Origin of the sequence: Bradyrhizobium sp. 132 (assembly GCF_023074185.1) — a bacterium.
GTDB lineage: Bacteria > Pseudomonadota > Alphaproteobacteria > Rhizobiales > Xanthobacteraceae > Bradyrhizobium.
Genome location: NZ_JADPKY010000178.1, coordinates 1 through 115,343 on the forward strand (window position 1 = coordinate 1; position 115,343 = coordinate 115,343).

Sequence of the window (115,343 nt, forward strand, 5' to 3'; positions counted from 1 at the left end):
GACCAGCTCCGCCGATCGCACGTTGCTCACCCCGCGCCAAACGGCGTAACATCCGCTGAGGCTCTAATCGCCACTGGATGAAACTTCGGAGGCAGGTCAGGGTCCTTTAACCTTCAAACAGTTTTGCTCCGACCGAAATTAATTCGTAACTCGGCAAGGCGAGGAAAATTCCAACCGGCGGCATTGAGGGGCATGTCCGCGACTTGTGGATTGGATCCGCGCTTTCGACTATTCTCGACTGCCCGGAATTGTTGTGCAGCGCAATGCCTGACCAATTCGAAATATTTGATTTTGCCTTACAGCGGCGGGGCCGAGGATGGGCTTGGCGCGTGTGCACCTGCGAAGAGGCGACCGTGATGTCCGGGCGGGAGACCAGCCGCGCCGCCGCCAATACAAAGCGACCAGCGCGCTTTTCCTGATATTGCTCTCGGCTCACTACCGGGCGACGAGATCGAAACTATCCAACGGTGGCCCGGCTCAACGAGCAAAACACTCGCCTAATCAGTCACAGCGCAGGATGGCCTCGTAACACGACGCGTCTTTGTAGAAAGAACCGAGATGGCGCTGAGGCTGATTGAGCAGGGCAAATTGGCCTGAGTTACAATCTAGATCAGGCGGGTGCCGCGGCCGCTGCACGCTCGTTTTCCGAACGTCTGAGTGCGGGATCGGCATCTTGCCGCCGTCAATGTCTATCGTGAAGCAACGACTAACATAGCGCGCAGTTCGCAAGCCGCGCACTCACCCACTACGCGTGACGAAACTTAAACGCGCCTTCACCGACAGGAGTGACGGGTATGATCAGGCTGTTCGCTGCGGCTTGGCGGACTCTAACTCATTGCGAAGTTGGAGTGGCAATCCATCCGCTTTTCCCAAGAACAACCAATCCAGTGTAAGGCCAGGAATCTTTTGCACTAGCAGAATGCCGATGCTTTTTGACAACGGAAAGCCACGTTCGAAATTGTTCCAACGGGGGATTTCAATCCCAATCCGCTTACAAAACGCCGTTTGCGTCCCGGCAACGGCTTTGCGCACGAGCTTAAGCCTTTCGGCTACGTTTTCATACTCAATGGATTACCGGACATTGATTGCTAACCTTGGGCGCTGCGTCGAGGGGAGTCCGAAAGTGTCAGGGTGGGTGCCGACCTGGTTCAAGAGATGAGCCACTGCAGCGCCAGTCTCAGGTACGAGAAAAAATAGCGATAAACGAATAGGCCGAGGGGCGGCCATGCGATGATGCCGATGCCGAGTAGGATTATGATGCCTGAACCGATCAGCATCTCTTTGATTTCGCGGTGCATCGCGTCAGTTTAGGCAATTCTCCGCTATTCCGTCCATTCCCTTAGAGGCAGCGCAAATCCACACCCTTTAAGGGTACGTCGCCTCGACGGTTGCGAATCGTCCAGCTGGCGCGCGCGCAGCACGGCGCCGCACTGCTGAGGAAGGTTGTTGCCGCGGTGAACGATGCAAAGCCGGCGGCTGTTGTGCCGGGGGAGGCCCCCGGCTAACCAACCCATTGCGCGAAGGTGCGTCCGCTGGTGCGGCTCACTCGGCCTCGCTGCTTGCGGAAACGTTGTAACCGACCGTAGACGGCCTGGCGACTGCGACCCAACCGCTCGCCGAGCTCGGTTGCAGTTATGCCCTGATCGAGTAGCGCAAGAAGTTGCGCTTCTTCTTCAGGCGACCACGGACGAATCTCTCGTCGATTGTTAGACATCGATTTCATGCCAGCAAAAGCGCTGCGAACTATCATCGTACTTCACGATCGTAAATGATGAGTTCAGGAGGATCCGTGAACGTCGCCGGACTTGCGCTTGCAAACCAGCTTGCTGGGCTAGGTCGAGCTGCCCACGCGCTTACGGCTGCGGTCAAAGACGCCAATATGAGGAGGGTGTTGGTGCACGTGTAATGCCAACCGAAGGTAGGGCAGTCCAAGGTGCTCGCGTAACGATCTGTAAGTATTAAGCATGCAAAATAGCGCCTTTCTGCGACGTGATCAGTCGGACCAAAGAGATTGCGGTGACCTCAGATAATGATGACGAATTGGCTGTTTTGACGCGAGAGATCGCTGACAAGGCGACCTATGTTCAGAACCAGACGATCCTGGTCGAGGTCCTTGAGCGAGACAGACACGACGTATCCGACCATGAGAGAGAACCAGCCAAAGAGCGGTCGCATTTGGCGACACGGATCGCGAAGCAGTTTAGGTTGCTTGAAATTGCCTCGGCCAGTGAAGGACACGAGACAGCCGCGTCAGCTCAAGGATAATCATGCCGGATCGCCGGAAGATCGATCGTTCGGACGTCGACTTAGTCGCATACATTTTTGGAGATGGCGGCAGCCAACGTTGCCGCGTGTTCAACATCTCGGAGGACGGGGCCGGGATCGAGTTACCGACGAAGCTGCACATGCGTCCCACATTCAAGATGATGTTGTAAAGAGACCGTATCATCAGAGATTGTCGTCTCGTTTGGTCCAGTGATACTCGCATCGGCGTTGTTTTCAAAACGGATTAAGTCGGCTCTGGTAGGTTGGGTACCAGCGGAGGGCCGAGCGGTGCAGGTCGGGTGCTTTTACCACCAGCGTCGAGCGGGAGGTACCAAGCGTCGTTGCTGCGGGTCAACGGCGCCACACGCAAGGGGGCTGTGAAGAGGGCGCCCGGTGATCCGCTTCGCAGGACCCTGTCGTTTTCGACAGGTTCGGGCCATTCCCAGATGCGGCCATGATCACCGCTAAAGGACGAGCGGCTATGCGACGTTACTACTTCCCGATTTTCCACAACGGAGAGACACAGGCGGACGATGTGGGAGAGCTATTTCGCTCTGCTGAATTAGCTCTCCGATACGGCGCCAGTGTTGCTCGGGACATCGCCAGCGATCCCGAATATGACTGTGATGCAGGCACGGTTGTAATCGTGATCGACGCCTCCGGTGCTGAGATCGCGCGGCATAGGGTTGCTAGTGTTGGCGCGGCAGAAGCCTGAATTGCCGACGTGCATTGTGGCCGCGGTGAGCCGCGTTGCCTGGGAAGGTGATCGAGACCGTCAGGCTGGATTCGTCAATCTTGTCGGGAAATCAGGAAGGCCATCGGAACATTGGAGAGATGGTGCTCGGAACTGGACATCAGCAGAAGACGATTGACGTGGTTATGTTGTACGCCGCACGAGGGAAACATGCTGGTAATCTGGGAAGTTATCGGCCATTCCATTTGCTTCCCAAGCGCAGATTGGGCGGTCGAGTGCAGTCTCGAAAACCGCGCGGCTAGGCGATCCTCGACGTTCGGCTTCGGCACACCGCCGTTGTTGACCTTGAGTAGATATTTGAAGATATCGGCCATCAAAGCCGGATAGGCTCGCGTTGCCCCTTCATCCATTGAATTCACGGCATCGACTACCATTGGCGGCATTTTGAACGTAGTGCTGTTAAAACTGGACGAAAGCTTGGAAAGGCGCGCTCCCTTGCCTGCAACAGCGCCTCGGATCTCTCGCCATCGATACGCGCTGTCTGTTAAAATGCTCGACCCAGTAAGCTGAGCAACATAAATCGCAATCTCAAAATTCGGAGTCATTTTCACTAGATTGAGCAGGCCTGTCGCTTGCTCCTGGCCCGCAGCATCGGCGGCTTGTAAGATCGCCAGCGGGTCACTCTCTTTTAAGCGCTGGATGTGGTCGATGACCTTTTCAAGGAGCGGCCTCTTCATGTCAGGCTTAAAGCGCAGCAGTTGCTGGCGCATAACCTCATCGGGAAATGACATGATCATCCGTTGCGTGTCTTCCTCCGCCAGCTTTCGGAGCCGCTCCTCCTCGCTACGATCGTGCAGCGGGTTCCGCGCATTTCGCATTTCGGCCATATCCATCATCTGACGCCGCAAGTGAGCATCGAAGATACAAGGATCTGGGAAGAGGTTGATACGACCGAGATCGATCAATGGAAACAGAGAGAGGAAGATTAAGATGTCCTTCAGAAATTCCTGGCGGTAGGCGCTTGGATTTTCAACCGGGCTGAACTTAGGCTTCACCGTCCCCGCGTGTTGGAATGGGTGCTGTATCAATACAGTTCCGAAGTACAATGCTCCGGTCAAAGCCATCGGAGTGACGGTGCTCGGATGAATGAGGCCCGTGAAGACCGACCGTGGTTCGCCGTCTGGCTTTGGTAGAAGGCTGATTAAATCCGTTTCTAAAGGCCAGAGCGCTTGATACAAAAAATAGACTTCTCGGATCTTGTCGTCGGTGATGCCGCGGCGTACCTCAGACCAGTCCTTAGCATTTTCCAAATCGAGAATCTTCGTGATGCCGATGTAGAGCCGGATGTTTCGTTCTCGGATGCTGAGTTCTGTCCAGCTGGGGCGCAAAAATGAGGGTTTCTTTTCGCAGCAGGCGCCGAAGGCCTTCCCAGAGCCGCAGCCGCAAGAATGCTTTGAGCTTGCCGGAGCTGATTTGTCCTTGAACAGAAAGTCACGTTGCTTTTCGGTCCGGCCGAATTGGTCTTGGTAATAGACGCGGCCATCGGTAAATTTTGCAAACATCTCTCCGCCGAAATGCCAAAGCCCGTCTTCGGGCGGCAGCAATGTTTGTGCGATCGCCTCCCACGGCTCTGCGGTTTGGCTTTCGGGGAACAGCCACTCTCTTCGACCAGCCGCGATGTAACGTTTCGCTCTGGCTTTGATAGCGCGATTCACTCTCAGCACTTCGAAGCGTTGGAGTTTGCGCGCGCGAATGAACGCGTCTGTGCGCACCATCGAATTCCTGAAGTTCTTAGCGAACGTCCGCTTTTCAAGCGGGTCAGTCGAAGCGTTCTCTGCGTATTCGAGATTGGTCAGTATCAAGCAATAGTTTCTCGAAAGGGGAAAAATGGTCTGGGAAGCCTTCAAGGCAATGCTAGGGTCGTCGGGATAGGTGCAGAGCGGTGCGCCTGGCGGACAGGCAAGGTTATATACCGTCACAGGGTGGTCGCTGATGATGAATTTCACATCGCTTTCTTCGGCTGATACAATCTCTCGAACGCCTTCGGTCCAGATTGTGCAATGAAGCGCGCGGATCGCCTGCATCTCAAGCATGAGTTCGTTCTGAGAAGGCTGCGGGTAGTGTCGTCGCAGCCAATCGAGCCCCTTAGGAGTGCGAATCTTCTGGATGTCTACGTATTCGAAGAGAGTTTGGAAGTGGCGATGCCACTCACTGACGTCAGCGCCCTGGAAAGCTCTAATTGCCTGAGAGCCGGCACGATCAATGTCGCCAAACATCTTGCGTTCGATCTCGTCGTTCACTGACGCTCCAAAGAACGTCGAGTAAAGATCTCGCTGCATGAACGCGAGCGAAGTCGGCCGGTGGTCGAACGCATTGAAGGTAATTATTCGGCCGCCTGCGAGCTCCTTTTGGTCTGGCGTCAAATCAAGATAAGCGAGAACGTTTCGCTTCTCCTCAAAAAAGCCCTCTTGGTACCATTGAGGGACGTAGTGATTGTTTCGTGTTTTTGACATAGTGCTCGAATATGATGTGAAAAGCGCAAAGGCATTAAGTTTGCGCTGTCGGAGAATCCGAGGACGGTGCTTGCACTTCAATCCGTAATGCGGACGCGATGGAAGTGAAGAGCTAAGTTGTCTTGAAGCCCCGCACGCCCTGAATTCCTCACCTAACCCTCCTGCCTTCGTAGGTAACAACTGCCACCGTAACGAGAACACAAGGCGCGATGTCGGGGGATTGACATGTGTTTGCCCTTGCGCAGCCGCGATTCAGGCGCGCCCTTCCACGGCGCAATTCAGCGCTTTGCGGAGGCGAGCATGTCCTGTGTCCAAGCATATCGTTCGCATGAGGAGCGTAGCGCGGCCAGACGGAAGTGGATGAACGTCCCTCCCGGAATGACACCCGAGCTTGCCGGCGAGTTCATGCGGCGGCTCAACGCAGGGGAGACGCTTCGAAGGATCACGTCTGGTGACAAGCGATGCGGCCCTGCATTCGTCACCCCTCAGCGTTTCAAGAAGCATTTGCGAGCTGCACCCCGAGTGGGCTGACGAGGCGAGGCGGCTTGCCAGGGCCAATGAACAAGCCGCGGCGCAAGTCCGAGCAACCGTAACGTGGAGGCTCGCGATACAGCGGTCGGCCGACAATCGCCGAACAGCAGAGATGCAAGAACGGCCATATCCGGACGATGGACAATACATTTTATCAGCAGCATCTGGGTTACCTCGTCAGACGCTGCAAGGATTGTATGAAGACCCGTCGTCAACTGCTTATGCCCAGCGCAGAACAGGTGAGATCTTCCATCTCAGTGCTTCATGAGTGCGGAACGCTGAGTTCGGGTCTAACGTCGCAAATGCAGCAAGCGATGAGGAATTTCATGAGGGCGAATCCCAACCTGGGTACTCGGCTGCGTAACCTCTCCGATAAGAATGCATTCGCAAAGCGGAGCGCTACTCAGAGGGCCAGGCGTCGGTTTGCTGCGGCGTCATTGACCCGAAACGAGGGTGAAGATGCCTACGAAGCGGTACGGCAAGCTACCGCCCATCTTTCTAAGTACGAGCGCGGAGACGTCATGTCTCGGATGTTTGTTGCGATAGCGGAGGGGCGCCTCAGGTTGAGTGACGCGAGAGCGCGTGTAGACGAATTCTTGGCTGATCAGCGGCATCGACCTCGGGTATACGGCGATTACAGCCTGAACAGCCCGGTAGGTGACGAGGACGGCGTGACGTGGCTCGACACCAAGACGGATGCGGACCGCCTTTGGGCGTAGGCCCCGGGGCCGCAGGACACGCCTTCCGGCGCCCGCGGCCTTCGCGCGATCGGCGCCCCCGCTCACGCCGGCGGCTTCCCTTGGAATTGGATGTTGCATTTCTTCTGAATGCTCGCCTGCTCGATCGCGACCATTTGGCCTTTCATGTTGGCGAGCTCCGCGGCAGTCTGTTTGTCACCGCCGACAAAAAATGCGGCTGGCCAGAACACGACGATAGCAGCCGCCGTGACCAAGCCGTCTTTCGTCCGCTGGCTGTCTTGGGCGCCGGAAAGGGCGGCCGCTCGCTGCGAAATACCCTGAGCCTCAAGCCCCAGCTGCTGGCAGTTGTAGGATTGGTACACGACCGGCGAAACGTACGACGGCGCGATATCTGACGATGCTGACGCACAGCCAGCCAACGCGGCGCCAAGCGCCACGATTCCTAAATTACGCATTTGAAAAAGCCCCCCGGCCAAAAACAACAGGGCGCACTGAACCTCAACCACTGCGCGAGATCAATAGGTTGCGCGCGTAAAATGCGGCAACTGGGGAAAAATATGCAAAGCTTGTGAACGAGGCCCTCGGTCACGCCAACGAGCTGGTTCATGACGAGCGTGCGGAGGTAGCCGCCAGACGGTCTGCGGTGGTGCTGCAGGCGGCGGAGTAGGCGGCCTGAAACTTCCCACCGTGGGGAATTGGCCCGGCCAGCAATGGGGCGGGCTATTTGCCACAGGGGCGCCAGTACTATTACGGACTCCCATTTTCGGAACGCCGTGTTCTACTGGATGAACACTTGAATGAGATTTAAGCACCAAAGCTATTGGACTGGAGGAAACCGCAGTGGGGCTGGACCGCACTGCGGTTTTTCCCTGTTTGCGACGATCTCGGTACTGGCCCGTTTAGAAGGCTCGTGCTTCATAGGCCTCGTCGGTGGCGGCACTGACGCTCGGCTCCCGTGCCTCGGATTGGGTGCGGACCTCCAGGCACGGGGGGCCGACATTCTGCCGGGGGACACTTAGAGACGACCCCGGCTTCGGTGGGGCTGGAATGGTGGGCCGGGGCCGCTCCGCCGGCTCCGTTGGGCGCGAGCCAGCGACACTCTCGAGCCGATCTGGTGGCTTTCGTTCCTCGCCGGTCCACCTGGGAAATTTAAGGGTGGGTCGCCGGTTCACACTGGCGGGCCTGCTCGTCTGATTCCCAAGCTCACAGCAATCGACTGCGCTCTAGCCGTCTTGGCAAGATACACCGAAGTTGTCGCAAGTGAGAGCGAACGACTCTTTTGCCTTTGCATCCTCGAAGCAGAAGCGAGTGCCGACCTGCGCCTGATCGACCCACCAATCGACGTTACTGCCCTTAGCGATGCGGGAGGCTTCGCTCCGTAACAGGTGCAGTTGTCTTCCCGCAGCACGAACAATCAGGCAATTTTTTTCTTTGGACACAATACCCACTCCAAAGGCACAGGACGCCGAACTCACTGGTACAAAGTACGGCGGCCAGATTGATGGCTTTAGCCACCTCCGGCAGCCCCAGCTCTGGGGCAATGACGGGATTGCGAGCTGGGGCCGGACACGCCCTCGGAGGGGCGCTGGGCAAACGTGGCAACAGCAGCAAGGTGCCAAAGCGCGAAGGGCCGGTGTGGTGAGACAGCGGCCCTCTTTCCGGGTTTCAAATCTTCGAAATGAAATCGCTGTGCCTCCCCAGTTTGCCTACTTTTCCCGGCCTCCTATGTTCCAGCTATCGCATTTGTTAATTCGCCGCGTCGTTAATTGGCAGGTGTTCTGTATCCTTTGGTACTTCACGCTCGGAGAATCTTTGCTACCCTTTCCCTTGGACGTGGCATGGACGGGCTAACGAAAGCGCGCGGGCAGCTAGATCTCCCGGTGTGTCCGAATTGCCGCATCACGATGACATGGTTTCGCTCGGAGTTGGTCCGCGACAACACGGAAGAGACAATCGCTCACCTTTTCGTCTGCCCCAACTGCAAACGCGCACAGCGGAGCGAGGCAAAGTTCACCGCGGTTCCGGTCCCGCCTGACAAAATAGCGTCGCCGCGGTTTCGTGTCGTAAGGGGCGGAAGGTAAGGCGGCCTTCAGTGGGCGCTGCCTCCAAACCGCTCTATTTCGGAGCGCCGGTCTGACTACCCGAACCGGTGGTCTGCTCACTTTCCGGACGGCCGGGAGGGTGAGCAGAAGCGCCCGCGGGTACAGCTTCGTGTTTCCGGATGCGGACCGGGCGGGTGTCACGATCTGAACAATTGCCTTTTCGGCCCCGACGATACCTGGGGAAGTTGGGCTCGCTCCCGCATGATGTAAGTTTCCATGCAAATCCCTAATGATTCGGGGGGGCCGTGGGTACTTTGCTACTGTTACTCGCGGCGTGCGTTGTTGGTGTTCTTCTCCTACTGGCCTTTCGCCGATAGGGCCGACTGCGGACGCAAGAGTTGCCATGAATCCTCAGGCCATGCCGAATTAAGCTTCTTGGCGGGTTGTTTTTGACTGTGCGCGATTGAGCGCGTTCAACTCCATGATGGAGACGAACGTGATCACTTGGCTGCTAGTAATCGTAATCGCGCTCAGCGTTGCAATCCTGATTGCCCACGCTATTGACGCGATACGTTCCTGAAGCTCAGCGCAGCGACGCGAGCTATTGGTTGCCGTGCGTGTGGCCCACTCGCATCAGGCGGCCGGTTCACGCTGGCGGGCCTTCATGCGTTGGCGCCCATCTTGGGAGGGGCAAAGTCAGGCCGGACATCAGCGCCGCGACTACCGCAGCCCTGGCAGACGAAGCGCGGCTCAAGGTCCGATAGCCTCATACTGTCAGGCCATCGGTCGGCCTTGAGAGCAACGTGATGGCCGCAGTGGCAATAGACCAGGACGCCGCGTAGGCCCATCTCGCGCATCTCGCCGAACGTGATCTTTAGCGGCCGGCCGTCAGGGTGCGTAGGGCGGGCGCCTTGTTCAAGGCCCTGCCTCCACGTCCTCATGTGGCTGTTCTTCCCAGACCAACTCGCCGCATTCGCATTCGAAGATCCGGAGGAAGCCGGGTGGCTTTGAGTTCCAAATGCGCTCTATAACCCGTGTCGGTCGGTCGCACTTGGGACATCGGACGAAATTTTGTCTTGATGTCATAGGCACGTCTCGCCACTACGTGGGCAGACTCTGGACGCAGCTTTATGTTCCCAACGAAGACCCGCCGAGTAAGGCAAGGCCGCGCGGCTTAGAGACGACCCCGACTGGATTGCCTAGGGGGTCAAGGCCGGGGCCGCTCCGCCAGCTCGAAGGAGAGAGCTAGCGCGACGGCAAGCCCGGCAGGGATGCTAGGTTCCTACGGTTGTCAGGAGCCGCACATAGGTGCCGCTCTCATGTAACTCTAGCCAGCCCTTCTCGACAGCGCACTTGATGCCGGCGCCGAACTCTGCCCCGCTTGCCTTAAGCGTGTAGAGGAAGGGGTAGTTGATCTTCTCGATATGGATTCTGCCGTCCTGTACCGCCTCGATGCCCGAAGCCAGCTGAACGAGCTGACGCGCGGCGACTTCCGGATCGGCAAAAGGGCGTTCGGTGACGTGTTTCATTCCTAGAAAACCTTGAACCTATTCAACCCGCCGGGTACCGGCTCGCCGCTGCGAATAGCTTCGAGGCCTAGACGCTCCCAAACCGTGGGAAGATGCGGTGGGCGTGGCGGCATCACTTCCTCGCCTTGTGCTCAATCTCGACGGCGCCGCGGATGAGACCGGGAGCCTCCTTGAGATGTAGAGCTGCTCTCTCTGCTCGAAGAGCAGAAATTCTGCAGACAAGTCTTTCAACCGTGATCTCATCGGTCGGATGAGCATCTGAGATCAGATCTTTGCACATGGCAATGCGGTCATCGATGGCGCCGCAAAGCTCGCACGTACTCCTCTTACCTCGCACGGACGAGAAGATCGATCCACATGAATGCCTCCTCCTGAACGATAGGAAGGCACGGCTCATTTAACGACCGCCCGCTGGCCGGGATATGGAGGACGACCACGACGGCGCGGAGCCCCACGAGGACTCAGAACCGAGCCTCGGTTGGACCTCCACCACGAACCAGACCGCGCCAGCTTGGACGGCCAACTACCTTGGCGCCGTCGACCTGGAGGAGGGCGTTAAGCCGGTGAAGAAGAAGCGGCCGGCGTCGAGGACGGGGAATCGGGTGGTGGTCGGTGCCGAGGCGTTCTGACGTCAGCCGCTCCACGAGAAACGGGCCGACACAATGTGCCGACCCGTTCCCCAATAAAGCGCATTTCTACGTGCGGTAGTCGCCGACAGGTATCTCTAACCGATTCCCACCCGACTTGTATAATGCACCGTCAGCTAACCGCCAAGCCACCTGCCGGAGCCCGCGTCAGCAACGGCGCGGGCTTTTTCTACGGTAAGCTCCAGATCGTGGGTAGCATCATGGGTCAAATTGCAAGACGACAAAAACATTAGCAATATCAATCATATTAGGCGGACACCCCTTCCGCCAGTCAAGGCTAAAAAGTCTTTTATTTCTAGGGGTGGCCGTTTCACTAACCAAATGGCTCTCACCAATTGGCCACGCTTGTGGACAAGTATAGTGTAGTGAAACATGCTTGCAACTTTTGAGCGCGTCGAGTATCTCGGCGCGGGGGAATTTGCTTGCTCAAGCTGCCGGAAAGTTTGGCGGATGTTCTAACGTTTGACGTTGACACGCTTTCCGTGTCCGGGCGCGAGAGTAAGCACCGCGAATTCAAGGTCGACTTCGCCCAGAAAGACAAGTCTGACTACACGAAGGCGCTTGCGGCTTTTGCTAACGCCGACGGCGGTATCATCATATTTGGCGTTCGAGATCGGCCACGAGAAATCGTTGGCATCAAGGAGGTGATCGACGAAGCCCGGTGGGCTGATCGCCTACGGGAAGATTTTGCTCCCGAGATCGTTTTTTCCACGCGTACCTACGAAATAAAAGGAAAGATCCTTCTGGCAATCGGCACCAATGCCTCGCCCCATAGGCCGATCATCGCCAAGATCAACAGGTCCAAGAAATCAGCCGATAAGGACGGCAAGCCGATCATCACTGAGTCGATCCGCGAGGGCACAATTTATTATCGCTACGGAGGTCAAATCCGACCGATTGGGTACACCGAGCTTTCCACGATGCTAGCTGACCGTGAGCGAAACCGCATCAAGGCGATGATGGAGAACCTGAAGGTCGTCGAGAAGATCGGCATTCAAAACGTCGGCATTGTCGACATGAAGGAAGGCTCGTCGCACCTCTATTTGTCGAAGGAAACCGCTAGGGGACTGTCGTTCATTGACCGGGGCCGGTTCGTTGAGGAGGACGGCGCGCCGGCCTATGTCGTTCTGGGCAACGTCGACCTCAATCAGGTTATCCACCGCCCTTTAGAGGATGAGGACAAAAATCTTCCGATGGAAGTGGCCAAGCATCTGAAGCCAATTGTCCAAAAAATCTACGGGATCGAAATTCCCTTTTCGCCGGGCCAAGTATCTCAAATTCTGCGTCATCTGGGTGTGCTGGACGACAACACTCATTCGATCTGGGAGAAGAAATTGCGGCGCCGGTATATCACCCGCAAAGGCATCGAAGCGATCGAGGCTTTCGTCCTGGCGGCGCCTCTGGAAGCACTGCGGGCGTTTGGGTCAAAGGCGGTGATCGCTCAATACGAGGCGCTTCCCTAGCTATCTTGGATCGATGGCATTGCGTTCGAATTGACGATTGGTTAGCGGCGGTGGTGAGCGACGCGATTTCTCCAAGTGGCTCAACGCAGATTGCGGATGACGTTTCCGCCACTCGTCCGCTCTAGCGCGCTTTCCAGACATATCGGGCTCAACGTCGAGAGTCCGTAAAGGGCCAGACGCGGACATTTCGCTACGGCGCAGCAACGTGGGATATCAGTTAGCCACCACTGCGAAATTGCGTGATGTTCGGCGGGGGCGGATTTGGATATCTCTTGATCGTTGCCATGTACTCATCGACAGTTTTGAGCGCTGGACCCGATACCCAGCCAAACATTGCCGCTACAATGAGATCCTCGTGTGGGTCCATTTCAATGTTGTAAATCTTCGGGTAGCCGGCCATCGGAGCGCTGGCGGAGAACATACCGGGCTGCCGCTGCGGTCCAATGCCGGTCGGATGTACGTCAGTGAAGTAAATGCGCCACTGCTTCCAACGCGAGGCGACGAGGTCTCCGCCGATAAAGCTCAACATGCTTTCGCGACGCCCTAGGGCTGTGCTGCCGAACAAGACGTCGGTTTGATCGACGCCGTCAATCGCTCGGTCTGTTGGCATGGTGCCACCGACAATGTGGGCGAAGGTCGGCAGGAAATCCATGATCGAGAACATGGCGTATGTGGTTGTGCTCGGCTTGACCTTGCCGGGCCAACGGATGATTGCTGCCGTCCGTATCGCTCCTTCCGTCGCTTCGCCTAACTCTCCGCGAAACGGACCGGAATTTCCCATGTCCGGCGTCCCCTGGTTGCCATGTTCGCGTGCAGTTTGCCCTTGCGGGCCGTTATCAGAGGCGAAGACAACGATGGTATTGTCGTCGACGCCAAGTTCCTTCAGCGTGTCGAGGATCTGGCCGACGTGGTAGTCCCCTTCCATTATCTTGTCGCCGTAATTGCCGATCCGCGACTTGCCCTTGAACGGTTGCGAAGGCAGGTTCGGGAAGTGCCCCATCGAGAACGGCAAGTACAGGAGAAAGGGCTTCCCAGCGGCCTTCTGACGCCGCATGAAATCGATTGATTTATCCACCAACTCATCGTCGATGTTGGCGCGCACGTCCTCCGTAAATGGCTTCACCGTCTGCAACGGGCCGCCTGCCTTCGCCTCAACAATCTGCGGCCCCGTTCTCAGTAACGCTTCGTACGGCTCATTGCTGGAGTGCGTGAGGGCGATTGTCGCTGGATATGTTGCTGCATCCCAGCTGATATCGGGCGGAATACCGTAGAACTCATCAAAGCCGTGCGCGGTCGGCAAACTCTGAGGCGCACTTCCAAGGTGCCATTTGCCGAAAATCGCGGTGGCGTAGCCAACACTTTTGAACAACTCGCCCATGGTGAAGGCGTTGGCGGGAAGCGTATAAGGACTGCCCTCAATGGCGATCAGCGACAGACCGTTGCGGATGGAATATTGCCCGGTCATGAGCGCCGCACGGGAGGGGGTACAGGCTGGTTCCACTAGGAATTGCGTGAGACGCAATCCCTCCTGAGCCAGTGTATCAAGCCGCGGCGTCGGAGCCCCGCGCAACTCGCCACCGCCATATGACCCAAGATCGCCGTAGCCGACGTTATCGGCGAGAATGAAAACAACGTTCGGCCTATCGCTTTGTTGCGCAAAGGCAGTTGCCGAACCCATCAAAGCAACTAGCGTCACCGCTGAAGCGCAGCGCCTTAAGGCTGTGATTTTCATTGCGATAGCCTCCATAAGCCATACCGGCCGAAGCGTAGCCGCCGCATTCAACCTTCTCAAGTATATCTGAACGGACGCGCAGTGCTAATTTGTCCGCTCAGGGTCACAAGCCGACTTCCGAACCGACTTGAGCCTAGGTCGGCTTATCTCCTGACGGCAGACATAACGGCCCTGTCAGCGAACGGCGGCAACGGGCCAATAGGCGGCATTGAGCCCATCCCATCTGATTGCAAGGACGTACCTTTGAAAATGGCAATCGGAACCAGGAAACGTTGGGAAACTCGCGCGTTTAGCTGACCGGGGCAATGCACTGGAGGAGAGGCATGCGAACAGCAACTCTCGCGATGATTGTCGTTGCCGGAAGCGCGATTGCCTTCCAAGCAGCGGCGCAACAGCAAAAGGCCGCACCTAGTGAGCAAACTAAGGAGGAGATGCACGGTGATGTAGACAAAGGGCTCAAGACTAGCGAGCCCAATGAGCAGATGCAGCGTGAGGCAGACAAAGGGGTCAAGACGCGCAACTCCGGAGAATCCGGTTACGTGGCCGATCAAGACAAGCCGGGCGCTTCTGCGCATCCTCCGGGCCGACCGGGAAGTGAGCAGACGACGGGCTCGGGTAGCCAGACCGGCGCTCCAAAATAGAGCCATCAGCGCTCGCGTCGACGGCGAGTTGCGCCGCCGAGGTCGGCTTGACCGCGCGGCGCGCTCAGATTAACCGCCCACATTTCGCGGTTGGCCCCGGCTTAGCTAATCAAACTCGCCGCAGATCAAATGTCCGTTCGCGGTCATAAGCTGCCGATGATCGACCCAACCGGCAGCTTCCGCTTTATAACCGGAAGCCGACGTTTACGAGTACACGCCCTAGCTTAGCCCGGCGTGAACGATGCGACTTGCGTGTTCGACGCTGTGATGATCTGGGCCGGCCAGTCCTGCTTCAAGCTGGGAGCGAACTCGGCGTGTTGCAGAAGCCGCACAAGATCATCAAGTGCGTTCTTGTCGCGCAAGAAGGACAGCATAGGGGCCGACCCGCCGACATTGCGATTTTCGATCGTGCGGTCGAGAGCGGCGAGGTTATCGCGTGACGATTTCCACAGCCATATAAACCGCGATCGTTAGACAATTTGGTGAGCGGGCTAAAATCACAAGCGATGACAATGCGCCGGGAGGAGGGCGCGTCCGCCGCTCCACCGAAACATTCCCCGGACGCCTTGTGTACATCCGACAAGGCGTCCGGGGCCTGCCCATGAACCAGCAACGGAGAAGCGACTAACCTTTGCTGGGGCATTTCGATTAACGTTTGTCGGGGGAACGCTGATCTCGGAGATGTCGATCTCGCGATCCAGTACACGCCACGACGATCCACCCACATAGAGGAGGCTCAGCAGCGAGCGGAGCAGTCGGGCAAGTCGATGAGCAACTTCCTGCAGGTCATCACATACGGCACTTCGGAGATTAGACAGATACTGAAGAACAAAAGTCCTCACCTGTCGCTTCACGAGCACTCTGAGCCTGATCGACTTGGCGTAGCCTCCCGCGTGCTCTTCGCCGCACCTTGATCAAGCCAGCAATCGTTGCTACGGATCAGTGCTACGGTGCATCGTTAGGTGACCGTTATTTTCGTAATCGGATCAATGTCTTCGGCGTGTAGGTAGGCAGACCCACCCCTTCCGCCAGTACTATCCGGCCGAGGTCTGTCGGTTGGGCTTTCCCGGGCAGGTGATCGGTGAATCAGACGTTCAATCCGGCCGCGCTCGACAAGCTGAAGCTCCGTATTCAGGCGTTGCGCGCCAAGACGATCGCCAATGGTTGCACCGAGGACGAGGCGCTGTCTGCGGCCGCCAAGGTCGCCGAACTGTTGGATCGCCACGATCTGTCGCTCTCCGATGTCGAACTGCGTGCGTCGCCGTGCGAACGGAGGGTCTACGAGACCCATCGCAAGAAGCGAATTCCGCTGGACGACTGCATCGGCGCGATCGCGCATTTCTGCGATTGTCGGGTCTGGCGCGAGAAGAACGCGGCCGGCGAGAGCCGCTATGTGTTCTTCGGTCTCGGCGCGGATGTCGAGGTCGTGCACTATCTGGCCGAATTGATCGACGGCGCCGTGCGCGCTGAACTTGGCCGCTTCAAGACCTCGGTCGACTACAGCAGGTTCCGACACCAGGAGCGGCATCTGGCCAATGCCTCCTTCGCGCTCGGGATGGTGGCGTCAATCGCGGACCGGCTGCTGGCGATCAAGGCCAGTCGCGATCAGGTCAATGAAAGCACCGGCCGCGGGCTGGTCGTTCTCAAGACCTCGGTGGTCGATGCAGAATTCGATAAGCTCGACCTGAAGATCCGGACCCAGCGCAGCAGCAGCCGGATGGTGTCGATGACGGCCTATGAAGCCGGCGGCGCTGCCGGAGCCTCGCTCGCCATCAATCCCGGCCTTGGCGAGTCGCCGTCGAGGACCACTCCCAAAGGGAGCTGAACGCACCAGGGGAGGGGCGCGGCTTCGGCGGGGGCGAGAGCATGGCGATGTCATTCCGGCTCATCAGCTGCCGTCTGTCGTTTATGCTGCCTTGCTAATAAAGTGCAGCGACGAGCATCCGGAACGCGATCGAATTTGAGAAATTAGCCCGGCAGGAGTTTCACACTGGGCAACGCATGTTCTTCATTTTCTCCAACCGACTGGGGTGTCTCGGCTCGCTGCTGATCTCCGGCGTGATCACTGTCGCGCTGCTTGTCCTGTTCGGGATCGTCCGGTTCTGATCCCGAGGTGAGGTGCAGCTCTCGCCACAGGAACCTGGTCCTTGCTGGCCTGTTGTTCGCACTCTCGTCCAGCCACGGAGCACGCGCTTGGAAAGTACGATCATTGGAGAATTCGACTCGCGCCGCGGCGCTGAGCTTGCGGTTGAGCATGTCGTGCAGGAATGCGGCGTGCAGCGAAGCGACGTCTTCGTCCAGTCCGCCGGCGGCGCGAACACGGCAGGGACACATCCTGCCGGTGCTGACGTCAAGGCGGCGCCCGCGCCGGAGGGGCACCAACAATTGGGAGGTCTGATCGAAGTCTCCGTGGATTTTCACGGCGACGCCCCTGAGAAGATTGCAGACATCTTGAGGGACGCCGGCGCAAAGACTGTCCGAACCAAATAGCGGCAATGGGCGACTGTGGCACCGGGATCCGCACGCGCTGAACGGTCGCCTCGGGTCTGAAGGCGCCTCTGGTCTGAAGTCGTGGAACCCCTTGAGCGTTCAGAGCGTTTAGACGCGAATGCGAATTGCGAGGTCCACCTGCTTCAGAGTTCATCCACCCTGATCCCCGGCGACACCGTCTGGCGGCGGTGCAAGGCGCGTCGCGTGGCGATTCTGAACGATGCTGCCGCTTATTTCGCGGCCCTGCGGGACGCGCTGCTGGAGGCGCGAGATCTCGTCTACATCATCGGATGGGATATCCATAGTGAGACCAGGCTGGTCGGAGATTCCGGGCGAGCGGATGATGGCTTGCCTGAACAGCTCGGCCCATTCCTGCGCGCGCTGGTTCAACGCCGTCCCGCCTTGCGGATCAACGTTCTCGTCTGGGATTTCGTCTCGTTTTACGCTGCGGAAAGGGAGTGGAACTCCGCGGCGAAATTCACCACCGCAACAGATGGCCGCGTCCGATTTCATCTGGATTCCACGCTTCCGTTTGGCTCGGCCCAACACCAGAAGATCGTCTGCGTCGATGGTTCACTGGCGTTCGTCGGCGGGCTCGATCTGACGATCAGGCGCTGGGACACGAGTGACCATCGCGCCAAGCACGCATCGCGCTGTGATCCCCACGGCAAGCCATACCTGCCATTTCATGATGTTCAATGCATGGTCGACGGGGATGCGGCTGCGTGGCTGTTCGACCTCGCAGGGCAACGCTGGCGAGCGGCAGGTCAACAGCCTGATGATCGGCACGCGCCGAAGGGCATTCGGTGGCCGGCGAATGTGCCGGTGGAGGCCGAGCACTTGCCGGTGGGTATCGCCAGGACCGAGGTCATCGGTCCTGCAGGTCTAGGCATCAATGAGGTCGAACGCTCGTTGATCGCAGCGATCCGGTCGGCGACGAGCTTCGTCTATATCGAAAACCAGTTTACCAGCGCCATCAAGATCGCGCGTGAATTGGCGGAGCAGATGTTGCGCGTGCCTTCGCTTCGGATTCTGGTCGTCGCTCCCAAGCTGCATTCCTCGTGGCTGGAATCCCAGGCCATGCAGAATGGCCGTGGTGCCTTCATCGACTGTTTCAGCGAGGCTGGCGTCGCAGATCGCATCCGCTTCGTCTACCCCGTCTCAAGCAGCGGGGATACGGAAGCAGCCGTGATGGTGCACAGCAAGCTGATGGTCGTGGACGATCGGATCTTGAGAATCGGCTCGGCGAACCTGAACAATCGCTCGATGGGCGCCGACAGCGAATGTGACCTGATCTTCGAATCGGCCTCCGACCAGCACCGGGAGTTCATCGCTTCGGTCCGCCGGCGCCTGATCGCCCATTTTTGCGGTCTCGACGAACAGGCCGTAGCGCAAAACGAAGATCGTCTTTTCGCGCTCCTGGACGATGTCTCGAGAGCCGATGGGGCGAAGACGCTGCGGGATGTGGAATCCTCGGTCCTGACCAGTACTCTGGCCACGATGGTTCAGCCGGTGGCGGACCCTGAGCGGCCTCTTCATCTGGAGCGAGCGGCATCTCGCATGTGGAGCACGAAGACGATCATCGGGATCGTGTCGATTGCCGTGGCGCTTTTTGGACTGGCGACGGCCTGGTCGTACACGTCCTTGAGCGATTTTGCCGATGCGGGGCGTATTTCGACGTTCCTGTCTGCCTACGCGCAGTCCATCTGGGGGCCGCCATTCGCGATCGCGGTTTTCGTGGTGGGCGGCTTGGTCGTGTTTCCGGTTCTCGTGCTCATTGCGGCAACTGCTGCCGCACTCGGACCATGGCTAGGCTTCGTCACCGCCATGACGGGCGTCTTGCTCAGCGCCTTTGTCGTTTTTGCGATCGGACGGGCACTCGGCCGCGAACGCCTCCAGCGTTTGCTCGGACGACGTGCCGCGCGCATCCAGGAACGCGTTGTCGGCAAGGGCATCCTGGCCGTTGTTATCATCCGGATGATTCCCATCGCGCCGTTCTCGGTGGTGAACGTCGTGGCTGGTGCGAGCACGTTGCCTCTGCGTGACTTCCTGGTCGGAACCCTGCTCGGCATGACGCCCGGCATTCTCGCCATGGCGGTTCTGGGCGCTCAGATCGCAGATCTGGCCAGGAATGCGTCCTGGACCAACATATTGCTACTTGCACTGGCGTTCTTAAGCTGGGTCGCGATCTGCGCAGGCGCGCAATTCGTCGCGACGTGGCTCGCCGGGAGGCGCTGATGCGCTTCATGACGTGGAATGTGCATGGCACGTTCAATCTCAATCCGAAGTTCGATCTGGAGGGGATCTGTTCCATCGTTCGCAAATGGGCTCCCGATGTCGTCGCGCTTCAGGAGGTGGATTCGCGATCGCGATCAGACGATCCGTTTGCGAAGCTGGCGAGTGTTGTCGGCGATCACCGTGTTCACGCCAAGTCGATCGTCACGGCGGATGGCGAATACGGCCAGACGCTCCTGAGCCGGTTTCCATTCTCCGGCCCGCCGGAGATCGTCGACGTGTCCTATCGTGAGCGGGAGCCGCGCAGAGCGATTGCGACGGGGCTGCTGACGCCGGTTGGCGATGTACGCGTGGTGGCCACGCATCTCGGCTTGAGTATCCACGAGCGCCATGCGCAAGCTCAGGCGCTGGTGAGCCTTGTGAAACCTGAAAGGACCGTCGTCCTCGGGGATTTCAACGACTGGTTTTGGGTCAAATCGGTGCGGCGCGTGCTCGCGCAGGTCTGCCCAAACCGTACGCGGCTGCGAACTTTCCCGTCGCATTTACCTCTTCTGCGGCTTGACCGGATTTATGCAACGTCCGACAGCCGGATCGGGAAAGTTTGGACCGACGAAGAGGCAAGGGCCTATTCAGACCATTTGCCGGTGATTGCGGACATCGAGATCTTCCCCGACGGGAGATGATCTGGCCATCTTCAGGATTTCCGAAGATGGCAGAATGCCACTGTTTTGCCCGACGCGTCAAACGGTTCGGCGCCGAGGGTCAAAAACGAGACCAAAAACGAGGCATTGGAAAGCATTGCATTTCAAAGGGTTGGCTACTGTGCATGGGGTTGTTTTCGAGCTTTATCGGAGCGGCCTTCGGCGGGTGGGGTCGTTCGATAAGCCCTTGAAGAGTTGCTTTTCCGGAATGGCTGAGGCGCGCGCGGGTTCGATTTGCGGAACTTCTTTCCCGCTTGCGCGTTATCGCGGCATGACTGAAGACCTTTCCTACCGACGCAAACCCTTGACCCCTGAACAGCGCCAAGCGCGCGATGCCACACGCCGGATCGAGGCCGAAAAGGCCATGCGCGATCATGAAGAGGCGCAGAAGGCGTTTTATGCCAACAAGGAACGGCTGAGGGCCGAACGGCTGGCACGTGAACAGACGGGGGCGAAGGGCTGACCGAACGCGGCCGCCACGCCAAAGACGTCTCCGCCCCGAGCGCCGGCCTCAGTGCCGGTGGGGGACGCGCGTCACGCTCAACGCCTGCTTCAGCGCTTGAACGGCGCTTGCGAAAGGTTTTCGTGGCGATTGCGCCTCGATCGCTTCGGCTGCGACGCGACAATCGTCTGCGACCTTGAGCAACCCGCTTCGCGCGAGGTCCATGGTGGAGAGGGCTGCCTGCTCCAGGCAAACCCGTTCAAGCCGTCGAAACTCCCGCAACTCTTTGTTCATGCGTCAGCTCTCGATGTCCCGGGGCCATGCGGCGCTGAGTCTGCTTAATGAATGGTTAAAACATCTCTGCCTAGCCAGGTTGGCTGGTGTAGAGCTGGTGCGTGCCGGTGCATGCGCCCGGTCTGCGGCGCGGCCCGGGCGGGCTTGACGGCATTTGTCTTCCGCCGGAAGCTTCAATGATCGGAAACTGACATGAACCACGCAGACGTTCGCTTCCAGCCAAGTCCGATCATCAGCCAAAGCGAGAATGGAGCTGATCATGACCACGTTCGACAAGCGCGAGCAGGGCTTTGAGACCAAATTCGTCCACGACGAGGAGCTCATGTTCAAGGCCACGGCCCGGTCCAACAAGCTGCTCGGGCTCTGGGCCGCAAGCCAGCTTGGCCTCAGCGGCGATGCAGCGACCAGCTATGCGACGGCGTTGGTGACGGACCATCTGGAAAGCCAGACGATGGACGAGATCCTCGACAAGGTGTCAGGCGATCTTGCGGCCAGGGGCGTAGCCCGCGAGCAGGTCGCGGCGAGGCTTCAGGAATGCTTGCACCAGGCGTTGCAGCAGCTTGAAGCTGACAAGTGAAAGAAAGCCGGCCTTCGAGATTGCCGGCTTCGATGAAGGTGCTCAGCAGCGCGATCGAGGAGATGCCGATGACGGCCATGGCGAGCTTGATCTTGAGGACGCTCGCAGTGACGTGGCCGAGCCATTCCGGCTCGCTTCCGGGCACCGTGCCGTTTCGTGCTACCGTGCCGAGCGGGAGGCGGGAAGTGTCTCGGAGCGGCTTCGGCAAGTGGCCCGGCGCGATCGCGCTCGCTGCTGCGATCCTGGTTGGCTGTAGCGGCGCTGAGGCGTCGGCGACGCCGCTGACGCCGTTTCGCTACGAGGCGCAGGCGCAGCGTCATTGCCCGCATGACCAGGTCGTCTGGCTCGATTTCAGCAAAGGCGTCTACTACGGCAGGCGTCAGAAGCCGTACGGCCAGGGTTATGACGGCAGCTTCGTTTGCCTGAGCGAGGCCCGCGACAGCCTCTATCGCCGCTCGTTGTTTGGGTTGCGCTAAAACGGGAGCAGGGCAATCCAAAACAGATCGCGTGCTGCATCGCGGTGGTGTCGTGGTTAGAAAAAAGGAAAGTGGTGGTCGTGCTCAGCCGAAGGCCAATGCCACGAGGCTCGAGCAGAGCAGGACCAAACCGCCGGCGGTCAATGCCAGGAAGCTGTCGGATACGAGGTCATGGTTGCGCATGGGACACCTGTCGCTCTTGTCTTCGATGCTCGATCGGATCGATTAAGATTGTCCGAACGGGCCGTCTTGAAAGAGGTGATGCTTGCCGCCCGCGCGAGTGCCTCAGGCCCTCGTGCGGTAACCTTCAAACGCATGGGCCAGGAAGATCCCCGCGCTTACCAAACCCATCAGTGCCGAAACCGTCTCGATCATCGTCTAATTCCATTCCGCCCTGCACGCGAGAAAACGCGGGCGGCCTTGCACAGTCAAAAGAATTCCGGTGAGCGGCGCGACAATGGGGGTGGAGTGAGGATTTGGCGCAACAGAATGTCCGGCGGTGGCACAGAGCAGGGGTGCCCCCCAACCCGTAGTTCAGCGGCGAGAAGCAAACGCCCCGTTTACCATCCCGGCGTGAACGCTGCGGGCTCCCCATTTCCGCCGTGTTCGGGTTGCGTTATCGTTACCACTTCCGGCGCGGTGGTGGGCCGCCTCGGATTAAAGGACCGGACAGCGCTTCCCCGTAACCAAAACGGGTTGGGTACGCGTCCGGCGAAATGGTATTTGGGGCGAATGGGGATCCGACGGTCAGATTCGGTTTTGCGGGCCGCGCGAGCTGTTGCGACGGCCGCGGCCTGCCTCGCGCTTGCCAATTGCGCCTCCTCCAACAAATTCGCCAGCCGCGTCGATCCGAAATACGGCGTGTCCTCGAGCCCTCGGGTCGTGGCTTTGGGTGACCCGGTCCCGAAGGGCGGTGGCACTTACCGCGTCGGCAAGCCCTATGTGGTGGGCGGCCGGACCTATGTGCCCGAGGAGGACGTCAACTACCGCGCCGAGGGCATGGCGTCCTGGTACGGCGACGATTTCCACGGCCGCCTGACCGCCAATGGCGAGGTATTCGACATGGGCTCGCTGACCGCGGCACATCCGACCCTGCCGATGCCGTCCTATGCGCGGGTCACCAACGTCTCGAACGGCAAGTCGCTGATCGTCCGCGTCAATGACCGCGGGCCCTATCACGGCAACCGGCTCATCGACGTCTCGAACAAAGCCGCTGAACTCCTTGAATTCAAAGGCAATGGCGTCGCCAAGGTCCGTGTCGAATATGTCGGCCGGGCGCCGCTCGAAGGCTCCGATGACCGCCAGCTGATGGCCACCCTGCGGACCGGGATCCCGGCGCCGTCACCCTCGATGGTCCGGGTCGCCTCCGCGAGGCCCTTCGTACCGGAGCTGCCGTCGTCGAACCGCGGCGCTATTCGCGGCGAGGTTCCGACGCCGGAGGGACGACCCTACAATCTCGGCAACACCTCCGCCGACATGGCTTCACTCAGTGCGACCTCGGAAATGTCGGCTTCGAGCCGCAACCGGGGCCGGGCGCTCCAGAACGCGCGCGCCGTGTCCTACGACGGGGACGGCCGCTACGCCACCGAGAGCGCTCCTGACGGCGCCGCCGAGGCACGCAGCATCCTGAGCGGCCGCGGCCTCTACTAGGCCGCGCTTTCCTTCAAGAACCTCACCAGCGCCGCATTCACCTCGTCGGGCCGCTCCTGCTGGACCCAATGGCCGGCGCCCTCGATGATCAGCTTTCGCGTCAGATTGGGCAGCACGCGCTCGAGCTCGTTGACGCGCTTGGCCCCGATCAGGCCGGTGATGACGGCGTCTTTCGAACCGGCAATGAAGAGCGAGGGCTGGTGGATCTGCGCATTCTGCCACGGCGCCGTCAGCTCCCAATTGCGATCGAGGTTGCGATACCAGTTCAGCCCGCCGCGAAAGCCGGACTTGCGGAAGGCTTCGGTGAAAAAGGCGAGGTCCGCCACGCTGAGCCAGTCCGGCAGCGGCTCCTCGGCGGTCGTATGGCCGAGAAAGCCGATACCCTCCTGCACGAACATGGCCCCGGAGGGATCGGCAAGGCCGCGCCCGCCGAGCACGACGCGCATGGTGCGCGCGACGTCGTGCTCGAACTCGGCCTCGGCAACGCCGGGCGCCTGGAAATACTGCCAGTAGAAATTGGTGACGCCGCCCTGGCGCAGAAGGTCGAGCGGCTTGCCGCGGCCGCGGAACGGTGGCGGCACGCTCAGGCCTGCGACCGCCGTGAAGATGTCCGGCCGGAACAGCGCCGCTTGCCAGGCCACCGGTGCACCCCAGTCGTGGCCGACCACCATGGCCTTGCTCTCGCCGAGTGCCTGCACGAGACCGACGACGTCGCCGACCGTGTCGAAGATCGAATAGGCCGTCGCATCGGGCGGCGCTGAGCTCTGGCCATAGCCGCGCATGTCGGGAGCGACGACGTGAAACCCGGCCTCCGCCAGTGCCGCGATCTGGTGGCGCCAGGAGTAGGAGAGTTCCGGCCAGCCGTGGCACAGCACCACCAGTGGACCCTGACCGGCTTCGCGGATGAACAGGTCTATCCCGTTGGCCTTGATCACGCGGGTGGAGGACATCGCTTTTCCGCCTCGTTTCAGGGGTTTGGTCAGAAAATCTGAGGTGCCACGATAGGGGCGCGACAAGAATCGTGCAATCTCGGGAGACGCGACCGGCCTCGTGTTGTTCGCACCAATTCCAGCTGTTAAAAACGCCGCTCTCAGGGCTTGGCCATGGCATTTCGTCTTTTTTCGTTTGCTCGCACCCGGTTCAGCGCCGGAGCGCTGGCGCGCGGGCTGATCGCTGCGGCTGTGGTGGCGGGCATTGGCTGGGGCGGGGCGCTTTACGCCGCCAACCAGAGCGTCCAGGGCGCCAAGAAATCGGAAGACTCCGGCTTCGACGGCGACGCCCCGACCGCGATCCTGATCGAAGTCTCCAGCGGCAGCGTGCTGTTCGAGAAGAACGCCGACGAACTGCGCGCGCCCTCCAGCATGATGAAGCTGATGACGGCGGAAGTCGTCTTCAACGCCATCAAGAAGGGCGACGTCAAGCTGACCGACGAGTACCGGATCAGCGAGAACGCCTGGCGCAAGGGTGGAGCGCCCTCCGGCGGCTCGACCATGTTCGCCGCCATCAACAGCAAGGTCTCCGTCGACGACCTCCTGCACGGCGCGATCATCCAGAGCGGCAACGACGCCTGCATCGCGCTGGCCGAAGGCATCGCCGGCAATGAGCGGATCTTTGCCGCCGACTTCATGACCAAGCGCGCCCGAGAGCTTGGCCTGACGAAGTCGACCTTCGGCAATTCCAACGGCTTGCCCGACCCCGGCAACAAGATGACGGTGCGCGAGCTCGGCATCCTCGCCCGGCACATCATTCTCGACTTCCCCGAATTCTACCAACTGTTCGGCGAGAAGGAGTACACTTGGAACAAGATCCGCCAGCCCAACCGCAATCCGCTGCTCAATTCCATGGAAGGCGCTGACGGTCTGAAGACCGGCTACACCAAGGAAGGCGGCTACGGCATGGTCGGCTCGGCGGTGCAGAACGGCACGCGGCTGATCGTTGTCATCAACGGGCTGGAAGACGCTGAAGATCGCGCCACGGAGGCCAAGAAGATGCTGGAATGGGGTTTCCGCAATTTCGAGACCCGCACACTGATGGCGGCCGATCAGCCGGTCGGCTACGCCAAGGTATTCGGCGGCGAGAGCCGCTCGGTGAAACTGGTCGCCAAGTCGCCCGTGCAAGTGATGGTGCACAAGAACGGCGGCGACAAGCTGATCGCGCGTGTCGTCTATAGCGGTCCGGTGCGCGCGCCGATCGAGGCCGGCCAGAAGGTCGGCGTGATCAGGGTCTGGCGCAGCGGCAATATCGCGGTGGAGACGCCGGTCTATGCCGCTGAGGCGATCGGCACCGGCTCGACCATGCGGCGTGCAATCGACGGCGCCAGCGAGCTCGTGATCGGCATGTTCCGCGCGGGCGCCGAGAAGCTCTGATCATGAGTGAAAGCGCGGTAAAGTGGCCGTCCGGACGCGGACGCTTCGTCACCTTTGAAGGCGGCGAGGGGACGGGCAAGTCGACCCAGATCAAGAAGCTCGCCGATCGTCTCAAGGCGGCAAGGATGCGCATCCTCGTCACGCGCGAGCCGGGCGGCTCGCCGGGCGCCGAGATCATGCGCCATCTGGTGCTGTCCGGCATGGGCAAGCTGCTGGGACCCGAGGCCGAGACGCTGCTGTTCGCGGCCGCCCGCGACGACCATGTCCGCACCGTGATCCAGCCCGCGCTCAACCAGGGCACCTGGGTGCTGTGCGACCGCTTCGCCGACTCGACGCGGGCCTATCAAGGCAGCCTCGGCCGCGTGCCGACGGCGCTGATCAACGCGATGCAGCGGGTCACGATCGGCGACCTCAAGCCGGACCTGACCATCATCCTCGACCTGCCGGTCGAGATCGGCTTGCAGCGCGCGGCCGCACGCCGCGGCAGCGGCACGCCCGACAGGTTCGAGGCCGAGAAACTCGGTTTCCATCAAGGGCTGCGCGAGGCCTATCGCAAGATCGCGGCGGACGATCCCGCGCGCTGCGTGCTGATCGACGCCAATTCCGATCCCGATACGGTTGCCGGACGCGTCTGGACCGTGCTGCGGGATCGTCTGCTACCGACGCCGGCATCGGTGGTGTCCCTATGAGCCCGCGTCAGACCGAGCGCGAATCCGCCATTCCTCATCCGCGCGAGACGAGTCTTCTGTTCGGCCATCGCGAGGCCGAGACCGCGCTGCTTGCCGCCTATCGCAGCGGGCGCATCCCGCATGCCTGGCTGATCGGCGGGACACAAGGCATCGGCAAGGCGACGCTGGCGTATCGGATGGCGCGCTTCGTGCTCACTCACGGCCAGCCGTTGGCGCCTTCCGTGCAACGCGCCGAAGATCTCGCCATCAATCCTGATAACGCCGTGGCGCGGCAGGTTGCGGCGAGCTCGCATGGTGGCTTGCTGACATTGGAGCGCACCGCCAACGACCGCGGCGTGATGCGCACCGTGATCACCGTGGACGAGACTCGCGAGACGATCGGCTTCTTCGGCTCGACCGCGGCGGCCGAAGGGTGGCGCGTCTGCATCGTCGACACCGTCGACGAGCTCAATCCGAATGCCGCCAACGCGCTGCTGAAAATTCTCGAGGAACCGCCGCAGCAATCGCTATTCCTCCTGGTGAGCCACGCGCCGGCCCGCGTCCTCGCAACGATCCAGTCGCGCTGCCGCAAGCTGCGCCTGCGCGCGCTCGCAACCGACGATGTGATTGGTGCAGCCGCCGCCACCGCCGATCTCGACCCGAACGATCCGGCGTTGCGCGAGGCGGCGGAGGCCTCCGAGGGCAGCGTCGCGCGGGCGCTGACGCTGCTCGGCGGTGATGCCCTGAAGCTCCAGCAACGAACGGCCGCGCTGCTTGCGCGACTGCCGCAGGTCGATCCGCGCGAATTGCACACGCTCGGCGATTCGCTTGGCACCAGCGACCGCGTTGCGCTTGCCGCCTTCATCGACGGCATTGATCGCTGGATCGCGGAACGCCTGCACGCCGACGAAGCCAATGCCAACCAGAACCTGCCGCGCCTTGCGCGCCTAGCTGAGGTATGGGAAAAGATCGTCCGCGCCGCGCATGACACCGAAACCTACAATCTGGAGCGAAAGCCCTTGATTTTCTCGGTGTTCGGCTGGCTGGCGGACGCAACGCGCTAGGCGCAGGTTCGTTTCCAAATTTCGAGAAGCCGGTAAAGGAATTCGTCGTGGCAGCGCGAGCTAAGAAAACCGCTAAAGGCAAGAGCAGCAAGAAGAAGACTGCGAAGAAAGCCGCGAAGAAGGTTGTAAAGGCGCTCGCGCGCAAAGCTGCCAAGAAGGTCAAGAAAGCCGCTAAGACCAAAAAGACGGTCGCCAAGAAGGGCATGAAGAAGAGCGCTGCGAAGACGGCAAAGAAAGCCGGCAAGAGGGTTGCGAAGAAGCAGGCCGTTGCCAAGAAGGCGGTGAAGAAAGCAGCCCAAAAGCCAGCCAAGACTCCTTCAAGAACCAAGGCTCCTTCGAAAAACAAGGCTTCCGCGAAGCAGGTGATGAAGAGCGCGAGGGTGACTGCTTCTCCCGCGATCGCAGCACTGGCTCCCATCGCCACGCCGCCGAAAGTTGCCAAACCCAAGGCGGCGCGCGCACCGAAGCCCATCGCAGCGCCGCAGGCCACCACGCCCGTGGCCGCCCCCGCGCGCGACAACGTCTTCTACATCACGACCGCGATCGCCTATCCCAACGGCCATCCGCATATCGGGCACGCTTATGAGGCGATCGCCACCGACACGCTGGCGCGCTTCGCCCGGCTCGACGGCAAGGATGTGTTTTTCCTGACCGGCACCGACGAGCACGGCCAGAAGATGGTTCAGACAGCGGCCAGTGAAAAAATGTCCGCCTCGGAGCTCGCCACCCGCAATGCCGCCCGTTTCAAGGAGATGGACGAACGCCTGAACGTGTCGTTCGACCGCTTCATCCGCACCACCGAGGCGCAGCATCATCGCTCCAGCCAGGAGATCTGGCGGCGCATGGAAGCGAACGGCGACATTTATGCCGACACCTATGCCGGCTGGTACTCCGTGCGCGACGAAGCCTATTACGCCGAGGACGAGACGCGCCTGAACGATGACGGCGTGCGGCTCGGACCGCAGGGCACGCCGGTCGAATGGGTCGAGGAGAAGAGCTACTTCTTCCGCCTGTCGTCCTATCAGGACAAGCTGCTCAAACTCTACGCGGATCGTCCCGATTTCATCGGGCCGGATTCCCGCAAGAACGAGGTGGTGAGCTTCGTCAAAGGCGGCCTGCGCGATCTCTCGATCTCGCGCACCACGTTCGACTGGGGCGTCAAGGTGCCCGGTGACGAAGAGCACGTGATGTATGTCTGGGTCGACGCGCTCACCAACTACATCACCGGTGTCGGCTTCCCCGACGAAAGCGATAAGAACTGGCGCTACTGGCCGGCCGACGTGCACATCATCGGCAAGGACATCATCCGCTTCCACGCGGTGTACTGGCCCGCGTTCCTGATGTCGGCCGGCATTCCCGTGCAGAAGCGGGTCTATGCGCATGGCTTCCTGTTCAACAGGGGTGAGAAGATGTCGAAGTCGGTCGGTAACGTGGTCGACCCCTTCAACCTCGCCGACCGGTACGGCGTCGACCAGATGCGCTATTTCTTCCTGCGCGAGGTGCCGTTCGGACAGGACGGCAATTACAATCACGAGGCCATCGTCGCGCGCATCAATGCCGATCTCGCCAACGATCTCGGCAACCTCGCGCAGCGCTCGCTGTCGATGATCGCCAAGCAACTCGGCGGCGTGCTGCCGGAACCCGGCGAGTTCAGCGACAACGACAAGGCGATCCTGTCACAAGCGGACGGCATGCTCGCTGCGTCGCGCGAAGCGATGGCGGGTCAGCAAATACATCACTGGCTCAACGCCGTGTGGGCCGTGGTGGCTGAAGCCAACCGCTATTTCGCGGGCGAAGCCCCGTGGGCGCTGGCCAAGACCGATCCCGTCAGGCAAAGGACGGTACTCTACGTCACCGCCGAAGTCGTGCGCCAGATCGCGATCCTGGCCCAGCCGGTGATGCCGACTGCCTCGGGATTGCTGCTCGACAGCCTCGGTATTCCCGAAGGAGAGCGCAGCTTTGCCGCGCTCGACGGCGCCAGCCGCATCGCGCCAGGCTCGACGCTGCCCGCGCCGACGCCTGCCTTCCCGCGCTACATCGAGCCGGCAGCCTGAAGGCGTTCGCACCATGCTGGTCGACAGTCACTGCCATCTGGATTTTCCGGACTTTGCCGAAGATCTCGACGGGATCGTGTCGCGCGCGCGAGCGGCCGGCATCGGCCGCATGGTCACGATCTCGACGCGGGTGCGAAAGCTGAACCAGCTTCTCGCCATCGCCGAGCGCTATGACGACGTCTATTGCTCGGTCGGCACCCATCCGCACAACGCGGATGAGGAAGACGGCATCGCGCCGGACGAGCTCATCGCACTGACGCAGCATCCGAAGGTCGTTGCACTCGGCGAAGCCGGGCTCGACTATTTCTACGACGACGGTTCGCCGGAGGCGCAGGCGAGGGGCTTTCGTGCCCACATCGCCGCCGCCCGCGCCACCGGCTTGCCGCTGGTGGTCCACACCCGCGAGGCGGACGAGGATTGCGGCCGCATCCTGGAAGAGGAAGCCGCCAAGGGATCGTTTCGCGCCGTGTTGCATTGTTACACTGGTGGGCGCGAGCTGGCATTGAAGGCGGTGTCGCTCGGGTTCTATGTCGGTTTCACGGGCATCCTGACCTTCAAGAAGTCGGAGGCGTTACGCGCGCTTGCGGCCGAACTGCCGTCTGACCGTATTCTGGTTGAAACAGATTCGCCCTACCTTGCCCCCGGCAAGTTCCGGGGCAAGCGCAACGAACCGGCCTATGTGGTCGAGGTCGCAAAAGTGCTCGCCGAAACCCGCGGCGTGTCGTTTGACGAGATCTCGCGCCAGACAAGCGAAAACTTCTTTCGCCTGTTTTCAAAGGTGAAAGCTTAGGACTGGGAGTCGCATGACGCTGACGCTGACGATTCTGGGCTGCGGCTCCTCCGCCGGCGTGCCGCGCCCGGCGCTCGGCTGGGGCGCCTGCGATCCCAACAATCCCAAGAATCGCCGTCGCCGCTGCTCGCTGCTGGTCGAGCAGACATCGGGCGACGGCACCACGCGCATCGTGATCGACACCTCGCCGGACCTACGCGAGCAATTACTCTCGACCAATGTCGACCACATCGACGCGGTGTTCCTGACTCACGAGCACGCCGACCAGACCCACGGCATGGACGATCTGCGTTCGGTCGTGATGCATATGCGCCGGCGGATTCCGACCTATCTCAATCAGACGACTGCGAACGACATCATGTCGCGGTTCTCCTATTGCTTCGTCTCGCCGGCGGGCAGCGACTATCCGCCGATCCTGACGGCGCATTCGATCGAGGCCGGTGAAAGCCAGATCATCCTTGGGAAGGGCGGCGCGGTGACGATGACCGCCTTCCTGGTGCAGCACGGCCACATTCCCGCGCTCGGCTATCGCATCGGCGATGCCGCCTACACGCCGGACCTCAACGACATCCCACGCGAGAGCTGGGCCGCACTGGAAAATCTGGACCTCTGGATCGTCGACGGCCTGCGCTACACCAGCCATGTCAGCCATTTCAGCATCAACGACGCGTTGTCCTGGATCGACCGCTTCAAGCCGAAGCGCGCCGTCATTACCAACATGACCGCCGACGTCGACTACGAAGTGATCCGGCAGTCGCTGCCCGCGGGTGTGGTGCCGGCCTATGACGGGCTGCGGCTGGAGACTCGCTGAACCTGCGGTGGAAATTACGGCACAGACCGGCATGCTCCTTGCTTACGTGGACGCCATCATGTTGATCTAACGTCTGAAAGACAAGCGCTGGGCAGGGGCGATATTCATGCAGGACCGGCACAGGACGTGCGATCGCCGGGACCGTTTGAATCGCCTCGTGTGAGGATGAGGATCGCGTTGGCAGGCAACGATGTAACGAGCCGGGGACCGGTGCGACGCGCGCTGGATCTCCTTTATCTCGGTGCGGGCTACGCCGCCGGCACCTTCATGGTTGCGATCTTTGCAATCATGATGATCATGTCAGTCGGGCGCCAGTTTGCGGTCAACATTCCCGCCGGCGATGATTTCGCCTCCTGGTGCATGGCCGCGATGGCATTCCTCGGCCTCGCACACACCTTCAAGCGCGGAGAGATGATCCGCGTCGGCCTGCTGCTCGAGCGTCTGCACGGGCGCACCAAGCAGGTTGCGGAGGTGGTGGCGCTCGGCATTGCCACCGCCTTCGTTCTCTATTTCACCTGGCATGCCGTGCAGATGACCTACGATTCCTGGCGCTTCAACGACGTGGCGCAGGGCGTCGTCGCGCTTCCGCTCTGGATTCCGCAGCTCGGATTTGCCGGCGGTCTTGTGATCCTGTCGATCGCGCTCATTGATGAAATGGTCGGTGTCGCCGGCGGCAACCGGCCGAGCTACGAGAAGGGCTCGCCGGACGAGACCCCGGACGAATTCATCGAGCGCATCTCGCAGGGCGGCGGAGGTTGACGATGGCCAATCTCGGCATGATCGAGCTGTCGTTCGTCCTGCTCGGCGTCATGATCCTGCTGCTGGGAAGCGGCGTCTGGATCGCGGTCTCGCTCGGCCTCGTCGGCTTCGTGGCGATGGCGCTGACGACGAGTCTGCCGCTCGGCGCGGTGCTCGCCACCACGACCTGGAGCGCCAGTTCGTCGTGGACACTGGCCGCGCTGCCGCTGTTCATCTGGATGGGCGAGATCCTCTTCCGCACCAAATTGTCGGAAGAGATGTTCCGAGGCCTGTCGCCCTGGGTTCAGTGGCTGCCCGGGCGCCTGACTCATGTCAACGTGATCGGCTGCGGCATCTTCGCCGCGGTGTCGGGCTCGTCGGCGGCGACCTGTGCGACCATCGGCAAGATCGCGCTGCCTGAGCTCGACAAGCGTGGCTACGACAAGGGCCTCAGTCTCGGCTCGCTCGCGGGCTCCGGCACGCTGGGCCTGCTGATCCCGCCGTCAATCCCGATGGTGGTCTATGCGGTCACGGCGAATGTCTCCGTGCTTCAGGTCTTCCTGGGCGGTTTTCTGCCGGGCGTGCTCGTGATGGTGCTCTATTCCGGCTACATCATCATCTGGTCGCTGCTCAATCCGAAGAAGATTCCGCCGCGCGACCCGCCGATGTCGTTTCGCCAGAAGCTGCGCGAGTCGGCCAGGCTTGCACCCTGCCTATTGCTGATCCTGGCGGTCTTTCTCTCGCTCGTACTCGGCTTTGCGACAGCAACCGAATGTGCCGCCTGGGGCGTTTCCGGCGCGCTGCTGTTGGCGTGGTGGAGCCGCACGCTCACACGCAAGAACTTCCTCGAGAGCATCATGAGCGCGACGCGCCTGACCTGCATGATCATGCTGATCCTGGCAGGCGCTGCCTACACGACCGCAGCGATGGCCTATACGGGCATTCCGGCGGCACTCGCTACCTGGGTCCAGGGCCAACAGCTCACGCCGGGCATGCTCGCGCTGTATCTGAGCATCATGTACATCATCCTGGGATGCCTGATCGATGGCATCTCGATGATCGTTCTGACCGCCGTGATCGTGCTGCCGATGGTCAGGCAGGCCGGCCTCGACCTGGTCTGGTTCGGCGTTTACCTCATCATTCACGTCGAGATGGCTCAAATCACGCCGCCGGTCGGTTTTAACTTGTTCGTGCTCCAGAACATGAGCGGGCGCGATACCTTGACCGTCGCCCGGGCGGCATTCCCTTTCTTTGTCCTGCTGCTCGCCGCCGTGTTCATCATCACGGAATATCCGCAGATCGTGATGTTTTTGCCCAAGCTCGCCTTCCCAGACTGAGCGTACCGCTTTCAAATTGACTGTGAGGAGAAGCCCGATGATCTCTCGTTTATTCCGCGCATCCCTGATCGCCGGCGCCGTGCTGGCTGCGACACCCGCTTTGGCTCAGACCAAATGGAATCTGCCGGCAGCGTATCCCGCCGACAATCCACACTCGGAGAATCTGGTCGCGTTCGCCAAGGACGTCGATGCCGCGACATCCGGCAAGCTCCAGATCACGGTTCATCCCGGCGCCTCGCTGTTCAAGGCACCCGATATCAAGCGCGCGGTGATGACCGGGCAGGCGCAGATGGGTGAAGTATTGCTGTCGATCCACGAGAACGAGGATCCGGTATTCGGGATCGACGTGGTGCCGTTTCTGGCGACCAGCTTCCCGGCTGCGATGAAACTGTATCAGGCGTCGAAGCCGCTGATTGCCAAGAAGCTCGATGCGCAGGGTCTCAAGCTGCTGTTCGTCGTGCCGTGGGCGCCGCAGGGCGTCTATGTCAGCAAGCCGCTTGCGACGATCGAAGACATGAAGGGCCTGAAATGGCGGGCCTATAACGTTGGAACCGCGCGCATTGGCGAGCTGGTCGGCGCGCAGTCCGTCACCATCCAGGCCGCCGAGCTGCCGCAGGCACTTGCGACCGGTGTGGTGAATTCCTTCATGTCGTCCGGCGGCACGGGCTACGATGCGAAGGCATGGGAGTCGCTGAAGTACTTCTATGACGTGCAGGCCTGGATCCCGAAGGACTACACCTTCGTCAACAAGGCTGCGTTCGAGGCGCTCGACAAGCCGACCCAGGAGGCCATTCTCAAGGCCGCCGCGACCGCGGAAACGCGCGGCTGGAAGGCCTGGGAGGACAAGAGCACCTGGTACATCGACCAGCTCAAGGCGAAGGGCATGACGGTCGAGCCGCCGAGCCCGGCCCTCAAGGCCGGCTTCCAGAAGATCGGCGAGCAGCTCACCGCCGACTGGCTCAAAAAAGCAGGGCCCGACGGCCAGGCGCTGATTGACGCCTACAAGAAGATGTAGCGACGGAGAGGCCTTTCGCCCGTCGCCGTCCGGCGGCGGGCGTCTGAGCCCGAACAGACTTAGGTCGAGATCGCCTTCGCCGATCCGGCTTCGTTGCGCAGCAGGAATTTCTGGATCTTTCCCGTCGACGTTTTCGGGATCGGCCCGAACATCACGGCCTTCGGCGTCTTGAAGCCGCTCATATGCGAGCGGCAGAAGGCGATGATATCGGCTTCGCTTGCGCTTGCGCCGTCCTTCAGCTCGACGAAGGCGCAGGGCACTTCGCCCCATTTCGGATCGGGCTTTGCGACCACGGCGGCGAACAGCACGGCCGGGTGCTTGTAGAGGATGTCCTCGACCTCGACGGAGGAAATGTTCTCGCCGCCGGAAATGATGATGTCCTTGGAGCGATCCTTGATGATGACATAGCCATGCGCGTCGAGCACGCCGAGGTCGCCGGTGTGAAACCAGCCGCCTTCGAAGGCGTCCCTGGTCGCCTTCTCGTTCTTGAGGTAGCCCTTCATCACGATGTTGCCGCGGAACATGACCTCGCCGATGGTCTCGCCATCGCGCGGCACTTGCCTCATGGTCTGCGGATCGATGACGGTGACGCCTTCCTCGAGCGGGTAGGGCACGCCCTGCCGCCGCTTCAGGCTGGCGCGCTCGGAGGCGGGGAGTTCGTCCCAGCCGGGCTGCTCGGCGCAGACGGAGGCGGGGCCGTAAACCTCTGTCAGGCCGTAGACATGCGTCAGCTTGATGCCGATGTTTTCCGCGCCTTCGAGCACCGCGACGGGCGGCGCGGCGCCGGCGATCAGACCGACGACATGGCGCGCGGCATTTCCCTTTGGTGCGTCGGGCGCATTGATCAGCGTGTTATAGACGATCGGCGCCCCACACATGTGGGTGACGCCGTGCTGCTTGATCAGCTCGAAGATTTTGGTCGGCTCGACCTTGCGCAAGCAGACATTGACGCCGGCGGCGGCAGCAATGGTCCAGGGGAAACACCACCCGTTGCAGTGGAACATCGGCAGCGTCCAGAGATAAACCGGATGCTGGCCGAGATTGCCCGCGAGGATATTGCTGACGGCATTCAGATATGCGCCGCGATGATGGGTCACGACGCCCTTGGGATTGCCCGTGGTGCCCGACGTGTAGCTTAGCGCGATGGCGTCCCATTCGTCGCCCGGCGGGATCGCCGCGAAGTCAGGATCGCCTTGCGCGACGGCGGACTCATACTCGATCTCGCCGATGCGCCTGCCGCCCTTGAACGCGGCGTCGTCGACGTCGATCACGAACGGCTTCGGTCCGGTCATCTGCGCGAGCGCATCGGTGATCACGCCCGAAAACTCTGGATCGACCAGGATGATCCTGGCGCCGCCATGGTCGAGCTGAAACGCGATCGAGGGCGCATCGAGGCGGATGTTCAGCGCGTTGAGCACGGCACCCGTCATGGGCACCGCGAAATGCGCCTCGTTCATCGCCGGAATGTTCGGCAGCATTGCCGCCACGGTGTCGCCGGCGCCGATGCCCTTGTTCGCGAGCCAGGACGCAAAGCGCTTGCAGCGCTCATGCGTCTCGCGCCAGGTGAAGCTGCGCCCCTCGTAGACCGTGCTGACGTGGTCGGGATAGACCGCGGCGCTGCGCGCGAGGAAGCTCAACGGGCTCAGCGGCACGTAGTTGGCGGGCGTCTTGTCGAGGCCGATATTGTACTGGTTCTGCCGTTCGCTCATCGACACCTCCCTCACGCGTTGGCTTACAGGAATCCGATCGAGATCCACGGAAAGACAGCGACGACGATCAATCCCACCAGCAGCGCCAGCAGATAGCCCCAGATCGGCCGGATGCCTTCGGCCGGATCAACGCGTCCGATAGCGCAGGCGGCATAATAGCCGACGCCGAAGGGCGGGGCGAATAGCCCGATACCCATGGCGAGAATGATCACCATCGCATAGTGCACCTCGTGCACGCCGACCGCGCGCGCGATCGGAAACAGCAGCGGCCCGAACAGCACGATCGCCGGGATGCCCTCCAGCACGCTGCCGAGGATGGTGAAGGCCAGGATCGAGACGGCGATGAAGGTGCCGGCGCCGCCGGGCAATCCGGTCATGGCCGACGCCAGCGAGCGCGAGAAGCCGGACTGGGTCAGGCCCCAGGCCATGCCGGTCGCAGTGCCGATGATCAGCAGGATCGCGCCCGACAGCGCCGCGGTTTCGACCAGCATCGGAAACAGCCGCCGCCAGTCGAAGCGGCGGTAGACGAGCAGGCCGACCAGGGCGCCATAGACGATGCCGATGGTGGAGACTTCGGTGGCGGTGGCGATGCCCTCGACCACGGCGTAGCGGATCACGAAGGGCAGCGCGAGCGCGGGCAGGGCGATGATGAAGGTCTTGCCGATCTCGCCACCCGTGGCGCGGCGGACATGGCTCATGTCCTCGTGGCGGTAGCGCCACCACACCAGCATGCACAGCGTAATCGCGAGCACCACGCCGGGCAGGAGGCCGCCGGTGAACAGCGCGGCGATTGAGACGCCGGTGACCGAGCCGATCGTGATCAGCACGAGGCTAGGCGGAATGGTCTCGGTCTGCGCGCCGGTAGCCGCGAGCAACGCAACGAGATCGCCCGGCTTGGCGCCGCGCTGCTTCATCTCCGGAAACAGCACGGGCGCGACCGCCGCCATGTCGGCAGCCTTGGCGCCGGAGATGCCGGAGACCAGGTACATGGCGCCGACAAGGACGTAATGCAGACCGCCGCGGACATGGCCGAGCAGGCTCGCCAGGAACGCCACCATGGCCCGTGCCATGCCTGTCATTTCGATCAGGAGTCCCAAAAATACGAACAGCGGCACCGAGAGCAGGATGAGGTGGCTCATGCCCTCGTCCATCCGCCCGACCAGCACCATGACCGGCGTGCGCGTGGTCAGCGCCAGATAGCCGAAGATCGCGAGGCCGAAGCCGAACGCGATGGGAACGCCGGCAAAGACGCAGAAGCCGGCGACGCCGACGAAGAAGATGACGAGGTTGAGGTTGCCGAGCGGCCGTAGATAAGGCTGCGCCAGCCAGAACAGGCCGACAACGACAGCAACGGAGATCGCGGCCGTCAGCACCATGCGGTAATCGGCTGCGCGCAGCAGCCGCAACAGCGCGAACGCCGTCATCAGGCAGATGCCGGCCGGCAGCGCGGCGGCGCGCCACATATTGGAGATCTGCAGCGCCGGCGTGGTGATGAAGCTTTCCTCGTAGGCGTAGTCCCAGGACGGCCAGACGATCAGCGCCAGGAAGGCCAGCGCCGCGCAGGTCGCCACCAGATCCAGCCAGGCCCGCATCGCAGGCTTGGCGCTGGCGACAATCGCCGTCATGCGCATGTGCTCGGAGCGGCGGAATGCAACCGCCGCGCCCAGCATCGCGAGCCACAGGAACAGGATCGAGGCGAGCTCGTCGGACCAGATCAGCGGCCGGTGCAGGCCGTAGCGCGCAACCACGCCGGCAAACAGGATCGCGATCTCGGCGACGACCAGGATCGCCGCCGGGATTTCGACGAGGAGGCCGAGTGCGCGCTCCGCCGAGGCCAGCAGCGAAGGTCGGCGAGGGGACTGAAAATTCGCCTCGCCCGCCACGCCGCTCACCCCGACCTCGATATGAGCCATGATGGCCCCAACGCGTTACGACAGCTTGCCGACGGCCTTTTCCAGCAGGTCCCAGGCCTGGTCGCCATATTTGCCCTTCCACTCGGCATAGAAGCCGGCGGACCGCAGCTTGTCGCGGAACGGCGCGACCGCGGGCTGGTTGAAGGTCAGGCCCTTGGCCGCGAGCTCCTGCTGGAGATTGGCATTGAGCTTGGCGGTGTCCTCGCGTTCCTTGACCGCTGCGGCATTGATGTTCTTGGCGACGACGGTGCGCACATCCTCCGGCAGGCTGCTCCAGGCTTTGCGGTTGGCCAGGAACCAGAAGCCGTCCCACATGTGGTTGGTCAGCGAGCAGTATTTCTGCACCTCGTAGAGCTTGGCGGTCGAGATGATCGCCAGCGGGTTCTCCTGGCCCTCGACGATCCGGGTCTGGAGCGCGGAATAGACCTCGGCGAAATTGATCGAGGCGGGCGCCGCATCGAACGCCTTGAACATCGAGGTCCACAGCGGCGAGACCGGCACGCGGATCTTGAAGCCCTTGAGATCGTCAGGGCCGGTGATCGGCTTGCTTGACGACGTGGTCTGGCGGAAGCCGTTGTCCCAGATCTTGTCCATGACCTCGAGGCCGGACTTCTTGATTTCGCCGCGGACGAAGGCGCCGAGATCGCCGTCCATGGCCTTCCAGACCGTGTCGTAGTCCGGGAACGCAAAGCCGATGCCGTTGATGGACGCCGCAGGCACCAGGGTCGACAGGATCAGACCCGACAGCGTGAAGAACTCGACGCCGCCGGAGCGGATCTGGCTCAGCATGTCGGTGTCGGACCCGAGCTGGTTGTTCGGGAAGATCTGTAGGTCGAACTTGCCCTTTGTCTCGGCCTTGATCGCCGCCGCCATCTCCTTGGCGCGCACGTTCATCGGATGGGTGTCCGGCAGGTTGTTGGCGTATTTGAAGGTGAACTCGGCGCTCTGGGCGCGGGCCACATGGGGCGCACTGAGGCCGCCCAGGACCGCGGTCGCGGCGGAGGCCTTGAGAAGCGTGCGTCGGGAAAAGCTCATGGGTCTGCTTCCTCGGAAGGTTTGTTGTTGTTCTGAGATGCAAACCATACGGACGTCGGGTCAGAAGGTCATCTGCGATCTCGCGAAGACTCGCTTATTGCAGCCGGACATCGTCACGGCAATATCGGCTTTCGGATGCATAGACCGGAATCTAAACTGCGAAAACAACCCCATGCACAGTAGCTGTCGAGAGTTGGGACGACGTGCGACGGCCGGGCCGGAAAAGACGAGGAGCGAAGGTGCAGTGAGAGGAATTCTGGCTAAATAACTGATCTGATTGTATATAAATATATTCCATAATATACCTTATGCGAATTACGGATATGGGTGTGCAGATCAGCCCGGCCTAATCGACGGCTACCGAGAACCCTGCTCCCGGCTCAGACTTGTACGCTAGGCAGGCAAGTCACCGGACGCAGCCAGACAAGCCGCGCCAGACATTGGGAGGTTCGTTATGCAGGAGAACGTCGCCCGCGCAGACCGCTCGCGCGCCATTCCATTCGATGCCGCAAAGCTCGACCGTCTGATGGAGGCCGCCGGCCTCGACGTGCTGGTCGCGACCTCCAAGCACAATGTGCAGTACCTCTTGGGTGCCGAGCGCGCGATCTTCTTCGACTATATGGATGCGCTGGGCGTCAGCCGTTATCTGCCGGTCCTGGTCTATCCCAAGGGCGCGCCGGAGCACGCCGTCTATGTCGGGCACAGGCTGGAAACCCATCAGCGCGCCGTTGCGCCGCCATGGGTGGCACAGGTCCGGACCGAGTCCAACGGCTCGATCGATGCGATCACGCGGGCCGCAAGCCTGATCCGCGACGCCGGCGTGCCCTTGAAGCGGGTCGGAGTCGAGATGGCGTTTTTGCCGATGGATGCGGGCCGGGCGCTTAGTGACGCCCTGCCCGGCGCCGAGCTCAAGGACGCGCTGCTGGTGCTGGAGCGGCTGCGCTCGGTCAAGTCTGCCGAGGAACTCGCAAAGCTCAAGACCGCGTCCGAGCTCGTCATCGCGTCGATGCTGGAGGTGATCGCTGGGCACGGCCCTGGCACGACCAAGCAGCAATTGTCGGATGCATTGCGCATCGCCGAGGCCAATCGCGGGCTGACCTTCGAATATTGCCTGCTTGCCTGCGGCAACAGCCACAACCGGGCGCCGTCAGCGCAGCGTTGGGAGCAAAGCGAGGTGCTGTCGCTGGACTCCGGCGGCAATTATCACGGCTATATCGGCGATCTCGCGCGCATGGCGGTGCTTGGCGATCCCGATGCCGAGTTGAAAGACTGTCTGGCCGAGATCGAAGCGGTCCAGCGCGCCGCCTTCGCCGCGGTCCAGCCCGGTGCCATGGGCGGCGACATCTACGTCGCGGCCGAGCGGCAGCTTGCCCAGATCAGCCAGCGCGACTGCACGGAGTTTTTGGCCCACGGCATGGGCCTCGTCAGCCACGAGGCCCCTCGCCTGACCGCCAAGGGCCCGATCCCCTACGACGACCCCGACGCTCGCCTGCCGCTCGAAACAGGCATGGTGGTGTCGATCGAGACCACGATGAAGCATCCCAAGCGCGGGTTTATCAAGCTTGAGGATACGGTTGCAGTCACGGCGACGGGGTACGAGATCTTTGGCGAAGGCGGCCGCGGCTGGAATTTGGGGAGCAGTGCGCTTTAGCGCAGCGGCAGCAGGTCGAGCTGGGCTTGCGCCTTCTTGACGACCGCTGCGAACCAGCTCTGGCTCGGCGCCGCCTTGGCGAAGCACTTGGTGAAAGCCGTCATCGCATTGTCTTCGCGGGTGATGTCGCCGCGCGGATCCTCCTTGTCGATGGGCCTGGCCATCATCTGCTTCCAGACTTTCTCGCAGGCCGGGATCTCAGCCGTCTTCACCGCGTCGCTTGCAGCGATGAAGAAGACCTTCTCGCCCTCAATCGCGACCACGTCGATTTCATGCGGCGGTCCCTTCAGGTCGCCATTGCCACGCACGCCCAGCACGGCGACCGCCGCGCTCACTCCCGCGGGCTTCGTGATCGGCAGCTCGGCATATTTGGCGAAGGCCGAGTCCTGGATCGCCTGATAGTAGAAGCGGTCCGACTTGAAGGCCGCGTCGATGCCCTCGGGCATGCCGTCCTCGCCGTGCTCGCGCAGCCAGTGCTTGAGCAGCGCAATGGTGGTCACGACGGCCTGCATCGTGTCGCCTTCGGAGGCGAAGCCGAGCCCGTCGAGATGGCCGAAGCCGGAGTCGCCCTTGAAGAGCGTGTCCGCGTTCGTCTTGCCGTCGGCCGGCAGTCCCTTGATCGCGACGGGGCCCACCATGCCGCGCAGCACAGTTGTCAGCTCCCTGAGCCCCGCATCGTGTTGCTTGCTGGTCTCGTCGTTTTCCGGAGCCTTCGAGAACTTTGCGATGTAGCGATCGCGCAGGTCGAGATAGTGCTGCTCGGGCGTCGCCGCATAAGCGGGCGTGGCCAAGGCGAGCAAGCAGAGCAAGGCGAGCGATCTCATTGCAAGTTCCGGCTGGGTGCGATCTCCAGTCTTTGTGCCGGTGCCGGCCGGGAAGGTTCATCCTGCGAGATGCGCTGCGCCCTACTCCGCCGGCGTGAGCTGCCAGTCGAGGCGCATCGCAGCCGTCTCGCGCACGCGGATGCGGGCGCGGCGCTTGCGCCACCAGATCACGATTCCGGTGACCGAGAGCGCGGCCGGCGGTATTGGGGCGCGGTGTGGCCGGTGACGCGGGAGAACTTCGTCTCGTTGCTCTACAAGCTGCACTACACCATGCACATCCCGGGATTCTGGGGGCGTCCGGTGGGGCATTAGAATCTCTCCAGAGGTGCGCGCAGCGCGTGCGACGTATGTGCGCTTGGTCTTGCGCGCCTGGCCCTGGGTGAAAAGCCCAATCCGACCGGTCGAAAAACGCACCACCCTTGTGCGTAGTTCCGCACTGAACGGCTGATACGAACCGACCTAGTTGAGGTTCTCCGGACGAGCCGGGAACGCAAGCCAAGGGATGTGTCATGTCGAGATTGGAAGGCAAGGTCGCAGTGATCAGCGGCGGCAACAGCGGGATCGGGCTTGCCATCGCCCAGCGGTTCGTGAAGGAAGGCGCGCACGCGTTCATCTTCGGCCGTCGCCGGGAAGCGCTCGACAAGGCGGTGAAGCTCATCGGCGGCAACGTCACCGCGATCCAGGCCGACGCATCCAGCCTTGCGGATCTCGACCGCGTCGCGGACACCGTCCAAAGCACGAAGGGCAAGGTGGACGTGGTCGTGTCCAATGCCGGCATCACCGAGCAGGTGCCGCTGCGCGACATCACGGAGGAGCACTACGACCGCACGTTCAACCTGATGGCCAAGGGGCCTCTGTTCCTGGTGCAGAAGATGCTGCCGATGATGGGCGGCGGAGGATCGATCATCCTGGTGTCCTCGGCCATGCACTCCATGGGCCTAGCGAACCACTCGACCTATGCGGCCACCAAGGCGGCGGTGCGTTCGTATGTGCGGACCTGGGCGGCCGAGTTCAAAGACAGCGGCATCCGCGCGAACCTGCTGAGCCCCGGCCCCGTCGACACGCCCATCATGGACTCCCAAGCGTCGACGCCCGAGGAGGCCGCCGCCATTCGCAAGATGTACGCCAACTACGTTCCGATGCTGAGACTCGGGCGTCCCGAGGAGCTGGCGGCGGCGGCGGTCTTCCTCGCCTCGGACGAGAGCGCGTTCATGACAGGCTCCGACATGCTCGTCGACGGCGGCGTCAGCAACGTTTGAATTCAGCAAAGACAGGTACGGAGATCAATATTCAGAACCACATCAAATACCCGATGTGAGGGCCGCCCCCAACCGATGTCAGCGATGCCGCAGCCGGCGGTTGACCCGGCGCGCGAGATAATCGCCGGCGCTCTGGACGAGCTGCACCAGCGCGATCAGCACCACGACGACGGCCAGCATCATCTCCGGCATGAAGCGCTGATAGCCGTAGCGGATGCCGAGATCGCCGAGCCCGCCACCTCCGACGGCGCCGACCATGGCGGAATAGCCGAGCAGGCTGACCACCGCGAGCGTCAGCGCCAGCAGAAGACCTGGCAACGCTTCGGGGATCAGCACCTTGAGCACGATCTGGATCGGCGAGGCCCCGAACGAGGACGCCGTTTCAATGAGGCCGCCATCGACCTCGCGGATCGCGGCCTCGACCAGGCGCGCCATGAACGGCGCCGATGCGATCGTCAACGGCACGATCGCGGCCGTCGATCCGATCGAGGTGCCGGCAACGAGGCGCGTGAACGGGATGATGGCCACGACCAGGATGATGAAGGGCGTGGACCGCGTCGCATTGACGACGATGCCGAGCACGCGATTGACGACGGGCGCCGAGAACAGCTCCCCTTTCCGGCTGGTCGCGAGAAAGACGCCGAGCGGCAGGCCGATGACGGTGCCGATCAGCGCCGCGAGCCCGACCATGTACAGGCTCTCGCCGGTGGCCTGGATGATCAGGTTGATGAGTTCAGGCGACATAGCCGAGACGCTCCGCGGGGAATTGATATTGTGAGAGCCAGGCCAGCGTCCGCGTCGTCGCGTCGTCGCTGCAAGAAGTGCCGAGCGGAATACCCAACGTCAGCGAGCCCACATGCTGGCCGCCGATCTCGTCGATGCGGGCTGACAGCAGCGAGACGTCGAGGCCGAGCTCGCGCGCGAGACGCGCCACCAGCGTGTCGCCGGCTCCTGCCCCACGCACCTGGATGCGGATCACGGCCTGTCCACCCGCAGGCAGCTCCGAAACGATCCGGCTCGCCAGCGACACCGGCAAGCTGTCGCCGATCACTTCAGCCAGGAATGATTGCGTGATCGGATGTTCGGGATGGGTGAAGATATCCGCGACGTGGCCGCTCTCGACGACGTGGCCGGCGTCGAGCACCACGACGTCCCTGGCGAGCTGACGCACCACGGACATTTCATGGGTGATCAACACGATGGTCACCCCGAGCTCGCGATTGATGTTGGCGAGCAGATCGAGGATTGCCCGCGTGGTCTGCGGATCGAGCGCCGAGGTCGCCTCGTCCGACAGCAGCACGCTCGGCCGCGTTGCCAAGGCCCGCGCGATGCCGACGCGCTGCTTCTGGCCGCCGGAGAGTTCTGACGGGTAGCGGTCGTGCTTGTCGGCGATGCCCACCAGCGCAAGCAACTCGGCCACGCGTGCGATGATGTCGGCCTTGGCCCAGCCGGCGATCTCGAGCGGCAGCGCGATGTTGGCGGCTGCCGTGCGTGAGGACAGCAGGTTGAAGTGCTGGAAGATCATGCCGATCGAGCGCTGCGCCAGCCGCAAATCGCGGCCCGCAAGCACCGAGATGTCACGGCCGTCAACGACGACGCGGCCGGTGGTCGGCCTCTCCAGTCCGTTGATGAGCCGAACCAGGCTCGATTTGCCGGCGCCAGAGCGGCCGATGACGCCTGTGATCGAGCCGCGTGGGATCGCGAAATCGATGTTTTGCAGAGCATCGACGCCGGGCTTGCCGCGATAGGCCGGATAGGTCTTGGAGATGCCCTCGAAACGGACCATCGCGTCAGGCGCAGTCGCGGCAGGTGAGATCGCGTCACGTGAGATCGCGTCAAGCTTTTCGATCGGCCGTCCGATCGCGAGCGATGGGTGGGCGTTCATGGAGGCGCCTTCATGCACAATTGTTCCGCTTGCCTCTGGGGCATCCGGGAACCGGGTCGCATCAAGCGACGGAGAATGAAACCGCGATGAGGGCTCGCGTGGAGCGCGCTGCACCGCAGCACGCACCATCGCCCTTTCAGGTCGGTCTTGCAATGTCACATATTTGCGGGGAATTGGACGAAGTTTTCCAAATCCCGCCCCGCCGAAGAAAATTCATCTGCCGGGGGACTCCGGCCTGGCTCAATGGACCTGCAACCAGGGCAGGACGATCAGCAGGAGCCCCGCGAAATAGAGCACTCCGAAGATCAGCCCAAAACCCCAGAACTGGCCCTTCCCGATATAGCCGCTGCCGAAATACATCGGCGCCGGTCCCGTCGCGTAAGGCGAGTCAAGCGCGGTCCGAGATTGAGATGCCGCCGCAGCGCGCCGAGGTCCATGTCCTTGCGCGAGCGCCCTTCGACATCCTTGAGGTCGAACCCGGCGCTGAACGCGTCCGCGCTGCCTGTCAGCACCACGACAGAGGTTGCGGCGTCATCCTCAAAACTGCGCGCGGCCGCGGTGAGCTGGCGCAGCGCCTCCGGCGACAGCGCGTTGATGCCGTCGCCGCGGTCGAACCGCACCACCGCAATCCGCCCCTCCGGCCCGAGGCCCTTCTCGATCTTCACATAGTCAGACAACGCAATCTCCCCTGTTCTTGGTTTTCTTGGTGCTCACAAATGCCCGGTGCGGTGGTGCTCGGGCTCGCTGCCGCGGACCGGAAACCGGACCGTGGTCCCGATGGTGATCCAGTTGCCGCTTTCGCCGGTGATGTTGCGGCCGTAGATCACGTCGACGGAGAATATCTCGTTCGGCCGGTAGCGGACGCCGGTCTGGAAACGCGGCTGGACGACGCTTGCGATCTCGGAGGCGCCAGCTTGCCCGTAAGCCTCGATCGTCCATTGCAACGTGTCGGTGAATTTCCAATCGAAGCCGACGCCGTAGGTCAGGTAATGACGATCGACCGTGCGATCCCACAGCCAGCCGCCATTGACGTTGATGCGCATGGTCTCCGACAGGCGGAAGGTCGCGGGGATGACGACAAAGGCGGACATGGCATCGCCGCTCGCCGCGTCGAATGATCCGCCGCCATACGCTGACGAGCCCCACCGGCCTATTCCAGTCGGGACGAAGTTCGTCTTGGCTTTTGGAGCGACGGTCGTGCTCCAGTCGCCATCGCTCCGGGCCCGGATGGTCTGCAGGCTCAGCTCGATCGGCCTGAAGGGATCGACGACACAGGAGGGATTGGCGACCGCCGAAAAATCCGTGTTGGTCGCGACCGACGTCCAGCTTTCCACTTTGCAGGAGCCGACCTCGGAAATGTCGGCGGCATCGACCGCATAGGCGCATTCGCGGCGCGCGCACCCTGCGCCGCGAATGCGCCAAATGCTGCGATTGCGGCGGCTATTCCGGTTCTCGCAGCCCAGCCCATGGTGCGATGTTAGCAGAGTCTTCGTCTCGACAACGCCCGGATTCTGGGACTATCTTTGACCCATGAGCGAACATCATCATCACCACGATCACGACCATTCCGAGCTGTCGGAGACCGAGCTGCGCGTGCGCGCGCTCGAGACGATCTTGACCGAGAAGGGTTACGTCGAGCCGGCTGCGCTCGATGCCATCATCCAGGCCTATGAGACCAGGATCGGCCCGCATAACGGCGCGCGCGTCGTCGCCAAGGCCTGGACTGATCCCGCGTTCAAGCAGGCGCTGCTGGAAGACGGCTCCAAGGCGATCGGCACCCTCGGCCATGTCAGCCGCGTCGGCGACCATCTCGTCGTGGTCGAGAACACGCCGCAGCGTCACAACATGGTCGTGTGCACGCTGTGCTCCTGCTACCCCTGGGAAATGCTGGGGCTGCCGCCGGTCTGGTACAAGGCTGCGCCCTACCGCTCCCGCGCGGTGAAGGACCCGCGCGGCGTGCTCGCCGATTTCGGCGTGCAGGTCGCCAGGGACATGGAGATCCGGGTGTGGGATTCCACCGCCGAAACGCGCTTCCTGGTGCTGCCGATCCGCCCCGACGGCACGGACGGCTGGAGCGAGGAACAGCTCGCCGAACTCGTCACGCGTGATTCCATGATCGGCACCGGCTTTCCCAAAACGCCGGGAGCGCCGTCATGAACGGCGTGCACGACATGGGCGGCATGGACGGATTCGGCAAGGTCGAGCCGGAGCCGAACGAGCCGGTGTTCCATGCGGAATGGGAGTCGCGGGTGCTGGCGATGGTGCGCGCGATGGGCGCGGCCGGTGCCTTCAATATCGACACCTCGCGCTTCTATCGCGAGACGCTGCCGCCGCATGTGTACCTGTCGAGCTCCTATTACAAGAAATGGTTCCTCGGGCTTGAGGAGATGCTGATCGAGAAGGGCTATCTCACCCGGCAGGAGGTCGCCGCCGGCCACGCGATGCAACCCGCAAAGGCGCTCAAGCACGGCAGGCTGGAGCGCGACAATGTCGAGCGCACCATGGTGCGCGGCAAGTTCGCCCGCCCTGCTCCGGCGCCGGAGAGATTTGGGATCGGCGACCGCGTGCGCGCGAAAAACATTCATCCGGCAACGCACACGCGGCTGCCGCGCTACGTGCGCGGCCATGTCGGTGTCGTCCAGCTGAACCACGGCTGTCACGTGTTTCCGGATTCGGCGGCGATGGAGCTCGGCGAGAATCCGCAATGGCTCTATACGGTGGTGTTCGAGGGCCGCGATCTCTGGGGCGCGGACGGTGATCCGACCCTGAAGGTATCAATCGACGCGTTCGAGCCCTATCTGGACCCGGCGTGATGAGCAGCACGGCCGCGGCCGCAGCAACTGCGGCCATCCCGAGCATTCCCCGCGACGACGACGGCCCAGTGTTCCGCGCCCCCTGGGAGGCGCACGCCTTCGCCATGGCGTTGACGCTGCATGACCGCGGCGTGTTCACCTGGCCCGAATGGGCCGCAGCCCTGGCCTCCGAAATCAAGCGCGCCCAGGTCGCCGGCGATCCTGACACCGGCGAGACCTACTATCTGCACTGGCTCGCCACGCTGGAAGGACTGGTTGCGCGCAAGGGCGTCGCATCGTTGGAGACGCTGCACCGCTACCGCGATGCCTGGGACCACGCTGCGGATCGCACGCCTCACGGCAAGCCGATCGAGCTACGCCCGGAGGATTTTGCGAGGTAGGCGGTTTGGCGCGTAGACGCCGATCGCCCCAAAACCAACACTGTCATTCCCCGCGAAGGCGGGGAATCCAGTATTCCAGTGACGCGCGTGGGATACGGAGAAGCCGCGGCGTACTGGATCGCCCGCCTGCGCGGACGATGACATCGAACTTGTAGCGTCAACGCGCCGCCACATACTCCCGCCACCCCTTCGCCCGCAGGCCGCATGCAGGGCACTCGCCGCAGCCGTATCCCCAATCATGCTGCGCGCCGCGTTCGCCGAGATAGCAGGTGTGCGACTGCTCGCGGATGAGGTCAACCAGCCCCTCGCCGCCGAGATCGTGCGCGAGCTGCCACGTCGCCGCCTTGTCGATCCACATCAGCGGCGTATGCAGCTCGAACTTGCGGGCCATGCCCAGCGACAACGCGGCCTGCATGGCGCGGATGGTGTCGTCGCGGCAATCGGGATAGCCGGAATAGTCGGTCTCGCACATGCCGCCGACGATGTGGGTGATGCCGCGCCGGTAAGCCAACGCCGCGGCGAAAGTCAGAAACACCAGATTGCGGCCGGGCACGAAGGTGTTGGGCAGGCCGTCGGCGCCCATCGCGATCGCGACATCGCGCGTCAGTGCCGTCTCGGACACATCCGCCAGCGTCGGGATCGACAGCGTGTGGCTCTCGCCGAGTTTTGCGGCCCAATCCGCGCGCAAGCCCTTGATGCCGTCGAACAGCAGGTCGCGGCAGGCCAGCTCGATGGCGTGGCGCTGGCGGTAATCGAACCCCAGCGTTTCCACGCGCGCAAAGCGGTTCAGCGCCCAGGCGAGGCAGGTGGTGGAATCCTGGCCGCCGGAAAACAGCACCAGCGCGGTTTCTGATGAAAATGCGTCGCTCATGGTCCGCGCTTTAGCATTGCGCACCTCGGCCGCCAATCGGTGGAAATCGGCCTGTTCCGCCGCGCTACGCTGGGAACGGCGGCCCGCTTTTGGCATAAGGCTTGAGAGCCAGGAGACTGCCCCGCAATGACCCCTTCCCGCGACATTTCACGCCTGATCGAGATCATGGCGGCGCTGCGCACGCCGGTGACCGGCTGCCCCTGGGACCTCGAGCAGAATTTTGCGACCATCGCGCCCTACACGATCGAGGAAGCCTATGAGGTGGTCGAGGCCATCGGCCGCGGCGATCTCGACGATCTCTGCGAAGAGCTCGGCGACCTCCTGTTGCAGGTGGTGTTCCACGCCCGGATGGCCGAGGAGCAGAACGCATTTGCTTTTGGAGATGTCGTCGAGGCCATCACCCGCAAGATGATCCGGCGCCATCCTCATGTCTTCGTAGACAAGGACGGTAACCTCGCCTCCTCCCACGTCAAGGAAGTCTGGGACCGCATCAAGGACGAGGAGAAGGCCGAGCGCGCCGCACGCCGGCCACCGGAAGAGATTTCGCACAAATCGCTGTTGTCAGGCGTGAAGGCCGGCCAACCGGCGCTGACGCGCGCCATGGAGCTTCAGCGCAAGGCCTCTACTGTAGGCTTCGACTGGAACGACCCGCGCGCGGTGCTGGCAAAAATCCGCGAGGAAGCCGACGAAATCGAGGCCGCCCTCGACCGCAACGACAAGCATGAGATCGCGGAGGAAACCGGCGACCTGATGTTTGCGCTGGTCAACCTCGCCCGCCATGTCGATGCCGACCCGGAGGCCGCGCTGCGCGCGACCAACGCGAAGTTCGAGCGGCGCTTTGCCTATATCGAACGGGCGCTGGAAGCGCAGGGGCGAGCGCTGGAGCAGGCGTCGCTGGAAGAGATGGACGCGCTGTGGAATGCGGCGAAGCGGCAGGAATAGTCGGAGGGTTAGAGCCTTGTTTTGAGTCTCTCGCCTGGGTGCAGATCGATACAGTTACTTCTTGCCGGCAGGCTTATCGATGCGACGGAAAGAGAGTGGGCCCTTGAATGTGACGGATCCCTTGTCGAGCTTGTCGATCAATTCGTCCATACCTTTCAGATTAGGAATGTTACGGGCCAAATTGAACACCGAGTTGTCGATGTCGTACCAGACGCCAGACATTTCATTGATCTCGTCATTCCGCGAGCTGATGTTAAGCACGCCGAGAAACGGGAAGCGTATCGTGGTCATCTGGCCCGCCCCTGTTCCAACCGGGTGCTTCAACGTCAAATCATGGTCCTGGAAATAGATGAGCTTCTTCGGCTCGCCCACGAAAGCAATCATGACGTTTGTGATGTCTAGGGATTGATCTGCAAATATGTCGCTATTCGAAACGTCGAAGTGTAGGATCAGCTTTCGTCCGACATCTTCGATCCCGATTGTGCAGTAAGTCACCACTTCATCCTGGACGATCTCCGTTCGATCGATCTTCCAGGTTAGCGCTCTCACCTCCCAGATACCGACGAGCTTCTGACGGATCGGGCTGAGAATATCTTCCTTGAGTTGCAGATTGCTCAAATAACCTGCAAACGCGAAGAGGAAACTAAAGGACACGAACATCACCGGGATCCAAGGCGAGTGGCTCGTGTTTGTCAGATAAGGAAAGCTTGAAATCGGTTCGAATACGCCAATCGACCAGCCGATGATGAACGTCATGATCGTCGCGAAGATGATTCCGTAGAAGAGCATCCGGAAGAAAGGGACTACCATGAATCCCTTGGAGATTTCCTGAAAGAGTTTGACAGCTGAATCCATGACCAGCACTCGATCATTCGCGCAGTGCGCGTCTGACGCGGCGGGTCATGGCCTAACAGGAAGACTCGGCAGCGTCGAAACCGCTAAGGCGCCGATAAATAAGTTTGTCGATAAAAGTACTTCAGGTACAACCTGAGGGTGATCGTACTCCATCCTCAGAGCTGGTCAAGGCATATTCGAGCAAGGCTCAGGGGCTGAGTGCGTTGTTCGGCGTCTTAGGCCACGCGCGGCACGGCGTCGAACCGGTTCACCACGATGTCCCGCTTGGTCTCGTCCACCCGCACCGTCATGTCGAAGCAGCCGTCGTGCAGCTCCTTCACCAACACCTCGGCATTGCGGTGCAGCCAGCTGATGCCGGCGCCGTCGGCCGCGTCGATCGAAAGGTCGAGCGTGGTGCGTTTTGAGGCGAGCCGTTCCTCGATCGCGGCGAGCAGTGCGTCGACGCCCTCGCCTGACACGGCCGAGACCAGCATCGCCGGGTGGTCTTCCGGCCTGCGCGCAGCGACGTTCAAAAGCTCTTCGCGCTGCTCGGCGTCGTAACGGTCGATCTTGTTCCAGACTTCAATGATGCGGCCTGAGTCATCGGGATTGATGCCAAGCTGGCGCAGCACGGCGTCGACGTCGCTCTGCTGCGCCTCGGCGTCGTCGTGCGAGATGTCACGCACATGCAGGATGACGTCGGCCTCCAGCACCTCTTCCAGCGTGGCGCGGAAGGCAGCGACGAGCTGCGTCGGCAGATTGGAGATGAAGCCGACGGTATCGGACAGCATCGCCTTGCCGCCGTGCGGCAGGGTGAGCGCGCGCAGGGTCGGGTCGAGCGTGGCGAACAGCATGTCGGCCGCCTGCACATCGGCGCGGGTCAGGCGGTTGAACAGCGTCGACTTGCCGGCATTGGTGTAGCCGACCAGCGCGACCACGCGATACGGCACACGCTGGCGTCCTGCACGATGCAGACGCCGCGTCGCCTGCACCTTCTTCAGGTCGCCCTCGAGCTTGGAGATGCGCTCCTGGATCAGGCGGCGGTCGGCTTCGATCTGCGTCTCGCCGGGACCGCCCATGAATCCAAAGCCGCCGCGCTGGCGCTCGAGATGGGTCCAGGAGCGGACGAGACGCGAGCGCTGGTAGTTGAGATGCGCGAGCTCGACCTGGAGCGAGCCTTCCTTGGTCTTGGCGCGGCGGCCGAAGATCTCCAGAATGAGGCCCGTGCGGTCGAGCACCTTGGCCTGCAATTCCTTCTCGAGATTGCGCTGCTGGATCGGTGCCAGCGCGCAATCCATCACCACGAGCTCGACATCGAGGCTCTTGATCAGCCCGGCCATCTCCTCGACCTTGCCCTTACCGATGTAAGTCGCGGGCCTGATCTGGTTGATCGGCGTGATGATGGCGTCGGCAACGACGAGATCGATCGCGCGCGCGAGGCCGGCGGCTTCATCGAGCCGGGCCTGGGCGTCACGCAGGATATGCCTTTCCGATTGCGCGTCGGCACTACCCGCGCGCACCCGCAAGTAGGGGCCGATGACAAGCACCCGCCCCGTTTGCTTGGCCCCTGCCGACCGCGGACGGTCGGCATCCCCGTCGAAATTCCGGGGTTCCAATCAGATCACTCTCAAGCCGGCTCCTCGCCGCCTTCGAACAACTGGATCGGAGCGCCCGGCATGATGGTCGAGATCGCGTGCTTGTAGACGAGCTGCGAGTGACCGTCGCGCCGAAGCAGCAAACAGAAATTGTCGAACCAGGTCACGATGCCCTGGAGCTTCACTCCGTTGACCAGAAAGATCGTCAGTGGCGTTTTAGTTTTGCGAACGTGATTAAGGAAGGTGTCCTGCAGGTTTTGTGCGCGGTCTGCCGCCATTGTTTTTTTCTCGCTTTGAGTTTCTTTTTATTGCGCCGGTTGTTATTGCGCCGGTTGCGGCCCTCTTTCTGAAATTCGGAGCCTCTCCCGGTTGCCGTCCCTCATGAGATCCCCCTCGGAAGGAACAGCGGTGCGATTAGAGGACAGGTGGGCTTATTAGGCAAGCCGCTTCACGCGCCAGCCCACGCCGTATGGCCCCGAAAAACTACGGAAATGGATGATTTTCCTCGCCTATCTCCGCCACGTCGCGGCGTCAGCCGACACCGAGCGCCTTCAATTTCCGGTGCAACGCCGAGCGTTCCATGCCAACAAACTCGGCCGTGCGAGAAATATTTCCTGAAAAACGGCTGATCTGTGCAATCAAATAGTCGCGCTCGAACACTTCGCGCGCTTCGCGCAGCGGCAGGCCCATGATGTGCTCGCCATTGTTGCTGGTCGGCATCGCCGGAACCATGGAGCCGACGTCCTGCGGCAGCATGTCGGCGGTGATGATGACCTCCGGGCCGCCCGCGGCCAGAATCATGACTCTCTCAACGTTGTTGCGGAGCTGACGCACATTGCCGGGCCAGACATGCGACTGCAGCACCGCCATCGCGTCCTGCCCGATCTGGCGCTTGGGCAGGCCGCTGCCCGCCGAAATCTGCTCCATGAAATAGTCGATCAGTTCCGGAATGTCCTCACGCCGCTCCGACAGCGCGGGCACGCGGATCGGCACCACCGAGAGCCGATGATAGAGGTCCTCGCGGAAATGGCCGCCGGCGATCTCCTCTTCCAGATTGCGCGCGGTGGAGGAAATGATGCGCACGTCGACCTGCACCTTGCCGTTGCCGCCGACGCGCTGGAACGACTGCTCGACCAGCACGCGCAAGATCTTGTTCTGGGTCTCACGCGGCATGTCCGCGATCTCGTCGATGAACAGCGTGCCGCCATGGGCCTCTTCGAGCGCGCCGGACTTGCGCGCGTGCTCGCCGTTGGACTGCTCGATGCCGAACAGCTCGTGCTCCATCCGTTCGGGCGTGATCGCGGCGGCGTTGATGACGACGAAGGGGCCTTCGGCACGGCCCGAGGCCGTGTGCAGTGTGCGTGCGGTCAGTTCCTTGCCGGCACCGGCGGGGCCGACGATCAGGATGCGGCTGTTGGCCTTGGCCGCACGCTCGATGGTCTGGCGCAGCTGGTTCATGCTGGGCGAGCGGCCGACCAGCGAGCTTGCACTCGGCGCGAGCTGCTTCAGCTCCTTGACCTCGCGCTTGAGCCGCGAGTTCTCCAGCGCTCTGGTGGCGACCAGGATCAGCCGGTCGGTCTTGAACGGCTTCTCGATGAAATCGTAGGCGCCGCGCTTGATCGCGGCGACCGCGGTTTCGATGTTGCCGTGGCCGGAGATCATCACGACCGGCAGATCGGGGTTGTCCTTCTTGACCTGCTCCAGCAGCTGCAAGCCGTCGAGCTTGGAGCCCTGCAGCCAGATGTCGAGAAACACCAGATGCGGCCTGCGGTTGGCGATCTCGGCGAGCGCCGTATCGCTGTCGCGCGCGGTCCGGGTCACGAACCCCTCGTCTTCGAGGATGCCCGCAACGAGATCCCGAATATCGGCCTCATCATCGACAATCAGAATTTCACTTGCCATGGGTCGCGCCTGTTTTCTCAGCTGCCTGTTGAGGCTTCGGTTTTCGTTGAATCATTGGTCTTTTCAGCCGGCTCTTTGGTTTCGGTGGCCGGCTCTTTTGTTTCCATATCCTTGACGGATTTCGTGACCGTTTCCCTGATGTCCGGCTTGGTCGTTGCCGCGGTCACCGGTTCGGCCCCCTCGCTTTTCGCGGGAGTGCCGGAGACCGCAAAACGCATCCGCATCCAGGCGCCGCGCTGGCCCTCGCGGAAGTCGGAGGCGTCCTTCAGTTCGATGCGCCCGCCATGGTCTTCCAGCACGCGGCCGACGATCGCGAGCCCAAGGCCGGTGCCCTTGGCGCGTGTTGTCACATAGGGCTCGAGGAGGCGCGAGCGCGCCACCTTGGGCAGGCCGATGCCGTTGTCGACGACGTCGATCAGCACGTCCTCGCCCTCGCGCGACGCCACGACGTCGATCCGGCCTTTGCCGAGCTCCTCCAGGGGGACCTGCTCGATCGCCTCGGTGGCGTTCTTGACGATGTTGGTGACCGCCTGCGAGATCAGCCGCCGGTCGAACTGGGCGCGCAGCGGGTCTTCCTTGAACTCGGCTTCGATATCGATCTCCGGATGGGCGACCTTCATCAGGAACACCGCCTGCCGCACGGTGTCCACGACGTCCTCGCCCTCCATCACCGGCTTCGGCATCCGCGCAAAGCGCGAGAACTCGTCGACCATGCGGCGGATATCGTCGACCTGGCGCACGATGGTGTCGGTGCACTGTTCGAAGATCTGCTTGTCCTTGCCCTCGGTGATGTCCTTGCCGAATTTGCGGCGGATGCGCTCGGCGGAGAGCTGGATCGGCGTCAGCGGGTTCTTGATCTCGTGGGCGATGCGGCGCGCGACGTCGCCCCAGGCCGAGGTGCGCTGCGCCGAGACCAGATCGGTGATGTCGTCGAGCGTGATGATGTAGCTGTCGTGCGGCTGGCTGGTCTTCTCGGCGCTGACGCGGACCGACAGATTGCGTTCCTGCCCGTCACGCGTAATCGTGATCTGGCCCTGCACCAGGCGCTGGGTCCCTTCCCGCGCCGTCTTCATCATCTCTTCGAGCTCGGGCAGCACGTCGGAGAGCGGATGGCCGAGCGTCTCGGCTTCGGAGTGCCCGATCAGCTTTTCCGCGGAACGGTTGAGGATGCCGACGCTGCCTGAGGTATCGACGCCGATAATGCCGGCGCTTGCCGAGGACAGCACGGCTTCGATGAAGCGGCGGCGGCTGTCGATGAGGTCGCTGGCGTTGACGAGCTCGTCGCGCTGGCTGCGCAATTCCTGCGTCATCTTGTTGAAAGTCTCACCCAGCTGGGCGAGGTCGCCTTCCGATTGGTGCACCGGCACCTTCACATGGAGATCGCCGGTCGAGACCGTCTGGGCCGCGTTCATCAACCGCCGGATCGGCGAGACCAGCGAGTTGGCGAAGTTGAGGCCGATGATCACCGAGGCCATGAGGATGGTCAGCGCGATCACCGCGAACATCAGCGCGAAGGCGACCTGGATGCCGAGCCGGCGCGACTCGATCTGGGCGTATTCGGCGACGCTGAGCTCGGTCTGCTTGAGCTGGTTGACGACGTTCGGATCGAGCGGCCGCGCGACGTAGAGGAAGGTGTCGCTGAAGGCACGCAAGCGAACCACCGCGGCGACGAAGCTCGCATCGGGCAGCACCGCGATCTCGGGCTCGGATTCGTTGACGTTGCTGAGGAAGTCCGGCGCCGGCGGCGAATAGGCCAGCCGCATGCCGGTGTCGGCGGATTCGAGAATGTTGGTGTTCTTGTCGATGATCATCGCGCCCGGCAGGTTGCGCGAGGCGGCGCTGGACGTCAGCAGCTCGCGAAACGAGCGGCGATCCTGATCGTAGAGCGGCCGGGCGTGGGCGATGTCGTTGGCCATGCCGAGGATGTCGCCGCGGATCAGCTGCGCATGGTCCTGCATGTAGGCCCGCGCGATCGTCAGCGAGTTCTGGATCACCTCCTTGGTCGGTCCGGAGAACAGGCGGTCGAGGCCGCGCTCGATGGTGACGTTGGCGACGACGGCGACCAGCACCGCCGGCAGCACCGCCACGATCGAGAACAGGCTGACGATCTGGACATGGAGTCGCGCCGCCGCCCTGCCCCGCCGCCGCGCCAGGATCAGCTGCCAGAGCTCGCGGATGATGATGCCGACCAGCAGCAGGATCGTGCCCGCATTGATCAGATAGAATGAGCGGACAACCGCCGGCGTTGGCTCGATTGACGTGAGGCCGGTCAGGACCATGAAGGTCAGGAACGCCGACAGCAGCGCCAGCGCCACGGCGAACGGCGCCAGCCAGCGTCGCGCCGACCAACGCCGGGGCTCTTCCGCTGGGGCCGTGTCAAAGGATGCGGCCGAGGTCTCTGCGCTGGTCATTCCGGCAATGGGTGCTGAAAACGGGATCCGCGGCGGGCGGATACTGATGTATTCGTACCACATTGTTGCCGAATTGCGACAATTCCGCGGCGTCCAGGCCGCGACCGACCGGCGCATCCACAGGCCGCTGTCGCAAGACCTCGCTTGCGGGAACGGTTTTCCGGCCCAGCGGCTTAACCGGGCATGGACAAGTTCTATCTCGCAATGATGGTGTCGGCCGTGCTGCTGCTGATTGTGGCCGCTGACCTCCTGGTCAACGGCCCCGGTTTGCAGGTGCCGCCGGCGAATGTCGCCAGCATGATGCCGATGACAGGCCGGCTTGTCAGATAGTGTGTGAGGCCGCGTCCCGCGGCTGAATGACCATTTTCAATGTTCCAGCGGAACATTTCAGTCCAATCAGGACTTCTGCCCACCGCGTCAGCCATAACGGCCAGCGCGATCCGGACAGGCTCAGCTCTCTTTGGTAGGGGGAGCTGAGCCACCGTCCGTTCCGGGAAGGCTAGCCCCCGCTTCGATAAACCTGGATATCGAGATCCCGGATCTTCTTCCGCAGCGTGTTGCGGTTGAGGCCGAGCAGATCGGCGGCGCGTATCTGGTTGCCGCGGGTGGCGGCGAGCGCGGCCGTGAGCAGCGGCACCTCGATCTCCTTGAGGATGCGGTGATAGAGGCCCGGCGGCGGCACGCCGTTCGGGAAGCCCTGGAAGTGCGAGGAGAGATACGCCTCCACCGCGCCGCCGAGATTGTCGACGCCATGCTGGACTGCGGCACCCGGGCTGACCGTAGGTGGCGCCAACTCGCCGTCGATGACGGAGCCGGTGATCACGTCCTGCGGATAGAGCGCCGCGAGGCGCCGCGCCAGGTTTTCGAGCTCGCGCACGTTGCCCGGCCAGCGGTGCTGCTTCATCCGCTCCAGCGCCAGCGTGTCGAGCTTTTTCGGCGGCAGGCCGTCCTTCTCGGCGAGCGCGAAGAAATGGCGGATGAGATCCGGCAGGTCCTCGATGCGCTCGCGCAAGGGCGGCAGCCGCAGCGGCACGACGTTGAGGCGGAAGAACAGATCTTCGCGGAACAGGCCCTGCTGGATCAGGACGCGCAAATCCTTGTTGGAGGCAGCGACAATGCGCACGTCGGTCTTGATCGGGGTGCGGCCGCCGACGGTGGTGTATTCGCCCTGCTGGAGCACGCGCAGCAGGCGGGTCTGCGCCTCCATCGGCATGTCGCCGATTTCGTCGAGGAACAGCGTGCCGCCTTCGGCCTGCTCGAACCGGCCGGAGGCGCGGGTGTTGGCGCCGGTGAAGGCGCCGCGCTCATGGCCGAACAGTTCGGACTCGATGAGGTCGCGCGGGATCGCCGCCATGTTGACCGCGACGAACGGGCCGTTGCGGCGCTTGCCGTAATCATGCAGCGCGCGCGCCACCAGCTCCTTGCCGGTGCCGGACTCGCCCGTGATCATCACGGTGAGGTCGGTCTGCATCAGGCGCGCCAGCACGCGATAGATTTCCTGCATCGCCGGCGAGCGGCCGACCAGCGGGATCGCCTCCATCTCGGCGTCCTCGTTCGGCGTCGAGACCCGTTCCTTCGGCTCGGCCAGCGCACGGCCGACGATGGCGATCAGCTCCTTCAGGTCGAAGGGCTTTGGCAGATATTCATAGGCGCCGCGCTCGGAGGCGCGGATCGCCGTCATGAAGGTGTTCTGTGCGCTCATGACGATAACAGGCAAATTCGGCCGCATCTTCTTGATCCGCGGCAACAGGTCGAACGCGTTCTCGTCGGGCATCACCACGTCGGTGATGACGAGATCGCCCTCTCCCTGGCTGACCCAGCGCCACAGCGTCGCGGCATTGCCGGTGAGCCTGACTTCGTATCCGGCCCGCGACAGGGCCTGATTAAGAACCGTGCGGATGGCGGTGTCGTCATCAGCTACGAGAATGCTACCTGCGGGCATTGTTGATCCTCATTTTGCCCCCTGAGATGCAGACGACGACTTCCCGGCAGAGCCGTCGCGACTGCTGTGATCGGCATGTTTCACCGATGTGGAATACATCGGCATCAGCACGCGGAACGTGGTCTTGCGCGGCTGAGATTCGCATTCGATGATGCCCCCGTGATCCCCGATGATCTTTGCGACCAGCGCGAGGCCCAGGCCCGAGCCGGTCTGCTTGGTGGTCACGAAGGGATCGAACAGGTTGGTCAGGAGATCGTCCGGCACGCCTGGCCCGTTGTCCTTCACGCAAAATTCCAGCGGCAGGGATACACGGGATTTTTGACCGGGGACTGACAGGCGCACGCCGGGGCGGAACGCGGTGGTGAGCTGGATCTCGCCGTCGGGAACATCGATCAGCGCTTCGGCGGCGTTCTTGACGAGGTTGAGGAACACCTGGATGAGCTGGTCCTGGTTCGCCAGCACCGGCGGCAGCGAGGGATCGTAATCCTCGACGAAGCGGATGTTACGGGCAAAGCCGGACTGCGCCAGCCGTTTGACGTGATCGAGCACCGAATGGATGTTGACGGGACCGCGCACCACGGGACGTTCGTCGCCGAACACCTCCATGCGATCGACCAGCGTCACGATGCGGTCGGCCTCGTCGCAGATCAGCCGCGTCAGCATGCGGTCTTCGGAAGAGGCCTGCTGCTCAAGAAGCTGCGCGGCGCCGCGGATGCCCGAGAGCGGGTTCTTGATCTCGTGCGCCAGCATAGCGGCGAGCGCGATCACCGAGCGCGCGGCGCTGCGATGGGTGAGCTGGCGGTCCATCTTGTCGGCGATGGAGCGCTCTTGCAGCATCACCACGATATGGCCGGGCCGTTCCGTGAGCGGAGCAACGTGCAGATCGACCTGGCGGTCTCCGCCCATGCGCGGCGTGCCCAGATCGACCTTGTATTCGTTGACCGCCGCGTTCGACGAGCGCACCTGATCGATCAGCGCCAGCAAAGGACTGCCAAACGGCACCAGCTCTTTCAGCGACTGCCGCTTCAGAAACTGCGTCGAGATATCGAAGAAGGCTTCCGTTGCGATGTTGGCGGCAACGATCTTGCCGTCCGGCCCGATCATGAGCACGGGATTGGGCAAGGCATCCAAAATCGCGTCGTTGTCGGACGGAACAGGCCGACGATGTTCAGCAGCTGAGCTCATGCAGCAGCGCTCCATGCGAAGTCGTCGAAGGCATCTTGCAGTGACTGATGGACGAGCCGGGGATCCTCCGAGGTGAGGATCTTCTGGCGCCAGGATTTCAGCTTCTCGGCCGGCGCACGGCTCACATCGGCCGCGACGTCGAGCGCCCAGCCGAGATGTTTTCGCGCGTGCCGCAGACCAACGCGCAGCCCATAGAGCGCGCAGACGCCTTCATAGAGCGTGCGGACATAATGCAGCTGCGTCTCGAGCGACGGCGTGGCTTCCGCCGCCCCGCCTTTCAGGCGTCGGCCGATCTCACCGGGCAGCCAGGGCTGGCCCTGCGCGCCGCGGCCGATCATCACGGCGTCGGCGCCGGAGGCTTTGAGCGCCGCGAGCGCCTTCTCGAAAGTGGTGATGTCGCCATTGACGACGAGCGGAATGGAGATGGCATCGCGCACGGCGCGGATCGCGTCCCAATCGGCCTCGCCCTTGTAGAACTGGCAGCGGGTGCGGCCGTGCACGGTGACCAGCTTGATGCCTGATGCCTGCGCCCGCCGCGCCAGTTCCGGCGCGTTGCGGGTGCGGTCGTCCCAGCCGAGCCGCATCTTCAGCGTCACCGGCACCTTCACCGCCGTGATCGTCGCTTCGATCAGGCTGACGGCATGGTCGAGGTCGCGCATCAGGGCCGAGCCGGACTGGCCGCCGGTGACGTGGCGGGCCGGACAGCCCATGTTGATGTCGATGATGTCGGCGCCTTCGGCTTCGGCAATCCGGGCGCCCTCCGCCATCCAATGCGTCTCGCAACCGGCGAGCTGGACCACGTGGGGACCGATCCCGGTGGCTTCGCAGCGCAACCGGGACATCCGATGGCCGTTGGCGAGCTCATCGCTGGCGGTCATTTCGGACACGACCAAACCGGCCCCCAGCTCGGCGGCGAGCCGGCGGACGGGCGAGTCAGTCACCCCCGACATCGGTGCCAGGAAGACCGGGGTGGCGACTTCAATATCGCCTATTTTCAACAGCTTAGAGTCTGATACTGCTGAGCCGGTCACAGGAGTTCCGTTCCGTTGGCAGGGGCCTCATCGCGCCTGCCATGACCCATCTTGCGCACAATTCTTGTGCAGTCAAGCGTCATGCCTACAGTTTAGACAGTTCTGCAGAACTTTCAAGTGCAGTGCAGCAAAATGCTGAATCCCACAATCCGGGGAAACCCCTTTTTTTGCGGGCCTGCCGTGCTAGAGGCATGCGGCATCTCCCCTCTCCCCGACTCTCGTGATCACCAACTGAGTATTTGAGTCCTATGGCGAAATCACAGCGCACCGCAGTCGTTCTCGTCGCGGCCGGACGCGGCCTGCGCGCGGGCGCCGGTGGTCCCAAGCAATATCGCGAGATCGGCGGTGTGCCGGTGATCTATCGCGCCATGGAAGCCTTCAGCCGGCACGCGGACGTGTTTGCGGTGCAGCCGGTGGTGAACCTCGACGACAGCGCCATCTTCACCGCGGCGGTCGCAGGGTTAAAGCACGAGGCGCCGACGAATGGCGGGGCCACCCGGCAGGCCTCGGTGCTCGCCGGTCTCGAAGCGCTCGCCAAGCACAAGCCGGACATCGTCCTGATCCACGACGCCGCGCGGCCCTTCGTCTCGGAAGGCGTGATCTCGCGCGCGATCGATGCGGCCGGTCGCACTGGCGCTGCGATCCCCGTTGTTCCCGTCACGGATACCATCAAGGTCACCGGCGAGAACGGCAATGTCGAGGACACGCCGGACCGCGCGCGGTTGCGAATTGCGCAGACGCCGCAGTCCTTTCGTTTTGACTTCATCCTCGAGGCGCATCGTCGCGCGGCCAAGGACGGGCGCAGCGATTTCACCGACGATGCCGCGATTGCCGAATGGGCGGGATTGACGGTCGCAACCTTTGAAGGCGATGTTGCCAATATGAAGCTCACCACCCCCGAGGATTTCGTGCGCGAGGAAGCGCGGCTGGCCAGCCTGCTCGGCGACATCAGGACCGGCACGGGCTACGACGTGCACGCTTTCGGTGACGGCGACCATCTCATGATTTGCGGCGTGCGCGTGCCGCACACCAGAGGCTTCCTCGCCCATTCCGACGGCGATGTCGGCCTGCATGCGCTGGTCGACGCCATCCTCGGCGCGCTCGCCGACGGCGATATCGGCTCGCACTTTCCGCCCAGCGACGCAAAATGGAAGGGCGCCTCCTCGGACCAATTTCTGAAATACGCCATCGAGCGCGTTACCCAGCGCGGCGGCCGCATCGCCAATCTCGAGGTCACGATGATCTGCGAGCGGCCGAAGATCGGCCCGTTGCGCGACACTATGCGCGCGCGTATCGCCGAAATTTCCGGCGTCGACATCTCGCGCGTCGCGGTGAAGGCGACCACCAGCGAGCGACTCGGCTTTACCGGCCGCGAAGAAGGCATCGCGGCCACCGCGAGCGCCACCATCCGCCTGCCCTGGAGCGTGTAAGGTCATGGGCAGCAGCGACGCACGCGCCCTCTCCCGCTCGCTGCTCGATCTATGCCGGATGCGCAAGCTGACGATCGCGACGGCCGAGTCCTGCACCGGCGGCCTGGTCGCCGGCGCACTGACCGATATCCCCGGCTCGTCCGATGTCATCGATCGCGGCTTCGTCACCTATTCCAACGACGCCAAGCGCGCGATGCTGGGGGTCGAGGCGAGTACGCTCACCAATTTCGGCGCCGTCAGCAAGGAGACCGCGACTGCAATGGCAGTGGGTGCGCTGGAACGCGCCGACGTCGATCTCGCGGTCGCCATCACCGGCATTGCCGGCCCCGGCGGCGCCACGCCCGGCAAGCCGGTCGGGCTCGTCCATTTCGCCGTCGCCGCGCGCGACGGCCGCATTGTCCACCGCGAGCATCGCTTCGGTGCGATAGGCCGCACCGCAGTGCGCCAGCGCTCGGTGGTCGAGGCGCTGCGCATGCTGATGGACCTCGCCCGCGGCCCAGTTCAAGCCAAGCCGCGCCGTGAAGCCGCGGTAACCCGCCTGCGCCCTCGCGTGACACGCTCGCCGCGCCGGCACGCCGCGAAGCGCAGGACTCCGCGGTCGCCGCGGGGGTGAGACCCCTCACGCAGCCGCGAGCAGCGCACTCGCATGGTCGAGCACGCACTGCTTCACCGCATCGGCTTCAGACGGCTTCGCCTTTGCGCTGACCGTCAATTCCAGGATCGGCGCTGCCGGATTGGCGACGTCGACGACCTTGGAGACGCGGACGGCAGGCTCTGCCTGATTGTCGATGCGGGAGTCGTTGCGCAACTCCTTCAGGATCCGGTCCGCTAGCGCATTGGCGGCGCCTGCCGGGACCGGAAACGCCACCTTGACCTCGCCGGTGCCGGGATAGGTGCTGTGGTTGACGATGGCTGCGCCCCACACCTGCCCGTTCGGCAACAGGATCTGCGTGTTGTCAGGCGCAACCAGTTCCGTCATGAACAGCGACAGCGACTTCACCTTTCCAGCCTTGCCGGCGACCTCGACGTCATCACCGATGTGGAAGGGCCGGAACAACAGCAGCATCACGCCGGCGGCGAGATTGGAGAGCGTGCCCTGTAACGCGAGACCAATGGCGAGTGATGTCGCGCCCAATACGGCAACGAGGCTCGCGGTCTGGATGCCGAACAGCTGAAGCACGGCGATGCCGACCACAGCCAGCACGCCGTAGCGCGTGACGCTCGAGACGAACAAGGTCACGAGCGGATCGACCCGATGCGCGACGTTGAGGACGCGCGTGACGAAGCGCTGCATCGCGCCGGACAGATACCAGCCCACAGCGAGCAGCAGGATCGCGTAGATCGCATTCAGCCCGTACAGAACCAGCGATGCTTTCAGCGTGTCGAAATTGATGGTCATGAGCTCTCACCCAGGGGCAATCCGAAGAGAACTCGTGGCGGCGCGAAATGATCCCCTTGCCGCAGAGGGAACACAAATCCCGTAGCGCGGACGGAGAAGCGCAATCCGCGGGCCACGATCCGTTGTGTTGCCCGACGGGCAAAACACACAAACAGCGGGTCAATCGGCTCACCTCAAAATATTCGTCTTTACAGAAATTCTGATTTGTCGCATCGTCCCGCCACCTCATCCCTGTCAGAGGGGCGTATCGCGATCGTCACGAAACGCGGGATGAGTTGTGGTGGACGCAGGCAGCATCGGCGCGAAGGGCCTCGCAGGGCGAGAAACCGTGAGCGACGGCGTCGCGCACACGACCGGTGCGGTCTGCGTACGGCAAAACCGTGTCGTCCTGACGCCCGGGGTCTGTGCGTCAAGTCTTGTGGTGATGTCGGTTGCCCGACCGGGCACGCGCATCAGCCATCCGCAAGGCGACGGGGGCAATAGTGCATCGCTCCCCGGGGAGAGCTCGGCATAAGCCGTAAAACCACTGCGCAGGGAAGGCCGGTTGTTTGGCTTCACCTGTATGCCGCTGTGCAGATTCTTGTAGCGCAACCTTCGCACAGTGGACCGTGGGTGCCAGCCGGCACCCGGTCTTCCCTGTGCCCTCCGATACCTGAGGGCCACGGCGAAAAGCAAAGCTCGGGCGAGAAACGTCGCGAGACTGCAAACCTGTGTGTGCTTGTCAAAATGCACGCAAATTTTGTCGAAACCGATCGGGATCGCAAATGTGCATCCGCCACCAAACGTCATCGCTCCCTGCCATCTTGGCGGCGGAGCTACGACGATGCCAGCTTCCGCCGTCCGTAGATCGCGTCCGCACGCTTCTCGAACGCGAGGGAGAACCGCGCGAACGCGGCGTCGAACATCGAGCCCATCAGCAGCGCCAGCATGCGGCTCCTGAATTCGTAGGCGAGGAAGAAACCGACATCGCAGACGCCCTCACCTTTGGGCTCGAACGTCCAGCGGTTTTCCAGATTGCTGAAAGGACCTTGCAGATATTCGACCAGGATCTTCAAATTGGCGCGGTCGAGCGTCACGCGGCTGGTGAAGGTCTCCTTGACCAGCTTGAACGACACCGTCATGTCGGCGACCAGCACCTCGGTGCCGTCGGGTTTCGCCATGCGCTGACGGACCTTCAGCGCGCTGCACAGCGGCACGAATTCCGGGTAGCGCTCGACGTCGGCGACCAGATCAAACATCTCGGACGCGCTGTGATCGACACGGCGCTTGCTCGAAAATTTGGGCATGGCGGTTCAGCGGGCGCTTGCTGCCCGCGCGGCCTTCAGTTTTGTAAAATCCTCGCCGGCATGATGCGACGAACGGGTGAGCGGGCTCGCCGAAACCATCAGGAAGCCCTTGGTGTAGGCGACCTTCTCGTAGGACGAAAACTCGTCCGGCGGCACGTAGCGCATCACGGCGTGATGCTTGCGGGTCGGCTGGAGATATTGCCCGATGGTCAGGAAATCGACGTCGGCGGAACGCAGATCGTCCATCACCTGCTGCACCTCGTGGCGCTCTTCCCCGAGGCCGACCATGATGCCGGACTTGGTGAAGATGGTGGGATCGAGCTCCTTGACCCGCTGCAGCAGCCGGATCGAATGGAAATAGCGCGCGCCGGGCCGTACCGTGAGATAGCACGACGGCACGGTCTCGAGATTGTGGTTGAACACATCGGGCTTCGCCGCGACGACGACCTCCAGCGCCCCCTCCTTGCGCAGGAAATCGGGCGTCAGGATCTCGATCGTGGTCGAGGGGCACGCGGCGCGGATCGCGCGGATGGTCTGGGCAAAATGCTCGGCGCCGCCATCAGTGAGATCGTCGCGGTCGACGGAGGTGATGACGACATGGGCAAGGCCGAGCTTGGCCACGGCCTCGCCGACGTTCTGCGGCTCGGTCGCGTCGAGCGCGTTCGGCATGCCGGTCTTGACGTTGCAGAAGGCGCACGCGCGGGTGCAGGTGTCACCCATGATCATGAAGGTCGCGTGCTTCTTGTCCCAGCACTCGCCGATATTCGGGCAGCCCGCTTCCTCGCACACCGTATGCAGGCCGTTGGCGCGTACGATGTTGCGGGTGTCGGCATAGCCACGGGTATTGGGCGCGCGCACGCGGATCCAGTCCGGCTTCGGCGGCGAAGCGGAATCGGGCCGGTTCACCTTTTCGGGGTGACGCGGGCGCAGCGGGTTCGAGATGGTATCGACAATAACGACCATGGGGTGTCCGGTCTGTTCAGGTCCTACCTAGTCGGTCTCGCCGGGCATCGCAACCCGGCTCGCCCTGCTTCAGGGAACATGGCAGATATGGGCATTATCCTGCTCTGTTCTCAGGCGATTCTCACCTCGAATGGCTCCAACCTCAAAAGCCTCTACACCTCGGCTCGGCAAGCCGCTGAAGCGCGCCTTCTTCGGCCGCAACGTCCGCGAGGTCGCGCACGACCTGATCGGTGCGACCATGCTGGTCGACGGCGTCGGCGGGATCATCATCGAGGTCGAGGCCTATCATCATACCGAGCCGGCGGCGCATTCCTACAGCGGACCGACGCCGCGGAACCAGGTGATGTTCGGCCCGCCCGGTTTTGCCTATGTCTACCGCTCCTACGGCATCCATTGGTGCGTGAACTTCGTCTGCGAGGACGAAGGCTCGGCCGCTGCCGTGCTGATCCGCGCGCTGGAGCCCACGCACGGCTTGGCGACGATGCGCCGCCGCCGCCATGCGGTCGATGTGCACGCGCTGTGCTCGGGCCCGGGCAAGCTGACCGAAGCGCTCGGCATCACCATCGCGCACAACGCCCTGCCGCTGGACCGTCCCCCGATCGCGTTGCATGCGCGGACGGAGGATTTGGAGGTGGTGGCCGGAATCCGGATCGGCATCACCAAGGCCGTCGAGCTGCCCTGGCGCTATGGCGTCAGGGGATCGAAGTTTCTGAGCAAGCCGTTCCCGAAATAGGGCTACGAGGCCAGCTTCAGCCGCTCCAGCGCCTCCAGCAGCTTGGCCCTGCGAGCGAGCGCGGCCTCACGCTTCTCGCGCTCTTCCTCGACGACTTCCTCGGCCGCGTTGGCGACGAACTTCTCGTTGGCCAGCTTGGACTCGGCGCGCTTGATGTCGGCGTCGGCTTTTGCGATCTCCTTGTCGAGGCGCGTACGCTCGGCGGTGACGTCGATCACGCCCTTGAGCGGCAGCGCGGCCACCTCGCCGCGCACCAGCAGCTGAACCGCGCCGTCGGGCGCGCGGTCGGCGAAGGAGATGTCGGACAGCCGCGCCATGCGCTTGATGACGTCGCTCCAGCGAGGCACGCGCTCCTTCGTTTCGGTCGAGGCGCCTGCGAGCACCAGCGCCGTCAGAGTCGCCGGCGCGATGTTCATCTCGGCGCGCACCGAACGGATCTGGGTGACGAGGTCGATCACCCAGCCGATCTCGGCCTCGGCCGCGGGATCGGTAAAGTCGGCATGGTCGAAGATCGGCAGCACCCAGGTCGGAGAGACGAGCGCATCGGTCGGCCCCGTCGTTGCCGCAAGCATCGCAAGCTGCTCCGGCGTCGGCGCGGACGGCTTCAGCGGCCATGGTGCCAGCGCGAGCAGACCGTCGCGCTTGGCCGTCACCTCCCACAACTCCTCGGTGATGAATGGCATGAAGGGGTGCAGCAGTTTCAGGATCTCGTCGCGCGCCCATGCCACCATGGCGCGGGTCTCGGCCTTGGCAGGGCTGTCGGGACCGAGCAGCACGGGTTTTGCGAGCTCGACATACCAGTCGCAATAGACGTTCCAGACGAAGCGGTAGATGCTGCCAGCGGCATCGTTGAAGCGATAGGCCTCGATCGCCTCGGTCACCTCGCGCGTGGTGTGCGCGCTCTCATGCGCGATCCAGCGGCTCAGCGTCTCCTTGACCTTCGCCGGTTCGAAACCCTCGGGCACGGCGCAGTGGTTCATCTCCGCGAAGCGGGACGCATTCCAGAGCTTTGTCGCGAAATTACGGTAGCCCTCGACACGGCTGGTGGCGAGCTTGATGTCGCGTCCCTGCGCGGCCATCGCGGCCAGCGTGAAGCGAAGCGCGTCCGCGCCATATTCGTCGATCAAATTGAGCGGATCGATGACGTTGCCCTTCGACTTCGACATCTTGGCGCCCTTCTCGTCGCGGACGAGGGCGTGGATGTAGATCGTCGAGAACGGCACCTCCTTCATGAAGTGCAGGCCCATCATCATCATGCGGGCGACCCAAAAGAAGATGATGTCGAAGCCGGTCACCAGCACGTTGGTGGGATAGTAGCGCTGCACTTCCGGCGCGTCTTCGGGCCAGCCGAGCGTCGAGAACGGCCACAGCGCCGAGGAGAACCAGGTGTCGAGCACGTCCTCGTCGCGCGTGATGAAACCGTCCCGCTTGTTGCGGTCGAGCGCCATCTCGCGGCCCTGCTCGACCGTGATGACTTCCTGCTCGACGTAATAGCCCAGCGCGTGGCTGACGGCCTCTTCCTCGGTCTCGGCGACGAACACCTTGCCGTCAGGGCCGTACCAGGCCGGGATCTGATGGCCCCACCACAACTGGCGCGAGATGCACCAGGGCTGAATGTTCTCCATCCATTCGAAATAGGTCTTTTCCCAGTTCTTCGGCACGAAGGTGGTTTCGCCCGAACGCACCGCCGCCATCGCGGGTTTTGCGAGTGTCTTGGCGTCGACGTACCATTGGTCGGTCAGGTACGGCTCGATCACGGTGCCGGAGCGATCGCCATGCGGCACCATGTTGGTGTGCGGCTCGATCCGCTCGACGAAGCCGAACGAGTCCAGCCGCTCGACGATGCGCTTGCGCGCGGCGAAGCGGTCGACCTTGTGAAACTCTTCGGCGAACTGCGTGGCGCCTTCCGGCAGGTCGCGCAGATAATCCTCGTTGTCGAGGAGATCGAGGCAGCCTTCCTTGTCGAGCACGCTAATGCGGCGCAGACCGTGTCGATTGCCGACTTCAAAATCGTTGAAGTCATGCGCCGGCGTCACCTTGACCGCGCCCGAGCCCTTCTCCGGATCGGAATAGTCATCGGCGACAATCTGCACCTTGCGGCCGACCAGCGGCAGGACGATGTGCTTGCCGACGAGCTTCTGATAGCGCTCGTCGTCAGGATGCACGGCCACGCCGGTGTCGCCCAGCATGGTCTCCGGGCGCGTGGTGGCAACGACGATGAAGCTCGAGGGATCTTCGGGGCTGAAAATCTTGCCCTCGATCGGATAGCGCAGGTACCAGAGGCTGCCCTTGACCTCGGTCTGCTGCACTTCGAGATCGGAGATCGCGGTGAGCAGCTTGGTGTCCCAGTTCACCAGCCGCTTGTCTTTGTAGATCAGGCCATCGCGGTGCAGCTCGACGAACACCTTGACCACGGCCTTGGACAGGCCCTCGTCCATGGTGAAGCGTTCGCGCGACCAGTCGCAGGAGGCGCCGAGCCGCTTGAGCTGGTTGATGATGGTGTCGCCGCTCTCGGCCTTCCACTGCCAGACCCGCTCCAGAAACTTCTCGCGGCCGATCTCGCGGCGGTTGGGCTGCTGGCGCTCCATCAGCTGCCGTTCGACCACCATCTGGGTGGCGATGCCGGCATGGTCGGTGCCGGGCTGCCACAGCACGTCACGGCCGCGCATGCGCTCGAAGCGGCACAGGATGTCCTGGAGCGTGTTGTTGAGGGCGTGGCCCATGTGCAGCGAGCCCGTCACGTTCGGCGGCGGGATCACGATGGTAAAGGGCACGGCATCGCGGCGGTCGGGGCGGCCGGCCTTGAAGGCAAGGCTGTCCTCCCACACGACGGACATGCGGGCTTCGATATCGGCGGGTTGGTAATTTTTCTCGATCATGGGGCTGCTAGAAAGCCGCGCGCGGGGTCCAAGTCAACGGAAAGCTCAAAGGAAAGCCAGACGGCAACAGGGCTTTCCGGTCCGGTCGGGAGACCGAATATGGCACACAAGCAGGGCTTTACGAGGGCCCTGCGGCCGGATCTACCTGCCGCCGCGCGATACCCGCTCGATTTCGGCCTTCACGATGCGTTCTACAAGACCGGGCAAATTGTCGTCGAGCCAGGACTTCAGCATCGGACGCAGCATCTCCTTGACCAGGTCCTCCAGCGTTCGCGCATTGCTGCTGAGCACTGTGTGGGCCAGGGAATTGAAGGCGGACTCGACTGCCGAGACCGTCGATTGGGCCAGGATCGGCTGTTGGGGCGGCACTGGCGGCGCATCGTAGTCCACGGGCGCATAGGAGGCCGGCGTTGGACGCGGCGGCGGCGATTCGGCGAATTCGAGGTCGTCGCGCGGCTCGACCTTGCGGAAGCTCGGCGGCGGCGGAGGCGGCGTCGGCTCCATCGCCATCGCCATATCGTCGGTCAATTCCAGCACGTCGGGCTCAGGTTCGGGCTCCGGCTCGGGAGCGCGGATTTCTGGCGCAGCCGTGGCCGTGTCGAGGCCCGCCAGCAGCGCGTCGATATCGTCCTGATTGTTGGATGCATCCGCCGCGGCGGCGGCGGCGGGGGGTGGCGCCAGTGCCGGCTTTGCGGCCGGAGGCGGTACGGGCTTCTCGGCCGCCGGTTTGGCCGGCGCGACCTTGGACGGCGGAATGTCGCTGATCGCCTGCGGCTTCGGCGGCGCGGCGGGGGCGGCAGCTTTCTCGGGCTTGGCGGCGTCAGCCGGCGGCGGCTTGGCCTCATCGTCGGCAATGATGCGCCGGATCGAGGCCAGAATCTCCTCCATCGAGGGTTCTGTGACCTTTGCAGGCTGCGTCATCTCCGACTCCACATCATCAACGCCCTCGCATGCGTTGTTTTACACCAAGCACGACAGGATTGGCCGGTTCCGGATGGGTGACCCGCCGTTTTCGACGCGGCAGCCCGACTTGTCCCCAGTTCACGGCTCAACGTGCAGCGGTGCGCCCCTGCCCTTGGCACTCAAGCTTTACGCACGCGACATCAGGTGCGGAGCGAATCGACCCGCATCGTCTTGGCAAGGCTATGTCAGGGGTTTTGATGATTGCAAGCAAAGCACCGGTCGGCCTCGACTGTTTGCGAGGCCGACCGGATGACTACGGGACTTTAGCGTCCGTCAGGCGTACGCACGCCGGCCCAGCTATCGCGAACCTGCTGGTAGTGCACGCTGGGATCGTAGACCGTGGTCGCAAGGCCAAGCACCTGAGGCGCGAGACGGCCGACCGCGTTGAGCACCGAATAGGACGCCACCACGCGGTCATGCTGGGCAGTGACGAGCGCAACGCGCGCGTTCACAAGCGCCTGCTGTGCGTTGAGCACGTCGAGCGTGGTGCGCTGGCCGGCCTTGGCTTCCTCGCGCACACCGTTCAGCGCGATCTCGGAGGCCGTGACCTGCGCCTGCGCGGATTGCACCTGCGCCTTGCCCGCTTCCAACTGACCCCAGGCCTGCACAACGTTGGCGCGGGTTTGATCGCGGGTGGTTTCGAGATTCAGGCGCTGCTGCGCCAGGTTCTCTTTCGATTGTCGGATCAGCGAATATTCCGCGCCGCCCTGATAGATCGGGATGGAAGCTGTCGCAATGGCGGACGCGGTATTCGTTCGAAAAACCGACAGTGTCTGCTGGTACGCCGTACTGACACCAGCCTGGACCGTGACCGTCGGCAGCAGCGCACCCTCGTTGATCTTGACCTGGAGATAGTTGACGTCGATGCCGTACATCGCAGCCGTGACGCTGGGGTTCTCCACCAGGCTGAGATTGACCGCGGAGGCGATGCTCGCGGGCAGGAAGCGATCGACCGGCGAGCCCGGGGCAAGGTTCGTCGGATCGTTTCCGATGATCCGGCGGAAATTCGCGCGCGTCGTCGTGAGATTCGATTCGGCAGTCAGGGCTTGGGTCCTGCCGGCGGCCAGCTGCGCTTCGGATTGCGCCACGTCGGTGCGCGTCACCTCGCCGACATTGAAGCGATCGCGCGTCTGCTTGAGCGTCTGTTCGAGCACGCGAACGTTGCTGCGCTGAACCTCGAGAGTTGCCGAGTCACGCAGGAAGTCCATGTAGCTCGTGGCGGCCTGCAGCAGGACCGTCTGCTCGAGCACACGCAACGCCTCGCGGGACCCCGAGACCTGGCTCTCCGCCGCGCGCGTCCTGTTGGCAGTCTGATTGCCGTTGTAGAGCGTCTGGTTGACGGTCAGGCTGGCGCTGTTGGGCTGAAGGACGCCATTGATCGGCGGCACCCTCTGCAACTGTTGGATTTCCTGATATTGATATCCGGTGCCGAGGGTCACATTGACCTTGGGACGGTAACCTGACAGCGCCTGCGGCACGTTCTCGTCGGTCGAGCGCGCCTGGGCGCGCTGTGCGTTCAGCTGCGGATTGTTCTGATAGGCGCGCACCAGCGCAGCCTCGATCGTATCCGCCAAGGCAGGCGCCGGCCCGGCAAGCGCGAGCAACAGGACCGAAATCGCAGCTCCGGTGAAGAGCTTCACCCCATGCATCCAAAAATTCCGTTCATTCTAACGCCAAGCTCGTGCCCGCGAGCGTGGTTACCGTCTACGAGTGGAGTCGTTGCCCCGTCGCAACATAGGACGCGGTCAAGCGCGACGGAACTACCTGAGGGTGGTTCCCGGTGGAAACTCTTCACGTGCAGCATCCCGGCCACACTTCTGATTCAGAACGGGATTTTAACAGGCCAAAGCCTCCAAACGGCCGTCAGAAGACGAAGGCGGCGGCCCGTTCCAGCCCCGGAAGGACCGGGGCAGCGGCATCGAACAGCGCCCGATGGCCAAATTCCCCGTGGGTATGGGTCACGATCATGGCGCGCGGCGGCCTGGATTCGGCAGAGACGCCCACCAGTCGCCCACCCTCCTTGAGCTGCCCGAGCAGCTCTGCCGGCGTCACCTCGGTGGCGCCGTTGAGGACGATCACATCATAGGGAGCAGCAGCGGCATCGCCCTCGCTGCAGGCCGCAGCCTTGCAGGCGACGTTGGCAAGCCCGAGGGCGGCGAATGTGTCCTTGGCTTTCGCGGCCAAGGCCGAATCGCATTCCGTCGCGGTGACCTGGCGGGCGAGCTTGGCGGTCAGCGCGGCGAGGTAGCCCGTGGCGCAACCGACGACCAGCACGTTGTCACCCTCGCCGATCTCGGCGGCCTGGAGCAGTTTTCCGGTCAGCTGCGGCTTGATCAGGAAGCGCTTGGCGCCGCCCTCGCTGACGTCGAGATCGAGGTCGAGATAGGACAATGCCTGCCGGGCCACCGGCACGAAGGCCTCGCGCGGAATCATGAGCATGGCGTCGAGAACACGACGGTCGGTGACATCACTGGTGCGCACCTGGCCATCGACCATTTTTAGGCGCGCGGTGGAGAAACCGGACATTTGCGGACCCTGCAAGGCGGACGATGCCGCGGACGAAAGTTGCGGCATCTTTGGAACATGCCCGGCAAAAACGCAACATGGCCCTTGGCCCCGCAGACCGGGGCCTTCCGCAACCCGCAACGTCGAACGCGAGGCTTATTCGATCGTGACCGCGAGCCGGCCGATCAATGCGGCGACTTCGTCCAGCCGCGCCGAATCGTGTGTCTCGACCGCACGCGCCAGGCAGGCGAGGCATTCATCGTCGCTGAGTTCAGGGATGTCCGCCGGCAGAATCGAGGGAGCCATTTGGTAACGGTCGACCTGGATGTCTGGCATGGGAATCAGCTCCGTAAAAATCCGGCACTGGCGAAGCTCGGTTCCAATTGAGTCGATTTGGCGCCGCCCTGATGGCGCGTCCGTGCCATTGCACACATCTGATCGAACGTGATTCCACGCGGAGATCGAGGAAATGGTGTTCAGAGATCGTCGCAACGCGATCACGAATCGCGCGAAGGCGCGGGCATAACCCATTGAATTTGCGATGGAATGGCTCCCCGGGCAGGATTCGAACCTGCGACCATCCGATTAACAGTCGGATGCTCTACCGCTGAGCTACCGAGGAAAAGGGCGAACTCGTCGTTCGCGCGCGGCTGCGTATAACAAAGCCGCTTGCGCTTGCAAAGGACGAATTCGCTATCTTGCGCATTGCGGCGAGGAAGGGCACGCGGCCCCTCCTCGGGCCATGTCAGGTCAAGTTACTCGGCAATGAACGAGGTGGTCTTGGTGCCGGAATCGTAGCGCAGCCGAAGCGCGGTGAACTTGCAGAGGTTGACGTTCTTCCAGAGCACGGTCTCGTCATAGTTCTGCCAGTCGACGCGGACGTTCCAGACACAACCGTCGTCGTCATCGTCGAACTCGACATAGGTGCTCGCCTGGTTCTGCAAAACCTTGTCGAGCTCGTTGTCCCATTCGTCCATGCCATCGTCCGGGGCGTTGAAGCCCAGGAATTTGATGGCATAGCCGGTCTCATTGACGACGGTGACGTTACGGGCGTCAGCCGCGAATGACGGCGCGGCGGCAATCGATAGACCGATCGCGATCAGTGCAGACAGAAAATACTTCATATAAAATTCCCCCGATCGAAACAGGGCTCCGGCGCCTGACGTCGATCGGCGCAGGCGCCGCGGCAACCAATGGCGTTGCCTTGAGGGATTGGTCCGAGGCGCAATCGGAAGGTTCAGACGCGATTAATCCGCGCTCCGGCTCGTTACGCGACGCGAGACACGCAACGAGCCAGTTCTTATCGATTCGAATTCTCCGCAGCAATGAACCGGCATTCATAGAATCGGCGGAGTTTGTTTTCTCCGACGTGGGCGCCGGCACTGCGGCGCCGTTGCTCGTGACGATCGCGATATGCCCCTCTGGGCTACGCATCCCGCACGGGATGGCGAGACATGCAATTCCGAATTCGGGAGAACCAAATAATCTTGACGGCGGCAGCGATCTGCACGATCGGCGAATTATCCGGTGAGATCGTTTGACAAAGATATGACGAGCTGCAGACGCATCTACGCGCGGCATCTGCGGCACGCCGTTGCTCCACAGCCTATCCGCAGCATATCCACAGGCCGACTATGCTGGATTCGTGAGCGCGCGCGAGCCACTTGCTGCGCACAAACCCACAGGCCGCTCAGCCGCCGGCCTGGCCGAACACGGTGCGGCATGCTTCGCTCAGGCTGGCGCGGTTGCGGCGCAGGCAGGCTGTGATGGCGCGGACGTTGGGGATCTCGCCGGCGCAGAGCCGGTAGACGTCGGGCGTGCAGGCCCGCCGTTGCTCCTGTGTTCCCTGGGCGTGCGCCGCAGAGGCAAATAGAGTCAGGAACAGCCCGAGCGTCGAGGCGCGATGCGCTCGGCTTTTCACGCCCGCAAACCGCAAGAACCTCGCCTTCATGATCAATCTCCCGTTCTGCCCTGCCCCCCGGCCTGAATTGGCCGGTTGCGCAGGGGTAGGAGAATTAAACCGCCGCGGATGTGATCTCCTTCACACTGACGGCGCTCGGCAGGAACCTAAGGTTCGCGCGGGGATTTTCATGAATCGCTAACCAATCGGGACCTGATCGCCGGATCGTTAAAATGCGAACGATCGGCTCAATCGGGAAACAAACCGTCTTTGCGACAGTGCGCCATCCGCGGTCCGGAGGGTGTGATGAGCGAAGCCGAATTCAACTTGCTGCTGGATTCCGTCCAGGACGCCATGGTCCATGAAGATCCGGCGTTCGCGTCGGAGGAGGATTTCGTGCCCCGCTCGTGGACGTACGCCGCAACGCCCAAGGCCGCCAACGATAACGAGGGCGCCTGGCCTCTCCTGCCCTTTCCCGAGGGCTGGTACGCGGCCTGCTGAGGCCATCTTCACCGTGAACGGATGCGCCCGCGCTTAGCGGGCGTTTTGCTATGGTCCCTACGCCGACAACCCGGTGCGGCCGCGATCAGGTCTTGACGCGGTCCCCGTTGTCCTGCGGCGTCCGGTCGGCTGCGGCCGACGGAAAGATGCTGTCGTAGATCGCGCGGGCCTCGCGAATGAGACGAGCCCGCTCCAGCTCGGATTTCGGGACAAATCGGACGATTTCGCTCACCTGCTCTCCAGCGCTCGAACGGGAAATGCATCACTTCGCTGATGCGAAGACTATGCCAGCGGGGCTGAATGGCGGATTTCCGCCAGGCCCCGGGCAAACCCGGTGTCCGCGGCCAGCGGCAGCGCCTGCGCGCGACCAATGGCACCCGCGACGCAATCGAATATTTGCTGAAATATCAAGAGGTTGTGATGGAGGCCACGTCGGGACTCGAACCCGAGTAAACGGTTTTGCAGACCGGCGCGTAACCACTCCGCCACGTGGCCCCAACGAGGGCGGATCGTTACCTGAGATCAACGGGTTAGGCAACTGCCGTCGGGCCGCCTTGGAGCACAGTTCTGAAATGCCAATTCCGCAGCAGTTCTGAAATGCATGTGCGCGCTTCGTTCTTGCGCAGCCTGCGGCGGCGTGATTTGGCAGGGCGATGACCGACGATCTCTCCATGCGCCGGAACGTCATCGGCGGCGAAACCGCACCGGATGACTACGACGTAATCTGGGACGAGCTCACGATCGGCCGCATCTTCAAGCAGGTCGGTGCCGGCACCGCCTTGATCAGATGGCCCGACGCCACGAAGATGTTTGAGCGTTCCTGAAGCGTCGTCGCAATCAGGGTCCAGACGATCAGGCCGACGGCGAAGGGCGGCAGAAAGCTCGTGACGTCCTGCTTGAACAGTGCCGCATAGACCGTACCGACGCTGGCAATGGTCGCCGCGAGCGTCAGAGTGATCCAGAGCGGGCCGATCACGGTGCGTCGATAGCGCAGCGAAATGTCCATCAGGGCGAGCGTGCCCCAACGATCGAACCGCGCCGCCTGGCCAAGGATCTCCTTCGCTGCAAGCTGAATTCGACGGCCCCTTCCGCTCCCGGCGCTGCGATGGTGCGACAGGATAGCAGATCGCGGCCTGTTGGCCGATCGTCTCTATCCGTCCGCCCCTCGCGGGGCAATCGACCGTACGAATGATCCACGCCGAAGTCAGGCTCGCTTGCCCCGCCGGACACCGCGCCGCCGGTCCTTGGCCACCCGCTTTGGCGCCAATTCGGGCATCTCGGTCTGGACCTCGCGGTAGCGTGTTAACATCCGTTCAAAACTGGCATTGAGCGTCTCGGCGATGTCGGGGCGCTTCTCCAGACCGGAGAAGATCGTCGCGGCGGCCTCGATGGTCGACAGTCCGTCCTTCCGCGGCTCCTTGCGCAGGCGCCCGTAGCGCGAGGGGGCGGCCGGATTAAGGATGACACGCTGGCATTTCAGCATCCAGGGGTTACGCCACCACAGTGCCTTGGCCTGGCTCCATGTGCCGTCCAGCAGCACCACGCCTTCGAGCTTGCCGAGGAGCGCTCGCTGGTTGTCCGCGACCTCGCCCTTGCGGTTGAGCGCCAGGATTTCGCCCTCGGCCCCGAGATCGGCGGCGTGCGCCGACCCGAGATAGAGCACGGCCCAATACGAGGCGTTCTCGATCGGTTGCCCCAGCGCCTTGGACAGGCTCGGCCAGGACAGGCCGACGCGCAAGGTGGCATCGGCGAAATGCTTCGCAAGCAGCCGGGCGGTTCCGAGTGCCCTGTCCTGCTCCTGCGGATGCTGCAGGATCAGGAGCCCAAGGCGGTTCTTAAGCGGCGTGACGCTGTCGCAGATGCACAGCGGCATCGGCTTCTGGCAGTGCGGGCATTCAGGGATCGGATCGGCCGGCGTGGCGGCGGTGAGGTTCGACATGGCCGCCGCTATACGCTTTGCACGGCGGTTCAACAACCTGCCTATTCAGCCGGCGCGGCCAGCGGGCGCGGCTCGGAGCGCCGGCGCAGGCGGTCGATCAGCAGGTAGATCACGGGCGTGGTGTAGAGTGTCAGGATCTGGGAGACGAACAGCCCGCCGATGATGGTGATGCCGAGCGGACGGCGCAGCTCCGTGCCGGGGCCGGTCGCGACCACCAGCGGAATGCCGGCGAACAATGCCGCCATGGTCGTCATCAGGATCGGGCGGAAGCGCGCCTGGCAGGCCTCGAAGATCGCCTCCGCCGAGGACAGGCCGCGCTGGCGCTCGGCGTCGAGCGCGAAATCCACCATCATGATGCCGTTCTTCTTGACGATGCCGATCAACAGGATGATGCCGACGAAGGCGATCACCGTCAGCGGCGTATTCGTGATCTGAAGTGCAAGAAGAGCGCCGAGGCCCGCCGAGGGCAGCGTCGAGATGATCGTGAGCGGATGGGCGAGGCTCTCGTAGAGCACGCCGAGCACGATATACATCGCCACCAGCGCGCCAAGGATCAGGAGCGGCTGGCGGCCGCTGGTCTTGGCGAAATCGCCGGCGTTGCCGTCAAAACTGCCGCGGATGCCTTCCGGCATGTGCAATTCCTCGACCGCGCGCTGGATGCTTTGCGTTGCGGCCTGGATCTGCACGTCCGGCAGCAGGTTGAACGACACCGTGGTCGATGGGAACGACTGCGAATGATAGACCGCGAGCGCGGCGAGCCCGCGCGTCGCATGCACCACGGCCGACAGCGGCACCTGCGCGTCGCCCGCGCCGGCGACATAGATGCGTTCGAGGTTGGATGGGTCGACCTGGAATTTCGGATCGATCTCCAGCACGGTCATGTACTGGTTGCGCTGGGTGTAGATAATCCCGATCTGCCGCTGCGAGAAGGCGTTGTTGAGCGCGTTGTCGATGTCCTGGACACGGACGCCGAGTGCCGAGGCCTTCTGGCGGTCGATGGACAGGGTCAGTTGAAGTCCGCCGGGATCGCGGTCGCTGGAGATATCGGTGATGCCCTCCACGCTCTCCATGCGCTTGGCCACAATGGGAGCCCACTTCTGCAACAGGCCGAGATCGGTGCTGGTCAGCGTGTACTGATAGTCGGAATCGCTCTGTCGGCCGCCGGCGCGCACGTCCTGGGCGGCGAACATGAAGAGGCGGATGCCGGGCACCGGGTACAGGGCGCGCCTGAGACGGTCGATCACCACCTGGGTCGAGACGTGGTCGCGCTCCTCCGGCGGCTTCAGGCTGATGTACATGATGCCGCGATTGGACGTCGCGCCGCCCGGCCCGCCGCCGCTGCCGACGGTCGAGCCGATGCCGGCCACGGCCGGGTCCTGCATCACAATGTCGGCGAGCCGCTGCTGCAGGCTCAGCATCGACTGAAAGGAGATGTCGGCCGAGGCGCGCGTCGCGCCGATGACGAAGCCGGAATCGTCGGTCGGGAAATAGCCCTTGGGGATCTTGATGTAGAGCGTGATTGTGAGGCCGATGGTGGCGAAGAACACCAGCAGCGTCAGCAGCGGATATTCGAGAACAGTGCGCAGGGTGCGGGTATAGAACGCGACGATGCGCGACAGCGAGCCTTCGATGATGCGGTCGAACAGGGTCGCCGTCCCGGACGTGGCCTCCCGAATGTAATGCGCGCAGATCATCGGCGTCACCGTGAGCGACACCAGGGTCGAGACCAGGATCGCGAAGGTCAGCGTCAGCGAGAACTCGCGCAGCAGCCGGCCGACGATGCCGTCCATGAAGATCAGCGGCGTGAAGGCCGCGATCAGCGACAGGCTGATCGACACAACGGTGAAGCCGATCTGCCGGGCCCCGTCCAATGCCGCCTGGAGCGGCCGCATGCCGTGCTCGAGATTGCGGTACATGTTCTCGATCATGACGATGGCGTCATCGACCACGAAGCCGACGGAGATCGCCAGCGCCATCAGCGACAGATTGTCGATCGAGAAGCCCGCGACCCACATGCCGGCGCAGGTCCCGGCCAGCGCCAGCGGCACGGAGATTCCAGCCGCGATCGTCGGCGTCAGCCGCCGCAGGAACACGAACACGACGACCATCACCAGGATGGCGGTCGCGAGCAAGGTCCACTGCATGTCGAGCACGCTGGCGCGGATCGTGCTGGTGCGATCGACCAAGGTGGAAATATCGACGCCGGCCGGGATCCATTGCTTCAACTCGGGGATCAGCGCCTTCACCCGGTCGACGGTGTCGATGACGTTGGCATCGCCCTGCTTGGTGATCTGGATCAGCACCGCCGGCTGCTTGTTGAACCAGGCGATCGAGCGGGCGTTGCGGACGCCGTCCTCGATGTCGGCGACGTCGGCCAGCCGGACGAAATTGCCGTTCGAGCTTTTGATGATGATGTCGCGGAACTCTTTCGCCGTTCGCATCTGCTTGTTGAGCGACAGCGTCTCGCTCTGGCGCTCGCCGTTGAAGATGCCGACGGGACCGAGCGGGTTGGCATTGATGATCGCGGTCCGCACGTCGTCGGTGGCGATGCCGGCGTTGGACAGCGCGACGGGGTTGAGCTGCACCCGCACCGCTGGCTGATCGGCGCCGGAAACCGTGACGTCGCCGACGCCCGGCACCTGCGAGATGCGCTGCGCCAGCACCGTATCGGCGACGTCGTAGATCGCGCTCGCCGACAGCGTCTTCGAGGTCAGCGCCAGCACGAACACGGGGGCGCCGGCGGTGTTGGCCTTGCGGAAGCGCGGCAACGTCGGCAAATCGCTCGGCAGGTCGACTAGCGATGCGTTGATCGCCGCCTGCACGTCGCGCGCGGCCTTGTCGATGTTGCGGCCGATGTCGAACTGGAGCTGGATGTTGGTGGTGCCGAGCGACGACGTCGAAGTGATCTGGTTGATGCCCGCGATCTCGCCGAGCCGGCGCTCCAGCGGCGACGCAACAGTCGCGGCCATCACGGAGGGGTCGGCGCCCGGACGGCTGGCCGAGACGAAAACGGCCGGGAAATCGACGTTCGGGACCGAGGCGACGGGAAGGAACTCGTAGGCGACCCCACCCAGCAGGAACAACCCGATCGACAGCAGCGTGGTCGCGACCGGGCGGCGGATGAAGGGCTCCGAGATCGATGCCATCACTGCATCCCCTCGGTCGCGCCCGCGACGGGCGGGCCGCCGGATTCCGCCGGCGGCAGCGCCTGCTCGAGGCGGCGGTTGATGCGGTCGAGCGCGAGGTAGATCACCGGCGTGGTGTAGAGCGTCAGCAACTGGCTCAGCAGCAAACCGCCGATGATGGAGATGCCGAGCGGAAAGCGCAGCTCGGCGCCGGTGCCGCTCTCGATCGCCAGCGGCAGCGCGCCGAACAGCGCGGCCAGCGTTGTCATCATGATCGGGCGGAAGCGCAGCAAGCAAGCCTGCACGATCGCCTCATGCGGCGGCATGCCTTGGTTGCGCTCCGCTTCCAGAGCGAAGTCGATCATCATGATCGCGTTCTTCTTGACGATGCCCATCAACAGGATGATGCCGATCAGGCCTATCACCGAGAGGTCCTGCCCGCACAGCATCAGCGCCAGGATCGCGCCGACGCCGGCTGACGGCAGCGTGGACAGGATCGTGATCGGGTGGATGTAGCTCTCATAGAGCACGCCGAGCACGATGTAGATCGTGATCACCGCGGCGAGCAGCAGCCAGGGCTGGCCGGCAAGCGCCTTGGAGAATTCCGCGGCGTCGCCGGCATAGACGCCGACGATGCTGTTGGGCATCTCGATCCGGGTCTCGATGGTCTTCACGGCCTCGACGGCATCGCCGAGCGCCGCGCCCGGCGCGAGGTTGAAGCTGAGCGAGATCGACGGGAATTGCGCCTGGTGCGAGATCGCCAGCGGTGCGGTGGTCCGGGTCAGCGTCGCGACGGCGGACAGCGGCACCTGCGCGTTGGGCGCGCCGGCGGTCGCGCTCGCCCCGCCCGGCAGATAAAGCTTCGACAGGACCGAGGGATCGCGCTGGTACATCGGCAGCGCTTCCAGCACCACGCGATACTGGTTGGCCTGGCCGTAGATGGTCGAGATCTGGCGCTGCGCGAAGGCGTCGTTGAGCGTGTCGGTGATGCCCTGCAGGCTGACGCCAAGCTGGCCGGCCCGCGTGCGGTCGACAGTGAGCTGCGCCCGCAATCCGCCTTCCTGCGCCTCCGAGGAGACGTCGCGGAACAGCGGATCGCGCCGCATCTCGGCGACCAGCTTGCGCGCCCATTCCGACACCAGCGCCGCGTCGGTGCCGGTCAGCGTGTACTGGTATTGCGAGCGGCTCGACTGGGTCGAGATCTGCACGTCCTGCACCGGCTGGAAATAAACGGTCATGCCGGGGATGCCTGATACCGTCTCCTTCAGCCGGGCGATAACCGCGCTGACATCGTCGCGCCGCTCGCCACGAGGTTTCAGCGTCATGACAAGTCGCCCGACATTGGTGGTCGGGTTGACCGAGCCGGCGCCAATGACCGAGACCACGCCGGTCACATCAGGGTCGGCCTTGATGGCGTCGGCGGCCTCGCCCTGCCGCTTCTGCATCTCCGCGAACGACACGTCGGCACCGGCTTCCGTCACCGCCGTGATCGAGGCGGTGTCCTGCAGCGGCAAAAAGCCCTTCGGCGCGACGACGTAGAGAACCAGGGTTGCCACCAGCGTAGCAAAAGTCACGACCAGCGTAGCGCGCTGACGTTCCAGCACCCACAGAAGCGTCCGGTGATAACCCTCGACGGTCCGGTCGATGAAGCGGCTGATCGCAGCCAGTCCCGGTACCGCCAGTTCCTCATGAGCGTGCTTGAGCAGCCGCGAGCACATCATCGGCGTCAGCGTCAGCGAGACCACGGCCGAGGTCACGACCGCGATCGTCAGCGTCAGCGCGAATTCGCGGAACATGCGACCCACAAGGCCCGACATGAACAACAGCGGGATGAACACCGCGATCAACGACACCGTCAGCGAGATCACGGTGAAGCCGATTTCGCTGGCGCCCTTGAGCGAAGCCTCCATCGCGCCGTCGCCGTTCTCCATGTGACGGACGATGTTCTCGATCATCACGATGGCATCGTCGACGACGAAGCCGGTGCCGATCGTGAGTGCCATCAGCGACAGATTGTCGAGGCTGAAGCCGGCGAAATACATGATGCCGAAGCTGGTGATCAGCGACAGCGGCAGCGCTACGCCGGCGATCAGCGTGGCGCGTAGCGAGCGCAGGAACAGCAGCACCACCAGCGTCACCAGCACGACGCTCAGCATCAGCGTGAACTGCACGTCGCGGACCGAGGCACGGATGGTGACGGTGCGATCGGAGACGATGGTGAGGTTCACCCCGGCCGGAATAGCGCGCTGGACCTTTGGGATTTCCGCGCGGATCTGGCTGACGACGTCGATCACATTGGCGCCGGGCTGACGCTGGATGTCGATAATGACGGCAGGCGAACCCTGGTACCAGCCGCCGGTGCGGTCGTTCTCCAGCCCGTCGACGATCTGCGCGACGTCGGCGATGGTGACAGGCGAGCCGTTGCGGTACGCGATGATCACAGGCTTGTAGGCGTCGGCGGCGGCGATCTGGTCGTTGGCGGCGATGATGTAGGATTGCTGCGCGCCGTCGAGCGAGCCTTTCGGCCCCGAGACGTTGGCATTGGCGATCGCGGTGCGCAGATCCTCCATGGCGATGCCATAGGCAGCCAACCGCGCCAGATCCGCCTGGATGCGAACCGCCGGCTTCAGCCCGCCGAGCACCGAGACCCGTCCGACGCCGGAGATCTGGCTCAAACGTTGCGCCAAAAGCGTGTCGGCGATGTCGCTCATCGCCCGCATCGAGATCGTGTCGGAGCGAAGCGCCAAAGTCATCACCGGCGCATCGGCCGGATTCACCTTGGCGTAGGTCGGCGGATAAGGCAGCGTTTTTGGCAAGACGCCGGCCGCGGCATTGATCGCGGCCTGGACATCCTGGGTCGCACCGTCGATGTCGCGGTTGAGATCGAACTGGAGCGATATCTGGCTGACGCCGAACGAACTCGTCGAGTTCATCGCCGACAGCGACGGGATCTGGCCGAGCTGCCGCTCCAGCGGCGCGGTGATCAGCGAGGCGATCACGTCGGGGCTCGCGCCGGGCAATTGCGTCGTCACCTGCACGGTCGGGAAGTCGACCTGCGGCAACGCAGAGACCGGCAGCGCGAAATAGCCCAGCAGCCCGCCGATCAGAAGCGCGATGCCAAGCAGCGAGGTCGCGATCGGCCGTCGGATGAAGGGTTCGGAGACGCCCATGGGATACGCCTGCCGCTCAGGCGGCTGTTGTCGGGATCATGGCTGCTTGGCTCCACTTCCCGATGCTCCCGGCCCTGGTGCCGGTCCGGTCTGGCCCTTCTGGTCGCCTTCGCTGCTCTTCCGCTTGGCGCGAAACTCGCCGTCCTTGCCTTGTCCGTCCTTCTGGCCGTCTTTTGCACCATCCTTCTTCTGACCATCCGGCCCGCGCGAGCGCTTGCGCGGTGCGAGATCGGCCGACGGGGTCTGGTCGTCGCGGCCGATGACCACCTTGGAGCCGTCGGACAGATTGGCAAAGCCCGTGGTGACGACCTTGTCGGTCGCCGACAGGCCGCTCGCAATGACGGCGTCATGCTCGTTCTGCTGTGTCACCGTCACGGGCTTGGCCGAGACGACATTGTCCTCGCTGATGACATAGCTGAAGGTGCCGATCGGTCCGCGCTGCACGGCCGAGGTCGGCACCACCAGTGCCTGCATCAAGGTCTCGACCTTGAGGCGGACATTGACGAACTGGCCCGGCCAGACCTGGTAATTGGCGTTGGGGAATTCGGCCTTGAGCTTGAGCGTGCCGGTGGTCTGATCGACCTGGTTGTCGATGCCTGTGAGCTTGCCGCTGTCGATCACGGTGATGCCGTCATTGCCGAATACGTCGACCGCAAGCGTGCCCTTCGACGCGGCCGCGTTGACCCGCATGATCTGCTGTTGCGGCAGGCTGAACCACACCGCGATCGGCTGCAATTGCGTGATGACGACGAGGCCCGTGATGTCGGAGGCGTGGATGATGTTGCCCTGGTCGACCTGGCGCAGGCCGGCTCGACCCGAGAGCGGCGCCACGATCTTGGTGTAGCTCAGCGTCGCCGCTGCATTGTCGATCGCGGCCTGGTCGGCCTTCACCAGCGCCTCGGTCTGTGCGACCAGTGCGCGCTGGGTGTCGGCTTGCTGCTTGGAGCCGGCGTTGGACGCAGCCAACTGCTCGTAGCGTGTGAGGTCGATACGCTGGTTGGCGAGCTGGGCCTGGTCCTGCGCCTTCTTGGCAACGACCTGGTCATACGTCGCCTGATAGAGCGCCGGGTCGATCTCGCCAAGCACGTCGCCCTTCTTGACCTCCTGGCCTTCCGTGAAGTTGACCGCGATCAGCTTGCCGTCGACCTGCGAGCGCACGGTCACGGTGTTGAGTGCGCGGATCGCGCCGACGCCGTCGAGATAGACAGGAACGTCCTGGACTCGCGGGCTCGCCGCCAGCACCGGCACCGGCAGATCGGGCCGCTGGTTGCGGTTGTTCGCCTGCGGCTGCTGATGCGTAGCGGTCCAGCCGAGATAGCCAAGCCCGCCGAGGATCGCGAGCGTGATCAGGGTCATGACGAAGCCGCGGCCGCGCGACTTTTTCGCCGTCCCTTCTTTCGCGCCTTGCTTCGTGTCCGGCTTAAAGAGCATTGACCGGTTTCTCCATCCTCGGCTCCCAGCCGCCGCCGAGCGCCTGATACAGGCTGACGATAGCAAGAAGCCGGGCAAGTTGCGCCTGCGACAGCGCGTCTTCCGCCTGAAACAGGGTCAGTTGGGTATTGAGCACGGTCACGATGTCGGCAGTGCCGGCGCGCAATTGCTGCTCGGAGAGATCGAACGCGCGGCGCGAGGCGGTCAGGACATCACGCTGCAATTGCAGCTTGATCGTAGTCTGCTTGATCGAGAACAGCGCATTGTCGACATCGGCAAACGACTGGATGATGGTCTTGCGGTAGGTCTGGAGCAATTCGTCCTGCCGCGCCTTGGCAAATTCGAAATTGCCGAGGATCTTGCCGCCGTCGAAGATCGGCTGCGCCGCGCTGCCGACGAGCTGGAAGAACGCCGCATGCGGCTGGAACAGCGACACCAGCGCTGAACTCTGATAGCCGCCATTGCCGGTGAGCTGGATGGTCGGAAAGAACTGCGCACGGGCATTGCCGATGTTCGCGGTGGCCGAGGCAAGCTGCGCCTCCTGACGTCGAATATCCGGCCGCTGCGTCAGAAGCTCCGACGGCAGGCCGGGCGTGACGCGCGGGATCGCGATGTTGTTCAGGGAGCCGCCGAGCACACGCACGCTCTCCGGCGGCCGCGACACCAGCACCGCGAGCGCGTTGACGTTCTGGTCCAGCGTCTGCCGCAACGGCGGCACCAGCGCCTTCTGGTTGGCGAGCACGCTCTCCTGCTGTGCGACGTCGAGATCGGTGCCGGTGCCGGCCTTGCGGCGCTCGCGGATGGCATCGAGGATGCGCTGGGCGCTCGCAATGTTGCGCTGGGCGGTGCGAAGGCGGTCCTGCGAGGCCAGCACCTGGAAATAGGCGTTGGCGACACCTGCCAGCGTCGTCAGCGTGACGACGTCGCGGTCGAAGCGGTTGGCGTTGGCGGTCTCTTCGGCCGTTTGCAGCGCATCGCGGTTCTGGCCCCAGAAGTCGAGCTGGTAGCTCGCGCTGAGCGAGGCCGAGTAGTTGACGACCTCGCGGCCGCCATTGGTGAGACCGGAGGACGACGAGCCCGAGGTGCGCGAATAGGTCTCCGACCCGCCCCCTGACAGGCTCGGCAGCAGTGCCGCGCCCGCTTGCCGCGCCTGAGCGTCGGCCTGGACGATGCGCGCGACGGCGGCGGCGATGTCGAGGTTGACGGTGTGCGCCTCCTCCATCAGTTGCGTCAGCTCCGCCGAGCGGAAGCCGCGCCACCAATCCAGCGTGGGCGGCGCATCGGCCTTGCCGGCGTATTTGTACTGCGTGGGAACGTCGAGCGTCGGATCCGGTAGATCCTGCGTCAGCACGCAAGCGCCCGAACCGGCGGCGAGGCAAAGCACTGCAAGCCAGCGCGTCGCGCGGCGCGCCCGGGACGCGGAACCTGGAGACCGCCACACGGCGATCGCAGGAACATCCTGTGTCACATCCACCCCCCGCCGGGCAGATCGAGCCGCCACCGCGACGGATTAGCCGATTCGCGGCTGGACAGTCGGGGGTCTCTGGATAACTCGTTCACAGCGGTGATGCCTTCTGCGGAACCGGACACCCATCCTAGCCGGGCGCGGAACAGCGGGACAGTCCCGCAGTTGCGAGATGGCCGCCAAAATGCGACGATTCCAAAACTATGAAAATATAAAAGCCACTGTCCTGCAGGTGTTTCTTGAATTCCAAAGCCATTCCGGACCGCGTTCAAGCTTACCAAGATTTCATGTGATATTGCCGCCACACCGATGCCAATCCCCTCAATCCGCCCGCACCGCTCGCGATGCGGCTTCAACGCAGTCCAGAAGCCAGGCCGGACCAGTCGCACGAAGTCGATTGTCGAAAACGAATAGGCATACGTCGCGCAGATATGTCTGCCGCCTTCCGCACGTTATCCACGCTCGCAGACATCGGCGCGTCCCGGCCAAAGGCGAGGATGGGTCGTGAGAGTGCTGACGACGACCGTTATTTTCCATGTCCAGGCAGAGACCGGCCATATCCTCCTACCGAAGCCCGCCACGTAGCCCAGCATTCATCCTCGGCGATTGCTGCACGGAAAAATGTCACTGCTTCGGCGGGCACTTCCGCTTGTTTCGCCGCAGCGCAAAAGCCTTCCCCTTTTGCCTCCCAAGCACTAGGTTCTGGCCAACCTGATCAACCCCTTTGCCAGTGATTTCCCCTGACATGACCATCAAAAACGACGTTGTCGAAGCCATCGGCAACACCCCGCTGATCAAGCTCAAGCGTGCTTCCGAACTGACCGGATGCACCATCCTGGGCAAGGCCGAGTTCATGAATCCCGGCCAGTCGGTCAAGGACCGCGCCGGCAAATGGATGATCCTGGAGGCGGAGAAACGCGGCGAGCTCAAGCCGGGCGGCCTCGTGGTGGAAGCGACGGCCGGCAACACGGGCATCGGGCTCGCGGTCGTCGCGAGCGCCCGCGGCTACCGTACGCTGATCGTGATTCCGGAAACGCAGAGCCAGGAGAAGAAGGACTTTTTGAAGCTGTGCGGCGCCGAGCTCCTGGAATCGCCGGCCCTGCCCTATTCCAATCCGAACAACTACCAGCACGTCGGCCGCCGTCTCGCCGACGAGCTGCGCAAGACCGAGCCTAATGGCGTGCTGTTCGCCGACCAATGGAACAACCTCGACAATGCGAAGGCGCATTACGAATCCACCGGCCCCGAGATCTGGGACCAAACCGGCGGCAAGGTCGACGGTTTCGTCTGCTCGGTCGGCAGCGGCGGCACGCTGGCCGGCATCAGCCGCTATCTGAAAGAGAAGAGCAAGGACGTCAGGATCGCCTGCGCTGATCCGCATGGCGCCGGCATGTATGAATATTTCAGAACGGGCGATGCCAAGGCGACGCCGGGCGGCTCGATCACCGAAGGCATCGGCCTCAACCGGGCGACCGCAATCGTCGAAAGCGCGAAGGTCGATGACGCCTATCTCATTCCCGATGCCGAAGCGGTGACGGTGATCTACGAACTACTCCAGCACGAAGGCCTGTGTCTCGGCGGCTCCACCGGCATCAATATTGCCGGCGCGATGCGTCTTGCAAAGCAGCTCGGACCGGGCAAGACGATCGTCACCGTGCTTTGCGATTCCGGCAGCCGTTACCAGTCGAAGCTGTTCAATGCGGACTTCATGCGCGCCAAGAACCTTCCGGTGCCGGAATGGCTGGAGAAGCGCAGCAACATCAAGCTACCGTTCGTCTAGCCCCAGGTCGACCGCGACGATCCCTGCGACACCCGTGCGAGACGCTCGTTCGATAGCGAGGGCCTGACCTCGCGCGTGCGCGGCGGGAGGGGAGCGCCGTAGGAGCCTTCGCTGTCGCCGGTCGGCCAGAACATGAGCGCGAGCATCAGCGCGAGGTTGACGAGCGCGCCGACCGCCGTTGCCTGGTGCTCCCGCCCGATCGCCCAGGCCGGAAACCGGCCCGCGACGACATGATCGACGATCATGAGCGCGAACCAGGCCGGCACCACGCAGACCGGATCCCAGCCGATGTCGCGGATGCGCATCGATTGCAGCGTGAAGGTCGCCACTCCGAAGAAGACGATCGCAGCGATGATCGCCCAGCTCCTGGTGAGGTCTTCCGGCCGGATCGCACTGGGCGAGGTGCTGCGCAGCACGGCCATTGCGATCGCAAAACAGATCGCCGTCATCACGATCGCAAGCGCGACCGAGGCGAGGAAGAAATGCAGCCGCCCGAGCCGGGCGTTCAAGCCGCAGACGAAACCGAGCATTGGCGCACCTTTTTGGCGCATAGGCACAGAAACAGCTTTCGGAGCCATGAACCGGCGCGCCCGTACCCCAGCTCATGGTTTCCGGACGACTAAGCTGGCCTGCGCGATTTGATGCTTCGCCGCGGACGGCAGGGTCAGGCGCCCTCGCCAACCTTCGAAGCCGCGGCACAATAGTCGCCCCAGAACTGGCGATAACCCGCCTCGACCCTTTGCGTGTAGATTTCGACATTGCCGGCGGGCGAACTCGCGATCCGAGCCGGCAACTCCGCGCGCAACTTCGCCAGATGCGCCGGCTGTGTCGCATATCGGCAGGCGATTGCGGCATAGCCGTCGTCGTCCTCTGCGACCCAGTCGTCGAGACCGACGGCAGCCACGATCGAGCCGCCGGCGCGCGACGAGGCGCCGTTGCCGAGCTTGGCCACGACGGGCACGCCCGCGTAGAGCGACTCCCAGGTGCTGACGCCACCGTTTTGCGGGAACGTATCGAGCGATATGTCGACATTCGCAAACGCCAGCAGATGCTCATGACGCGGGGTCGAGCCCAGGCAGATGACATTTTCTTCGGCAATGCCCCGTGCCACGAACCGCGCGACCAGGCTGTCGCGCAGCAAGGGATCGTCGAGCAGAGTATGCTTGATGATGATCCTCGATCCGGTCACCGCTCGCATCACTTTCGACCACACGCGGATGGCCTCGTCCGAGATCTTGTAGATGCGGTTGAACACGCCGAAAGTCACATAGCCGTTGCGGAGCATGGGAAGCTCCGAAGGCGGCACGTCCAGGATCGGATCGGTCGTGATCAGACACGGCAGATCATGAACCTTTTCGGCCAGCAGATGGCGCGCCGACGGCGGAATGAAAATCGGATCCGCAAGCAAATAGTCCATGGTCTGAAGCCCGGTCCCGGTCGCATGTCCGAAACCGGTGACCTGGACGGGAGCCGGCTTCCGCGCGAAAACAGGGAGCCTGTTCCCGGTCGAATGCCCCGAGACATCGATCAGGATATCGACCTTGTCGGCTTGAATGCGATCGGCCAGCTCGTCGTCCGAAAGCTGCCAGGCGTCGACCCAGACGTCCGCCGTCGACTTGAATTGGGCGGTCATCTCGTCTCGTAACGGCGAACACGAGTAGCAAACGATCTCGAACCTGGTGTGATCATGATGGCGCAGCACCGGCAGCAGGCCGAACGCCGCCGAGTGGTACCAGAACTCGGCAGCGACATATCCAATTACGATCCTTCTGTCCGGATCGAGCTGCCGGGGTGAGAGCTTCCGTTGCGGCAATCTGGCGCCGATCGCGTCCCACCAATGTTTTCGCGCGGCCTGCTGGACCGCGAAATCGGCATCGGAGAGAAAGTCCAGAAAGTAGATCTTCCGCGCGATCAGGTCCGCATGATCAGGCGCCATTGCCAGCGCGGCGTCGAGATGTTCGATCGCGGATGCGATCTCACCCTGTTGTGCAAAACAGGCGCTCAGCAGCGTCATCGCGATCGCGGAGCGCGGATTTTCCTCGAGCAAGGTCGTGCAGGCCAGGATCGCCTGCGCCGTATTCCCTGCGTTGAGCGAGACTTTCGCCTTCCCTTCCAAGGCCACCTCGAGCTTGGGCGAAAGCGCAAGTGCTGCATCAAAATCCGCGGCCGCCCGTTCCGACCGCGACAGCTCGAGATTGAGCCGTCCGCGGTGTGCCAGGGCCTTGGCCGAATTGGGCCTGATCGTGAGCGCCGCTGCGAGCGCGGCTTCCGCCTCATCGTAGTGCTTGAGGTCAATGCTGACCGTGCCTTTGCCGACGAGCGCTTCCGCGTGACGGGGCTGAAACAACAAGGCGCGATCGAAACTTTGCTTGGCGCGGTCGAACCGGTGCAGCGCCAGCTCGGCAATGCCACGGTTGCAAAGCGCGTCGGCAAAGTCCGGCTTCAGCGCAATGGCGCGATCGTACAGTTCGATGGCCTGTTCGGGCAGGCTCAAGTGGAGCAAGGTATTGCCAAGGCTGGTGAGGGCCAGCACGAAATTCGGCTTCAGCGCGATCGCCTTCTCCTGACATGCGCGGGCTGCATCAAATTGCCTGAGGTCCAGGTGCACGGTCGCGAGATTGTTATAGGCCTCGTGCGAACGCGGATCGATCGCGATCGCACGCTCGAGCAGCTGTCGCGCCTCCTCGATGCGCCCGCCATGACGCACGCACAGGCCGAGCAGGTGAGTGGCGTCGAAATGATCGGGCACAGCTTGCAGGATCTGGCGGCAGAGAGCATCCGTCTCCGCATATCGGCCCTGGCCATAGGCGCTCGCCGCAGCGGCGATGATGGTGTCCGCCTGCTTCTTCAATTTCTTCTGCAATCGCGCGTTCTGGAATGCGCGCGCGCCGGCGCCGCTGCTCTGCAAGGTATCTCTCCGGAGGATGGCCCGGGAAGAGTCTAGCTGATTCGCAAGCGTCACCGGCCGGTCAGCCGGCCCGGCAACATCCGGGATTTCCGGTTATCAGCGCAGGAACTGGCTCAGGAACAGCTTCGTGCGGGCTGCCTACGCAACGTCGCCGCCTTCGGAGGCGGCGGCACAATAGTCGCGCCAGAACTGGCGATAGCCCGCCTCGACCTCACGCGTGTAGATTTCGACATTGCCGGCCGGCGAAGCTGCGATCTGGGCCGGCAACTCGGCACGCAGCTTCGCCAGATGAGAGGGCTGCGCCGCATATCTGCAGGCGATCTCGGCATAGCCCTCGTCATCCTCGGCGACCCAGTCGCCGAGACCGACGGCAGCCACGATGGAGGCGCCGGCGCGCGAGGAGGCGCCGTTACCGAGCTTGGCTACGACTGGAACGCCCTTGTAGAGCGATTCCCAGGTGCTGATGCCGCCATTCTGCGGGAACGTATCGAGGGAAATATCGACCTTGGCAAAGGCCAGCAGATGGTCGTTGCGCGAGGTCGAGCCCATGCAGGTAATATTCTCTTCGGCAATGCCCAGTGCCACGAAACGCGCGATCAGGCTATCGCGCAGCAAGGGATCGTCGAGCAGACCGTGCTTGAGGATGATCTTGGATCCCGGCACCTCTCGCATCACGCGCGACCAGACACGGATCGCAGCATCCGATATCTTGTAGATGCGGTTAAACACACCGAAGGTAACGTAGCCGTTGCGAAGCATCGGAAGCTCGGAGGGCTGCAGATCCGAGACCGGCTCAATCGTGATCAGGCACGGCAGATCGTGGATTTTCTCGGCAAACAAATGCCGAACCGAGGGCGGAATGAAAATGGGATCCGCGAGCACATAGTCCATGGTCTGAAGGCCCGTGCCTGTCGCGTGTCCGAAGCCCGTGACCTGGATGGGGGCAGGCTTCCGCGCGAAAACAGGGAGCCTGTTACCGGTCGTGTGCCCCGAAACGTCGATCAGGATATCGACATTGTCCGCCTGAATACGATCGGCCAGTTCGTCGTCCGACAGCTGCCAGGCGTCGACCCAGACGTCCGCCAGTGACTTGAACTTGGCGGTGTACTCATCCTGTGTCGGCCAGCAGTAATAGCAGATGATTTCAAATCTGGCGTGATCATGATGATTCAACACCGGCAGCAAGGTGAGCGCCGCCGAGTGTTGCTGGAATTCAGAGGCAACATAGCCGACCACAATCCGCTTTTCGGGATCGAGCGGCCGCTTCGGCAGTTCCCGTCGCGGCAGCTTGGCGCCGATCAAGTCCCACCAATCTCTTCGCACCGCCTGCTGGACCACGAAATCGGCCTCTGCGCGGTAGTCCTGCAAGAAGATCTTGCCCCTGATCGCTTCCGAATAGTCCGGTCTGATCGCCAGCGCGGCATCGAGATATTCGATCGCGGTGTCGATCTCTCCCTGGTGTGAATAAGCGAATCCCATCAGGGCCACTCCGATCTCGGAGCGCGGATTTTGCTCGATCAAGCTCGTGGCGGCCGCAATGGCCTGCGCGGTCTTTCCCTGCAGGAGGCAGGTCTGTGCCTTGCCCCGGAGGGCCAGTTCGAGCTTGGGCGAAATCGCAAGCGCCGCATCGAAATCCGCGAGCGCCTGGTCCAGGCGCGACAGTTCGAAATGGAGCCGCCCGCGCTGGGCCAGGATTCTCGCCGAACCGGGCTTGATCGCGAGCGCCAGGGCAAACTTGGCCGCCGCCTCGTCGTGGTGCCGAAGCTCCATGCTGACCATGCCCTTGCCGACGATTGCCTCCGCGTGATGCGGCTGAAACAGCAGGGCGCGATCGAAACTGTCCTTGGCGCGCGCGAACTGTCCAATCATCATCTCGACCATGCCGCGATTGCAGAACGCGTCGGCACAGTCCGGTTTGGCTTTGATTGCGCGCTCGTGCAGATCGATTGCCTGTCCGAACAGCCCCAAATGCATCAGCGTGTTGCCGAGATTGGTCAGCGCGACCGCGAAATTCGGTTTCAGCGCGATGGCCCTCTCCTGGCACCGCTGCGCCTCCTCGTAGTTGCCGAGGTCGAAATGCACGGTCGCGAGGTTATTATGGGCATCGTGCAAACGGGGATCGATGGCAATCACGCGCTCAAGCAGCTCTTGCGCCTCCTCCAGGCGCCGGCCGTCATGCGCGCACATGCCGAGCAGGTGCGTAGCATCGACATGATCCGGAAGCGCTTTGAGTATCTCACTGCAGAGCGTCTCGGTCTCGGCATATCGGCCCTGGCCATAGGCGGCCGCAGCGGCGGAGAGGACGGCGTCCGCCTGCTTCATCAATTTCTTCTGCAATCGCGCGTTCTGGAATGCGCGCGCGCCGCCGCCGCTGCTCTGCAAGGTGTCTCTCCGGAGGATCGCCCGGGAAGAGTCTAACTGATTCGCAAGCCCGGCCGGCCGGTCGGCTGGCGCGGTGATACCCCCGGGATTTCCCGGGGCTCAGCGCAGTATCTGGTTCAGGAACCACAATAGTCGCGCCAGAACTGGCGGTAAGCCGCTTCGACCTCGCGCGTGTAGAGTTCGACATTGCCGGCGGGCGATGCCGCGATCCGAGCCGGCAACTCGGCGCGCAACTTCGTCAGATGAGCGGGCTGCGCCGCATATTTGCATGCGATCGCCGCATAGCCGTCGTCGTCCTCGGCGACCCAGCCGTCGAGACCGACGGCAGCCACGATCGACCCGCTGGCACGCGACGAGGCCCCGTTGCCGAGCTTGGCGACGACCGGAACGCCCCCATAGAGCGATTCCCAGGTGCTGACGCCGCCGTTTTGCGGGAACGGATCGAGCGAAATGTCGACGTTCGCAAAGGCCAGCAGATGCTCATGGCGCGAGGTCGAGCCCAGGCAGACGATGTTCTCCTCGGCAACGCCCTGCGCCACGAAACGCGCGACCAGTTTGCCGCGCAGCAAGGGATCGTCAAGCAGGGTATGCTTGATGATGATCTTCGAACCCGTCACCTCGCGCATCACTGTCGACCACACGCTCATGGCCTCGTCCGAGATCTTGTAGATGCGGTTGAACACGCCGAAGGTTACATAGCCGTTGCGGAGCATCGGAGGCTCCGAAGGCGGCACATCCAGGATGGGATCGATCGTGATCAGGCACGGCAGATCATGAACCTTTTCGGCCAGCAGATGGCGCGCCGAGGGCGGAATGAAGATGGGATCCGCGAGCACATGGTCCATGGTCTGAAGGCCGGTACCGGTGGCGTGTCCGAATCCCGTGACCTGGATGGGGGCCGGCTTGCGGGCGAAGACATGGAGCCTGTTGCCGGTCGAATGCCCGGACACGTCGATCAGAATATCGATCCCGTCGCCCTGGATGCGATCGGCCAGTTCGTCGTCCGAAAACTGCCAGGCGTCGACCCATACGTCCGCCGTCGATCTGAATTTGTCGGTCATCTCGTCTCGTAACGGCGAGCACGAGTAGCAGACGATCTCGAACCTGGCGTGATCATGATGGCGCAGCACCGGTAACAGAGCGAACGCTGCCGAGTGGTTCCTGAATTCTGACGCGACATATCCGATCGAGATCCGCTTGTCCGGATCGAGCTTACGAGGCGACAACGCCCGTTGCGGCAGTTTGGCGCCGATCGCGTCCCACCAATGTTTTCGCGCGGCCTGCTGGACAGCAAAATCGGCGCCTGGGAGATAGTCCAGAAGGAAGATCTTGCGCCCGATCAAGTCCGCATAGTCCGGCGCGATTGCCAGCCCAGCGTCGAGATGCCCGAGCGCCGTCGCGATCTCTCCCTGGCTCGCATAGCAGGAAGCCAGAAGCGCAATTCCGATGTCGGACCGCGGATTTCCCTCGAGCAATGTCTGGACGGCCGCCATCGCCTCCGCCGTGTTGCCCTTGAGAATGTTGACTTGCGCCTTTCCCTGCAAGGCCACTTCGAGCCTTGGCGAAAGCGCCAGCGCCGCGTCGAAGTCAGCGAGCGCCTGCTCCAGCCGCGACAGATCGAGATTGAGCCGACCGCGCTGCGCGAGAATCTTCGGTGAATCCGGCTTGATCGCGAGCCCTGCTGCGATGGCGGCGGCCGCCTCTTCGTAATGCCGGAGCTCGATGCACACCATGCCCGTGCCCGCGATCGCCTCCGCATGACGCGGCTGAAACACCAGAGCGCGATCGAAACTCTCCTTGGCGCGCTCGAACTGGCCCTTGATCAGCTCCGCCATGCCGCGATTGCAGAATGCATCGGCATAGTCCGGCTTCAGCCTGATAGCGCGTTCGTGCAGTTCGATCGCCTGCTCGCCGAGGCCGATGTGCAGCAGCGTATTGCCGAGATTGGTCAGAGCGATCGGAGAATTCGGCTTCAGCGCAATGGCCTTCTCCTGGCATGCGCGGGCGTCCTGAAATTTTTGGAGATTGAAATACACGGCCCCGAGATTGCCATGGGCATCGGGCGAACGCGGATCGAGCGCAATCGCGCGCTCGAGCAGCTGTTGCGCCTCGTCGAGCCGCCCGCCATCATACGCGCGCAGGCCGAGCAGGTGTGCGGCGTCGAAATGATCCGGAACCTCCGTCAGAATCTGACGGCAGAGCGTCTCAACCTCCGCATATCTGCCTTGTCCGAGCGCCTGAACCGCGACGGACATGACCGCGTCCGCCTGCTTCTTCAACTTCTTCTGCAATCGCGCGTTCTGGAATGCGCGCGCGCCGGCGCTGCTCTGCAAAGTCTCTCTCCGGAGGATGGCCCGAAAAGAGGCTAGCCGATTCGCATGGTGCCAGGCTGGCGGGGCAGTTAGACCGACAAGGCCACCGGATCGCAGGTGCTCAGCGCAGGATCTGGCTCAGGAACAGTTTTGTGCGGGCGTGCTGCGGGGCCGCGAAGAACTCGTTGGGCGTGTTGGCCTCGATGATCTGGCCGGCGTCCATGAACACCACGCGGTTGGCGACTTCGCGGGCAAAGCCCATCTCGTGCGTGACGACCAGCATGGTCATGCCCTCCTCGGCGAGGTCGACCATGGTATCGAGCACCTCCTTGACCATTTCGGGGTCCAGCGCCGAGGTCGGCTCGTCGAACAGCATCACCTTCGGGTTCATCGTCAGCGCGCGGGCGATCGCGACGCGTTGCTGCTGACCGCCGGACATCTGCCCCGGAAACTTGTTGGCCTGGTGCGGGATCTTGACCCGTTCCAGAAACTTCATCGCCGCCTCCTCGGCGTCCTTCTTGGGGATGTTGCGCACCCAGATCGGCGCCAGCGTGCAATTGTCCAGCACGGTCAGGTGCGGGAACAGGTTGAAGCTTTGGAACACCATGCCGACTTCGCGCCGCACGGCGTCGACGTGCTTGAGGTTCGGCCCGAGCTCGATACCGTCAACGACGATCTCGCCCTCCTGGAATTCCTCCAGCGCGTTGATACAGCGGATCAGCGTCGACTTACCCGAGCCTGACGGGCCGCAGATCACGATGCGCTCGCCCCTGCGGACCTCGAGGTCGATGTCGCGCAGTACGTGAAACTCGCCGTACCATTTGTTCAGGCCGGAAATCTTGACGATGGAGTCGGACATGGTGAGCTCAATCAGTTGCGGCGGTGAGCGTTGAGGCGGTGTTCGACGAAGAGCGAGTAGCGCGACATCCCAAAGCAGAAGATGAAGTAGATGATCCCGGCGAAGGCAAAGCCGGTGAACGCGGTCGACGGCGACGACCATTTCGGGTCCGAGAACGACGCCCGCAGCGAGCCCAGGAGATCGAACAGCGCCACGATCGAGACCAGCGAAGTGTCCTTGAACAGCGAAATGAAGCTGTTGACGAGGTTCGGAATGACGTGGCGCAGCGCCTGCGGCAGCACGATCAGCGAGCTCGTCTTCCACCAGGACAGCCCCAGCGCCGCAGCCGCCTCGCCCTGCCCGCGCGGGATCGCGGCCAGCCCGCCGCGGACGTTCTCGGCCTGATAGGCGCCTGTGAACAGCGCGATGCCGATCAGCGCGCGGACGAGGCCGTCGACCGTGAAATTACCGGGCAGGAACAGCGGCAGCATGTAGGTGGCGAAGAACAGCACGGTGATCAGCGGCACGCCGCGCCAGAACTCGATGAAGGCGATCGAGAATATCCGGATCAGCGGAATGGTCGAGCGTCGCCCAAGCGCCAGCGCAATGCCGATCGGCAGCGAGGTGACGATGCCGGTGACGGAGACCACCAGCGTCACCAGAAGCCCGCCCCATAAATTCGTCGTGACGATCGGCAGTCCGCCGTGATCGAGCCCCATCAGCTCGATGACGATCGCGATGGCGACGAAGGTCGCGATGCTGGATGTCAGGGCCCGCACGCCGGTGCGAACGCCGCCGCCGAGAACGAAGGCGATCAGCGAGACGATCGCGGCCGTGATGGCGAAATCGACCCAGACCGACTGGCCTGTCCCCTGGAGCTGGTCACGCAGCCAGGTCAGCGGAAAGATCAGCCAGTAGATCGCAGTACCAACAAGCACGATGAAATTGCCGACGACCCACAACAGCGGCGCGGCAGCGGACGTCTTGCCGAGACTGAGCAGAGCCTGCCCGGCGCCGATGATGCTGTCGTCGAACAATTGCAGCAGGTCGGCTGTCGAACTCAGGCCAAATCCCTTGATGCCGCCGCCGTGCAGCAGAAAGAATGCAACCACTGGAAACGCGAAGAAGAACAGGCCGGCGTTCAGGCCTTTCGACGGCAACCGCGGAATGAGCAACGGCAACAACAGGACCACCGCCAGGACGAGCGTGAGGTTGACCCGCCAGCGTTCGGCCTCGGGGTAGAAGCCGTAGATCAGTTGCGGCAGCTTGGCCTGGATATAGGGCCAGCAGGCGCCGACCGCAAAGCCGGCGTTCTCTGCGAGGCAGGCCGTGCGATCCTTGCCGGTCCAGACTGCATCGACCACCAGGAACCTGACGGAAGGAATGATGGTGAACCAGAGCAGCAAGGCGCCGATGATCGTAAGCAGGACGTTGGTCGGCGAGTTGAACAGGCGCGTCCGCACGAGGCCGATGAAGCCCGTGGTCTTCACCGGCGCGGGGCGCTCATCGAGAAGGTCCTGGCGGACGAAGCTGGGCGAGGCGATATCGCTCATGCGCCGAGACTCCGGCTGACGCGCCAACCGTAGACGCTCATGATGGCGCTGGTGATCAGCGAGATCAGGAGATAGACGCCCATCGTCATGGCGATGATCTCGATGGCCTGCCCGGTCTGGCTCAGCGACGTGCCGGCGAACACGGAGACGAGGTCAGGATAGCCGATCGCGACGGCCAGCGACGAATTCTTGGTGAGATTGAGGTACTGGTTGGTCAGCGGCGGAACGATGACGCGCATCGCCTGCGGCACGACGACCAGGCGAAGCGTGGTGCCGCGGCTCAGGCCCAGCGACGATCCCGCTTCCATCTGTCCGCTGTGGACGGAAAGGATGCCCGCGCGCACGATCTCGGCGATGAAGGCGGCGGTATAGGTCGACAAGGCCAATGTCAGCGCCACGAACTCGGGGATGATCCGCGAGCCGCCCGCGAAATTGAAGCCCTTGAGCTGCGGCAACTCGAAGGTGAAGGGCAGACCTGATATCAGCATGGTGACGAGCGGCAGCCCGAACAGCAGGCCCAGCACATAAGGCCAGATCCGGATCATCTGTCCCCGCTGAAACAGCGCCCGGCGCGCATAGACGCGCAACGCCAGCGAAGCCACGATGCCGAATACCAGCACCGCCAGGAACGCCTCGAAGCCGCTCTCGCCGATCGGGCGGGGAATGACGAGGCCGCGATTGCTGACGAAGGCGATGCCGAACAGCGAAATGCTCTGCCGCGGATTGGGCAAGGCCGCGAGCACCGCCAGGTACCAGAACAGGATCTGGAATAGCAGCGGCAGGTTGCGGATCACCTCGACATAGATCTCGCCGACGCGCGCCACGAGCCAGTTGGGCGACAGCCGGCACAGCGCGACGATGAAGCCGATCAGGGTAGCAAAGACGATGCCCACCACCGAGACCACGAGCGTGTTGAGAAGCCCGACCACGAACACGCGCAGGAACGTGTCCGAGCCGGTATACGAGATCAGTGTCTGATTGACATCGAAACCGGCATTGTTCCCGAGGAAGCCGAAGCCGGCGGCAATGTGCTGGTTCTCGAGGTTGGCGCGGGCGTTGGAGATGATTTCATAGGCAATCCAGCCCAGGACCGCGGCAAAGGCAAACTGGACGGCGATGCCGTTCCAGCCTGTCTTGCCGCCCAGCACGCGCCTGATCTTCAGCGCGATCTGGGGCGGCGGTTTGCGAGCCTCGGTGCCCATCGCCGCTGCCAGCGGGTCAAGCGGGATCAGCGGATCGGCGGCGCGTACTGGAGACCGCCCTTGTTCCAGAGATTGTTGAGACCCCGATTGATGGCGAGCGGCGAGCCCGCGCCGACGTTGCGGTCGAACACTTCGCCGTAATTGCCGACGGCTTTCACGATGCGCACCACCCAGTCCTTGGTCAGGCCGAGCTGCTCACCGAAATTGCCGTCGGTGCCGAGGACGCGCTTCATCTCCGGATTTTCCAGCTTCGCCTTCTCGTCGACGTTCTTCGCGGTCACGCCGAGCTCTTCGGCGGTGATCATGGCAAACAGCGTCCATTTCACGATGTCGAACCATTGGTCGTCGCCGTGGCGCACCATCGGTCCGAGCGGCTCCTTCGAGATGATTTCCGGAAGCACCATGTGATCGCCGGGATTGGCAAGCTTCAGGCGGTTGGCGTACAGGCCCGACTGGTCGGTGGTGAAGACGTCGCAGCGTCCGGCCTCATAGGCCTTGACCGTTTCGTCGTTGGTGCCGAATGCGATCACCTCGTACTTCATGTTGTTGGCCTTGAAGTAGTCGGCGAGATTCTGCTCGGTGGTGGTGCCGGTCTGGACGCAGACCGAGGCGCTGTTGAGCTCGAGCGCAGAATTCACCTTGAGCGACTTCTTCACCATGAAGCCCTGCCCGTCATAATAGGTCACGCCGGTGAAGTTGGCGCCGAGCGAGGTGTCGCGCGAGATGGTCCAGGTGGTGTTGCGCGACAGCACGTCGACTTCGCCGGATTGCAGCGCCGTGAAGCGGTCCTTGGCGGAGAGCGGCACGTACTTGACCTTGGTCGGATCGTTGAAGATCGCCCCGGCGATCGCGCGGCAGACGTCGACGTCAAGCCCGGTCCAGTTGCCCTTGTCGTCGGGCGAGGAGAAGCCGGGCAGACCCTGGCTGACGCCGCAGGACAGCATGCCCCGGTCCTTGATGGTCTTGAGCGTTTGCGCATCGGCGGCTTGGGCAGTCAGGCCGGCGGCGAGAGCAAGAGTGAGAGCCAAGGTTACGCGTTTCATGGGCTTTAGGCCTTTCAAAGTCGTCTCAAGGTCTGGAACGTTGTCTTTGGGATCGTCTCTGCCAGGGCTAGCCGTATCAAGACCAGCCTTGCAAGAGTCATGCTGGAAAACCAAGAATCATGCTGGAAAACCTTGCCGATCACTCGCCGATCCCGGGAGGCCCATACCTTAATCCCCGCCGAAAGGCGCCCGCCGTTATGGCTGTGGCGCAAGGCCCGGTCAGGCGATGGATCGAAGCTCGCGGCAGGCCCCTCAACATGCAGCGACTGAATAGCACGTACGCATCTCAGAACGACTGGCGAGCCGGGTCAAGGGGTTGACGGGACTCTTCTGTGTTCTGTTATTAACGAGGGCGGCCCCCGGCCGTCCCGTCAGGCGCCGAGCGCCGAGCGGAAACGCGGTTTTGAAAGCAGACGCATGGATTCCTCGCACCCCTCCGAACAACACGCCGAGACCCGGCTGGTCACCTCCGGCCGCGACACCAAGGCGCAGAAGGGGTTCGTCAACCCGCCGGTCTTCCACGGCTCGACCGTGCTCTATCCGACCGCCGAGGACCTGCATGCTCATCGCGGCGAGTTCCAGTACGGCCGGCACGGCACGCCGACCACCCGAGCGTTCCAGGAGACCCTGATGGCGCTGGAGGGGCCGCAATGCGCCGGGGTCGGCATCGTGCCGTCCGGGCTGTCGGCGATCTCCACCACCCTGCTCTCGGTGCTGAAGGCCGGCGACCACATTCTGGTCTGCGACAACGTCTATCGGCCCTCGCGCAATTTCTGCAACGGCATGCTCACCCGCTTCGGCATCGAGACCACCTACTTCGATCCGATGATCGGCGCCGGCATCGACAAGCTGTTCAAGCCCAACACAAGCGCGGTGCTGGTCGAGGCGCCCGGCTCGCAATCGTTCGAGATGCCGGACATCCGTGCCATCGCAGAGGTCGCACATGCCCGCGGCGCGCTCGTCATCGACGATAACACCTGGGCGACGCCGCTCTATCACCGCTCGCTCGAGCAGGGCGTCGACATCAGCATGCAGGCCGCCACCAAATATATCGGCGGCCATTCCGACATCATGTTCGGCACCATCTCGGCCAATGCCAAGGCCTGGCCGCAGATCGCCGAAGGCATCCGCCTGCTCGGCGTCTGCGCCGGTCCCGATGACGTCTTCCTGGCGCTGCGCGGCCTGCGCACGCTGTCGGTGCGCCTGGCGCAGCATCATCGCTCCGGGCTCGACATGGCGCGCTGGCTTGCGAGCCGTCCCGAGGTCGCCCGCGTGCTGCATCCGGCGTTAGAGACCGATCCGGGCCATGCGATCTGGAAGCGCGATTTCACCGGCGCGTCTGGCCTGTTCAGCATCGTCTTGAAGCCGGCGCCGCAGAAGGCGGTCGACACCTTGCTCGACACGCTCAAGCTCTTCGGCATGGGCTTCTCCTGGGGCGGCTTCGAGAGCCTGGTGATTCCCTTCGATTGCGACACCTATCGCACCGCCACGAAATGGTCGCCGGGCGGCCCGACGCTGCGTCTGCACATCGGGCTCGAAAGCGTCGACGACCTCAAGGCCGATCTCGATCGCGGCTTCGCTGCCCTCAAGGCAGCAATGTGAGCCTGCTCACAAGGCATCGCGCCTCGGGACGCGGCAATCGCGCGCCGGCGGACGCGTCAACCCGCGCCGGGGGAACGTGCAGCCGACGCAAACGTTAACGCTGATGCGCCAACAAGGGGTTTGATCCGCTGGCGTTTGGCGTTAGCCTCACCGATCGACTCTAATCCGGACTCGGAGTATGGGAACGTTGGTTCTGCTCGATCTGATGGGCGGCGTTGCGCTGCTGCTGTGGGGCCTGCACATGGTCCACAGCGGGATTTTGCGCGCCTTCGGCCCCGACCTGCGGCGACTGCTGGGCAAGGCGCTCAGCAACCGCTTCAGCGCGTTTGCCGCCGGTCTCGGCCTCACCGCCCTGCTCCAGAGCAGCACGGCAACCGCGCTGATCACCAGCTCGTTTGCGGCCGAAGGCCTCGTGAGCGTCGCCGCCGCGCTCGCCATCATGCTGGGGGCCAATGTCGGTACGACGCTGATCGTGCAGGTGCTGTCGTTCAATATCGCGGCCGCCGCACCCGTCCTGTTCGTGTTCGGGCTCGTCGCCTTCCGCGCCGGCCCGCGGTCGAGGATCAAGGATATCGGCCGTGTCCTCATCGGCCTCGGACTGATGCTGCTGTCGCTGCACATCCTGCTCGACACGCTGGCGCCCGCGGAGAACGCGCCGGGTGTTCGTGCCATGATGTCGGCGATCACGGGCGATCCCGTGCTCTGCATCGTCATCGCCGCGCTCGTGACCTGGGCGGTACATTCGAGCGTCGCCAGCGTGCTGCTGATCATGTCGCTGGCGTATTCGCAGTTCATCACGCCCTATGCGGCGCTGGCCCTGGTGTTAGGGGCCAATCTTGGCAGCGCCATCAACCCCGTGTTCGAAGGCGCCAGGCGCGACGATGCCGCGAGCTACCGCCTGCCGGTCGGCAATCTCGTCAACCGCGTGATCGGGATTGCACTGGTACTGCCGTTCCTCGGCACGATCGCCGAGCACATGCATGCCTGGCAGCCGGATCTCGCCAAGATGACGGCGGCCTTCCACATCGCCTTCAACGTCGGCACAGCCGTCATCTTCATCGGCCTGCTCGATACCATGTCGCGTCTCCTGACCCGGCTGCTGCCCGATCGCGTCAAGGAAGACGATCCGGCCCGGCCGCGCTATCTCGACGAATCGGCACTGGAGACGCCGTCACTGGCGCTCGCCGACGCGGCGCGTGAGGCCTTGCGCATGGGCGATTTCGTCGAGGTGATGCTGCGCAAGGTGATGGCGGCGATGATGACCGGCGACCGCGCGCTGGTCGACCAGGTCTCTAAGTCGGACAATGTCGTCGACGGCCTCGACGAAGCCATCAAGCTCTACGTGACGAAATTGATGCGGGGCAGCCTCGACGAGAGCGAGGGCCGGCGCGCGATGGAGATCATCTCCTTCGCCATCAATCTGGAACATATCGGCGACATCATCGACAAGAGTCTGAGCGAACTCGCCACCAAGAAGATCAAGCGCCGCTTTCAGTTCTCGCCCGAGGGCGCCGAGGAGCTCGCCGCCTTCCACAAGCGCACGATGGACTCGCTGCGCATCGCCTTCGGCATCTTCATGTCGGGCGACGCCAACGAGGCGCGCAAGCTGCTGGTCGAGAAGACGGCGCTGCGCAACACCGAGCTTGCCGCAGTCGAGCGCCACCTCGACCGCCTGCGCGAGGGTCGCCCCGAGACCCTCGAGACCACGTCGCTGCATCTCGACGTGCTGCGCGATTTGCGCCGCATCCATTCGCACATCTGCTCGGTCGCCTATCCCGTGCTCGACGCGGCGGGCGAGCCTTATCGCAGGCACGAGGCGGATACCGCCGCCCTGCCCGCAGCAGGTGCGGCGTCGGCGCTTCCGCGTTAGTCGCCTCGGATCAGCGCTCCAGCGTCTGTGAGCCGCGGCCGCGGTTCTTGATGATCAGCATGATGTTGCGGATATAGATGATGGTCGCGAGCGCCTGGCCGAGGATGATGACCGGTTCGCGCTTGACGACGCCATAGACCAGCGTCATCAGCCCGCCGCCCATCGAGCAGAACCAGAACGCCATCGGCACGACGCTGTTGCCGGCGCGCTCGCTCGCGATCCACTGCACCAGGAAGCGCGCGGTGAAGAACAGCTGCGCGACGAGGCCGAACGCCAGCCAGAAATCGAACTTGGCGACGAAGACGTCATAGAGATAATTGTTCAACGCCTGACCGTACTGGATGATCATGCTTGCACCTCAGACACATCTGGCGTCGGCTTCTTGCGGCGGATCAGCCACCACACGCCCACGAGATCCATGATGCCGATCCACAGCCGGTCGAAGAAACCGTAATTGGACACGCCGGAATGGCGCGGCCGGTCGATCACGTCGACATAGGCGATCTCAAAACCCTCGCGGCGCACCAGCGCCGGCAGGAAGCGATGCAGCCCGTCGAAATAGGGCATCATCAGGAACACCTCGCGCCGGAACGCCTTCAATCCGCAGCCGGTGTCGCGCGTACCGTCCTTCAGGATCGCGTTGCGAACGCCGTTGGCGACGCGCGACTGGAATTTCTTGAAGCCGGTATCCTTGCGGCCGACGCGTTGTCCCGCGGCCAGTCCGACCTTGCTACCCTTCTCGACCGCCGCGATCAGGTCGGGCAGGAAAGCCGGATTGTTCTGGCCGTCGCCGTCGAGCGTCGCCACGATGGCGCCGCGCGCGGCGCGCACGCCGCTGCGCACTGCCGCCGATTGACCGCCCGATTTGGCATGACGAAGCTGCCGCAGATTGTCCCGCCGCTGCATGATGGCAGCGAGCCGGTCGCCGGTCGTATCCGTCGAGCCGTCATTGACGTAGATGATCTCATAGGCCCAGCGGCCATCGAGCGCCGTGCCGATCTCCGCGATCAGCGGTGCGATATTGTCGGCTTCGTTGCGCACGGGGACGACGATGGAAACCGAAGGCTGGGACGACAAATCGAAGCTCGTGGTTGGAATGGGCTTGGCTCGGGAACCGGCGCTCCCGGCAGGCAGCCGCTTTTATGGGGCGGATGCCCCGTGGGCAACCCTTTTGAGGTGGCCCGAGACCGCCCCTGCAAGCGGCACAATGGTGCCGTCGGAACGGATGGCAAAGCCGAGCCTGCGGGCCGCGAACCAGTAGCGCACCGCCATGGCGCCGACCATGCCGACCAGGGCGCCGGCCACCACGTCACTCGGGTGATGCGCGAGCAGCACCAGCCGCGTCAGCAGGATCACGATTGCGTAAGTGAACATGAACACGCGCAGGCGCGGCCACAGCGCCGAGACCGCAAACGCCAGCGCGAACGCCGTCACCGCATGACTCGACGGCAGGCTGGCATAGGCCCCCGTCCCCTCGAACGGGATGAAATTGAACGGATTGGCCTTGCCGCCGACGAACGGACGTCCGCGACCGATGAGATATTTCAGAATCTCGGCGACGAATACGGACAGGGCAACAGAGAGAAACATGAACTGCAGCCGCGTGCCGAGGCCGAGCAGTAACGTGCGGCGGGTACCGTGCCATCCCGCTGCAACCAGCGCCAGGACCACCAGCGCCCCCCCGAGCACCGAGAGCACATACTCGTCCTTGCCGAAATCGGTGAGGATGCGGATCGGCCACAGGCCGGGCGCGCCACGCGCCGGCATCAGCTGGATCTCGGTCTGATCGAACGCGAGCATCAGCACGATGACCAGGGCTGCGCCGGCCGCGCTGAGCCATAGCGAATGCCGCGCCAGCTTTCGTGCGGCCTCGGCGCGGCGCGAATGCGAGGGCGTACGCACGAGTTGCGCCAGGGCGCGCCCCGACGCCGCGAGCAATTGCGCGGGATAGCTCGGGCGCGGCGCGATGTCGGTTGGTGCCGGCATCCTACTCGGTGCCTTCCGAGCGGAAGATCGAGATCGAGATCGCGCGCCCTTGCGAGAAATTATAGCCGTCGATGCGCGTGCCAACCTTGTAACGCAGCCCGATCGCCTCGGCGCGCTGCACGAAGCCGCGCTCAGAACGTTGCTCGACTAGCGCGAAACGGCAGCTCCCCTGCCGCAGGAAATCCGCCGCGCCTGAACCGTCGGTGAGCAGCGTCTGCGTGCCGGTCAGGAAGACGAGGCTCGGCTCGTGATAGCCGGCCGCGGCCGCCTTCGGCCCGACGCAGGTGACGTTGCGAAGTGCGCGTGCGACCTCGATGCTCGGAAACACCGGCGTCAGCGACGGCAGCACGATGCCGTAGACCACGACCGCCAGCATCAGGGCTGCGACCAGCGCGTTGAGCAGCGAGCGTTCGGCGTGGTTGTTGTCGTGAAGCCACCAGGCGAACAGGCCGAAGATCAGCGAGGCCGCGATGAACGGCCAGGCCACGAAGGCCGGCTGGCGCGTCAGCATCACCGCGCCGACAACGGCGATGATCGAGCCGGCCACCGGAATCGCGAACCACCAGGCCGAGCCGCGCATCAACCAGGACCACGACAGCACGCGCCGCTCCAGCGCACCGGCGGTGAGGATCGCGATCGCAGGGTACAGCGGCAGCACGTAATGCGGCAGCTTGGTCAGCACCGCCTCGAACACGATCCAGGACGGGACCAGCCAGGCCAGCAGGAATTGCGCGCCGGGCTCGCGCCGCGCGCGCCAGACTGCGGGCGCCGCCATCGCCGCCAGCGGCGCTCCGGGCCAGAACGTGATCCAGAACAGCACCAGATACAGTCCCGGCGGCGCGCCGTGGGATTCCTGGGCGCCTAACTTGCTCAGCATGTCGCCACCGACGGAATCGGCAAAGAAGGCATCGCCCGCGCGCCAGAAGATCGCGACGAACCAGGGCAGCACCAGCACCAGCATCCACATCAGGCCCCAGAGCGGACGCAGCTTCCACAGCCAGGAGGCATCGCGGTCCTGGATCGCGAGCGCGACGATGGTCAGGCCGGCGAACATCAGGATCAACGGCCCCTTGATCAGGATGCCGACGGCGAGCGCGGTCCAGAAGATCGCGGGCCAGCTCCAGGGCGGATGCGTCTCGTCCTCGGCGCGCTGCCACGACAGATAGGCCCGTGCCGTCGCGCCCATGGCGGCGACCACGCAGAACAGCAGCATCGCGTCGGTTTTCGCGAGCCGTGCCTCGACGCCGAGCAGCACGGAGGCACTCATCAGGAGCGCGGCAAGCACCGCGGCGCGCCGCGTGACGAAGCCGAGCGCCGTCCAGTAGGTCATGAGCACGGCGCCGATCGCGCCGATCAGCGAGGGGAGCCGATAGACCCAGATGCGCAATTCGGCCCGCGGCAGGCCGAGCGCCGATGCCGTCTCGACCGCGGCCGATTGCAGCCAGTAGATGCCGGCCGGCTTCTTGTAGCGGACGTCTTCCTGGAAGCGGATGTCGATATAATCGCCGCTCTCGACCATCTGCTTGGTCGCTTGCGCAAAGCGCGCCTCGTCCCGGTCAACCGGTGGAATCGTGAAGAAGCCCGGCAGGAACAGCAGCAACGCGCAAACCAAAAGGAAGCCGACCGCACGGGCGTGGCTGGCTGTGGCGATGTCGAACATGGACACGAGCCGGCTACCCGGATTCACCGGGGATTTCGGCTCGCGGGGAGCTCCAAAACGGGGTGTTGGGTAGGTCTCGGCCATTGGTTCCGCTTACGCTGAAACCGTCATTGCCACAACCGCTTGAGGCAGGGTCATTGAATTCGAATGACGACTGTGTCCGCGGCGCCCGTGGCGTCGATGACGGTCAGCCGCGCAAAGCCCGGACCGGGCGGATCGATCAGCCGCTGGCGCCGTCCGTCGATCTCGCCCAGCGCCGTTCCGTTAACCATCACGGTCATGGGCAGGACGCCGCCCGCGACCTTGACCGGCATGGCTGCGCCGCCCTCGCCACCCGAGCGATCGACATCGATCCGCGAGCCGTTCAGCGGGAACTGGATGTGCAGAGCCTGTTCGCCCCCAGCCCGTACCAGATCACCGACCGGGCGGAACCGCCGCAACGGCAACGGCAGCTTCGCGTTGTTGGCGACCAGGGTTCCCTTCGGTGGCTTCGGCAACGGGACCAGCGTCTTGCCGGCCCGGGCGAAGGCGTCGAACAGGATCGGCGCGGCAGCAACCCTGCCGATCAGGCCCGGCACCGGCGCGCCGTCGGGCCGTCCCACCCAGACGCCGATGGTCATGCGGCCGTCGAAGCCCATCGACCAGGCGTCGCGGTAGCCGTAGGAGGTGCCGGTCTTGAAGGCGATGCGGTTGTGCGCCGCGTTCTCCGGTGGCGGGGTGCCGAGCAGCACATTGCCCACCTGCCAGGCTGCGACCTGATCGAGCAGCCGCAGCGGCTCGCGGTCGTCCCTATCAGTCATGACCTCGCGCAGCGGCTTGGTGGTGCCGAGCCGGGCGAAGCCTGCATAAAGCTGGGCGAGGTCCTGCAGCGTCACACCGACACCGCCAAGGCCCATGGCAAGTCCCGGCGCCTCGTCCTTGGGCAGCACCAGATTGCCGCCGGCCTGGCGCAGCCGCGATGCCAGCCGGCTCGCGCCGACGCGGTCGAGCAGGACGATCGCGGGCACGTTCAGCGACATCTGCAGCGCCTTCTTCACCGGCACTGTGCCCTGGAACGTCATGTCGAAATTTTCCGGCGCGTAGGAGCCGAAGCGCACGGGCCGATCGTCGATCAGACTGTCGGGATGAACAAAACCGTCCTCGAAGGCGAGCCCATAGATGAACGGTTTCAGCGTCGAGCCCGGCGAGCGGATGGCACGGGTCATGTCGACCTGCCCTGCCCGGCGCTCGTCGAAATAATCCGCCGAGCCGACGCGGGCGAGCACGTCACCGCTCTCGTTATCGACCACGATAATGCCGACCGAGATGTTCGGCCCCAGCGCAATGGCGCGGTCGCGCGCCAGCGACTCCAGCACCTTTTGGAGGTTGGCATCGAGCGTCAGCTTGATGACGGGCGTGTCCTTGACCGTCGCAAGCGCCGCATCGGAGGCGTGCGGCGCCAGGATCGGCATCGGCTTGCGCAGCTTTGGCACGGGAACGGCCTTGGCCTGCGTCGCGTCGTCGAGGCTGATCTGATGCTCCTCGACCATACGGTCAAGCACGCGGTCACGCGCTTTGCGCGCCGCATCGGGATAGCGATCGAGCCTGCGGGTCTCCGGCGATTGCGGCAGCGCGACCAGCAGCGCGGCCTCAGCCAGCGACAGCCGCTTCGGCTCCTTGCCGAGATAGGCGATCGAGGCGGCGCGAATGCCTTCGAGGTTGCCGCCGTAAGGCGCGAGCGCGAGATAGAGATCGAGGATCTGCTCCTTGCTCAAGCTCCGCTCGATCTCGATCGCACGAACCATCTGCCGCAGCTTTGCGTAGAGCGAGCGCTGCCGCCGCGGCTCCATCAGCCGTGCGAGCTGCATCGAGATGGTCGATCCACCCGAGACGATGTGGCCGCGCGTGGCGAGTTGTAATGCGGCCCGCCCGAGCGCCAGCGGGTCGATGCCGTCATGGGCGTAAAAACGCTGGTCCTCATAGGCAAGCAGCAGCTTTAGATAAGTCGGATCGACGTTCGCCTTCGTCTCGACCGGCAGCCGCCAGCGCCCGTCCGCCATCGCATAGGCGCGCAGCAGCTTGCCGTTGCGGTCGACGATGGTGGTGGAGACCTGGCGGGCTTCGTCGAAAGGTAGCGGGCCGAGGGAGTAGACCCACGCGACGAAGCCGACGACGGCGAGGATGAGCGTGAGCGCGAGGCCGGAGAGGAGGCGATGGCCCCTGCCCCTTGCTCCGTCATGGCCGGGCTTATCCCGGCCATCCAAATGGTCTCTCACCACATCGCTCATCTCGCCATCACTCACTTCGCCGCCCGCACCTCGACGGTGCCCGTCCCGGTGCGACCGTAGCGCGAGGGATTGTACATGTCCTCGACATAGGCCTGCGGCAGCACGTATTTGCCGGGCGAGACCACACGCACGACATAAGCCACCGTGAAGACCGCCTTGGAATCCGAGGCCCGGTCGACGGCCGCCGTGAAGCGGTCGTCGCGGAACTCGGTATCCTCCGGCTCCTGGCCGTCCTCGATCCAGCCCAGCGTGCCGCTGTCGCCCGACGACACCAGTTTTGGATTGTCGATCTCGAGACCGGCCGGCAGATAGTCGGACACCATGATGTGGCCGTACTCGGGCTTCGCCTCGGTGATCTTCAGCACAACAGCGAAGCGGTCGTTCTGCTTGACCTTGCTGATATCGGCCGGCTTGCCGTCGAGCGTGAAGAAGTTGCGTTCGATCTTGAAGCCGTTCGATGCCGCAGGCTCGGGCATCACCGGCGAGCCCGACACCGAGATCACGGCCTGCACCGGCGCGTCACCGGTGTTGGTAATCTTCAACGGCTTGCCTTCCAGTGTCGTGGCCTTGTAGCTGCGATAGAGCGCGGTCTTGACCGGCTGGCCGTTGACCTCCATCGACAGGTTCTCCTTGGCGAGCGCGCGCGCCGCCAGCACCAGCCACGCATTCTCCTGCGTGGAGGTGTAGGGCGTCAGCCCGCGCGCACTCTCGACTCGCGTCACCGCCTGCGTCAGCGTCGCCTTCGGCGCGTTGCCTTCGCTGGCAAGCGACACCAGCGCTGCTGCATCGCGGAGCTGCGAGCCGTAATCGGTGCGGCCGAATTCCAGCACGGGCTTGGGCGCAAGGCTGTCGAGGGCTGCGCCATAGACCCGTTCTGCGCGGTTGCGGTCGCCGACCAGCGCGAGCGCGGCCGCGAGCTGCGACTTCGCGATTGGAGTCGCGAGGTTGGAGAGCTTGGTGTCGGCGAGATAGCGGAGATCGCCGATCGGCGCTGCACCGTTGCGCGCGAGCACGTAGAGACCGTAAGCGAGGTCGCGGCCGCCATCCTTCTCCGGCTCGTTGCCGTTGACGACCGAATTGCGAATGCGGTCGAGTGCGGTCTTGAACAGGACATCCGGCACCACAAAGCCCTTTTCGCGGGCCCGGGTCAGGAAGTCGGTCACGTAGGCATCGAGCCAGGCGTCGTCGCCGCCGGCCGACCACAGGCCGAACGAACCGTTCGAGCCCTGGCGCGCGAGCAGCCGTTCGATAGCGTCGCGGATGCGCTGGTCGACCTCGGTGTCCATGGCCAGATGCGCGCCCGCCGCGAGCTCGTTGACATAGAGCAGCGGCATGGCGCGGCTGGTGATCTGCTCCGAGCAGCCATAGGGATAGCGGTCGAGCGCTTTGAGGATCGTCGCCGCATCGAGCGCGGTCGACAGGCTCGCCGAGACCGAGACGCTGCCGGTGCCCGGCACGAGATCGGCGAACATGTCCGAGGTCAGCGTCAGGCTCTCGCCCTTCGCCAGCGTCCGGATCGAGCGCCGCGCCAGCACCTGGGTCGCCGCCTTGACGTCGAGCGCATAGTGGCGCGCCAGCGCCAGGCCATTCGGTCCCTTGATGTCGACGTCGAGCGTCGCCTGCCCCGCCGCGGTCGCGTCGACAGCGAGCGTGAACGAATTGCGCTGCTTGGCGGCGAGCTTCACCGTGGTTGCGGGATTGCCGGTCGTCTTCACCGGGCCGCCCGTCTTGACGTCGATGACGTAGTCGCCGGCCTGCCCTTCGACATTGTCGATCTCGAGATTGACCGTGCCGTGGTCGCCGTTGAGCAGGAAGCGCGGCAGGGTCGTGGTCAGCACGACAGGGTCGCGGATCACGATGTCGATGTTGGCGCGGCCCAGCTTGGTCGCGGTCCACGCCACCGCCATCACGCGCGCGGTGCCGGCGAACTCCGGAATGTCGAAGCTCACTTCCGCTGTGCCGTCGGCGGCAACGGTGACGATGCCCGAATAGAGCGCGAGCGGCTTTTGCGCGGGCGGCGAGCCCTGGAGCTCGGCGGAACCGGCGTCGCCGCCGGACTTGATCTGTCCGCGCGTGCCCGACATGCCGTCGATGAGTTGCCCATAGAGATCGCGGATCTCTGCGCTCAGGCGGCGCTGGCCGAGATAATAATCGTCCGGCGCCGGTGACTTGTAATTGGTGAGATTGAGGATGCCGACATCGACCGCGGCGATGACGATCTTGGCGTCCTCACCCGGATTGAGCCCGTCGAGCTTGACCGGGATCTTCAGCATGGCATTCGGCCGGATCAGCGCCGGCGGCGTCAGCTTCACCTGGAGTGTGCGGGTCTGCTTGTCGATGCCGAACCATTTCAGGCCGATCGCGCGACCCGGCATGCGCTGCGCGGCCGCATCGAGCGGACGGCGCAGCGTCGCCACCACATAGGCGCCGGTGCCCCAGTCCTTGCCGACCGGGACCTTCACCTGCGCGGTGCCCTCCTTGACGTCGATGGTCTGCGTCGTCAGCAGGCGATCGCCGAGCACGTTGACGGTCAGCTTGCCGGCGCTGCGGACGTTGACCGACACGGTCATGGTGTCGCCCGAAGCGTATTGCGGCTTGTCGATCGAGGTTTCCAGCAGGTCCGGCGTGTCGGCGCTGCCGTCGGAATACCAGCCGACGTCGAACTGCACCGAGGTCACCGGGCCGTCGGCGTCGTTCGACTTCACATCCAACCGGTAGCGGCCTGGCTGCGGCGTCAGCGAAATCCGCGACGGCTTGTCGGCGGCAACGGTGACGTCACCGTCAGCGACGCGCGAGGTCGACTTGACCGGCTCGTATTCCCAATAATTGGTCTGGCGATACCATTGGTAGCGCGACTCCATCTTCAGGAGCTCGTAGCGCAGGCCGTCGCGGCGAAGCCTCTCGCCCTCGGGCGAGACGAACACGACTTCGAACTCCGCCTTGTCGCCCTCCGCGACGTTCTTGTCGCCAAACAGCGGCTTGATGCCGATCATGGCGGCCACGGGTGCGACCGGCAGCACGATCTTACGCTCGACGGCGCGGCCGCCGGTCTCGACCATGCGGACGAAGATCTGCGCTTCCTGGGGACGCGTCGAGGCCGGCTGCTTGTCGAGCGTGACCGGGAAGGTTGCAACGCCGTTGGCGTCGGCCTCGGGCAGGTTCTCCAGCGGCGTGCGCTCGTTCGAGGTGGTCTCTTCGTCGGCGACGCCGAACTGGTAGCCGGCAAAGCCCGGACGTTCCGATGCGGGCGCGACCAGCATGTCGCCTTCGAGCGCCAGACCCGAGGCCGGCGCGCCATAGAGGAAATGACCGTCCGCCTTAAGCTCCACTGGAGCGTTAGCTTTGATCAGCTTGTCCTTGGCAGACAAATCGAATTCGATCCTGTCGGGAACGTAGTCTTCGACCATGAAGGTGGTCTCGCCGACCGAGGAGCCCTTCGGGTCGGTGAAGGCGCGCACCCGCCAGGTCCCGGTCGGCACGGCCGAATTGAGCGGCACGGCCAGCGTGCGGCCGCCGGCGCCCTGGTCGGACACCACAGCGCGGCGGAATTCGACGCCATCAGGGCGCTCGATCACCAGGGTCATCGGCCCGCCGGTGACCGCATTGCCCTGCCCGTCGCGGAGCAGAGCGGTGAGATAGACGGTCTCGCTGGAGCGGTAGACGCCGCGCTCTGCATAGACGAAGGCGTCGGCGCCCGCAGGCACCGCGCGGCCCGAAACGCCGCGGTCGGACAGGTCGAAGGCGGAGGTCTTCAGGCTGAGAAAGGCATAGTCGGCCTTCTCGCCCGTGACCGTCAGCATCGCCGGCGACAGGCCGCCCTCGCCGCGCGCAAGCCCGGCCTCAAACAGCACATGGCCGCTGTCGTCGGTCTTGCGCGTCGCCAAAATCTCGTTGTTGCGCGCGACCAACCGCACCTCGGCTTTGCCGACCGGGTCGGTGGACGCCAGCGAATTCACGAACACGTGGATGCCGTCATTGCCGGAATAGGCTGCGACGCCGAGGTCGGAAACGATGAACCATTGGGTTGCGAGTTGGTAGTCGTCGTCCGAGCCCGGCCCCTTGGCCGCGGCCGTCATCACGTAGACGCCGGGCTGGAGTTCGCCGAGCGCCTGATCGACCGGGAACGCGGTGGTGACGTCCTGGTTCAGCGTCATCGCGGTCGCGAGCTCGCCGGTCCAGACTTTGACGCCGCGCTCACCGCCGAGGTCGCTGAGCTGATACTTGGACAGCGTCTTCTGGAAGTCGGTGTCCACCACCGTGTTGATCAGATTGCGGTCGCCGATCCGGAACACGTTGATATTGACCGCGGGCGTGTTGACGCTGACCACGGGAATGCCGCGCTGGCCGGTCCTCGGCAGCACATAGGCGCGGCTGTTGAAGCGCACGAACGGTTTGCGGTCGCGCACATAGACGTTGAACTCGGCCGATTTCGGCAGGCCCTCCTTCACGGTGGACGGCAGGCCGGCGCGCAGATTGATGTTGTAGCGTTCGCCGTGCTTCAGCCCGTCGACGCAGAGCTGCTTGCCCTCGGCCGACAGTGCCGGCTTGTCCTGGCCCGCCAGCGCGAGGTACGGCGCAAAATCGGTTCGCTTCGCCAGTTCCTCCGAGAACTGGAAGCAGGCGCGCGGGCTCGCCGAGTCCGAGTCCACGGTGTAGTCGAGCAGCCGAAAACCGTGCTCGTCGCGCATCTTCTCATACTGGCCGCGGACGTCGGCGACCTCGCGCATGTCGAGCGACAGCCGCAGCGCATCCAACGACGGCCGCCATAGTTTTCGTTCGGACAGCGACTTGCCGAGCACGGCGAGCGCGTCGGCCTCCTCGCCCGGATTACCGGTGCGCTGATAGGCGATGTAGGCGGCGGTCGAGGCGCGCTCCAGCAGGAAGGTCTGCTCGCTCGAGCTCTTCGGCGTGATCTGGAAGATGACTTTTGCCAGGCGCAGCCAGTTGCCGGCATCCTCCGGCGCGGTCGCCGCGATCTGGCCGAGCACCAACAGGCCGGTGCGATAGTCGTTGCGCCGGAAGGCAGCATCGGCGTCGGTGCGCAAGCTCGCGCCGGTCTTGGCGACCGGCCCCGCCTCGCCCTTGATCTGCGCCTCCAGCTTGATCGCGGAATCGGCGAGATCGTCGCGCTTGAAGGCCTTGTCGGCGGCCTGCGCTACGCTAAGGCCGAACGCCAGCGTGGCGCAGAGTGTGACGGCGCGAACAAGACCGATCATGGATGGACTCCCGGAAATCGCGGACGAACGCCGCTTGTCGCATGAAATGCGCGGAAAGGTGACGGACTCAAGGCGATGGAACCAAAGGTGCAAATCGTCGTATTCGCCATGACTAGGCAAGCCCAGAGGAGACTGATCGAGATACCGCCGCGCACGCCGTCCTGATGGCGCAGCAATACCGGACCAGTCGACCGGCGGCCGTGTCCCGGAAGCTAGTCAGCGTTCCCGGCGATGTGATCCATCGTCCAGTCCGCTGCCGCTCAACCCGGCACCCTGACACCCCACCGTTCCGCTTTGTCGCGGCTTCGAGGAAAACGGTTCGGTTCAGGCTTGGCTAAAGACGATATTTTTCATAATGGCATGATAGATGAACAGCTGGCCCCAAACCAG

91 protein-coding genes, 2 tRNA genes and 5 pseudogenes are annotated in these 115,343 nt (G+C 63.3%); 37 read left to right on the top strand and 61 right to left on the bottom strand.

Annotation, left to right across the window (positions count from 1 at the left end):
* Positions 1-2,267 precede the first annotated feature (2,267 nt).
* The gene (locus IVA74_RS39235; protein ID WP_247353306.1) at positions 2,268-2,435 is read left to right on the top strand and encodes a PilZ domain-containing protein; all 168 of its coding nucleotides are present in this window, start codon (positions 2,268-2,270) and stop codon (positions 2,433-2,435) included.
* Positions 2,436-2,719: 284 nt separating this feature from the next.
* Complete coding sequence (locus IVA74_RS39240; RefSeq protein ID WP_247353307.1) at positions 2,720-2,980, top strand: hypothetical protein; 261 nt, start codon at positions 2,720-2,722, stop codon at positions 2,978-2,980.
* A 74-nt stretch (positions 2,981-3,054) separates the two neighbouring features.
* Here IVA74_RS39240 and IVA74_RS39245 read toward each other — a convergent pair whose 3' ends face one another.
* From IVA74_RS39245 to IVA74_RS39265, 5 genes are all read right to left on the bottom strand, one after another.
* The gene (locus IVA74_RS39245) at positions 3,055-5,259 is read right to left on the bottom strand and encodes a DUF4238 domain-containing protein (RefSeq protein WP_346731003.1); all 2,205 of its coding nucleotides are present in this window, start codon (positions 5,257-5,259) and stop codon (positions 3,055-3,057) included.
* Between the two features lie 1,525 nt (positions 5,260-6,784).
* A complete protein-coding gene (locus IVA74_RS39250) occupies positions 6,785-7,207 on the bottom strand; it encodes a hypothetical protein (RefSeq protein ID WP_247353310.1) in 423 nt (140 codons plus the stop codon).
* A 717-nt stretch (positions 7,208-7,924) separates the two neighbouring features.
* Positions 7,925-8,140: a hypothetical protein gene (locus IVA74_RS39255; RefSeq protein WP_247353312.1), complete on the bottom strand. Its 216-nt coding sequence runs from the start codon at positions 8,138-8,140 to the stop codon at positions 7,925-7,927.
* 1,265 nt (positions 8,141-9,405) lie between these two features.
* Positions 9,406-9,684: a hypothetical protein gene (locus IVA74_RS39260; RefSeq protein ID WP_247353314.1), complete on the bottom strand. Its 279-nt coding sequence runs from the start codon at positions 9,682-9,684 to the stop codon at positions 9,406-9,408.
* A 333-nt stretch (positions 9,685-10,017) separates the two neighbouring features.
* Positions 10,018-10,272 carry a hypothetical protein gene (locus IVA74_RS39265; RefSeq protein WP_247353316.1) on the bottom strand — a complete coding sequence of 85 codons (255 nt, stop codon included), beginning with the start codon at positions 10,270-10,272 and terminating at the stop codon, positions 10,018-10,020.
* 422 nt (positions 10,273-10,694) lie between these two features.
* Between IVA74_RS39265 and IVA74_RS39270 the strand changes: the two genes are divergently transcribed.
* Together IVA74_RS39270 and IVA74_RS39275 are read left to right on the top strand one after the other, a co-directional pair.
* On the top strand, positions 10,695-10,901 hold the full coding sequence (locus IVA74_RS39270; RefSeq protein WP_247353318.1) for a hypothetical protein: 207 nt from the start codon (positions 10,695-10,697) through the stop codon (positions 10,899-10,901).
* Positions 10,902-11,341: 440 nt separating this feature from the next.
* Entirely contained in the window at positions 11,342-12,382 is a 1,041-nt protein-coding gene (locus tag IVA74_RS39275) for an ATP-binding protein (RefSeq protein ID WP_247353319.1), read from the top strand.
* A 217-nt stretch (positions 12,383-12,599) separates the two neighbouring features.
* On the opposite strand, the gene IVA74_RS39280 is transcribed toward IVA74_RS39275, so the two are convergent.
* Complete coding sequence (locus tag IVA74_RS39280) at positions 12,600-14,114, bottom strand: arylsulfatase (protein WP_247353321.1); 1,515 nt, start codon at positions 14,112-14,114, stop codon at positions 12,600-12,602.
* A gap of 323 nt (positions 14,115-14,437) precedes the next feature.
* Between IVA74_RS39280 and IVA74_RS39285 the strand changes: the two genes are divergently transcribed.
* Both IVA74_RS39285 and IVA74_RS39290 read left to right on the top strand, forming a co-directional pair.
* Complete coding sequence (locus IVA74_RS39285; protein ID WP_247353323.1) at positions 14,438-14,755, top strand: hypothetical protein; 318 nt, start codon at positions 14,438-14,440, stop codon at positions 14,753-14,755.
* Positions 14,756-15,836: 1,081 nt separating this feature from the next.
* Entirely contained in the window at positions 15,837-16,580 is a 744-nt protein-coding gene (locus IVA74_RS39290) for a DUF2786 domain-containing protein (protein WP_247353324.1), read from the top strand.
* A 143-nt stretch (positions 16,581-16,723) separates the two neighbouring features.
* On the opposite strand, the gene IVA74_RS39295 is transcribed toward IVA74_RS39290, so the two are convergent.
* Positions 16,724-17,176 carry a hypothetical protein gene (locus IVA74_RS39295; RefSeq protein ID WP_247353326.1) on the bottom strand — a complete coding sequence of 151 codons (453 nt, stop codon included), beginning with the start codon at positions 17,174-17,176 and terminating at the stop codon, positions 16,724-16,726.
* Positions 17,177-17,449: 273 nt separating this feature from the next.
* On the opposite strand from IVA74_RS39295, the gene IVA74_RS39300 reads away from it, so the two are divergent.
* The 3 genes from IVA74_RS39300 (at position 17,450) to IVA74_RS39310 (ending at position 20,644) form a co-directional block, all read left to right on the top strand.
* A complete protein-coding gene (locus IVA74_RS39300) occupies positions 17,450-19,483 on the top strand; it encodes a VTT domain-containing protein (RefSeq protein WP_247353327.1) in 2,034 nt (677 codons plus the stop codon).
* Complete coding sequence (locus IVA74_RS39305) at positions 19,483-20,163, top strand: endonuclease/exonuclease/phosphatase family protein (protein WP_247353329.1); 681 nt, start codon at positions 19,483-19,485, stop codon at positions 20,161-20,163. The genes IVA74_RS39300 and IVA74_RS39305 overlap by 1 nt, the downstream gene beginning before the upstream one ends.
* A gap of 289 nt (positions 20,164-20,452) precedes the next feature.
* Positions 20,453-20,644, top strand: a complete 192-nt coding sequence (locus IVA74_RS39310; protein ID WP_247353488.1) for a hypothetical protein — start codon at positions 20,453-20,455, stop codon at positions 20,642-20,644.
* 48 nt (positions 20,645-20,692) lie between these two features.
* On the opposite strand, the gene IVA74_RS39315 is transcribed toward IVA74_RS39310, so the two are convergent.
* Complete coding sequence (locus IVA74_RS39315) at positions 20,693-20,917, bottom strand: hypothetical protein (RefSeq protein ID WP_247353331.1); 225 nt, start codon at positions 20,915-20,917, stop codon at positions 20,693-20,695.
* A gap of 259 nt (positions 20,918-21,176) precedes the next feature.
* On the opposite strand from IVA74_RS39315, the gene IVA74_RS39320 reads away from it, so the two are divergent.
* On the top strand, positions 21,177-21,494 hold the full coding sequence (locus IVA74_RS39320) for a DUF1476 domain-containing protein (RefSeq protein WP_247353333.1): 318 nt from the start codon (positions 21,177-21,179) through the stop codon (positions 21,492-21,494).
* Between the two features lie 10 nt (positions 21,495-21,504).
* Here the strand turns inward: IVA74_RS39320 and IVA74_RS39325 are convergent.
* Positions 21,505-21,627, bottom strand: a pseudogene (locus IVA74_RS39325) (YqhA family protein); the annotation flags it as partial.
* 52 nt (positions 21,628-21,679) lie between these two features.
* Here IVA74_RS39325 and IVA74_RS39330 point away from each other — a divergent pair.
* Both IVA74_RS39330 and IVA74_RS39335 read left to right on the top strand, forming a co-directional pair.
* Positions 21,680-21,970, top strand: a complete 291-nt coding sequence (locus IVA74_RS39330) for a hypothetical protein (RefSeq protein ID WP_247353335.1) — start codon at positions 21,680-21,682, stop codon at positions 21,968-21,970.
* A gap of 732 nt (positions 21,971-22,702) precedes the next feature.
* Entirely contained in the window at positions 22,703-23,620 is a 918-nt protein-coding gene (locus tag IVA74_RS39335; protein WP_247353337.1) for a septal ring lytic transglycosylase RlpA family protein, read from the top strand.
* On the opposite strand, the gene IVA74_RS39340 is transcribed toward IVA74_RS39335, so the two are convergent.
* On the bottom strand, positions 23,617-24,570 hold the full coding sequence (locus IVA74_RS39340) for an alpha/beta hydrolase (protein ID WP_247353339.1): 954 nt from the start codon (positions 24,568-24,570) through the stop codon (positions 23,617-23,619). The two genes, IVA74_RS39335 and IVA74_RS39340, sit on opposite strands and share 4 nt — an antisense overlap.
* Before the next feature lie 153 nt (positions 24,571-24,723).
* Here IVA74_RS39340 and IVA74_RS39345 point away from each other — a divergent pair, with 153 nt between their 5' ends.
* The 9 genes from IVA74_RS39345 (at position 24,724) to IVA74_RS39385 (ending at position 34,463) form a co-directional block, all read left to right on the top strand.
* On the top strand, positions 24,724-25,986 hold the full coding sequence (locus tag IVA74_RS39345) for a D-alanyl-D-alanine carboxypeptidase family protein (protein ID WP_247353341.1): 1,263 nt from the start codon (positions 24,724-24,726) through the stop codon (positions 25,984-25,986).
* Positions 25,987-25,988: 2 nt separating this feature from the next.
* Positions 25,989-26,675 carry a dTMP kinase gene (gene tmk / locus IVA74_RS39350; RefSeq protein WP_247353343.1) on the top strand — a complete coding sequence of 229 codons (687 nt, stop codon included), beginning with the start codon at positions 25,989-25,991 and terminating at the stop codon, positions 26,673-26,675.
* Positions 26,672-27,718, top strand: coding sequence for a DNA polymerase III subunit delta' (locus tag IVA74_RS39355; protein ID WP_247353344.1), 1,047 nt, complete (start codon positions 26,672-26,674; stop codon positions 27,716-27,718). The genes tmk and IVA74_RS39355 overlap by 4 nt, the downstream gene beginning before the upstream one ends.
* Before the next feature lie 47 nt (positions 27,719-27,765).
* Positions 27,766-29,772 (top strand): methionine--tRNA ligase, encoded by a 2,007-nt coding sequence (gene metG / locus IVA74_RS39360; protein WP_247353346.1) that lies wholly within the window; start codon positions 27,766-27,768, stop codon positions 29,770-29,772.
* A 13-nt stretch (positions 29,773-29,785) separates the two neighbouring features.
* The gene (locus IVA74_RS39365; protein ID WP_247353348.1) at positions 29,786-30,562 is read left to right on the top strand and encodes a TatD family hydrolase; all 777 of its coding nucleotides are present in this window, start codon (positions 29,786-29,788) and stop codon (positions 30,560-30,562) included.
* Positions 30,563-30,575: 13 nt separating this feature from the next.
* Positions 30,576-31,373, top strand: coding sequence for an MBL fold metallo-hydrolase (locus tag IVA74_RS39370; RefSeq protein WP_247353349.1), 798 nt, complete (start codon positions 30,576-30,578; stop codon positions 31,371-31,373).
* Positions 31,374-31,538: 165 nt separating this feature from the next.
* Complete coding sequence (locus IVA74_RS39375; RefSeq protein WP_247353350.1) at positions 31,539-32,132, top strand: TRAP transporter small permease; 594 nt, start codon at positions 31,539-31,541, stop codon at positions 32,130-32,132.
* Between the two features lie 2 nt (positions 32,133-32,134).
* Positions 32,135-33,448 carry a TRAP transporter large permease subunit gene (locus IVA74_RS39380; protein ID WP_247353352.1) on the top strand — a complete coding sequence of 438 codons (1,314 nt, stop codon included), beginning with the start codon at positions 32,135-32,137 and terminating at the stop codon, positions 33,446-33,448.
* A 37-nt stretch (positions 33,449-33,485) separates the two neighbouring features.
* Positions 33,486-34,463, top strand: coding sequence for a TRAP transporter substrate-binding protein (locus IVA74_RS39385; protein ID WP_247353354.1), 978 nt, complete (start codon positions 33,486-33,488; stop codon positions 34,461-34,463).
* A 59-nt stretch (positions 34,464-34,522) separates the two neighbouring features.
* Here the strand turns inward: IVA74_RS39385 and IVA74_RS39390 are convergent, their stop codons facing one another.
* From IVA74_RS39390 to IVA74_RS39400, 3 genes are read right to left on the bottom strand one after another with little or no spacing between them, the layout of a single operon-like run.
* On the bottom strand, positions 34,523-36,172 hold the full coding sequence (locus IVA74_RS39390) for an acyl-CoA synthetase (RefSeq protein WP_247353356.1): 1,650 nt from the start codon (positions 36,170-36,172) through the stop codon (positions 34,523-34,525).
* A 23-nt stretch (positions 36,173-36,195) separates the two neighbouring features.
* Positions 36,196-38,085: a TRAP transporter large permease subunit gene (locus IVA74_RS39395; protein WP_247353358.1), complete on the bottom strand. Its 1,890-nt coding sequence runs from the start codon at positions 38,083-38,085 to the stop codon at positions 36,196-36,198.
* Positions 38,086-38,100: 15 nt separating this feature from the next.
* The gene (locus tag IVA74_RS39400; RefSeq protein ID WP_247353360.1) at positions 38,101-39,120 is read right to left on the bottom strand and encodes a TRAP transporter substrate-binding protein; all 1,020 of its coding nucleotides are present in this window, start codon (positions 39,118-39,120) and stop codon (positions 38,101-38,103) included.
* Positions 39,121-39,574: 454 nt separating this feature from the next.
* Here IVA74_RS39400 and IVA74_RS39405 point away from each other — a divergent pair, with 454 nt between their 5' ends.
* Complete coding sequence (locus IVA74_RS39405; RefSeq protein ID WP_247353362.1) at positions 39,575-40,771, top strand: Xaa-Pro peptidase family protein; 1,197 nt, start codon at positions 39,575-39,577, stop codon at positions 40,769-40,771.
* On the opposite strand, the gene IVA74_RS39410 is transcribed toward IVA74_RS39405, so the two are convergent.
* Entirely contained in the window at positions 40,768-41,595 is an 828-nt protein-coding gene (locus IVA74_RS39410) for a hypothetical protein (protein WP_247353364.1), read from the bottom strand. The genes IVA74_RS39405 and IVA74_RS39410 overlap by 4 nt on opposite strands.
* Before the next feature lie 186 nt (positions 41,596-41,781).
* Between IVA74_RS39410 and IVA74_RS39415 the strand changes: the two are divergent.
* Together IVA74_RS39415 and IVA74_RS39420 are read left to right on the top strand one after the other, a co-directional pair.
* Positions 41,782-41,911: pseudogene (locus tag IVA74_RS39415) on the top strand (PepSY domain-containing protein); the annotation flags it as partial.
* A 193-nt stretch (positions 41,912-42,104) separates the two neighbouring features.
* On the top strand, positions 42,105-42,854 hold the full coding sequence (locus tag IVA74_RS39420) for an SDR family oxidoreductase (protein WP_247353365.1): 750 nt from the start codon (positions 42,105-42,107) through the stop codon (positions 42,852-42,854).
* A 78-nt stretch (positions 42,855-42,932) separates the two neighbouring features.
* Here the strand turns inward: IVA74_RS39420 and IVA74_RS39425 are convergent, their stop codons facing one another.
* The 5 genes and pseudogenes from IVA74_RS39425 to IVA74_RS39445 all read right to left on the bottom strand — a co-directional run bounded on the left by IVA74_RS39425 (position 42,933) and on the right by IVA74_RS39445 (position 46,207).
* On the bottom strand, positions 42,933-43,598 hold the full coding sequence (locus IVA74_RS39425; RefSeq protein WP_247353367.1) for a methionine ABC transporter permease: 666 nt from the start codon (positions 43,596-43,598) through the stop codon (positions 42,933-42,935).
* Entirely contained in the window at positions 43,588-44,739 is a 1,152-nt protein-coding gene (locus tag IVA74_RS39430) for a methionine ABC transporter ATP-binding protein (RefSeq protein WP_247353369.1), read from the bottom strand. The genes IVA74_RS39425 and IVA74_RS39430 overlap by 11 nt, the downstream gene beginning before the upstream one ends.
* A gap of 240 nt (positions 44,740-44,979) precedes the next feature.
* Positions 44,980-45,132 (bottom strand): annotated as a pseudogene (locus IVA74_RS39435) (anion permease); the annotation flags it as partial.
* Positions 45,126-45,416: pseudogene (locus IVA74_RS39440) on the bottom strand (enoyl-CoA hydratase/isomerase family protein); the annotation flags it as partial. The pseudogenes IVA74_RS39435 and IVA74_RS39440, both read right to left, overlap by 7 nt.
* Before the next feature lie 33 nt (positions 45,417-45,449).
* Positions 45,450-46,207 (bottom strand): annotated as a pseudogene (locus tag IVA74_RS39445) (hypothetical protein).
* Positions 46,208-46,269: 62 nt separating this feature from the next.
* On the opposite strand from IVA74_RS39445, the gene nthA reads away from it, so the two are divergent.
* From nthA to IVA74_RS39460, 3 genes are read left to right on the top strand one after another with little or no spacing between them, the layout of a single operon-like run.
* The gene (gene nthA / locus IVA74_RS39450; protein WP_247353373.1) at positions 46,270-46,896 is read left to right on the top strand and encodes a nitrile hydratase subunit alpha; all 627 of its coding nucleotides are present in this window, start codon (positions 46,270-46,272) and stop codon (positions 46,894-46,896) included.
* Complete coding sequence (nthB, locus tag IVA74_RS39455) at positions 46,893-47,552, top strand: nitrile hydratase subunit beta (protein ID WP_247353375.1); 660 nt, start codon at positions 46,893-46,895, stop codon at positions 47,550-47,552. Before nthA ends, nthB begins: the two co-directional genes overlap by 4 nt.
* Positions 47,552-47,932, top strand: coding sequence for a nitrile hydratase accessory protein (locus IVA74_RS39460; RefSeq protein WP_247353377.1), 381 nt, complete (start codon positions 47,552-47,554; stop codon positions 47,930-47,932). Before nthB ends, IVA74_RS39460 begins: the two co-directional genes overlap by 1 nt.
* 157 nt (positions 47,933-48,089) lie before the next feature.
* On the opposite strand, the gene queC is transcribed toward IVA74_RS39460, so the two are convergent.
* The gene (gene queC, locus IVA74_RS39465; protein ID WP_247353379.1) at positions 48,090-48,803 is read right to left on the bottom strand and encodes a 7-cyano-7-deazaguanine synthase QueC; all 714 of its coding nucleotides are present in this window, start codon (positions 48,801-48,803) and stop codon (positions 48,090-48,092) included.
* Positions 48,804-48,929: 126 nt separating this feature from the next.
* Between queC and mazG the strand changes: the two genes are divergently transcribed.
* On the top strand, positions 48,930-49,745 hold the full coding sequence (mazG, locus tag IVA74_RS39470; RefSeq protein ID WP_247353381.1) for a nucleoside triphosphate pyrophosphohydrolase: 816 nt from the start codon (positions 48,930-48,932) through the stop codon (positions 49,743-49,745).
* Between the two features lie 54 nt (positions 49,746-49,799).
* On the opposite strand, the gene IVA74_RS39475 is transcribed toward mazG, so the two are convergent.
* The 5 genes from IVA74_RS39475 to IVA74_RS39495 all read right to left on the bottom strand — a co-directional run bounded on the left by IVA74_RS39475 (position 49,800) and on the right by IVA74_RS39495 (position 56,487).
* On the bottom strand, positions 49,800-50,600 hold the full coding sequence (locus IVA74_RS39475) for a hypothetical protein (protein WP_247353383.1): 801 nt from the start codon (positions 50,598-50,600) through the stop codon (positions 49,800-49,802).
* 215 nt (positions 50,601-50,815) lie between these two features.
* The gene (hflX, locus tag IVA74_RS39480; RefSeq protein WP_247353385.1) at positions 50,816-52,195 is read right to left on the bottom strand and encodes a GTPase HflX; all 1,380 of its coding nucleotides are present in this window, start codon (positions 52,193-52,195) and stop codon (positions 50,816-50,818) included.
* An 11-nt stretch (positions 52,196-52,206) separates the two neighbouring features.
* The gene (gene hfq / locus IVA74_RS39485; RefSeq protein WP_247353387.1) at positions 52,207-52,452 is read right to left on the bottom strand and encodes an RNA chaperone Hfq; all 246 of its coding nucleotides are present in this window, start codon (positions 52,450-52,452) and stop codon (positions 52,207-52,209) included.
* A 253-nt stretch (positions 52,453-52,705) separates the two neighbouring features.
* Positions 52,706-54,076, bottom strand: coding sequence for a sigma-54 dependent transcriptional regulator (locus IVA74_RS39490; protein ID WP_247353389.1), 1,371 nt, complete (start codon positions 54,074-54,076; stop codon positions 52,706-52,708).
* Positions 54,077-54,093: 17 nt separating this feature from the next.
* Positions 54,094-56,487: a PAS domain-containing sensor histidine kinase gene (locus IVA74_RS39495; protein WP_247353391.1), complete on the bottom strand. Its 2,394-nt coding sequence runs from the start codon at positions 56,485-56,487 to the stop codon at positions 54,094-54,096.
* 183 nt (positions 56,488-56,670) lie between these two features.
* Between IVA74_RS39495 and IVA74_RS39500 the strand changes: the two genes are divergently transcribed.
* Positions 56,671-56,817, top strand: coding sequence for a hypothetical protein (locus tag IVA74_RS39500; RefSeq protein ID WP_247353393.1), 147 nt, complete (start codon positions 56,671-56,673; stop codon positions 56,815-56,817).
* Positions 56,818-56,986: 169 nt separating this feature from the next.
* On the opposite strand, the gene ntrC is transcribed toward IVA74_RS39500, so the two are convergent.
* Genes ntrC through dusB form a run of 3 tightly spaced genes read right to left on the bottom strand, consistent with a single transcriptional unit; the run spans position 56,987 to position 60,612 of the window.
* Entirely contained in the window at positions 56,987-58,429 is a 1,443-nt protein-coding gene (gene ntrC, locus IVA74_RS39505) for a nitrogen regulation protein NR(I) (protein WP_007610301.1), read from the bottom strand.
* A gap of 9 nt (positions 58,430-58,438) precedes the next feature.
* A complete protein-coding gene (locus IVA74_RS39510; protein ID WP_247353395.1) occupies positions 58,439-59,614 on the bottom strand; it encodes a nitrogen regulation protein NR(II) in 1,176 nt (391 codons plus the stop codon).
* Positions 59,611-60,612, bottom strand: coding sequence for a tRNA dihydrouridine synthase DusB (gene dusB / locus IVA74_RS39515; RefSeq protein ID WP_247353398.1), 1,002 nt, complete (start codon positions 60,610-60,612; stop codon positions 59,611-59,613). The genes IVA74_RS39510 and dusB overlap by 4 nt, the downstream gene beginning before the upstream one ends.
* A 281-nt stretch (positions 60,613-60,893) precedes the next feature.
* Between dusB and IVA74_RS39520 the strand changes: the two genes are divergently transcribed.
* Positions 60,894-62,075 (top strand): bifunctional 2-C-methyl-D-erythritol 4-phosphate cytidylyltransferase/2-C-methyl-D-erythritol 2,4-cyclodiphosphate synthase, encoded by a 1,182-nt coding sequence (locus tag IVA74_RS39520; RefSeq protein ID WP_247353400.1) that lies wholly within the window; start codon positions 60,894-60,896, stop codon positions 62,073-62,075.
* Between the two features lie 4 nt (positions 62,076-62,079).
* The gene (locus IVA74_RS39525; protein ID WP_247353402.1) at positions 62,080-62,688 is read left to right on the top strand and encodes a CinA family protein; all 609 of its coding nucleotides are present in this window, start codon (positions 62,080-62,082) and stop codon (positions 62,686-62,688) included.
* Between the two features lie 6 nt (positions 62,689-62,694).
* Here IVA74_RS39525 and IVA74_RS39530 read toward each other — a convergent pair whose 3' ends face one another.
* The 3 genes from IVA74_RS39530 to lipA form a co-directional block, all read right to left on the bottom strand.
* Entirely contained in the window at positions 62,695-63,474 is a 780-nt protein-coding gene (locus IVA74_RS39530) for a mechanosensitive ion channel domain-containing protein (RefSeq protein ID WP_247353404.1), read from the bottom strand.
* A gap of 815 nt (positions 63,475-64,289) precedes the next feature.
* Positions 64,290-64,760, bottom strand: coding sequence for an SRPBCC family protein (locus IVA74_RS39535; RefSeq protein WP_247353406.1), 471 nt, complete (start codon positions 64,758-64,760; stop codon positions 64,290-64,292).
* A 6-nt stretch (positions 64,761-64,766) separates the two neighbouring features.
* Positions 64,767-65,723, bottom strand: coding sequence for a lipoyl synthase (gene lipA / locus IVA74_RS39540; protein WP_247353408.1), 957 nt, complete (start codon positions 65,721-65,723; stop codon positions 64,767-64,769).
* Between the two features lie 130 nt (positions 65,724-65,853).
* On the opposite strand from lipA, the gene IVA74_RS39545 reads away from it, so the two are divergent.
* On the top strand, positions 65,854-66,456 hold the full coding sequence (locus IVA74_RS39545; RefSeq protein WP_247353410.1) for a DNA-3-methyladenine glycosylase: 603 nt from the start codon (positions 65,854-65,856) through the stop codon (positions 66,454-66,456).
* A 2-nt stretch (positions 66,457-66,458) separates the two neighbouring features.
* On the opposite strand, the gene IVA74_RS39550 is transcribed toward IVA74_RS39545, so the two are convergent.
* From IVA74_RS39550 to IVA74_RS39585, 8 genes are all read right to left on the bottom strand, one after another.
* Entirely contained in the window at positions 66,459-69,335 is a 2,877-nt protein-coding gene (locus IVA74_RS39550; protein WP_247353412.1) for a valine--tRNA ligase, read from the bottom strand.
* 141 nt (positions 69,336-69,476) lie between these two features.
* Positions 69,477-70,256: a DUF2497 domain-containing protein gene (locus tag IVA74_RS39555; RefSeq protein ID WP_247353414.1), complete on the bottom strand. Its 780-nt coding sequence runs from the start codon at positions 70,254-70,256 to the stop codon at positions 69,477-69,479.
* Positions 70,257-70,561: 305 nt separating this feature from the next.
* Positions 70,562-71,947, bottom strand: coding sequence for a TolC family outer membrane protein (locus IVA74_RS39560; protein WP_247353416.1), 1,386 nt, complete (start codon positions 71,945-71,947; stop codon positions 70,562-70,564).
* Positions 71,948-72,161: 214 nt separating this feature from the next.
* A complete protein-coding gene (locus IVA74_RS39565; RefSeq protein WP_247353417.1) occupies positions 72,162-72,824 on the bottom strand; it encodes a protein-L-isoaspartate O-methyltransferase in 663 nt (220 codons plus the stop codon).
* Between the two features lie 135 nt (positions 72,825-72,959).
* A complete protein-coding gene (locus IVA74_RS39570; RefSeq protein WP_247353419.1) occupies positions 72,960-73,139 on the bottom strand; it encodes a hypothetical protein in 180 nt (59 codons plus the stop codon).
* A 211-nt stretch (positions 73,140-73,350) separates the two neighbouring features.
* Positions 73,351-73,425 (bottom strand) — tRNA-Asn (locus IVA74_RS39575).
* A 133-nt stretch (positions 73,426-73,558) separates the two neighbouring features.
* Entirely contained in the window at positions 73,559-73,927 is a 369-nt protein-coding gene (locus IVA74_RS39580) for a hypothetical protein (protein WP_247353421.1), read from the bottom strand.
* Positions 73,928-74,493: 566 nt separating this feature from the next.
* Complete coding sequence (locus IVA74_RS39585) at positions 74,494-74,754, bottom strand: hypothetical protein (RefSeq protein WP_247353422.1); 261 nt, start codon at positions 74,752-74,754, stop codon at positions 74,494-74,496.
* A gap of 255 nt (positions 74,755-75,009) precedes the next feature.
* On the opposite strand from IVA74_RS39585, the gene IVA74_RS39590 reads away from it, so the two are divergent.
* Positions 75,010-75,204: a hypothetical protein gene (locus IVA74_RS39590; RefSeq protein ID WP_247353425.1), complete on the top strand. Its 195-nt coding sequence runs from the start codon at positions 75,010-75,012 to the stop codon at positions 75,202-75,204.
* An 85-nt stretch (positions 75,205-75,289) separates the two neighbouring features.
* On the opposite strand, the gene IVA74_RS39595 is transcribed toward IVA74_RS39590, so the two are convergent.
* A complete protein-coding gene (locus tag IVA74_RS39595) occupies positions 75,290-75,436 on the bottom strand; it encodes a hypothetical protein (protein WP_247353427.1) in 147 nt (48 codons plus the stop codon).
* A gap of 68 nt (positions 75,437-75,504) precedes the next feature.
* On the opposite strand from IVA74_RS39595, the gene IVA74_RS39600 reads away from it, so the two are divergent.
* A complete protein-coding gene (locus IVA74_RS39600) occupies positions 75,505-75,657 on the top strand; it encodes a hypothetical protein (RefSeq protein ID WP_247353429.1) in 153 nt (50 codons plus the stop codon).
* Here the strand turns inward: IVA74_RS39600 and IVA74_RS39605 are convergent.
* The 7 genes from IVA74_RS39605 to IVA74_RS39635 all read right to left on the bottom strand — a co-directional run bounded on the left by IVA74_RS39605 (position 75,626) and on the right by IVA74_RS39635 (position 86,343).
* A tRNA-Cys gene (locus tag IVA74_RS39605) sits at positions 75,626-75,699 on the bottom strand. The genes IVA74_RS39600 and IVA74_RS39605 overlap by 32 nt on opposite strands.
* Before the next feature lie 217 nt (positions 75,700-75,916).
* A complete protein-coding gene (locus IVA74_RS39610; RefSeq protein WP_247353431.1) occupies positions 75,917-76,210 on the bottom strand; it encodes a hypothetical protein in 294 nt (97 codons plus the stop codon).
* A 198-nt stretch (positions 76,211-76,408) separates the two neighbouring features.
* The gene (locus IVA74_RS39615; protein WP_247353433.1) at positions 76,409-77,143 is read right to left on the bottom strand and encodes a tRNA-uridine aminocarboxypropyltransferase; all 735 of its coding nucleotides are present in this window, start codon (positions 77,141-77,143) and stop codon (positions 76,409-76,411) included.
* A 41-nt stretch (positions 77,144-77,184) separates the two neighbouring features.
* Positions 77,185-80,289, bottom strand: coding sequence for an efflux RND transporter permease subunit (locus tag IVA74_RS39620; RefSeq protein WP_247353434.1), 3,105 nt, complete (start codon positions 80,287-80,289; stop codon positions 77,185-77,187).
* On the bottom strand, positions 80,289-83,438 hold the full coding sequence (locus IVA74_RS39625; protein ID WP_247353437.1) for an efflux RND transporter permease subunit: 3,150 nt from the start codon (positions 83,436-83,438) through the stop codon (positions 80,289-80,291). The genes IVA74_RS39620 and IVA74_RS39625 overlap by 1 nt, the downstream gene beginning before the upstream one ends.
* Positions 83,439-83,474: 36 nt before the next feature.
* Complete coding sequence (locus tag IVA74_RS39630; RefSeq protein ID WP_247353439.1) at positions 83,475-84,869, bottom strand: efflux RND transporter periplasmic adaptor subunit; 1,395 nt, start codon at positions 84,867-84,869, stop codon at positions 83,475-83,477.
* The gene (locus IVA74_RS39635) at positions 84,859-86,343 is read right to left on the bottom strand and encodes an efflux transporter outer membrane subunit (RefSeq protein WP_247353441.1); all 1,485 of its coding nucleotides are present in this window, start codon (positions 86,341-86,343) and stop codon (positions 84,859-84,861) included. The genes IVA74_RS39630 and IVA74_RS39635 overlap by 11 nt, the downstream gene beginning before the upstream one ends.
* A gap of 736 nt (positions 86,344-87,079) precedes the next feature.
* Between IVA74_RS39635 and IVA74_RS39640 the strand changes: the two genes are divergently transcribed.
* Entirely contained in the window at positions 87,080-88,114 is a 1,035-nt protein-coding gene (locus IVA74_RS39640) for a cysteine synthase A (protein WP_247353443.1), read from the top strand.
* Here IVA74_RS39640 and IVA74_RS39645 read toward each other — a convergent pair.
* The 8 genes from IVA74_RS39645 to IVA74_RS39680 form a co-directional block, all read right to left on the bottom strand.
* Positions 88,111-88,644 carry a DUF805 domain-containing protein gene (locus IVA74_RS39645; RefSeq protein ID WP_247353445.1) on the bottom strand — a complete coding sequence of 178 codons (534 nt, stop codon included), beginning with the start codon at positions 88,642-88,644 and terminating at the stop codon, positions 88,111-88,113. The genes IVA74_RS39640 and IVA74_RS39645 overlap by 4 nt on opposite strands.
* Before the next feature lie 134 nt (positions 88,645-88,778).
* On the bottom strand, positions 88,779-91,022 hold the full coding sequence (locus IVA74_RS39650; RefSeq protein ID WP_247353447.1) for a glycosyltransferase family 41 protein: 2,244 nt from the start codon (positions 91,020-91,022) through the stop codon (positions 88,779-88,781).
* A 138-nt stretch (positions 91,023-91,160) separates the two neighbouring features.
* The gene (locus IVA74_RS39655) at positions 91,161-93,404 is read right to left on the bottom strand and encodes a tetratricopeptide repeat protein (protein ID WP_247353449.1); all 2,244 of its coding nucleotides are present in this window, start codon (positions 93,402-93,404) and stop codon (positions 91,161-91,163) included.
* 116 nt (positions 93,405-93,520) lie between these two features.
* Positions 93,521-95,737 carry a tetratricopeptide repeat protein gene (locus IVA74_RS39660; RefSeq protein WP_247353450.1) on the bottom strand — a complete coding sequence of 739 codons (2,217 nt, stop codon included), beginning with the start codon at positions 95,735-95,737 and terminating at the stop codon, positions 93,521-93,523.
* A 100-nt stretch (positions 95,738-95,837) separates the two neighbouring features.
* The gene (locus tag IVA74_RS39665; RefSeq protein ID WP_247353452.1) at positions 95,838-96,575 is read right to left on the bottom strand and encodes an amino acid ABC transporter ATP-binding protein; all 738 of its coding nucleotides are present in this window, start codon (positions 96,573-96,575) and stop codon (positions 95,838-95,840) included.
* 11 nt (positions 96,576-96,586) lie between these two features.
* Positions 96,587-98,107, bottom strand: coding sequence for an amino acid ABC transporter permease (locus tag IVA74_RS39670; RefSeq protein ID WP_247353454.1), 1,521 nt, complete (start codon positions 98,105-98,107; stop codon positions 96,587-96,589).
* Positions 98,104-99,309 (bottom strand): ABC transporter permease subunit, encoded by a 1,206-nt coding sequence (locus tag IVA74_RS39675; protein ID WP_247353455.1) that lies wholly within the window; start codon positions 99,307-99,309, stop codon positions 98,104-98,106. The genes IVA74_RS39670 and IVA74_RS39675 overlap by 4 nt, the downstream gene beginning before the upstream one ends.
* 26 nt (positions 99,310-99,335) lie before the next feature.
* Positions 99,336-100,352 (bottom strand): amino acid ABC transporter substrate-binding protein, encoded by a 1,017-nt coding sequence (locus tag IVA74_RS39680; protein ID WP_247353457.1) that lies wholly within the window; start codon positions 100,350-100,352, stop codon positions 99,336-99,338.
* 417 nt (positions 100,353-100,769) lie between these two features.
* On the opposite strand from IVA74_RS39680, the gene metC reads away from it, so the two are divergent.
* Both metC and IVA74_RS39690 read left to right on the top strand, forming a co-directional pair.
* Positions 100,770-101,954: a cystathionine beta-lyase gene (metC, locus tag IVA74_RS39685; RefSeq protein ID WP_247353459.1), complete on the top strand. Its 1,185-nt coding sequence runs from the start codon at positions 100,770-100,772 to the stop codon at positions 101,952-101,954.
* Positions 101,955-102,132: 178 nt separating this feature from the next.
* Complete coding sequence (locus IVA74_RS39690; RefSeq protein ID WP_247353461.1) at positions 102,133-103,824, top strand: Na/Pi cotransporter family protein; 1,692 nt, start codon at positions 102,133-102,135, stop codon at positions 103,822-103,824.
* Positions 103,825-103,834: 10 nt separating this feature from the next.
* On the opposite strand, the gene IVA74_RS39695 is transcribed toward IVA74_RS39690, so the two are convergent.
* From IVA74_RS39695 to IVA74_RS39720, 6 genes are all read right to left on the bottom strand, one after another.
* A complete protein-coding gene (locus IVA74_RS39695; protein WP_247353463.1) occupies positions 103,835-104,173 on the bottom strand; it encodes a lipid-A-disaccharide synthase N-terminal domain-containing protein in 339 nt (112 codons plus the stop codon).
* On the bottom strand, positions 104,170-104,901 hold the full coding sequence (locus IVA74_RS39700) for a glycosyltransferase family 2 protein (protein WP_247353465.1): 732 nt from the start codon (positions 104,899-104,901) through the stop codon (positions 104,170-104,172). The genes IVA74_RS39695 and IVA74_RS39700 overlap by 4 nt, the downstream gene beginning before the upstream one ends.
* Before the next feature lie 63 nt (positions 104,902-104,964).
* Entirely contained in the window at positions 104,965-105,810 is an 846-nt protein-coding gene (locus IVA74_RS39705) for a phosphatase PAP2 family protein (protein ID WP_247353467.1), read from the bottom strand.
* Between the two features lies 1 nt (position 105,811).
* Positions 105,812-107,554 (bottom strand): glycosyltransferase family 39 protein, encoded by a 1,743-nt coding sequence (locus IVA74_RS39710; RefSeq protein WP_247353469.1) that lies wholly within the window; start codon positions 107,552-107,554, stop codon positions 105,812-105,814.
* 50 nt (positions 107,555-107,604) lie between these two features.
* A complete protein-coding gene (pbpC, locus tag IVA74_RS39715; protein ID WP_247353489.1) occupies positions 107,605-109,713 on the bottom strand; it encodes a penicillin-binding protein 1C in 2,109 nt (702 codons plus the stop codon).
* Positions 109,714-109,748: 35 nt separating this feature from the next.
* Entirely contained in the window at positions 109,749-114,953 is a 5,205-nt protein-coding gene (locus IVA74_RS39720; protein ID WP_247353471.1) for an alpha-2-macroglobulin, read from the bottom strand.
* Positions 114,954-115,343: the final 390 nt, after the last annotated feature.

What these genes read in the sequence shown, in the direction of transcription:
- IVA74_RS39420 (WP_247353365.1), top strand. Translation starts at nt 42,105, where the DNA reads ATGTCGAGATTGGAAGGCAAGGTCGCAGTGATCAGCGGCGGCAACAGC.
- IVA74_RS39600 (WP_247353429.1), top strand. Translation starts at nt 75,505, where the DNA reads ATGGCGGATTTCCGCCAGGCCCCGGGCAAACCCGGTGTCCGCGGCCAG.
- metC (WP_247353459.1), top strand. Translation starts at nt 100,770, where the DNA reads ATGGATTCCTCGCACCCCTCCGAACAACACGCCGAGACCCGGCTGGTC.
- IVA74_RS39380 (WP_247353352.1), top strand. Translation starts at nt 32,135, where the DNA reads ATGGCCAATCTCGGCATGATCGAGCTGTCGTTCGTCCTGCTCGGCGTC.
- IVA74_RS39370 (WP_247353349.1), top strand. Translation starts at nt 30,576, where the DNA reads ATGACGCTGACGCTGACGATTCTGGGCTGCGGCTCCTCCGCCGGCGTG.
- IVA74_RS39260 (WP_247353314.1), bottom strand. Translation starts at nt 9,684, where the DNA reads ATGAGGACGTGGAGGCAGGGCCTTGAACAAGGCGCCCGCCCTACGCAC.
- IVA74_RS39510 (WP_247353395.1), bottom strand. Translation starts at nt 59,614, where the DNA reads ATGAGCTCAGCTGCTGAACATCGTCGGCCTGTTCCGTCCGACAACGAC.
- IVA74_RS39265 (WP_247353316.1), bottom strand. Translation starts at nt 10,272, where the DNA reads ATGAAACACGTCACCGAACGCCCTTTTGCCGATCCGGAAGTCGCCGCG.
- IVA74_RS39390 (WP_247353356.1), bottom strand. Translation starts at nt 36,172, where the DNA reads ATGAGCGAACGGCAGAACCAGTACAATATCGGCCTCGACAAGACGCCC.
- lipA (WP_247353408.1), bottom strand. Translation starts at nt 65,723, where the DNA reads ATGGTCGTTATTGTCGATACCATCTCGAACCCGCTGCGCCCGCGTCAC.
- IVA74_RS39580 (WP_247353421.1), bottom strand. Translation starts at nt 73,927, where the DNA reads ATGAAGTATTTTCTGTCTGCACTGATCGCGATCGGTCTATCGATTGCC.
- IVA74_RS39430 (WP_247353369.1), bottom strand. Translation starts at nt 44,739, where the DNA reads ATGAACGCCCACCCATCGCTCGCGATCGGACGGCCGATCGAAAAGCTT.
- IVA74_RS39340 (WP_247353339.1), bottom strand. Translation starts at nt 24,570, where the DNA reads ATGTCCTCCACCCGCGTGATCAAGGCCAACGGGATAGACCTGTTCATC.
- mazG (WP_247353381.1), top strand. Translation starts at nt 48,930, where the DNA reads ATGACCCCTTCCCGCGACATTTCACGCCTGATCGAGATCATGGCGGCG.
- IVA74_RS39720 (WP_247353471.1), bottom strand. Translation starts at nt 114,953, where the DNA reads ATGATCGGTCTTGTTCGCGCCGTCACACTCTGCGCCACGCTGGCGTTC.
- IVA74_RS39305 (WP_247353329.1), top strand. Translation starts at nt 19,483, where the DNA reads ATGCGCTTCATGACGTGGAATGTGCATGGCACGTTCAATCTCAATCCG.
- IVA74_RS39520 (WP_247353400.1), top strand. Translation starts at nt 60,894, where the DNA reads ATGGCGAAATCACAGCGCACCGCAGTCGTTCTCGTCGCGGCCGGACGC.
- IVA74_RS39395 (WP_247353358.1), bottom strand. Translation starts at nt 38,085, where the DNA reads ATGGCTCATATCGAGGTCGGGGTGAGCGGCGTGGCGGGCGAGGCGAAT.
- IVA74_RS39335 (WP_247353337.1), top strand. Translation starts at nt 22,703, where the DNA reads ATGGGGATCCGACGGTCAGATTCGGTTTTGCGGGCCGCGCGAGCTGTT.
- IVA74_RS39630 (WP_247353439.1), bottom strand. Translation starts at nt 84,869, where the DNA reads ATGCTCTTTAAGCCGGACACGAAGCAAGGCGCGAAAGAAGGGACGGCG.
- IVA74_RS39375 (WP_247353350.1), top strand. Translation starts at nt 31,539, where the DNA reads ATGAGGATCGCGTTGGCAGGCAACGATGTAACGAGCCGGGGACCGGTG.
- IVA74_RS39285 (WP_247353323.1), top strand. Translation starts at nt 14,438, where the DNA reads ATGCGAACAGCAACTCTCGCGATGATTGTCGTTGCCGGAAGCGCGATT.
- IVA74_RS39615 (WP_247353433.1), bottom strand. Translation starts at nt 77,143, where the DNA reads ATGTCGAACCTCACCGCCGCCACGCCGGCCGATCCGATCCCTGAATGC.
- IVA74_RS39240 (WP_247353307.1), top strand. Translation starts at nt 2,720, where the DNA reads ATGATCACCGCTAAAGGACGAGCGGCTATGCGACGTTACTACTTCCCG.
- IVA74_RS39315 (WP_247353331.1), bottom strand. Translation starts at nt 20,917, where the DNA reads ATGAACAAAGAGTTGCGGGAGTTTCGACGGCTTGAACGGGTTTGCCTG.
- IVA74_RS39400 (WP_247353360.1), bottom strand. Translation starts at nt 39,120, where the DNA reads ATGAGCTTTTCCCGACGCACGCTTCTCAAGGCCTCCGCCGCGACCGCG.
- IVA74_RS39535 (WP_247353406.1), bottom strand. Translation starts at nt 64,760, where the DNA reads ATGCCCAAATTTTCGAGCAAGCGCCGTGTCGATCACAGCGCGTCCGAG.
- IVA74_RS39345 (WP_247353341.1), top strand. Translation starts at nt 24,724, where the DNA reads ATGGCATTTCGTCTTTTTTCGTTTGCTCGCACCCGGTTCAGCGCCGGA.
- IVA74_RS39550 (WP_247353412.1), bottom strand. Translation starts at nt 69,335, where the DNA reads ATGATCGAGAAAAATTACCAACCCGCCGATATCGAAGCCCGCATGTCC.
- IVA74_RS39545 (WP_247353410.1), top strand. Translation starts at nt 65,854, where the DNA reads ATGGCTCCAACCTCAAAAGCCTCTACACCTCGGCTCGGCAAGCCGCTG.
- ntrC (WP_007610301.1), bottom strand. Translation starts at nt 58,429, where the DNA reads ATGCCCGCAGGTAGCATTCTCGTAGCTGATGACGACACCGCCATCCGC.
- IVA74_RS39695 (WP_247353463.1), bottom strand. Translation starts at nt 104,173, where the DNA reads ATGATCATCCAGTACGGTCAGGCGTTGAACAATTATCTCTATGACGTC.
- IVA74_RS39710 (WP_247353469.1), bottom strand. Translation starts at nt 107,554, where the DNA reads ATGGCCGAGACCTACCCAACACCCCGTTTTGGAGCTCCCCGCGAGCCG.
- IVA74_RS39570 (WP_247353419.1), bottom strand. Translation starts at nt 73,139, where the DNA reads ATGCCAGACATCCAGGTCGACCGTTACCAAATGGCTCCCTCGATTCTG.
- IVA74_RS39235 (WP_247353306.1), top strand. Translation starts at nt 2,268, where the DNA reads ATGCCGGATCGCCGGAAGATCGATCGTTCGGACGTCGACTTAGTCGCA.
- IVA74_RS39405 (WP_247353362.1), top strand. Translation starts at nt 39,575, where the DNA reads ATGCAGGAGAACGTCGCCCGCGCAGACCGCTCGCGCGCCATTCCATTC.
- IVA74_RS39530 (WP_247353404.1), bottom strand. Translation starts at nt 63,474, where the DNA reads ATGACCATCAATTTCGACACGCTGAAAGCATCGCTGGTTCTGTACGGG.
- IVA74_RS39460 (WP_247353377.1), top strand. Translation starts at nt 47,552, where the DNA reads ATGAGCAGCACGGCCGCGGCCGCAGCAACTGCGGCCATCCCGAGCATT.
- IVA74_RS39690 (WP_247353461.1), top strand. Translation starts at nt 102,133, where the DNA reads ATGGGAACGTTGGTTCTGCTCGATCTGATGGGCGGCGTTGCGCTGCTG.
- IVA74_RS39610 (WP_247353431.1), bottom strand. Translation starts at nt 76,210, where the DNA reads ATGGACATTTCGCTGCGCTATCGACGCACCGTGATCGGCCCGCTCTGG.
- IVA74_RS39625 (WP_247353437.1), bottom strand. Translation starts at nt 83,438, where the DNA reads ATGGGCGTCTCCGAACCCTTCATCCGACGGCCGATCGCGACCTCGCTG.
- IVA74_RS39495 (WP_247353391.1), bottom strand. Translation starts at nt 56,487, where the DNA reads ATGACCAGCGCAGAGACCTCGGCCGCATCCTTTGACACGGCCCCAGCG.
- queC (WP_247353379.1), bottom strand. Translation starts at nt 48,803, where the DNA reads ATGAGCGACGCATTTTCATCAGAAACCGCGCTGGTGCTGTTTTCCGGC.
- IVA74_RS39425 (WP_247353367.1), bottom strand. Translation starts at nt 43,598, where the DNA reads ATGTCGCCTGAACTCATCAACCTGATCATCCAGGCCACCGGCGAGAGC.
- IVA74_RS39680 (WP_247353457.1), bottom strand. Translation starts at nt 100,352, where the DNA reads ATGAAACGCGTAACCTTGGCTCTCACTCTTGCTCTCGCCGCCGGCCTG.
- IVA74_RS39490 (WP_247353389.1), bottom strand. Translation starts at nt 54,076, where the DNA reads ATGGCAAGTGAAATTCTGATTGTCGATGATGAGGCCGATATTCGGGAT.
- IVA74_RS39590 (WP_247353425.1), top strand. Translation starts at nt 75,010, where the DNA reads ATGAGCGAAGCCGAATTCAACTTGCTGCTGGATTCCGTCCAGGACGCC.
- IVA74_RS39705 (WP_247353467.1), bottom strand. Translation starts at nt 105,810, where the DNA reads ATGCCGGCACCAACCGACATCGCGCCGCGCCCGAGCTATCCCGCGCAA.
- IVA74_RS39410 (WP_247353364.1), bottom strand. Translation starts at nt 41,595, where the DNA reads ATGAGATCGCTCGCCTTGCTCTGCTTGCTCGCCTTGGCCACGCCCGCT.
- IVA74_RS39675 (WP_247353455.1), bottom strand. Translation starts at nt 99,309, where the DNA reads ATGGGCACCGAGGCTCGCAAACCGCCGCCCCAGATCGCGCTGAAGATC.
- IVA74_RS39565 (WP_247353417.1), bottom strand. Translation starts at nt 72,824, where the DNA reads ATGTCCGGTTTCTCCACCGCGCGCCTAAAAATGGTCGATGGCCAGGTG.
- IVA74_RS39310 (WP_247353488.1), top strand. Translation starts at nt 20,453, where the DNA reads ATGACTGAAGACCTTTCCTACCGACGCAAACCCTTGACCCCTGAACAG.
- IVA74_RS39640 (WP_247353443.1), top strand. Translation starts at nt 87,080, where the DNA reads ATGACCATCAAAAACGACGTTGTCGAAGCCATCGGCAACACCCCGCTG.
- IVA74_RS39475 (WP_247353383.1), bottom strand. Translation starts at nt 50,600, where the DNA reads ATGGATTCAGCTGTCAAACTCTTTCAGGAAATCTCCAAGGGATTCATG.
- IVA74_RS39320 (WP_247353333.1), top strand. Translation starts at nt 21,177, where the DNA reads ATGACCACGTTCGACAAGCGCGAGCAGGGCTTTGAGACCAAATTCGTC.
- IVA74_RS39385 (WP_247353354.1), top strand. Translation starts at nt 33,486, where the DNA reads ATGATCTCTCGTTTATTCCGCGCATCCCTGATCGCCGGCGCCGTGCTG.
- nthA (WP_247353373.1), top strand. Translation starts at nt 46,270, where the DNA reads ATGAGCGAACATCATCATCACCACGATCACGACCATTCCGAGCTGTCG.
- IVA74_RS39555 (WP_247353414.1), bottom strand. Translation starts at nt 70,256, where the DNA reads ATGACGCAGCCTGCAAAGGTCACAGAACCCTCGATGGAGGAGATTCTG.
- hfq (WP_247353387.1), bottom strand. Translation starts at nt 52,452, where the DNA reads ATGGCGGCAGACCGCGCACAAAACCTGCAGGACACCTTCCTTAATCAC.
- IVA74_RS39620 (WP_247353434.1), bottom strand. Translation starts at nt 80,289, where the DNA reads ATGGCATCGATCTCGGAGCCCTTCATCCGCCGCCCGGTCGCGACCACG.
- IVA74_RS39270 (WP_247353318.1), top strand. Translation starts at nt 10,695, where the DNA reads ATGGAGGACGACCACGACGGCGCGGAGCCCCACGAGGACTCAGAACCG.
- IVA74_RS39670 (WP_247353454.1), bottom strand. Translation starts at nt 98,107, where the DNA reads ATGAGCGATATCGCCTCGCCCAGCTTCGTCCGCCAGGACCTTCTCGAT.
- IVA74_RS39585 (WP_247353422.1), bottom strand. Translation starts at nt 74,754, where the DNA reads ATGAAGGCGAGGTTCTTGCGGTTTGCGGGCGTGAAAAGCCGAGCGCAT.
- IVA74_RS39560 (WP_247353416.1), bottom strand. Translation starts at nt 71,947, where the DNA reads ATGCATGGGGTGAAGCTCTTCACCGGAGCTGCGATTTCGGTCCTGTTG.
- IVA74_RS39365 (WP_247353348.1), top strand. Translation starts at nt 29,786, where the DNA reads ATGCTGGTCGACAGTCACTGCCATCTGGATTTTCCGGACTTTGCCGAA.
- IVA74_RS39280 (WP_247353321.1), bottom strand. Translation starts at nt 14,114, where the DNA reads ATGAAAATCACAGCCTTAAGGCGCTGCGCTTCAGCGGTGACGCTAGTT.
- nthB (WP_247353375.1), top strand. Translation starts at nt 46,893, where the DNA reads ATGAACGGCGTGCACGACATGGGCGGCATGGACGGATTCGGCAAGGTC.
- IVA74_RS39665 (WP_247353452.1), bottom strand. Translation starts at nt 96,575, where the DNA reads ATGTCCGACTCCATCGTCAAGATTTCCGGCCTGAACAAATGGTACGGC.
- IVA74_RS39500 (WP_247353393.1), top strand. Translation starts at nt 56,671, where the DNA reads ATGGACAAGTTCTATCTCGCAATGATGGTGTCGGCCGTGCTGCTGCTG.
- IVA74_RS39355 (WP_247353344.1), top strand. Translation starts at nt 26,672, where the DNA reads ATGAGCCCGCGTCAGACCGAGCGCGAATCCGCCATTCCTCATCCGCGC.
- tmk (WP_247353343.1), top strand. Translation starts at nt 25,989, where the DNA reads ATGAGTGAAAGCGCGGTAAAGTGGCCGTCCGGACGCGGACGCTTCGTC.
- IVA74_RS39525 (WP_247353402.1), top strand. Translation starts at nt 62,080, where the DNA reads ATGGGCAGCAGCGACGCACGCGCCCTCTCCCGCTCGCTGCTCGATCTA.
- IVA74_RS39645 (WP_247353445.1), bottom strand. Translation starts at nt 88,644, where the DNA reads ATGCTCGGTTTCGTCTGCGGCTTGAACGCCCGGCTCGGGCGGCTGCAT.